This is a genomic window from Collinsella sp. AM28-11LB (genome assembly GCF_003469895.1).
Classification (GTDB): Bacteria; Actinomycetota; Coriobacteriia; order Coriobacteriales; family Coriobacteriaceae; genus Collinsella.
The window spans coordinates 373,601-454,375 of record NZ_QSKJ01000001.1 but is presented as its reverse complement, the minus strand read 5'-3'; the positions used below and the strand labels follow the sequence as shown (position 1 = coordinate 454,375).

General features: G+C 58.9%; 56 protein-coding genes, 7 tRNA genes, 1 rRNA gene and 4 pseudogenes. 38 read left to right on the top strand and 30 right to left on the bottom strand.

What is annotated here, in order from left to right; translation table 11 throughout:
• Positions 1-358: 358 nt before the first annotated feature.
• From DW732_RS01920 to DW732_RS01870, 11 genes are all read right to left on the bottom strand, one after another.
• Positions 359-1,864 (bottom strand): 16S ribosomal RNA (locus DW732_RS01920).
• A 774-nt stretch (positions 1,865-2,638) separates the two neighbouring features.
• Positions 2,639-2,714: transfer RNA gene (locus tag DW732_RS01915), tRNA-Lys, on the bottom strand.
• Between the two features lie 28 nt (positions 2,715-2,742).
• On the bottom strand, positions 2,743-4,023 hold the full coding sequence (locus DW732_RS01910; RefSeq protein WP_118098374.1) for an aminopeptidase: 1,281 nt from the start codon (positions 4,021-4,023) through the stop codon (positions 2,743-2,745).
• Positions 4,024-4,112: 89 nt separating this feature from the next.
• Positions 4,113-4,688 (bottom strand): hypothetical protein, encoded by a 576-nt coding sequence (locus DW732_RS01905; protein WP_118098372.1) that lies wholly within the window; start codon positions 4,686-4,688, stop codon positions 4,113-4,115.
• Positions 4,689-5,567, bottom strand: coding sequence for a phosphoribosylaminoimidazolesuccinocarboxamide synthase (locus DW732_RS01900; protein ID WP_118098370.1), 879 nt, complete (start codon positions 5,565-5,567; stop codon positions 4,689-4,691).
• Between the two features lie 118 nt (positions 5,568-5,685).
• Positions 5,686-7,149: a sensor histidine kinase gene (locus tag DW732_RS01895; protein ID WP_370213885.1), complete on the bottom strand. Its 1,464-nt coding sequence runs from the start codon at positions 7,147-7,149 to the stop codon at positions 5,686-5,688.
• Between the two features lie 113 nt (positions 7,150-7,262).
• The gene (locus DW732_RS01890; protein ID WP_117734830.1) at positions 7,263-7,985 is read right to left on the bottom strand and encodes a response regulator transcription factor; all 723 of its coding nucleotides are present in this window, start codon (positions 7,983-7,985) and stop codon (positions 7,263-7,265) included.
• A gap of 152 nt (positions 7,986-8,137) precedes the next feature.
• Positions 8,138-9,349 (bottom strand): twin-arginine translocation signal domain-containing protein, encoded by a 1,212-nt coding sequence (locus tag DW732_RS01885; protein WP_117734829.1) that lies wholly within the window; start codon positions 9,347-9,349, stop codon positions 8,138-8,140.
• The gene (locus tag DW732_RS01880) at positions 9,349-9,612 is read right to left on the bottom strand and encodes a TIGR03905 family TSCPD domain-containing protein (protein ID WP_117629999.1); all 264 of its coding nucleotides are present in this window, start codon (positions 9,610-9,612) and stop codon (positions 9,349-9,351) included. The genes DW732_RS01885 and DW732_RS01880 overlap by 1 nt, the downstream gene beginning before the upstream one ends.
• 128 nt (positions 9,613-9,740) lie before the next feature.
• The gene (purB, locus tag DW732_RS01875; RefSeq protein ID WP_055251306.1) at positions 9,741-11,087 is read right to left on the bottom strand and encodes an adenylosuccinate lyase; all 1,347 of its coding nucleotides are present in this window, start codon (positions 11,085-11,087) and stop codon (positions 9,741-9,743) included.
• A gap of 555 nt (positions 11,088-11,642) precedes the next feature.
• Positions 11,643-11,717: transfer RNA gene (locus tag DW732_RS01870), tRNA-Gly, on the bottom strand.
• A 297-nt stretch (positions 11,718-12,014) separates the two neighbouring features.
• On the opposite strand from DW732_RS01870, the gene DW732_RS01865 reads away from it, so the two are divergent.
• Complete coding sequence (locus tag DW732_RS01865) at positions 12,015-15,446, top strand: SpaA isopeptide-forming pilin-related protein (protein ID WP_118098368.1); 3,432 nt, start codon at positions 12,015-12,017, stop codon at positions 15,444-15,446.
• Between the two features lie 66 nt (positions 15,447-15,512).
• Here the strand turns inward: DW732_RS01865 and DW732_RS01860 are convergent, their stop codons facing one another.
• On the bottom strand, positions 15,513-15,731 hold the full coding sequence (locus tag DW732_RS01860; RefSeq protein ID WP_022094153.1) for a hypothetical protein: 219 nt from the start codon (positions 15,729-15,731) through the stop codon (positions 15,513-15,515).
• A 21-nt stretch (positions 15,732-15,752) separates the two neighbouring features.
• Positions 15,753-18,950, bottom strand: a complete 3,198-nt coding sequence (locus DW732_RS01855; RefSeq protein ID WP_118098366.1) for a hypothetical protein — start codon at positions 18,948-18,950, stop codon at positions 15,753-15,755.
• 198 nt (positions 18,951-19,148) lie between these two features.
• Between DW732_RS01855 and DW732_RS01850 the strand changes: the two genes are divergently transcribed.
• A complete protein-coding gene (locus DW732_RS01850; protein ID WP_117734826.1) occupies positions 19,149-20,171 on the top strand; it encodes a YafY family protein in 1,023 nt (340 codons plus the stop codon).
• Positions 20,158-21,075, top strand: coding sequence for a YafY family protein (locus DW732_RS01845; RefSeq protein ID WP_117734825.1), 918 nt, complete (start codon positions 20,158-20,160; stop codon positions 21,073-21,075). The genes DW732_RS01850 and DW732_RS01845 overlap by 14 nt, the downstream gene beginning before the upstream one ends.
• Here DW732_RS01845 and DW732_RS01840 read toward each other — a convergent pair.
• Together DW732_RS01840 and DW732_RS01835 are read right to left on the bottom strand one after the other, a co-directional pair.
• Positions 21,072-23,966, bottom strand: coding sequence for a helicase C-terminal domain-containing protein (locus tag DW732_RS01840; RefSeq protein WP_117734824.1), 2,895 nt, complete (start codon positions 23,964-23,966; stop codon positions 21,072-21,074). The two genes, DW732_RS01845 and DW732_RS01840, sit on opposite strands and share 4 nt — an antisense overlap.
• On the bottom strand, positions 23,960-24,925 hold the full coding sequence (locus tag DW732_RS01835) for a D-alanine--D-alanine ligase (RefSeq protein WP_117734823.1): 966 nt from the start codon (positions 24,923-24,925) through the stop codon (positions 23,960-23,962). Before DW732_RS01835 ends, DW732_RS01840 begins: the two co-directional genes overlap by 7 nt.
• 85 nt (positions 24,926-25,010) lie before the next feature.
• On the opposite strand from DW732_RS01835, the gene rlmN reads away from it, so the two are divergent.
• Positions 25,011-26,063: a 23S rRNA (adenine(2503)-C(2))-methyltransferase RlmN gene (gene rlmN, locus DW732_RS01830; RefSeq protein WP_117794613.1), complete on the top strand. Its 1,053-nt coding sequence runs from the start codon at positions 25,011-25,013 to the stop codon at positions 26,061-26,063.
• A 199-nt stretch (positions 26,064-26,262) separates the two neighbouring features.
• On the opposite strand, the gene DW732_RS01825 is transcribed toward rlmN, so the two are convergent.
• The 9 genes from DW732_RS01825 to rpmH form a co-directional block, all read right to left on the bottom strand.
• Complete coding sequence (locus DW732_RS01825; protein ID WP_022093798.1) at positions 26,263-26,517, bottom strand: hypothetical protein; 255 nt, start codon at positions 26,515-26,517, stop codon at positions 26,263-26,265.
• The gene (locus DW732_RS01820; RefSeq protein WP_199569686.1) at positions 26,507-27,412 is read right to left on the bottom strand and encodes a ParB/RepB/Spo0J family partition protein; all 906 of its coding nucleotides are present in this window, start codon (positions 27,410-27,412) and stop codon (positions 26,507-26,509) included. Before DW732_RS01820 ends, DW732_RS01825 begins: the two co-directional genes overlap by 11 nt.
• Positions 27,405-28,205, bottom strand: a complete 801-nt coding sequence (locus DW732_RS01815; RefSeq protein ID WP_022093800.1) for a ParA family protein — start codon at positions 28,203-28,205, stop codon at positions 27,405-27,407. Before DW732_RS01815 ends, DW732_RS01820 begins: the two co-directional genes overlap by 8 nt.
• A 134-nt stretch (positions 28,206-28,339) precedes the next feature.
• Positions 28,340-29,005, bottom strand: a complete 666-nt coding sequence (rsmG, locus tag DW732_RS01810; RefSeq protein ID WP_233539323.1) for a 16S rRNA (guanine(527)-N(7))-methyltransferase RsmG — start codon at positions 29,003-29,005, stop codon at positions 28,340-28,342.
• Between the two features lie 168 nt (positions 29,006-29,173).
• Positions 29,174-29,743, bottom strand: coding sequence for a R3H domain-containing nucleic acid-binding protein (locus DW732_RS01805; RefSeq protein ID WP_022093802.1), 570 nt, complete (start codon positions 29,741-29,743; stop codon positions 29,174-29,176).
• Positions 29,744-29,787: 44 nt separating this feature from the next.
• On the bottom strand, positions 29,788-30,558 hold the full coding sequence (locus tag DW732_RS01800) for a YidC/Oxa1 family membrane protein insertase (RefSeq protein WP_117734818.1): 771 nt from the start codon (positions 30,556-30,558) through the stop codon (positions 29,788-29,790).
• A gap of 29 nt (positions 30,559-30,587) precedes the next feature.
• The gene (gene yidD / locus DW732_RS01795; protein WP_117584026.1) at positions 30,588-30,812 is read right to left on the bottom strand and encodes a membrane protein insertion efficiency factor YidD; all 225 of its coding nucleotides are present in this window, start codon (positions 30,810-30,812) and stop codon (positions 30,588-30,590) included.
• Complete coding sequence (rnpA, locus tag DW732_RS01790) at positions 30,809-31,147, bottom strand: ribonuclease P protein component (RefSeq protein ID WP_117763255.1); 339 nt, start codon at positions 31,145-31,147, stop codon at positions 30,809-30,811. The genes yidD and rnpA overlap by 4 nt, the downstream gene beginning before the upstream one ends.
• Positions 31,148-31,167: 20 nt before the next feature.
• On the bottom strand, positions 31,168-31,302 hold the full coding sequence (gene rpmH / locus DW732_RS01785) for a 50S ribosomal protein L34 (protein ID WP_019127408.1): 135 nt from the start codon (positions 31,300-31,302) through the stop codon (positions 31,168-31,170).
• A gap of 345 nt (positions 31,303-31,647) precedes the next feature.
• Between rpmH and DW732_RS01780 the strand changes: the two genes are divergently transcribed.
• The 11 genes and pseudogenes from DW732_RS01780 (at position 31,648) to DW732_RS01730 (ending at position 47,838) form a co-directional block, all read left to right on the top strand.
• The gene (locus tag DW732_RS01780) at positions 31,648-32,793 is read left to right on the top strand and encodes an ATP-binding protein (RefSeq protein WP_118098363.1); all 1,146 of its coding nucleotides are present in this window, start codon (positions 31,648-31,650) and stop codon (positions 32,791-32,793) included.
• A 15-nt stretch (positions 32,794-32,808) separates the two neighbouring features.
• Positions 32,809-34,533 (top strand): DnaA ATPase domain-containing protein, encoded by a 1,725-nt coding sequence (locus DW732_RS01775; RefSeq protein WP_118098361.1) that lies wholly within the window; start codon positions 32,809-32,811, stop codon positions 34,531-34,533.
• 238 nt (positions 34,534-34,771) lie between these two features.
• The gene (dnaN, locus tag DW732_RS01770) at positions 34,772-35,875 is read left to right on the top strand and encodes a DNA polymerase III subunit beta (protein WP_118098359.1); all 1,104 of its coding nucleotides are present in this window, start codon (positions 34,772-34,774) and stop codon (positions 35,873-35,875) included.
• A gap of 9 nt (positions 35,876-35,884) precedes the next feature.
• On the top strand, positions 35,885-36,991 hold the full coding sequence (locus tag DW732_RS01765; RefSeq protein WP_118098357.1) for a DNA replication/repair protein RecF: 1,107 nt from the start codon (positions 35,885-35,887) through the stop codon (positions 36,989-36,991).
• On the top strand, positions 36,978-37,541 hold the full coding sequence (locus DW732_RS01760) for a DciA family protein (protein ID WP_118098355.1): 564 nt from the start codon (positions 36,978-36,980) through the stop codon (positions 37,539-37,541). Before DW732_RS01765 ends, DW732_RS01760 begins: the two co-directional genes overlap by 14 nt.
• Positions 37,542-37,646: 105 nt before the next feature.
• Entirely contained in the window at positions 37,647-39,677 is a 2,031-nt protein-coding gene (gene gyrB, locus DW732_RS01755) for a DNA topoisomerase (ATP-hydrolyzing) subunit B (protein WP_118098354.1), read from the top strand.
• Between the two features lie 186 nt (positions 39,678-39,863).
• Positions 39,864-42,614 (top strand): DNA gyrase subunit A, encoded by a 2,751-nt coding sequence (gene gyrA / locus DW732_RS01750; RefSeq protein WP_199569692.1) that lies wholly within the window; start codon positions 39,864-39,866, stop codon positions 42,612-42,614.
• A gap of 12 nt (positions 42,615-42,626) precedes the next feature.
• Positions 42,627-42,851: pseudogene (locus DW732_RS01745) on the top strand (dTDP-glucose 4,6-dehydratase); the annotation flags it as partial.
• Positions 42,852-43,910: 1,059 nt separating this feature from the next.
• Complete coding sequence (locus tag DW732_RS01740) at positions 43,911-45,563, top strand: RNA-binding domain-containing protein (RefSeq protein ID WP_118098350.1); 1,653 nt, start codon at positions 43,911-43,913, stop codon at positions 45,561-45,563.
• Between the two features lie 523 nt (positions 45,564-46,086).
• Positions 46,087-46,597: pseudogene (locus DW732_RS01735) on the top strand (dTDP-glucose 4,6-dehydratase); the annotation flags it as partial.
• A 56-nt stretch (positions 46,598-46,653) separates the two neighbouring features.
• Positions 46,654-47,838 carry an IS3 family transposase gene (locus DW732_RS01730; RefSeq protein WP_118098404.1) on the top strand — a complete coding sequence of 395 codons (1,185 nt, stop codon included), beginning with the start codon at positions 46,654-46,656 and terminating at the stop codon, positions 47,836-47,838.
• Here the strand turns inward: DW732_RS01730 and DW732_RS01725 are convergent.
• Both DW732_RS01725 and DW732_RS10150 read right to left on the bottom strand, forming a co-directional pair.
• The gene (locus tag DW732_RS01725) at positions 47,778-48,083 is read right to left on the bottom strand and encodes a hypothetical protein (protein WP_233539325.1); all 306 of its coding nucleotides are present in this window, start codon (positions 48,081-48,083) and stop codon (positions 47,778-47,780) included. The two genes, DW732_RS01730 and DW732_RS01725, sit on opposite strands and share 61 nt — an antisense overlap.
• Positions 48,084-48,504: 421 nt before the next feature.
• Positions 48,505-48,645: pseudogene (locus tag DW732_RS10150) on the bottom strand (helix-turn-helix domain-containing protein); the annotation flags it as partial.
• Between the two features lie 464 nt (positions 48,646-49,109).
• Here DW732_RS10150 and DW732_RS01715 point away from each other — a divergent pair.
• From DW732_RS01715 to typA, 10 genes and pseudogenes are all read left to right on the top strand, one after another.
• Entirely contained in the window at positions 49,110-56,147 is a 7,038-nt protein-coding gene (locus DW732_RS01715; RefSeq protein WP_158567315.1) for a Spy0128 family protein, read from the top strand.
• Between the two features lie 328 nt (positions 56,148-56,475).
• Positions 56,476-56,658: pseudogene (locus DW732_RS10030) on the top strand (IS256 family transposase); the annotation flags it as partial.
• 67 nt (positions 56,659-56,725) lie between these two features.
• Positions 56,726-57,277 carry a VanZ family protein gene (locus DW732_RS10025; protein ID WP_118098346.1) on the top strand — a complete coding sequence of 184 codons (552 nt, stop codon included), beginning with the start codon at positions 56,726-56,728 and terminating at the stop codon, positions 57,275-57,277.
• Positions 57,278-57,315: 38 nt separating this feature from the next.
• A tRNA-Ile gene (locus DW732_RS01705) sits at positions 57,316-57,392 on the top strand.
• A gap of 67 nt (positions 57,393-57,459) precedes the next feature.
• Positions 57,460-57,535 (top strand) — tRNA-Ala (locus DW732_RS01700).
• Positions 57,536-57,539: 4 nt separating this feature from the next.
• Positions 57,540-57,616, top strand: a tRNA-Ile gene (locus DW732_RS01695).
• Positions 57,617-57,802: 186 nt separating this feature from the next.
• Positions 57,803-58,303, top strand: a complete 501-nt coding sequence (locus DW732_RS01690) for a bifunctional nuclease family protein (RefSeq protein ID WP_118098345.1) — start codon at positions 57,803-57,805, stop codon at positions 58,301-58,303.
• The gene (locus DW732_RS01685; protein WP_118098343.1) at positions 58,304-58,693 is read left to right on the top strand and encodes a hypothetical protein; all 390 of its coding nucleotides are present in this window, start codon (positions 58,304-58,306) and stop codon (positions 58,691-58,693) included.
• A 30-nt stretch (positions 58,694-58,723) separates the two neighbouring features.
• Positions 58,724-59,173 carry a hypothetical protein gene (locus DW732_RS01680; protein ID WP_117734803.1) on the top strand — a complete coding sequence of 150 codons (450 nt, stop codon included), beginning with the start codon at positions 58,724-58,726 and terminating at the stop codon, positions 59,171-59,173.
• Between the two features lie 117 nt (positions 59,174-59,290).
• Positions 59,291-61,129 carry a translational GTPase TypA gene (gene typA, locus DW732_RS01675; protein ID WP_118098341.1) on the top strand — a complete coding sequence of 613 codons (1,839 nt, stop codon included), beginning with the start codon at positions 59,291-59,293 and terminating at the stop codon, positions 61,127-61,129.
• A gap of 127 nt (positions 61,130-61,256) precedes the next feature.
• Here the strand turns inward: typA and DW732_RS01670 are convergent, their stop codons facing one another.
• Together DW732_RS01670 and DW732_RS01665 are read right to left on the bottom strand one after the other, a co-directional pair.
• Positions 61,257-62,402 carry a polymer-forming cytoskeletal protein gene (locus tag DW732_RS01670; RefSeq protein WP_118098339.1) on the bottom strand — a complete coding sequence of 382 codons (1,146 nt, stop codon included), beginning with the start codon at positions 62,400-62,402 and terminating at the stop codon, positions 61,257-61,259.
• A 106-nt stretch (positions 62,403-62,508) separates the two neighbouring features.
• Positions 62,509-63,180, bottom strand: coding sequence for a trimeric intracellular cation channel family protein (locus DW732_RS01665; RefSeq protein ID WP_233539322.1), 672 nt, complete (start codon positions 63,178-63,180; stop codon positions 62,509-62,511).
• A 321-nt stretch (positions 63,181-63,501) separates the two neighbouring features.
• Between DW732_RS01665 and DW732_RS01660 the strand changes: the two genes are divergently transcribed.
• Positions 63,502-64,509: a hypothetical protein gene (locus DW732_RS01660; RefSeq protein ID WP_118098335.1), complete on the top strand. Its 1,008-nt coding sequence runs from the start codon at positions 63,502-63,504 to the stop codon at positions 64,507-64,509.
• Between the two features lie 160 nt (positions 64,510-64,669).
• On the opposite strand, the gene DW732_RS01655 is transcribed toward DW732_RS01660, so the two are convergent.
• Together DW732_RS01655 and DW732_RS01650 are read right to left on the bottom strand one after the other, a co-directional pair.
• Positions 64,670-64,760, bottom strand: a tRNA-Ser gene (locus tag DW732_RS01655).
• Between the two features lie 48 nt (positions 64,761-64,808).
• A tRNA-Ser gene (locus DW732_RS01650) sits at positions 64,809-64,899 on the bottom strand.
• A gap of 495 nt (positions 64,900-65,394) precedes the next feature.
• Here DW732_RS01650 and rpsF point away from each other — a divergent pair.
• From rpsF to carB, 12 genes are all read left to right on the top strand, one after another.
• Positions 65,395-65,688, top strand: a complete 294-nt coding sequence (gene rpsF / locus DW732_RS01645) for a 30S ribosomal protein S6 (protein WP_006235831.1) — start codon at positions 65,395-65,397, stop codon at positions 65,686-65,688.
• A gap of 48 nt (positions 65,689-65,736) precedes the next feature.
• The gene (locus DW732_RS01640) at positions 65,737-66,189 is read left to right on the top strand and encodes a single-stranded DNA-binding protein (protein WP_117743356.1); all 453 of its coding nucleotides are present in this window, start codon (positions 65,737-65,739) and stop codon (positions 66,187-66,189) included.
• Positions 66,190-66,261: 72 nt separating this feature from the next.
• Positions 66,262-66,528 (top strand): 30S ribosomal protein S18, encoded by a 267-nt coding sequence (gene rpsR, locus DW732_RS01635; protein ID WP_006235829.1) that lies wholly within the window; start codon positions 66,262-66,264, stop codon positions 66,526-66,528.
• A gap of 15 nt (positions 66,529-66,543) precedes the next feature.
• The gene (gene rplI, locus DW732_RS01630; RefSeq protein ID WP_118098333.1) at positions 66,544-67,101 is read left to right on the top strand and encodes a 50S ribosomal protein L9; all 558 of its coding nucleotides are present in this window, start codon (positions 66,544-66,546) and stop codon (positions 67,099-67,101) included.
• A gap of 218 nt (positions 67,102-67,319) precedes the next feature.
• Positions 67,320-68,717, top strand: a complete 1,398-nt coding sequence (gene dnaB / locus DW732_RS01625; RefSeq protein WP_117743354.1) for a replicative DNA helicase — start codon at positions 67,320-67,322, stop codon at positions 68,715-68,717.
• Positions 68,718-68,810: 93 nt separating this feature from the next.
• Positions 68,811-70,097 carry an adenylosuccinate synthase gene (locus DW732_RS01620; RefSeq protein ID WP_118098331.1) on the top strand — a complete coding sequence of 429 codons (1,287 nt, stop codon included), beginning with the start codon at positions 68,811-68,813 and terminating at the stop codon, positions 70,095-70,097.
• Positions 70,098-70,218: 121 nt separating this feature from the next.
• On the top strand, positions 70,219-71,523 hold the full coding sequence (purD, locus tag DW732_RS01615; RefSeq protein WP_118098329.1) for a phosphoribosylamine--glycine ligase: 1,305 nt from the start codon (positions 70,219-70,221) through the stop codon (positions 71,521-71,523).
• Positions 71,524-71,544: 21 nt separating this feature from the next.
• The gene (locus tag DW732_RS01610; RefSeq protein WP_199406603.1) at positions 71,545-72,240 is read left to right on the top strand and encodes an NUDIX domain-containing protein; all 696 of its coding nucleotides are present in this window, start codon (positions 71,545-71,547) and stop codon (positions 72,238-72,240) included.
• A gap of 203 nt (positions 72,241-72,443) precedes the next feature.
• Entirely contained in the window at positions 72,444-74,213 is a 1,770-nt protein-coding gene (locus tag DW732_RS01605; protein WP_118098327.1) for an ABC transporter ATP-binding protein, read from the top strand.
• Between the two features lie 19 nt (positions 74,214-74,232).
• Entirely contained in the window at positions 74,233-75,198 is a 966-nt protein-coding gene (locus DW732_RS01600; protein WP_117743350.1) for a hypothetical protein, read from the top strand.
• A gap of 317 nt (positions 75,199-75,515) precedes the next feature.
• Positions 75,516-77,021, top strand: coding sequence for a glutamine-hydrolyzing carbamoyl-phosphate synthase small subunit (carA, locus tag DW732_RS01595; RefSeq protein WP_233539321.1), 1,506 nt, complete (start codon positions 75,516-75,518; stop codon positions 77,019-77,021).
• A 98-nt stretch (positions 77,022-77,119) separates the two neighbouring features.
• The gene (gene carB, locus DW732_RS01590) at positions 77,120-80,434 is read left to right on the top strand and encodes a carbamoyl-phosphate synthase large subunit (protein WP_118098325.1); all 3,315 of its coding nucleotides are present in this window, start codon (positions 77,120-77,122) and stop codon (positions 80,432-80,434) included.
• Positions 80,435-80,775 lie beyond the last annotated feature (341 nt).

The window sequence follows — 80,775 nt, the reverse complement described above, 5'->3', positions numbered from 1 at the left end:
AAGTTAATTAATCGATATCATGAATAGCGCTCGTATGTCGCAATTCGGGTATCTCATACCGCGGCACAGTCTTGACTGTGCTCGCGATCAGATGCTCCTCACTCATTTGATAAGTGAATTCTTCTTGTTTGGATCGGATGAATGATTGCTATCATTCTGTCTGATAAATCGCAGAAAAGAATCGAGTCTGGAAGAAGTATCTTCCATCTCTCTCCTATCGCTATGCGGCTCTCAAGGTACGCGGGTGCGACCCCGGGGACCGGGTGCTGCGGGGATATATCCAGGCGGACATCTACCGGACGGGCTCCTGCCCTCTATTCGAGTTAAGTTGATCTCTCTAGAAGATTTATCTCCCTAGAAAGGAGGTGATCCAGCCGCACCTTCCGGTACGGCTACCTTGTTACGACTTCACCCCCCTCACCCTCCACACCTTCGGCGCCTCCCCCCTTGCGGTTGGGCCGGCGACTTCGGGTGCAGACGACTCGGGTGGTGTGACGGGCGGTGTGTACAAGGCCCGGGAACGCATTCACCGCGGCATGCTGATCCGCGATTACTAGCAACTCCGACTTCATGGGGGCGGGTTGCAGCCCCCAATCCGAACTGGGGCCGGCTTTCCGGGATCCGCTCCCCCTCGCGGGGTGGCATCCCTCTGTACCGGCCATTGTAGCACGTGTGCAGCCCAGGGCATAAGGGGCATGATGACTTGACGTCGTCCCCGCCCTCCTCCGCCTTGACGGCGGCGGTCCCGCGTGGGTTCCCGGCATCACCCGATGGCAACACGCGGCGGGGGTTGCGCTCGTTGCGGGACTTAACCCAACATCTCACGACACGAGCTGACGACAGCCATGCACCACCTGTATGGGCTCCTCTCGGCCACGGGGTCTCCCCCGCTTCACCCATATGTCAAGCCCTGGTAAGGTTCTTCGCGTTGCTTCGAATTAAGCCACATGCTCCGCTGCTTGTGCGGGCCCCCGTCAATTCCTTTGAGTTTTAGCCTTGCGGCCGTACTCCCCAGGCGGGACGCTTAATGCGTTGGCTGCGGCACGGGGGGATCGCCCCCCCACACCTAGCGTCCATCGTTTACGGCTGGGACTACCAGGGTATCTAATCCTGTTCGCTCCCCCAGCTTTCGCGCCTCAGCGTCGGTCTCGGCCCAGAGGGCCGCCTTCGCCACCGGTGTTCCACCCGATATCTGCGCATTCCACCGCTACACCGGGTGTTCCACCCTCCCCTACCGGACCCAAGCCGCGGAGGTTCCGGGGGCTTCGGGGGGTTGAGCCCCCCGCTTCGACCCCCGGCCTGCCGGGCCGCCTACGCGCGCTTTACGCCCAATGAATCCGGATAACGCTCGCCCCCTACGTATTACCGCGGCTGCTGGCACGTAGTTAGCCGGGGCTTCTTCTGCAGGTACAGTCTCTTCTCTTCCCTGCTGAAAGCGGTTTACGACCCGAAGGCCTCCGTCCCGCACGCGGCGTCGCTGCGTCAGGGTTCCCCCCATTGCGCAAGATTCCCCACTGCTGCCTCCCGTAGGAGTCTGGGCCGTGTCTCAGTCCCAATCTGGCCGGTCGGTCTCTCAACCCGGCTACCCGTTGTCGGCACGGTGGGCCGTCACCCCGCCGTCTACCTGATGGGCCGCGGAGCCATCCCCTCCCGTCGGGGCTTTAGCCGGGGTGCCATGCGGCACCCCGGGGTATCCGGTATTACCCGTCCTTTCGGGCGGCTATCCCGGGGGAGGGGGCAGGTTCTCCACGTGTTACTCAGCCGTTCGCCACTCGCTTCCCTCCGAAGAGGGGTGCCGTTCGACTTGCATGTGTTAGGCGCGCCGCCAGCGTTCATCCTGAGCCAGGATCGAACTCTCCGTCCAAAAATATTTGGGCCTCGAGCCCGTCCGGTCCTCTCAGTCACTCGCTGATCGGTTCCGTTGGATTCATATGGTTCTGTTTGATAGGAAAAGGAATTTCTCGGGGCCGCCTCTCGGCGGCCTTGCGAAAAACAATCCAAGTCAGACCATTTCAAATGGTTCGATGTCTGCCCGGATGCGACACATCTGTTGTGTCCATCCTCGCAGTATCCGGTTCTCAAGGTGCACGCCTAGCGGCCGATCCGGTCCGACCGGGCCGCGCGGCAAGGAGATATATTGCCAGACCGGATGGGCCCCGGGGGCGGGAATCACGCACTCCATATTTTGTTCACAAATGAATAGAACCCTCAGTTGCTTCACTGAGGCCGTATTCGAAGCAAGAGCTTCTGATATTGGCGATGACCAGCTGGTTTATAGGTGTTAAGGCGTCGGTCATCTCTGGAGCGCCACTTTACTCCAAAAGCATCAGCTATTTGTTTCCCGTCGGTAAAAGGCAGGTTTTGTTCGCCAAGCGTTCTTATATATAGAGAAGTTCGGGTTCGAACCCGTGTACCGGCAACAAAAAAGCGGCCGGCATCCGCCAGTCGCTTTTCTTTTCTATGGTGGGCCGTCAGGGGTTCAGCCTGCTCCGCAGGCGGCCGCTGCGGCGCTTTCGCGCCTTGCGCGCTGCGCTGGCAAACGCTCACGCGTTTACTCAGCTCCGCGCCCCGACGGGTTCGAACCCGTGTACCTGCAACAAAAAAGCGGCCGGCATCCGCCAGTCGCTTTTCTTTTCTATGGTGGGCCGTCAGGGGTTCGAACCCTGGACCTTGGGATTAAAAGTCCCCTGCTCTGCCAGCTGAGCTAACGGCCCGCGGGTGGCATTGTACCACGGTCTGGGTCTATTCCCAACTCCATTGGCCGTTCTGGAAAATCACAACTTCACGTCCATCAGGCGTAATGCCCGTAATATCGATGTCGTCCGTGCCGATCATAAAGTCAACATGCGTGCTCGAGACGTTAACGCCATGCTCCAGGAGCTCCTCCTTGGACATGTCATACCCGCCCTCGATGCACTCGGGGAAGCCGACACCCAGCGCAAGGTGGCAGCTGGCGTTCTCGTCATAGAGCGTATCGTAGAACAGAACGCCACTTTCGCGGATCGGCGTGTTCTTGGAAATGAGCGCGACCTCTCCCAGATGAGCAGCGCCCTCATCGGTATCGATGATGCTCGCAAGCGTCGCCTTGCCCACGCGGGCGTCGTAGTCCACCACACGGCCGCCCTCGAACTTAATCCAAAAATCGTCGACCTTGTTACCGTGGTGGATGAGCGGCATGGCCGAGTACACGATACCGTCGGCACGCATGCGATCGGGCGAAGTGAAGACCTCCTCGGTGGGGATGTTGGGGAAGAAGGGATGTCCATCGGGCGTCTTACCCTTGCCGCCGGCCCACTCGTGACCCTTCGTCATGCCAATCGTCAGATCGGTTCCATTTGCCGCGGTGTAATGCAGCCGGTCAAAACGATTGTCGTTCAGGAAGCGCAAGTTCTTTTCGAACGCCGCGTCATGAAGCTCCCAGTCGCTCTCCGGGTCCTGGCCATCGGCGCGAGCGGTGTGCAGAATCGCATTCCACAGCTTATAGATTGCAACCTCATCGGCGTCTCCCGGGAACACCTCGTGCGCCCAAGCCACGACCGGAGCGCCGGCGATGCACCACGGATTGATGTTGTAATCCAGTCCACGGCGGAAAACTTTGCACTGCGTATTCCTCGCCTTGGATGCCGCGGCCGGCTTGGCTGGATCGATGCCCTTGAGGGCTGCGGGATCCGCACCCTCGATAAAGATAAAGCAGGCACCGTCCTGGGCTAGGGAATCCAGCTGCAGGCGCTTCCACTCGGGCGTCTGCTCAAAATAGCTTTTATCGACATGCTCGTACGTGAGCCTCGTCACGGCATCATCGGCCCAAATGACCGTCACGTGGCCGGCGCCGGCAGCATAGGCCTCCGCGACCACCACGCGCGCAAACGGCGCACACTCGACCGGAGACTGAACGACGACTTCCTGGCCGGGCTTGACGTTTACGCCCTTGCAGACAACCAGGCGAGCGTAGTTTTTAATCTTGGGCTCCAGGGCCTTCATGCCCTCCAGAGCTTCTTCAACCGTCAGGGCAGCTCGAATCATGTGCCACTCCATCTATCTATAGAACAGTAAAAAGGCGCGTCGCAAAAACGACGCGCCTTATATCTTAGCGATAAGTATGAATGCAAACGCTATTTCTTCTTGGAGTCCTTTTTGTCCTCCTCGGCAGCCGCGCGCTCAATAAGAGCGTTGAGCTTGTTCTCGGACATGCCCTCGGCCTGCGTGCGGTACATGTTGCGTAGGGGGCGGATGCGCACGAAGTCATAGATAAAGTCGCCCAAAATGATGACGTAGGACAAAACGATGCCGACCATCTGGACGGGGCTGGACACCATGCCAGCGGGAGCGAAGTACAGCGAAGCCCAAATGGCCACGACGAGCACCATGCCAATGGCGAGCACAATCCACCAGATGCGACGGCGCTTGGTGTAGTCCTCGTCCTGCTTGAGGAGGATATTCGACACCGTATAGATGCGGTCCTCCTTGGCGCGCTGCTTAGCCTTGCGGGCGCGCTTCTCCTCTTTAGAGAGGCCCTCGAGGTTCTCACCCTTCTCGAGCTCTTTGCGGCGTGCCTTAGACGAAGCCGGCACGACGCGAACGGAGCTCGCTGCTTGGCGGGCGGGCTTAGCAGATGCGGCAGACTTGCGCGCAACCCCGGTAACTTCGTGGGATTGCGTGCGCTTGTTCGTGGCGCTACGGGTACTCACTTATGCGTTCTCCTTCATGCTTTTGAACTGGGAGCCCGTGATGATCTGGAAGGCCTCGCGATAGCGCTCAGACGTGCCATCGATGACCTCGGCGGGCAGGTGCGGGGTCTCCCCCGTCATATCCCAGTTGGCCTTGAGCCAATTGCGGACGAATTGCTTGTCGTAGCTAGGCTGGATCTTGCCCTCCTCGTAGCTGGCGGCAGGCCAGAAACGGCTGGAGTCGGGCGTGAGGCACTCGTCGATCAGCGTGACCTTGCCATCTATGACACCAAACTCAAACTTAGTGTCGGCAATGATGATGCCACGGGTCGCGGCGTACTCAGCAGCGGCCTTGTAGATCTTGAGAGACAGGTCACGAATCTGCGTGGCGATGTCCTCGCCCACGATCTCGCAGCAACGCTCGAACGAGATGTTCTCGTCGTGGTCACCGATCTCGGCCTTCGTGGACGGCGTGAACAGCGGCTCGGGAAGCTTGGAAGCCTCGATCAGGCCCTCAGGCAGCTGGATGCCGCAGACGGTGCCGTTCTCGTCGTAGGTCTTCTTGCCCGAACCGGTCAGATAGCCGCGGACGATGCACTCGATAGGAATCGTCTGGGCCTTCTTAACCAGCATGGCGCGGCCAGCGAGGTAGTCACGATACTCAGCAAACTCCTCGGGGAAATCCGCCGGGTCGATGGAGACGAGATGGTTGGGGACGATATCGGCAAACTTGTCGAACCAGAACGCCGAGATGCGATTGAGCACCTCTCCCTTAAACGGAATCTCGTCGGGAAGAATGAAGTCGAACGCAGAAATGCGGTCGGTGGCGACCATCAGCAGGTTTTCACCGGCATCGTAGATATCACGAACCTTGCCACGGGAATCCGGACGACGCTCCATCGTTGTCACGTGAGTCACTCCTTACCTAAATACGACAGAAATGCGGGTTCTTTCCCACACGTTTTCGCAAACTCGGAGCGGCAGGGACGCGGCCCCTCCTTCACCGAATAGCGAAAAGCTAGTGCTCCATTGTAGTAGATGCCGCGTCCGCCGTGTGCTCGCGGGGCAGATGAATTGTAAAAGTCGTACCCTTTCCAAGCTCCGACTCCACGGATATGTAGCCATGGTGACGCTCGACGATCTGCTTGGTCACGGCGAGGCCAACGCCCAGGCCGCCAGCTTCGCGGGCGCGGCTGGCATCGGCGCGCCAAAAACGGCCGAAGATGCGCGACAGATCGTCCTTGGCAATGCCGATACCGGTATCCGAAACGGCAATACTGACATGCTTGCGGTCACTGAGCACCGACACCACGACCCAACCGCCCTCGGGGGTGTAGCGCATGGCGTTGCTCATGAGGTTGATGACGCATTGCGTGATCATATCGGGGTCGGCCTCGACGACATCATCGTGACCTTGGGTCTCGTCTGCAAAGCGCAAGCGCAGATCGCGGTCGACAAACAGGCGCTCCTGAGCGTTGACGATGGAGCGCACGAAGGGGACCATGTCCACCTGCTCAAGGTTGAGCGGCGCCGTGCTGTTTTCCATGCGCGACAGGTCGAGCATCTGCTGCACCAGACGGGCAAGTCGACGCGTCTCGGAAGCAACGGTTTCCAAATGCTCATCATCGGTGGGATACACGCCGTCCTGCATGGCCTCGACCGTTGCAAGCATGGCCATAAGCGGTGTGCGAAGCTCGTGCGCGACATCCGAGGTCAGGCGCTTTTCGTGCTTCATATCCTTCTCGAGCGAGGTGGCCATCTCGTCAAAGGTCTCACCCAGCTGATCGATTTCGTCATCGCCGCGCAAGCCCGTGCGAGCGGATAGATCGCCATCGCGAATTTGCTTGGCCGTGCTGGTAATACGATGAATCGGCTTGGTGAGCATGCGCGACATGAGCGATCCGATAACGACCGAGATGCAGACTGCCACAACCGCGGCAAGGGCCATGGCGTTAAAGGTCTTCTCTCTAAACGCAGAATCTGCCTTGGTGAGCAGGGCGTCGGAGCCGATGGCCCATAGCTTTACCTGTCCGACATGCTCGCCGGAAGACGTTATGATTTCGACGTTGGCAACACTATCGGAGTCGGTGGGCGCCGACGAAACCGGGCTATGCGAGGCCTTTTTACCGCTCGAGCTGCTCGACGCCGATTCGCTCTCGCGCACATCGGCGGTCGCACTTGCCGAAGGCCATGAGTCGTCATAAACGATCACGCCCTTTTTGTTGACGACCTGCATGCCCAGATCGTCGGACACCAAACTCGATGTCGCGACCGTGCGCAGCTCGCCCGCCGTCCAATTGCCGTTTTCCTCGTACGACGTCGCAAGCTTTTCGGCGGCAGAATTGGCGATCTCAACGATATTGGAACGCGTGTAATCCGAAAAGACGGTGCCCCATACAACGGAGACAACGCCCACCAGCACCAATACCGTCATGAGCGACGTCAGGGCAAAAGCCAGGGCCATACGCGAGGGATAGCTCATCGTTGGCCGTGAATCGGAACGAGGCGTGTTCCAACTTGCTTTGGAACCCGCCTCGTTTTCCTGCTTGTGCTTTTGTCCGATTTCAAAGCGCGCAGGTGTCATATGTGATTTCCCTATTTCTCGTCCGCCTTATCGGTCTTGGCCGGGGCCTCGAAGCGATAGCCAACACCGTGGACGGTGTAGAGCCACTTAGGCTTCTTGGGGTCGTCGCCCAGCTTGGCGCGAAGGTTCTTCACGTGGCTGTCGATGGTGCGCTCATAGCCCTCAAAGTCGTAGCCGAGAACCTTCTCAACCAGCTCCATACGGTTGTAGACACGACCGGGATGACGAGCAAGCGTGGTGAGCAGCTTAAACTCGGAAGCGGTCAGGTCCACTTCCTTGTTCTCGACCAAAATCTTGTGGCCCGAGATATCGATGACCAGATCGCCGAAGTCGAGTACCTCGACGGCGGGCTCGTCGGCCTGATGGGCACGGCGGAACAGAGCGCGAACGCGCGCAACAAGCTCGCGCGGCGAGAACGGCTTGATCAGATAGTCGTCGGCTCCGAGCTCGAGGCCGATAATACGGTCCTCGATCTCGCCCTTGGCGGTAAGCATGATAATAGGCACATCCGAGGTGTCGCGAATGGTGCGGCAAACGCGCTCGCCGGGAATCTTAGGGAGCATGAGGTCGAGCACGACCAGGTCGAACTGATGCTTCTCGAACTCCTCGATAGCAGACTGGCCGTCGCCCACGCCCACAACCCAATAGCCCTCGCGCTCGAGATAGGCAGCGACAGCGTCACGGATTGCCTTCTCATCCTCGACCAGCAGAATCTTTTTTGCATCTGAAGCCATAACACGGCCCCCCTGTCTCAATTAGCTAAGAACAAGCCCATTTTAACGCACCTATGCCCACCGAGCACCGCTGCAGTGCGGCGGCTCGGCGGGCGGTACTCACAATTACAACGCGTTTATTCCCCCGTTGGCGCCTTTTTAACCCCTCGGTACTAAAGAGAGAATAGGCGGGCAGTGACCGTCTCGGGGATTCCCTGGCTGTTGCGTACCGTGGCATAGGTCAAAAACGTATTCGATTTACCCGCCGTAGCTGGATAATCGCCATATTCAAGGGCGCGGTCGGGCGACAGCAGCGAGCCATAGGTTTTGGCGGAGGTATCGATCAGAAAATGCGATGCCTGAACCTTAACCAGATATTTGTTCTTCCTGCCGGCAGCACATGCAAGCGGCTCACGCGACAGGAATAGGAAGGTCCCGTTCTCGTTGCCAATATAGGTGCCCATGTTTCCAAGACTTCCCACGCCGTTATAGGTCGCCTCGATGGAGAACACAAATGTGTCACCCATATATACGGCCTCAAAGGGAGACACCGAGGAGGGAAGGACCAGCTGAGCCCTTTTGGTATTGTTGCCGTCCGTCAGGTCAATCGCCGTCATGCCGTAGTAGACACCCTCGTCATTGCGCACGCGCGGGGATATGGTCAAGATACCGTCACTCACGCGCGGGGCAGATGCAAAGCGACCCGTTGACTTCCAAATGGTCTCGACCTTTGCCTCATCGAGCGAACGGCGGTAGCAATACGAATCGCTACTCGTCTTATTTCCGCCCGTTGAGGGCATCTTGTACCAAATGACAGACGATTCGAACGCCGTAAACATCGGCGGATCGTAGTCCTTGCCGCCTCGGTCGAGCTCAACCACATCTCCGACAAGCGACGCGCCTGCCATACTTTGCGCATAGAGCTTCCATGACGAGTTCGCAAAGTTCATCTCGACCCAAGCAAACACGCCATCGCCGGCGCGGACATCGTAAAACGAATATCCCGTACCTTCGACGGGATCCTCGATAAGCGTCGTGAGCGAGCCATCGCCCAGGTTGAGCACACCAAGCGTATTGGCATGCAGGGCAGAAGCAGGCGCCATCATCGCGGCAGCGTAGTCACCATCGCAGTAGTACAGTAGCGTGCCCAGCGGCAGCGTCCACGAGGCCGCAGGCTCAAGATCGATATCAACAGCTTCGTACTCATCCGTAATCGAGACAATCTTTGAGTCGTCTTTGATAACCTGTGGCTCGCCGGCAGCGTCGTCGCTGGTACCCGTTTTCTTTGAGCATCCGGCAAGCACCGTGGCAGCGCCCGCGGCAGCCCCTCCGAGCACAAAGCCGCGGCGCGATATTCCGTTCTTGATCTGGTCGGCGATACTCATTAGGCGATCTCGGCGCGAGCGGCCTCGATAGCGCGCGTGAGCTGATCGGCGCAAGAAGTCTTCTTCATACCGCAGGTATTACCAGCGAGAACCTCGATGACGCGATCGGCAGGAGCGCCCTCGACCAGCTTGGAGATAGCCTTGAGATTGCCGTTGCAGCCACCGGTAAACTCGACGCCCACCACCTTGTTGCCGTCATCGGACAGGTCAAGGTGAATATTGCGAGCACACACGCCCTGAGGCTTGTAATCAAACGAAATCATGCGATCCTCTCTCAGAATGTTATTCGAGACGACTATTATCCCCGTCTTTCCCTAAATGCAACGAGGCGCTTTGCCGGCAACACACATTACCAGCAAAGCGCCCTAAAAAGCTAACGTTATGCCCGAACCTACTCGAAGCTCAGCTGCTCCAGGCGATCGAAGACCGTGTCGATACGGGTGAGGAAGTCCCACGGATCAAAGATCTCGTCGAGCTTCTCCTGGCTGACGGTGCAGCGCGGGTCGGCCTCGAGACGCTCCTTAAAGGTGGGACCGGAGACGCAATCCTGCACCTCGTGCCAGGTAGCCATGGCGTTTTCCTGCACGATGGCATAGGCATCCTCGCGGGTGATGCCCGTATCGACGAGGGCCAGCAGGACCTTGGAGGAGAAGATGAGGCCGCGAGTCTTGTTGAGGTTGGCCATCATGCGAGCCGGATACAGCTGCAGGCCGTCGATAACGCGGATAAGGCACTGGAACATGTGGTCGAGTGCGATAAAGCTATCGGCCTGGGCGACGCGCTCGGCAGAGGAGTGCGAAATGTCGCGCTCATGCCACAGGGCGACATTGTCGAAGGCAACCTGGGCATTGGACTTCACGACGCGCGACAGGCCACAGACCTTCTCCATGGTGATGGGGTTGCGCTTGTGCGGCATGGCGGAGCTGCCCTTTTGGCCCTTGCGGAAAGGCTCCTCGGCCTCGAGCGTATCGGTCTTCTGCAGGTTGCGGACCTCGGTAGCAATGCGCTCGCAGGTGGCCGCTGTAGTGGCAAGGACGCCGGCCAGGTAGGCATGATGGTCGCGGCTGATGACCTGCGTGGACAGCGGATCGTGAACCAGACCCAGGTGCTCGCAGACATATTCCTCGACAAACGGCTCGATGGAGCTATAGGTACCGACGGCACCCGAGATAGCGCCAAAGGCAACGTTCTTGCGGGCGTCCTCAAGACGATCCAGATCGCGCTTGAGCTCCCATGCCCAAGAGCCAAACTTCATACCGAAGGTCATCGGCTCGGCATGGATGCCATGGGTGCGACCGGCACAGAGCGTGTTGCGCTCCTCGAAGGCGCGGCGCTTGCAAATCTCGCCGAGTTTTTTGACGTCCTCGATAATCAGGTCACAGGCCTGGGTGAGCTGGTAGCACAGAGCCGTATCGCCCAGGTCGGAGCTGGTCATGCCATAGTGAACCCAGCGGCTGGGCTTGGGGTCGCCCTCGGGGACATCGGCGTCGATGTACTCCTTCATGTTGGTCAGGAAAGCAATAACGTCGTGGCGCGTGACTTCCTCGATCTCGTCGACCTTTGCCTTCTCAAAGTTGGCGTGGTCGCGGATCCACTGGGCTTCGTCTTTAGAAATGCCGATCTTGCCGAGCTCCGCCTGGGCCTCACAGGCCAGGACCTCGATCTCCTGCCAAATGGCGTACTTATTCTCGAGGGAGAAGATGTGTCCCATCTCCGGGCGGGTATAGCGATCGATCATAGCGGCTCCTTTTTGGTTATTGGCACGTTGGTCGTAACCCAACCATTGTACCGTGCGCGGGTGCGAGTATGGACAGTAGGCATGAACCTAACATTTTGGAATTGGAGCGGGCAACGGGACGTCCGCGCGCCCGCGTCGCGGACGCGCACCGGCTGTGGGCGATCTCCTCGGATTCACGGAGACGATGGGGAGGCTTTGTTGAATTGGCCGTCCCGAGGTCTCCCACGCTCGATGGAGCGGGCAACGGGACGTCCGCGTATTTGCTTCGCAAATCCGCACCGGCTGCGGTCGGCATGCTCCGGTCCACGGAACCGCTGAAGGAGACCCGGTCGAGCCGTGTGTCCCAGCGTCTCCCTTTGCTGGGGGAGCGGGCAACGGGACGTCCGCGTATTTGCTTCGCAAATCCGCACCGGCTTCAGGCGCCTGCCGGCGCCTTCGCCTGCTCGCTACAAACGCTTCGCGTTTGCTTTACGCTCGCACCCTGTCGGGTTCGAGTCCCGGCACTTTATTGAAAAAAGCACGGCACCGTGATGGTGCCGTGCTTGTGCTCTTAACTGGAGCGGGCAACGGGACTCGAACCCGCGAGTGTCAGCTTGGGAAGCTGATGCCTTACCACTTGGCGATGCCCGCTTGTGTGTTGGCTAGTATAACGCGGTTGTCTTGTTCGATACAAGGGTGGCGATGCTTGTTTTAGCTGTGGAGATTCGTTTGAATATCACATCAATTGTGGAGACGAGGACCTTTGACCTCCTGTTCTCCCTATCTTCTACCTGCGCTTTTGTCTGATTGTTGTATTTGAGCTCAATTTGTCAGGAATTGGGCAAGCTTTTGGTCAGGCTCCGGTACTTACCCGCATGAACCTCGGCTGTAGCCTCATCCTACGCGCCGCAGCCTCCCCGTGCGGCGCACGAGGGATAAGGAGCAGCCATGTCCAACGCACCCACGCACTCTGTCCACAGCGCAATCGCAACAGGTCCGCTGCTCCTACTCCTCTTCCTGCTTTTCGGCTGCCTGGCACCGGGAGCCGCATTTGCCGTCGATGGCTACGATCAGCTCGGCTTCCGCACCATTAGCGATGATTGTGGACCCTTCTTCATCGGCAAATATGAAGCTCAGGACGCCTCGATTGCCTACTGCATGAACCAGGAACGCCCCGGGCCCACCAAGCCGGGCGGCCCATGGCTCAACTTTGATCAAGGCTGGGTGTGGCTCGACGACGAGTTCGCGGCAATCGTTTGTCACGGATATCCTACCGCCACGTCGTTTGGCGGTTATCATCTTTCACCAGATCGCGCCCGCGCCGCCACCCAGCTTGCCGTATGGATGCTCAACGGCACTACCCATGTCGACGGCACCTACTCCTACACGACCGCTCAGGGCAAAACCAAGAGTGGGCACTTTACCGCCGACAATGAAGTCGTGGCGGCTGCGCGGTGGCTCCACGACAACGCAAAATCAGGAAGCATCAAAGCCGCTCCACACCGCGCGCGGCGCTATTTAGGAACCGTATCGGGCGGCAGCAAACGTCAAGACATGCTCTATGTACTGCCGGCGGTCTCTGTTTCCTTCCAAAAGCAGTCTGCGAACACCGTTATTACCAGCGGAAACAATACCTATCAGTTTGACGGGGCAACATTCGATGTTTTTGAGAGCGCCAGCGACGCACGTGTCGGCACCATCCAGATGGACGGCAACGGTCGAGCGCAGGCAGCACTTCTGCCCAATACGGCATACTACCTAGTTGAAACGAAGGCGCCGGCCGGCTATGTCCCCCGTCGTGATCGCATCGCCTTTACCACGGGGAATGACGGTGGACAGGTCACCATTGATGAACAGCCCGGCACCATCAACCTGTGTATCGTAAAACTCGATGCCGCGACGAATGCCGGCCCCCAGGTGGGATCTTCACTCGCAGGAGCAGAGTTCACGTGTGTGTCGCAATCAACCCCCGGATGGGCGCAAATCCTCACGACCGACGAAAGCGGTCGAGCCACCCTCACCGATGTCCCCCTAGGAACCTTTACCATCTATGAATCAAAAGCCCCCGAGGGCTACCTGCCATCCAATGACAGCTGGACCTATACCGTTGGAGCCGACCAGCTCGGCGATTCAGGCGTGGTCGAGATCGAATCTCGCGTTTCCGATATCCCCATTGCGTTTGACCTTGAGATTTCCAAATTCAAGGACTACGGCAATAGCGATCAATCCGGCCTGGAGCAGCCGGCAGGAGGTGTTGTCTTTGAGGTTGTCAGCAACAGCTCTCAGCAGGTTGTTGGCACGCTGACCACAAACATCTATGGCTTTGCCTCCACCAAAGATCAGTCAGAAGCATGGTTTGGCGCAGGCAAGCGACCCGCCGGTGTCCACGGAGCCATCCCATACGACCGCGCCGGCTACACCGTTCGCGAGGTTCCGGAAACCGTCCCCGAGGGTTTTAAACGTGCAGGGGAATGGACCGTCGAGGCCAATCAGATTTCCGACGACGCCGAGCTTCAATATATCGTGGACAACCACGCTCTGTCGACGCATCTCCAAATTGTAAAACGCGATGCCCAAACAGGCGCTTCTGTTCCACTAGCCGGATTCACCTTCCAACTACTAGACAGCAATCACGAACCTGTCTCACAAACTTGCTGGTATCCAGCACATAACGTAATGGACACCTTTACGACTGACGCGACCGGGACCATCACACTGCCCGAATCGCTCGTGCCGGGCACCTATTATGTACGCGAAACCTCGGCCAAAGATCCCTATCTTGTCGGCGAAGAGATCGAGGTAAACATACCCGCCGACATGAACCTAACGCCCGTTGCAATCGCCTCGTATTATGACCACGCCGCGACCGGAAACATCAGGATCGTTAAAACCGATGCCGTAGACGGCAGCAGCCTCGCGGGCGCCATCTTTGAGATCCGCGCCTCGGGTGATATCGTGCGCCCCGACGGTAGCATTGCCGCGCTCGACGGTGAGACTGTCGCTACTGTCATTACGGATGAAGCTGGAAAAGCACGCGCGGACGACCTCCCGCTGGGATCTGGTACCGCGCGCTACGAGGTTGTCGAGACTCAAGCGCCGGCAGGCTTCTTGCTCGATCGGACATCCCATATTGTCGACCTTACTTATGCCGACCAAAAAACGCCCGTTGTAGAAGCGCGGCTTAAACTATCCAACGATTACACCAAGGTTGATATCTCCAAGGTCGATGCAAGCGGAGAGCAGGAAGTGAAAGGCGCACAACTCACCTTATATGGTCCCGATAAAACCGAAATAGACTCCTGGACCTCATCCGACAAGCCGCACCGCGTCGAACATCTTGCACCCGGCACCTACTCGTTGCGCGAAATGATGTCTCCGCGGACCTATGACCTTGCCGAGGAGATAACGTTTGAAATAAAGGATACGGGAGAAGTCCAATCCGTCGCGATGAAGGATGCGCCCATCGAGATCAAAGGACAGGTCGACAAGCGTCAGGAGCTTGTCCAACCTATCGGGAAGGGTCTGCTGGCCAACGGCGATGGTAAAAATCGCGCCGCAACGCAAACCAATACGGACGGACTTTTCTCCTATACCATCGACGCTCGAAACGATTCAGCTACCTGGGTTGATGAGTTCACAATTACCGATGATCTTGAGTGTGCCGAGGACGATGCGGCGAGATTCGTCTCAATCGAAACTCCCGTCGCCATCGGCGACCTCAACGGTCTGTGCAACGTGTGGTATCGCACGACGCCGTTGGACTCGACAGACGTCGATGAGCCGGCAAACGCGACACTTGACGATGGGCACGAAAATCCTTGGCTTGAGTCCGACGAGGTAAAGGAGAGCCTTGGTGAGGACTGCCGCCTCGTCGATTACGACGGCTGGCACCTCTGGAAGGCGGATGTCTCGACCACGGAATCCACCACACTCGAGGCGAAAGAACTCGACCTTGCATCCAATACCGTCGTAACGGGTATTCGCATTGAATACGGTGCAGTAGCCGCCAACTTTACGACTCGAAGCGATGCAGATTCCTGGACCCGCGATGATCTCAAAGATGAGCACGACGACCTTGACGATGCCAAAGCAATCCTTGGCACAGACGCTCGGGGCGCAGTCGTGCACATGCAGGCAACGTCGGCTTATACGCCCCAAACCGCACTCACCAACAGCGCGCGCGTCGATCTTTGCCGCAACGGCGGCGGCGATAAACTTGAGTCACATGACGAGGACCGTGTCATTCAACGCTGTACCCTACCGCAGGACCTACCGGCAACAGGATCAGTTCCCATCGCCGCTTGCATCACCGCGCTCCTTACCTCGGGTGCCGCAGCCATATGGTTCGCTCGCCTTAGGTCGATCCCAAAGAAGCTCTAGCGCGATAAAAAAGCGGGCGCGCCAGTCCCCCGGCTCGCCCGCTTTCAATCATTTAAATCGCCGTATCTACTCTGCAGACGAAGATCCACCATCAACGATTGCCTGCTCGGACTCAGGAATCCCATCGGCACCCGTGCTCTGTTCTTGCTCCACCTCTTCGCTGATTGCGGAGGCGGGGGTCGAGCCCTTCGCACCCACGATGTAGGCAGCCCCAAATCCTAACGCAATGGCGATCAAGGTCAAAATCACGTAGACAGGCCAATGGCGCTTAATATACGAAAACACGTTGACTCCTTAGAGCTCCGTCTACGAACGGCGGATAACCTCGGTCACGACCTCGGATACCGTGGCAATGTTCGTCGGGTTGACATTGTGGGGCAGGTCGTCCTCGGTACGAGCGCAAGCCAGGCGCGTGCCGTCCACGCCGGCGATGGTGAGGGCTCGGCGGCTCGCCTCGAGCGCGGAGTAGGCATCGGTCTTGGCATAGGGCATCTCGAGCGCGCCACAATCGACATGGAACGACTTGCACACCTTGCTGACCAGGTTCATGATGCGGCGATCGCCCTTGAGCAGCTGCTGTTCGCCCTCAATCGTCACCACCGAAAGCCTACCGGCGCCGACGGATTCAAGATTGATGAAGAATACGCCGCGGAGCTTATCGCGATGCGAAGCCAAGAAGGCCTTCATACCGGCGCCATCACAATCCGAGGCGCCCGTTGCCACAAACCAGATATCGTGACCGAGCAGCTCATCATCGCCCATAGAGGCGACAGCCGAGAGCATATCTTCGGAAGAAGCGCCGTCGGAAGACGTAGCGCCGCCCTTCCAGCCATCGTTATCGTCCTCGAAATTATCCCACGAACCGATGCCGCGACCGGACTTCTTGGCATCGTAATCGTCTTCGACGCCCAGCCAATCACTCATGCTGTCCTGTTCGTTTTTCTTTTTACGACCGAACAGGCCGCCCAGGCCGCGCTTGCGAGACTTGGGTGCCGCCGGGGCGGGAGCCGAAATAGTCTCGATCGGCTGAGCGCCCGACGCAACGGGCATAGGAGGCGCAACGGGTGCCGATGTGGGTTCGGGACCCTGAGCGGTAGCAAAGGGGTCGTTGACCTGTGCGGAGGGGTCGGGAAGGTCGAACAGCGACGTGCGAGACGCAACGTTTGCCTGCTTCATCGACGGCAGCGACGGATCGGGGACCGAAACCAACGGAGACGAGGAAGGTGCAGGCGACGGAGCCGACGCCGGATCGGGAACATTCATCTGCGGACGCGGCGATGCCTGGGAGGAAATCTGGGCCATAAGGGAATCGACCGTTTCGTCCTGGGTGGGAGCAACATCGGCAACCGTGGCACCGGAACCACTCGGGGTCGGCATGGTGAAAATCTGCGTGGAGTAAGGCCTCGACTCATCTATCTCGGGAGCCTCGGAAACCGCAGGCACTTCCTCCTGCTCGACCTCGGTCGAATCATCTTGCTCGGCTGTCGCGTATTGCTCTTCGTCAGAGTTGGCCTCGACGGGCTCGTCCTCGGCGGCATCTTGGATTTCGGCGGCATCAATAGGCTCGTCATCGTCTGCCGCATCGCCCTGCTCATCGGAAACAGGAAGGGGCTCGGCGATCGCGGTGCCTTGCTTTTCAAACGTTATCGTGGAATCGAACTGCGCGGCATCAAACGACATGGTGCTATCGACGTGCTGTTGAGCCTCGAAAGACGTTGTCGCCTCAACAATATCCGCGGACGTCGGCTGCTGGGACTCAAAGGACGTTGTAGCTTCGGCGGCATCGACGGGCACGGACTGCATAGCCTCGTTCTGCTCGAACTCTTGCGCCGCGAGCTCACGTGCCGCCTCGGCTGCCTGCTGCTGAGCGATAGCCTCCTGCTCGGCAGCCTCGCGTGCGGCAGCGCGCTTCTCCTCGAAATCGTCGACAAATTTCTTGCCCTTTGCAAGCGCACTCTTAAAGAAGTTGGAAGCGCTGGCGCCAATCGAAGAGAACGCGGATGCGATATCGGCATGGGGCGTTGCCGCGGGAATCTCGGCTGAGAAATCAGTATCGCTCTCGTAAGACACGAGCCTCGGCTGTTCAACGTAATCGTCGTCAGACTCGTCCGCAACGTCTTGCGCCGGCGCGGCGGGAGCCAAAACGTCCAGTCCTGCAGCGGGATCGATCGCGGACACTGCCTCGGGCTCGGCAACGGCAGCGGCCACCGCGGCAGACTCATCATCCACGGTGGCAACGGGCGCAGGCGCAGTCACGACGGGGACAGGCTCGGACTCAAACGTCGGCTCCTCGCCCTCCTCGTAATCGAGCGTGCAGGACTCGGGAAGCATTCCGAGAGCACGGATGGCATCCGAACCAAAACGGATGTTGCCGGCGGCATTGCGATAGAGCTTGGGCTCGGGGTCGGGCGCGACAGGCTCCTCCGCCGGCTCGACAGCGGGAACCTCGTCATTGAACTCTTCGGCCTGGACAGCCTGATTCTGATCCTCGGGCACAATGGCGCCAATCAGCGTCTCGTCGGCAGACGCACCCTCAAAGCCCTCGATCTGCTCGTCGAAAGCCTCACCCTGTTCGGGCTCGGCCTGAGCGTCGGGAGCAATCGGCTGACCGAACTCGTCCTCGGCGTAGGTGGGCTCTTCATACTCGATGGTGTTGCCGTAGTCGTTTTGCTGCTGGGCCGCGGCATACTCCGCCGCTGCGCGCGCCATTTCCTCGGCACGACGCTTTTGCTCCCCAAAATAGGTATCGAACGGAACATCGTCGGGAAACTCGTTTTCGCCCTGGAAGGGAGCAACGTTGTCCATAACGCCGAGCATAGCGGCGACAGAAGACTTGTTGCACACCGCGCCGGACGTATAGGGAAGAATGTGGCGGTTAGAGATGATGTTTGCCGCGTTGGCAAGTGCAACGAGGGAAGCGAGGATCGCGACAATCCACAGCAGAACCTTGAGCGCGCCGGGGAGCGGCAGGATACGCAGGATGGCAACGGCAGCGGGGGCAACCGTGGCAACGGGCAACAACTTGGCGATGAGCGCACGATACGAAGCATAAGGCTCGCGGGCAAGCAGCTCAGCGCGGGGAGAGTCGTAGTGTGCGACAACGACCACCGGGCGGTTGCGCGGAGACGCAAGCGGGCCCGAGGCCTTGTGGTAGGCGATGACATTTTGGCTCACGCCCGTCTTGCCCAGGCGCGAAACCACGGGGTGGCCCGTGCGCTCGAGCACGTAGAGCACGGCACCGACAATGGCCAGCAAGGTGCCGACCAAGCCGATACCGCCGCCGATGCCCATCAGCAGGGCGCCGGCAAACGCAAGAATACCGGTAACGGCAAATGCCAACCTACTGGGCGCCGGGGCATTGAACTCCTGAACCTCGGGATCAAAGCCGTGGTTGCGGAAGATCTGAGCGATATCCTCGGCAGCCAAGCGCTCTTCTTCACTGCATGCCGGCGTAATGCCGGTGTTCTGCAGCAGGTGGTTAATATAGTTCTGGGTGTTCGCCATGTGCGCTCCACATCCATAATCCGACAAATAGGCCCAATGCATGCACATTAGAACCGTATATAGTCGAAAGTATACCCCGAGCGAGCGCAAACGACCGAAATCGGGCCATCTTAACGCCCCGAGCGGACAAGGATATAGCCTAATCTCCATATCGGACTAAAATCATGGCAGCAAACCACCTTCTCATGCGAGGACTCTATGACGGCAAGCGACACGACCGCGACAATTAAAAAAGGGAATTCGGAGCCCAGTTTCGATAAAACGGCTCAGCGCATCCTCAATCTTTTCTTTGTGCTCAACAGCTCCCCCGAACCGCTGACGACCGAGCAGATCGTCTTGGATTCTGACCTGGGATATGGCTCGGGCAACATCGACTCGGATAAGCGCAAGTTTCGGCGCGATCGTGACAAACTGCTCGAGCGTGGCATCTTAATCAAGGAGGTTCGCCCCGCCGGTGCGCAGGAGACCGAGGAAAGCTCGTGGACAATCGACCGCGAGCACACGTTTGCCGCAGGTGGCCTCATCACCGCAGACGACGCCGACATCCTACTCAACGCCATCGACCAGACGCTAGCGGCCGGCTCTTCCACCTTTGCCGCGCCGCTTGCCGATATTCGCTCCAAAATTGCCTACCTCACCGGTGGGACGGCGGTGGACGAAGCACCGATCCGCCGCTCTCCCGCCGTCGATGCGGTATGGAGTGCCTTTGCCGAGCGTTGCGCGCTGCGCTTTTTGTACCAAAACGGACGCGGCGAGCAACGCGAGCGGACCGTTTGCGTCTACGGCATGTTCGAGCGCGAGGGCGTGGCGTACTTCTGCGGCCTCGACAATGTCACCGACGACATCAGGACATTCCGCTGCGACCGTATCGTTCGCGCTTGGCGTCCTTCGAAGGCCTACGCCATCCCTGCGGACTTCAACCTCAACGATTACTTATTCTTTGAGTTCGATTTTGCCGACCGACCGCCCGTTGCAGCTACGTTCTCGTTCGCCCCTCAGACGCAGATCGATATGATCAACGGTCTCACGCGCGGGCGCGGCGAGCTCGCACACACCGATTTGGGATGGACCTGGACCGTTGACGTGCGCGACCTTGAAGCCGCCGCTTCATTTTGCATGGCCCACGCCATGGACGGCATGAGGCCCGTGGCCCCAAAATTGCTCAAACAGGCGTGGAACCACCTCATTGAAAGGACGGTGCACGAGCATGCCCGTGCGTAAACTCACCAGCGAGCAGAGGCTCTCGCGCGCCATCGACATCATGGAGGCCCTCTACGCCGCCGGCGAGAACGGCATGACTCGAACCGAGATTTGCAGTCGCTTTAACATCACGAGGGTGTCGCTCGACGAGATTCTCGAGATCGTCTCGACGCTCGCTGATCGAGAATCGGGTGCGCGCATCATCTGCGAATGCCACGGCGAGCGTGTGGTCCTCACCGGTGACGCCGGGCGTGTGCTACCGCTGCGCCTGAGTGCCGCCGAGGGCGCTGTGCTCAACCATGAACTTGAATCGTTGGGGATCGAGCCGCAGACGGCGGCTCGGATTCGATCTGCTCTTCTACCCGAAGAGCTCGGCTATAACCAGCGCGTCTTTGACACCGTCAACCGCGGGTCGCACTGGCAGCAGCTGAGCTGCGCCATTCAGGACGGCGTTCGCTGTCGTATCTCGTATCGCTCGATGGACGATGCACGGCCACGCGAGCGTCTGGTCGACCCCTTGCGCATTACGGCAAACGGCGACCAAACATACCTGATTGCCTGGGACATCGCGGTCGATGAGCAGCGCACCTATCGCATGGATAAAATCGAGGGACTCGCCCTGACGGAAGACTCCGTCGTGCCTCACGCACCGGACGTTGCATCCCTCCACGATTCCCTTGCCCGGACGCAGCGTAGCGCAAAGCTCTTGATGCCATTCGATATGGCGGAGCATCTGGACTGGGCCGGCGTCACCCTCATCGAGCGCGGCGGGGCAGACACGGCAACGCTAACCGTGCATTATGGCTCCGAGCGTTGGCTACTGAGCCAGGTAATCGCAGCGGGCGGGGCCATCCGCATCTTGGATGACCCCGCCTTGTCAGAGCGTCTGTGCGATATGGCAAAATCCCTCGTCTGTCCGCTTTAGCGGCGCCGTTCGTGGCGTGCGCGCCACAGCTGTAGATAGTGCCCGATTTGTGCCGATTCGATGCGCTGATAGGAACTCGTGGGCAGCGACGTTAAGAATTTCTTGCCGTAGCCCTTCGTCACCAGGCGCGGGTCGGCCAAGATGAGTACGCCGCAATCGGTCGATGAGCGAATGAGGCGACCGGCTGCCTGCTTGACTTCAAGCACCGCCTCGGGCAGCGAATAGCGCGCCCAAGCGCGATCTTCGCGCAGATTGCGCTCGCATGAGAGCGGGTCTGTGGGGCTCGAGAACGGCAGCTTGGGAATGATGACGCAGCGCAGCGTCTCGCCGCTGGCGTCAAACCCTTCCCAAAAGGCCTTAAGCGCAAAGAGTGACGAGGTCGGTTCGTTGATAAAGCGATCGCGCAGACGGCGAGGGGACGAGTTGCGCTGCTGGCAGTTGAGTTCCAGACCCGCACGGGCCATCTTGGGCTCAACGCGGGCGTATAGGTCTTCCATGTCGCGCCGATTGGTGAACAGCGTGAGCACCGAGCCGCCCATGGCAAGATGCGCGTCGACCAGCACACGCTCGAGCGCCGTAAGATAGCTCTCACGATCGCGCGGATCGGGGATATCGCCCGCAACGACTACAGCCATGTTCGAATCGAAGTCGTAGCTCGAGTCCAAGTGCAGCGATGAGGATGTCGAGGCACTGATGCGATCGAGGCCGACGGCGTGGTTAAAGTGCTCAAAGCTCTTGGAAACCGTCATGGTCGCCGATGCAAAGATAGCCGTGTGGACCTCGGGCAGCCACTCGGTTGCCAAGGCCTCGCCAATATCGATACGCTCCGCGGTCATCGACTCGCCGCCGGCACGCAGCCTGCGATTGACTTGCAACGAATACACGTAGTGCTCATCGGTACCGTCAATGATGAGCTTGAGGTTCTCGGCCAGCTCGTGCAGGCGGCGCGAGATTTCACCCAGGTCGACAACAACCTCGGGCTTGTCGGCGGCGACGGCTTGTACCAACGCGTCGACGCTCTTGTCAGCTTGTTCCAATGCGTCGATGGCAGTGTAGGCCGACTGCAAGAAATCATGCCAGTCGTCAGATTCGCGCAGCTCGGGGCCAATCCATAGATTGGCATTGTCATAACCCCCACGGGCACGGCGGCCGAGCTCGCGAACGCCATCAAACACGTCGGCGATCGCCATGCTCGCACGCGCAACCGTCGAGGTCGCTTTGGCAGTAAGGCCCAGATAGAGCGTAGAGCCCCCGGAGGCTGCCAAATCACGGGAAACCTGGCTTAGCGCGCCGGTGCTCGAGCCGCCCAGGCGCTCAAACAGAACGCGTGATTCGTCCGCCGACACCACGCGCGCCCACTGACGGCGAGCCTCGCGCTCGATGGAATGGGCCTCGTCGATTACCCAATGACGAATCGGAGGCAAAATCCTGCCTTCGGCCGCGACATTGCGGAACAGCAGGGAATGGTTGGTGACCACCACATCGGCATGCGCCGCACGACGGCGAGCGCCGTGGACCAAACATTTATCAGGGAAAAACGGGCAGAGGCGACGAGCACACTCGCGCGAGGCCGTCGTAAAGTCGGGGCGGTTGACGCTGCGCCACCGAATGCCGAGCGAGTCGAGGTCGCCATCGGCTGATTGGCAGACGTACGCCATGATGACCGCGACTGCCGTAAGCGTATCGGCAGGATCACGCTTAGTCGTAATTTCGACTTGGCCGCGGCTCATGCGCTCAAGCTTGCGCAAGCATGGATAGTGGTCATAGCCCTTGAGGGCGCAAAACGATAGGCCTCCGTCCAGTTGCTCGGCAAGTTTTGGCAGCTCATGATACATGAGCTGGTCGGCGAGATTATTCGATTTAGTCGCGATACCAACCGTGATGTTGTTGCGGCGTGCTGCCTCGGCAAAAGGCACCAGATAGGCCATCGATTTGCCGACGCCTGTGCCCGCCTCAATTACACGATGAGTGCCCGTGACCAGCGCATCGCGGACCTCGAGCGCCATCGCGATCTGCTCATCACGCGGCTCGTAGGTGGGATACATGCGATTGACCAGGCCACCCGGCGCATAGTCTGCCTCAATCTCCTCACGACTCGGCATCTTGAGGACCGGCAGTTCGTCGGCGTCCACCCGATCGTCGGCGCGATCGGCCTTGAGAACGTCAGCACGAGCGGCGCTGAGAGAGAAGATAGAACCGGGGTTCTGCCCCGCCAAGAATGAGAATATAGGACGATAGGACCAGGGTACGTCGGGGTGCATGTCGGCCAGGCGCGCCATTAAGCCCTGAGGCAAGTCCCCGAGCGCCACGAGCAACACACGCCACACACCACACAGGGCGTCGACATCGGCGTTGGCGCGGTGCGACACCGAGTCGCAGCCAAACAGGTCGGCCATGAAAGACAGCTTATGCGATGCCAGGCGCGGAAGCGCGATGCGCGACAGTGCCAGCGAATCGATCCAGATGTCGCTGACGTTGACACCGCCCTTGACCGACTCGATAAACGAACGGTCGAAGGTGGCGTTATGCGCAATCACCGGGCAGCCACCGACAAATTCGGCGAGAGCGGCCACGGCCTCGACGGCCGATGGGGCATCTGCCACATCGGCATTTGTAATGCTCGTGAGCTCGGTTATCTCGGCGGGAATCAGCTGCTTGGGATGCACGAAGGTATCGAAGCGGTCGATGATCTCGCGGCCCGAAAGACGGGCCGCGGAAATCTCAATTAACTCGTTGTCCTGTACCGAAAGACCCGTGGTCTCGGTATCGAGGACGATAACGTCCTCTTCGATAAGGCCAAACGATTGGGTTTTGGCGCGCTCGGCAAGCGTGGCATAGGAGTCGATGACAAACTGCGGCGTTCCTGACGAAACCGCGTCCTCGATTAGCATGCAATGCCCGCTCGACGAAGACCCATACGGATCAGGCTGTCACAGACCTGCGGGAACGTCATGTCGTCGGTGTGGCGGATTTCATCCGGATACAGCGACGTATCGGTCATGCCGGGAATGGTATTGGTCTCGAGGATAACGGGGCCGTCCTCGCTCACGATAAAATCGCTGCGCGAGATGCCCAAGCAACCGAGTGCCCTATGGGCCGCACAGGCAAGTTCCTGGGCACGCGCATAGTTTTCGGGCGAGATCTGCGCCGGAATACGATGGATGTCAGCGGGATCGACGTACTTTACGTCCAAGTCGTAGAACTCGCAGTCCTCGGGCTTACGAATCTCGACGATCGGCAGGGCGCGCACGTCGTCCTCACCGTATACGCCGACGGTGATCTCGGTACCCTCGATGCACTTCTCGATCAGCACTTTGTCGCCGTACTCAAACGCCTTGGCGATTGCCGCGGGCAGCTCGGAGGGCTCATGGACCAGGGAAATGCCATAGCTGGAACCGTTGACGGCCGGCTTCACAAAGCAGCGCTCGCCACAAACCTCGACGATATGATCGGTATCGACTTCATCGCCCACCTCGAGCGCGAGGCCGGGGGCAATGGGAATGCCCGCCTTGGCGTACAGGAGCTTAGAGACCTCCTTGTCGGCACCGCAGGCGCTGGCAAGCACGCCCGAGGCCGTGTAGGGGATACCCAGGGTCTCCATGGCACCCTGCATGGCGCCATCCTCACCGCCGGCGCCGTGCATGGAGATAAATGCCACATCGAAACCGCCGGTCGCCATGGTTACCATAAAGTCATCGGCGGCGGTGTCGAGCAGCTCCACCGAGGTGTAGCCGGCTTCCTTCAGTGCCGCCACGACGTTCTTTCCCGAATTGAGCGAGATCTCGCGCTCGGCGGAATGACCGCCCGCCAAGACCGCTACGTGCATGTTCTCTAGGCTTTTACCCGGCATGGGCAGACTCCTCCTCTATAATTTCTGCAGCTGATACCATATTGTAGCGATACACTCTACGTTTCCCCAAAATCGAAAGGCTTCCATGAATCCCAGGACTAAATCTCAGGACATTCGCGACTTGAGCCAAAACGATATTCGCGAGCTCGTGGCCGAACTCGGCCAGCCCGCCTTCCGCGCAAAGCAGCTCATCGAATGGGTCTTTGAGAAGAACGTTTGTTCGTTTGACGATATGACCAACCTTCCTAAGGCTTTCCGCGAGCAGCTTAAAGGCGCTTTCGCCTTTGACACGCCGACTGAACTCACCAAGCAGGTTTCCAAAGATGGCTCTCGCAAGTATCTGCTCGAGTACCACGACGGCATTTCCGTCGAGACCGTCGGCATGCCCCGTCGTAATAAGCTTTCCGTCTGCGTTTCCACCCAGGCAGGCTGTGGCATGGGCTGCGCCTTTTGCGCTACTGGCCTCAACGGCCTCAAGCGCTCTCTGACCGCTCAAGAGATCGTCGACCAGGTACTTCATGTATCCAACGACTTTGGCGAGCGTGCCACGAGCGTTGTCTTCATGGGCCAGGGCGAGCCGTTTGCCAACTACGACGAGGTTCTCAAGGCACTGCGTATCCTCAACGACCCCGATGGCATCGGTATCGGCGCCCGTCACCTCACCGTCTCTACCAGCGGCGTTATTCCTGATATTCGCAAATTTGCCGACATACCCGAACAGTTCACGCTTGCCGTTTCCCTTCATTCCGCCATCCAGTCAACGCGCAATAAACTCATGCCAGGTGTTAAGAAGTACACGCTGCTTCGCCTTCACGAGGCGCTTCAGCTCTACACCGAGAAGACTGGCCGCCGCCCGACCTATGAGTATGCCATGATTGAAGGCGTCAACGATACGAATCCCGAGATGCAGGCGCTCTGCGACTTCTGCGAGGGAACGCTGTGCCACGTTAACTTGATTCAGCTTAACGACATCGAGGGCAGCCCGCTCAAGCCGTCGCCGATTCATAAGGTTGAGGATCTTCAGCGCCGCCTTGAGTCTCGTGGCATCGAGACCACAATCCGTAATTCTCGCGGCAATGATATTGATGCCGCCTGCGGACAGCTGAAGCAGCGCTTCAAAGTTCAAAAGAACGCATAGGGGAGTCACACCCCAAAACGTTTCATGTGAAACATCGAGCAGCCCCGGTTGCAGGATATGCAACCGGGGCTGCTTCATTTATTGACTTCGATTATAAATCAGCTGCTACTGGTCCCATTAATAACAGCCAAAATAAGGGGTCCTTGTCGTGTGAATCAGACAAGGACCCATCAAAAAGTGCTGGGTAATTGTTAGGTACCTAATAGCCTACATTTTCCCATTGATTGCTAACCCAACCTTGATTAATTTTGGGATTCTTCGTTACCTGAGCAGTACGCATGGCAACATCTTCTGTCATAACATCCATTTTCTTCTTGGACGTATCAACGATATCTTGCGCACCACGAAGCAAACGACCTCGGAGCTCATCGTCTGTCGCAATCTTATAGCCAGCAAAGGCACCAGCCGCGACAGTCGTCGCCAATGCAATCGCAGTTAAAATCTTATTCCTCATCTTGGTCTCCTTGATCAAACTGAATCATTTCACCAAGAATACGAGAGAGGTCTTCCTCGTCTTTAAACTCAATCTCGATCTTATTCTTTCCACGTGAGCTCTTCACACGTACATTGGTATTAAATACCTGACGAAGTACGCGGGCAGCCTTTTTAAAAGACTGAGGCGTTGCAGGCCGCGGTGTCTTAGGTGTCTCTCCGGCAGAAAACAACGGAGCAAGATTTTCTGTCGCTCTAACGGAAAGGCCCTCTGCAACAACCTTCTCTGCAAGTCGAATTCGAGCATCTTCATAGGGTACTGCAAGAATAGCACGTGCATGACCAGCTGTAAGTTTGCCCTCAAAAATCATCTGCTGAACAACTTCGGGGAGATCGAGAAGGCGCAGTGAGTTTGTAATTGCGGAGCGTGACTTGCTTACCGCCTTTGACAATGCCTCCTGGGTCATACCGCTGGCATCAATGAGCTGGCGATACCCCTTAGCCTCTTCGACGGGATTCAGATCAGAACGCTGAAGGTTTTCGATAAGTGCAAGAGCCAGCATCTCTTCATCATTAACTTCTTTAATGATGACAGGCAGCTCCTCAAGACCAGCAAGCTTTGACGCCTGGTAACGCCGCTCACCAGCGATGATCTCATAGCCGTTTCCATGCTTGCGAACCAAAAGCGGCTGCAAAACACCATGTTCTTGGATTGACTCGCTCAACTCGCGAAGTTCAGTTTCGTTAAAGTGAATTCGTGGCTGATTTGGGTTGGGAACGATATCCTCAATAGGTAGTTTTGTTTCAGATGCAGCATTTGAAGCAGATGCAGCCGAACCACCGGTCTCATATTCGGCCTCTGAGACCAAAGCATTGAGTCCACGTCCCAATCCGCCACGTTTCTTTGCACTAGGCACGCTTGATCACCTCTTTTGCAAGGTTCATATATGCTTTTGCACCCTTATTTTGTGGCGCATAGGTAATTACCGGCTCTCCAAAAGACGGAGCTTCGGAGATTTTAACCGTACGGGGAATCAGTGTCTTAAACGCCTTATCACCAAAGTACGATTGAACTTCCTCAACAACCTGATTCGACAGAGAAGTACGCGAGTCATACATAGTCATAAGCACGCCATAGGTGTCTAAGCCCTTGTTCAGACGTGATTTAACCATCTTCATTGACTCAAGCAGCTTCGTAACACCCTCGAGTGCGTAATACTCGCACTGGATCGGAATCAATACGCTATCTGCTGCAGTCAAGGCGTTAATAGTAAGCAGGCCGAGCGATGGAGGACAATCAATAAAAATGAAATCGAACTCATCCTGAATCGGCTCAAGCAAATCTTTGAGGCGGGTTTCACGAGCAATTGCGCTTACGAGCTCAATTTCGGCGCCTGCAAGCTGAATTGTAGCAGGAATTACGAATACCTTTTTGCAATTTGTATCAAGAACAAGCGATTCTGCCGGCACATCATTCAACAATGCATCGTAGATGCAGTGATCAAGGTCTTCTTTTTCAATTCCAAATCCACTGGTGCTATTTCCCTGCGGATCAAAATCAACAATCAGTGTCTTACGACCCTGCTCACCCAATGCTGCCGCAAGGTTTACAGCCGTCGTTGACTTACCAACCCCGCCTTTTTGATTGATGATTGCAATGATACGCGTGTCTTTTGCGCTCTTAGAACGCTTAACGTCGCGAAATCCCACGGTCCCTCCTGGTGTGTATTAAAGCTGTCAAACGGAGGATGTTTCACGTGAAACATTCCGAATCGATATCAACCGCCATGTTTCACGTGAAACACTGCAAGTTGTTAATAAACATTATGTTTCACGTGAAACATCTAGGCAAGCGGATTCTTCTTAGCCATGCCATTTGCACGAGGCAATGAAACGGATGCCGGATGACTCTTCTTAAGAACAATAAACTCCCTGTGGCCCAAGCCCTCAGGCAAATCGATTGCATCATTCAGAAGCAAAGTGAAGCCGCAGATCTTAGCTGCTGATATCCCGGAAGCAAGCTCCTCATCCGTCGGATTGCCCTTGGTGATAACAAATAAACCTCCATCCTTGAGATACGGAGCCGCATACTCAACAAGAATCGGTAGAGGGGCCAGTGCGCGTGCGGTTACGACAGAGAACTTCTTCTTATGGCTTCGAGCATATTCTTCAAGACGATAATGAATCGCATGAGCATGTTTCAATCCAAGAGCATGAACAAAAGAATTAACGGCATCAACCTTCTTGCCAACAGAGTCAATATAAGTAGCTTTACGATGCGTAGTTATGGTTAAAGGAATGCCAGGGAAGCCGGCACCTGTTCCCATATCGAGCAAAGCCCCCTCAGGAGCCTTATTGATATAGGGGAGCAAAACTAGTGAGTCGAGGATATGAAGTATCGCAGCATCTTCTACGTTAAGGATGCGGGTAAGATTCGTTGTCTTATTTGTTTCCAGAACTAAATCCAAATGCTGAATACATTTCCTCAGCTCAACATCAGTTACGCTCAAGGAATACTCATTGCAATAGGAAGTTAGACGACTCAACATCTCGTCAGCTTGCTGATCAGTAAGTACTAACAACGAAAGCTCCTTTCTGACAAAAATCAGTGTATCGAGAACTTTTGACAAAAAAAGGGGACGTGGAAACCACGTCCCCTAAGCATAAGCTCGAGTAGATTATCGAGCAACAATCACAACATGGCGATCGGGATCAGAGCCCTCGGAATGAGTGTCAACGGCATCGTTGCCGCGAAGGGCAATGTGAACCAGTCGACGCTCATAGGCATTCATGGGCGGCAAGGAAACACTCTTATGAGTGCGAATGGCGCGCTCGGCAGCGGACTGCGCCATGGAAGCAACCTTGTCCTGTCGGCGGCTCTTATAACCCTCGACGTCCACGACGACCGGATACCTAAAGCCAAGCTTGCGGCTCACCAGCAGCGAGAACATAACCTGAAGGGCATCGAGGGTACGTCCGTGACGCCCAATGAGAACAGCAAGATCCGGAGCCGTTACATCCAAAATCAGCTCACCCTCGTCGCCCTCATACTCATCGATAGGAGAGTTGGCGGCATCGAAGTGCGAAAGGATGGAACGCAGGATGGAAATCGCGACATCGGCAATGGTGTCGAGCTCCTCGTCTGTCAGCTCTTCACCAGCCTTGTAGCGCTGTGCAATCTCGGGATAATCGCCCGCGACCTGCGGGGCAACCTCCTCAAGCATATCCTCGATGATCTCTTCAGACATAACGTACTCCAAAAGTTAGGTACCTAAATAAGATTACTGTCCCACTACTTCTTCTTGTGCGGGCGCGGCTTCTTCTCGCGACGAGTGACCTCGACCTGCAGCGGAGCGTTCTTAAGACGCTCCTCCTCATCGGCCTTAGCCTTGTCGATAACCTTCTGCGTCACGAAGATCTGCTGGATAACCTGCCAGGCAGAAGACACATCGTAGTACAGCAGAACGCCGACGGGCAGGCTCCAGCCCATCCAAAGCATCATGACCGTCATGACAACGGCCATCATACGCATGCTCTGCGCCTGCTGGCCGGTCTGATTGCGCGACATATAGAGCTGCGGAATCAAGGTCAGGACGGCAAAGAGGATCAGGCAGATCAACGCAGGCAGTGCGACCATAAAGCCATCGGCAAAAGAGGCGCTCGGCGTGGTGGTCAAGTCGGGCAGAATATTAAAGAACGAGAACGTGCCGTCGTTAAAGTAGTCCGGCAGGTTACGCAGCAGCGTAAATAGGGCGAACAGGACAGGCATCTGGATCAACAGCGGCAGACAACCAGCCATGGGGTTGAACTTGTTCTCGCTGTAGAACTTCTGCATCTCCTCGGCCTGACGCTGGGGATCGTCGGCATAGCGCTCCTGGATCTCGAGCATCTTGGGCTGCAGCACCTGCATGCGAGCCGTCGACTTGGTCGACTTGAGCATAAGCGGCGTCAGCAGCAGACGGATGATGACCACCAGGATGATGATGGACAGGCCCCAGTCGACCGCAAAGGTCTGGATGAGCTTGAGCAGCTCGAAAAGGATGTTAACGATCCAATCCCACATGTAAGTTTTCCTCCGATAGCGAGTGCCCGCTAGGGCACAGGGTCATAACCGCCGACGTGCAGGGGATTGCAGCGAGCGATGCGCCTCACGGCAAGCCAGCAGCCTCTCAAAACACCGTACTTCTCAATCGCCTGAATGGCGTATTGCGAGCACGTTGGGTAATAAATGCAGGCGTCAGGCAATAAGGGCGAAATAACCTGTTGATATATGCGAATAGGAGCGATGGCAACACGTCGCAAAACGTGATTGCTCATCGCTCCTCCCCGGCAACGCCGGCGCGTTTCATAAGCGAACGCAATGCCTTGTCCATCTCCTGCGGCGAGGAATCCCTCGTCTTGGGAGTTGCGAACAAGATGATGTCATAACCCGCAACGGGAAATCCGCAGCTGTGGGCGGCCTCGCGCATCACACGCTTAGAACGGTTGCGCACGACTGCGCAACCGAGCCGTTTAGCACCAACGAAGGCGACCCTTCCGGAGTCGCCTTCGCCAACCGATTCACATATGGTCATTCGAATCAGAGGGTGATTGAAACGACGCCCCTGACTGAACACATGCTCGAAATCTTGCCGAGACTTAATAGTCTTCATGCGAGATGTGTGTATCGCTGCTAGACAGTGAGACGCTTGCGGCCCTTGGCGCGGCGACGGGCGAGCACGGCACGACCGCCCTTGGTGGCCATACGGGCACGGAAGCCATGGGTCTTGGCACGCTTACGCTTATTAGGCTGATACGTACGCTTCATCTTAAGTTCCTCCTGCTGCATTTCGAGTGTCCGCGGGGGCGCGGACGCAGATATAGACACGTGAGCTTGAAGATTGTAGGGAAATCAATGTTCAAATGTCAAGAAATCAAAGGTAAAAGGTTGCGCAGTTCACACGGTTCCCCCATAAGCCGAGCTCGATTTAGCGGTGCGTGGCAACTTTTCACGATATTTCATCGAGTTTTCAACAGGTCATGTTGGCAATGTTGAGAACTTTTCGTCCGTTTTCCAAAGTTTTCAACAGGTTTTGAAAGTTTGTCGAAAGATGAGAAACATTGCACGGTGAGCTACTATTTGTTCGAAACCTATTGAAAGATTGCGAGCGGCATGTCTGACGACTTTTACACCATGGTCGATTCCGGAGACCCGGCACCCGACAACGAGCACATCACCGGCGTGCGCGAAGAGCGCGACGAAGGCGAGCAGACGACCACGCAGGCGCCAAAAGCCATGTACGCCGCACGCATAGCGGTCTATGACGATATGCTGTCGACGCCGCGTGTGATCGTCATAGATCCGCAAGATGTCCGCACGTATTTGGAAGAGACGACCAACACCGTCTACCAGTGCATGAAAGAACAAGGTGGCCATATCTCGCTCATGGTCATCCGCGAGATTGTCGAAAACTTTATCCACGCCCACTTTGCCGAGCCCATCATCTCGATCCTGGACGGCGGCGACACTATCCGCTTTGCAGACCAAGGACCGGGCATCGATGACAAGGAGCGCGCGTTCGACTTTGGCGTGACCAGCGCAAACAGCAACATGAAGCGATACATTCGCGGGACTGGGGCTGGGTTTCCCATGGTGCAGGAATACCTGGAAAATGCCGGCGGCGCCGTGTCCATCGAGGACAACATGGGCAGCGGCACCGTGGTTACGGTAAGTCTGGACCCCAAGCGCGTGCAGGAAATCGAGCGTGCCGGCGGACGCGGTGCTGCCGTGCGGCCCGAGACGGAGCAGCCCACATATCCCCTGCCGGGAGCTTTTGCGCAGCAGCCCATGGCAACGCAGCAGATGCCGCCGCTGGGGTATGGCCAGCAGTTCCCGCAGCAGTACCAGCAGGGATATCAGCAGCCGTACCAGCAGATGCCGCAGCAGCAGTACAACCCCTGGGCCCAGCAGATGCCTCCGCAGCCTTACCAACAGTGGCCCCAAAGTTTTCAACAGCAAATGCCGCCGGTGCAGAGTTCTCAACAACCAGCAGCTCAAATGATGTATCCTAATGCAGCAAATCAGTATGCGCAGCCACAACCGGACGTGTTCGTAAGCGATCGCGGCAACGCCGCGCTGGGCTATCTGGCGCAAAATCAAGCGTGCGGCGCAACCGATCTGGCGAGGGCGTTTGGAAACTCGGCCCCCACTTGGTCACGCACGCTCAATGACTTGGCGCAGGCCGGCTTGATCATCAAGCATGGCCAGAAATACCATCTGACCGAACTCGGCGCCGCTCGCGTGCGAGCTCAGAGCTAAAGAACGGGAGAGACAGTGGACGAGGAAGCAAGCATCATCCTGGGGGATGCCATCGCCTTTTGCCAGCGCGACGGCCAAGATGCACGCCTCATCAATATGCTGGGGCAATCGCGCGCCATAAGCCTGACCGAAAATACGCTCACGATCGAGGCGCCCTCGCGCTTTGCCATCGCGCAGCTCAAAAAGCATCAGTCGACTATTGAGGCCTATCTGGAAGAAATCGCCTTTGCACCGATTGCGCTCGACATCGTGGCACCGCAAGGCGCCGCGACAGAATCCGCTGCCGCGACGGCGCCCGCCACGGCTCCCGCTGCTTCCCCGGCGGCGCCGGCCTCCGCAGGCGACGCGCCGACAATCGAGCACCAGCACGGCGATGTTTCCCGTGAAACCATGGCACCGTTGCCGACCGCGGCGGCGACGTCAACGAACGCACCCGTCACGCACATGCCCATCGCTCACGACGCAGCGGCGGGCGCCGATTCGGGCATTGCAATCAAGAACACGCTCTCGGCCGATGATTTTCGTCGCATGATGAACCAGATGAAGGGCGGAGCGCCGACTAAATCCACGCAAGCTGCGACCCCCGCTTCGCCCATGCCAGCACCGACCGTGCCGGCCGAGCAGAATACGGATGGAGCCCCACTCGCCGCGAACTCAAAATTTACCTTTGAGAACTTTGTCTACGGCCCCGAGAACAGCCATGCCTATCGCTCGGCACTCAAGTTTGCCGCCCTCGCGGACGAGCACGGCACGTGCACATCGCTGTTCATCTACGGCAAATCGGGCCTGGGCAAAACGCATCTGCTGCTTGCCATCAAAAACGAGCTCGCCGAGAAGTCGCCCGAGATCAAGGTCAAGTATGCCAACTCCCAGGCATATCTGGACGACCTGATGACCGAGTTCGACCGCCAAAAGAAGAGCAACGCCCCCATCATGCAGGCGTACCACGGCGTGGACGTGCTCATCATCGATGACATCCAAAACATCATCGGCAAGCGCGCGAGCGTGGACTACTTTTTCCAGCTCATGGACGAGTTCATCCGCAACAACAAGAAGGTCGTCATCGCGGCAGACCGCGCCCCCAAGGACCTGAGCATGGACGAGCGTCTGACCAGCCGCTTCAACGCCGGCATGCTCTGCCTGGTCGCAGAGCCCAGCTACGAGATGAAATACAAGATCTTGCAGCGCTATTACGAGAACACCATCGTCGCCGCTCCCGAGGCAGGCGACGACTCGCTGCTGGCGGCCTATGGGGGCGACGGCGGGCACCTGACCGATGAGCACTTTAAACACATGGCCGAGGTCTCGGGCACCAACATCCGCGAACTCGAGAGCTTCTGCGAGCGCTGCGCCGGCGAGGCGGGCGACCGCGAGCGCGAGGGCGGGGAGCTCACCTTTGATGATATCGACGCCATCGCCAGCCAGTACTTCGACACATCGGCCAAAAAGATCAACGTGCAAACGGTTCAGTCCGTCATCGAAGAGCAGTACGGCGTGACGCACGAGGAACTCATCGGCCCGCGGCGCAACGCCAACATCGCCAAAGCACGCCACATTGCCATCTATCTGGCAATCGAGATGTGCGAGATGACAACCACGGCAGTGGGCGCCGAATTTGGCAACCGCAACCACTCGACCGTCAGCACAAGCTACAAAAAGGTCCAGAAGATGATCCAGGAAGACCGCACCGTCACCGAAGACCTCAAGTCGCTGCGCGATAAAATTACACTGCGCTCGTAGGGAAATAGAGACACCTGTTGAAAACTTGTCGAAACCACGGGCATAAGGTGTCTAAAACCCAACCCGCGGTGATGAAAAGTTTTGCGCAGGTTTTGAATGTGGAAAACCACCCCCGTTGCACACAGGTTGCTGTCGATTCTCTTTTTGGGTCTGACCTGCGTCTTTGGGAGTAATCAACAGTTTCGTCAGTGCTATTACTATTATTAAGATATTTATATCTATAGAAAGGTATTAAAAGATGAAGTTCACCGTCAGTCAGAGCTCGCTTACACAAGCCATCGGCGTCGTTATGAAGGGTGTCGCTTCGGCATCCACCCTTCCCATCCTGTCGGGCGTGCTCGTTAAGGCGCAAGACGGCATCTTGGAATTCCAGACCTCTAACTACACCATCTCGATCCGTCATCGCATCGCGGCGCATGTCGAAGAAGAGGGCGAGATGGTTATCCCCTGTAAGATGCTCTCCAATATCACCAAAACTCTCCCCGATGCCCCGGTCACCTTTGAGCTGTCCGAGCGCCAGGTGCTGATTGGTTGCGAGAAGAGCTCGTTCCGCCTGAACACGCTCGATGCCAATGACTTCCCCGAGTTTCCGGCCTATGCCATCGAGAGTGCCGTGGAGCTGCCGACCGATATCTTGTCCGAGATGGTCGGCCGCGTGTGGCGCGTCACCTCGACCGACAAAGCCCGCCCCATCCTGGGCGGCGTGCACATGAAGGTCGAGAACAACACCGTGCGCCTGGTGGCGACCGATTCCTTCCGCTTGGCCGTGTGCGATACGCAGGTCGAGACCTCGACCCTCGAGGGCTCCTTTGAGCTCAACGTTCCGGCGGACGCCTTTAACGACGCACTGAACATCATGGCCAGCCAGGCGACCATCATGATCGGGGCTACCGACACCCAGGTCGTCTTCGAGGCCGGCAACACCACCTACGTGTCGCGCCGCATCGAGGGCGTGTACCCCAACTACAAGCAGCTCATCCCCGATTCGTGCGCGACAAGCGTCAAGATCGACGTCGCCGCCTTTAACGCCGCTCTCAAGCGCGTGGCCGTTATCGCGAGCGCCAACCCCGCCGTCAAGTTCGAGATCGATGTCGAGAACGGGCAGATGGGCTTGTCCTCCATTTCCAATGACCAGGACCTTGCGCAGGAGACGATCGATGTCGAGGCCGAGGGCGAGTCGGGTACTATCGCCTTCAACTACCACTACATCTTCGGCTGCCTCAATGCCCTGTCCAAGGAGAAGGAGATCACACTGGAGCTCAAGAGCTACTCGCAGGCGGGCATCTTCAAGTCCTACGACAAGATCAACTACCTGTACCTAGTCATGCCGGTCCGCATCTAGCGCTGCGCCATGACCATATTCGCCCGCGATCTTTCCGTCGCGCACTACCGCAGTTTCGATAGCTATCGCCTTGCCCTGGACGAAGGCGTGACGATACTTGCGGGACCCAACGCGGCGGGAAAGACCAATCTCATAGAGGCGCTGCAGCTGCTGACGAGCGGCGCCTCGTTTAGGCATCCGACCGCAGCCGAGCTCGTCCATGACGGCGTAGGCTCGTGCAAGGTCGAGCTGAGACTCGAGGGCGACGGCCGCGTGCTTGATATGGGATTGAGCGCGGAGGACGGTAAGCGCTCGTTTAGCCGCAACGGCAAGAGATGCTCTGCCGCCGGTGTGCGCGGGGTTCTGCCGAGCGTGCTGTTTTGCCCCGACCATCTGGACATGGTTAAGCGGGGCGCCAGTGTGCGCCGCGCCGCCCTCGATGACTTTGGCATGCAGCTGAGCGCACGCTATGCCGATCTTGCGAGCACCTATGGGCGCTGCGTGACCCAACGTAACGCCTTGCTCAAGGAAACCTGGTGCTGCCGCGAGATGCTCGGCGCGTGGAACGATTCGATTGCCCGCGCGGGCTCGGCTCTGCTCGTGCACCGGTTGGCCCTGCTCGACCGGCTGGCGGGCCATGTGCACACTGCCTACGGGCAAGTGGCGTCCGGCGAGGCCGCCAACGTGACCTATGCGTCCACGCTGGGGGATTTGCCCCAGGTCGAGAATCGCGAAGAGCTGAAGGGCTGGGCGTACGAGCGCATGCTGGCCTCCCTTGATGAGCACGCCGACGAGGAAATTCGCCGCGGCGTGACGCTGGTGGGACCGCATCGCGACGAGATCGAGTTTACCGTGGCGGGTCGCTCCGCCCGTTCATTTGCCAGCCAAGGACAGCAGCGAACGCTGGTGCTGTCCTGGAAGGTGGCCGAGGTGGCCGTGGCTCGCGATGTCCTGGGCACCGCCCCACTGCTGCTTTTGGACGACGTGATGAGCGAGCTCGACGGCGAGCGTCGTGGCGCTTTCCTGCGGCTGATCGGCGATGATATCCAGACGGTCATAACCACGACCAACCTTGGGTACTTTACCGATGACCTGCTTGATCGAGCCAAGGTGGTGAGCATGGGTGAGACGTGCTAATTACGAGCGCGAGAGCGAGACGGTCGCCTTCAGTGGCTTTTTGAACGCAGAGCGCCAGCGCATCCTGGCGTCGGCGACGCCTAAGCGCCGTGCGCAGATGGAGGCTGCCGAGGAGTCGCGCGCGGTCTATCGCGCGTGGAACGCGGTGTGCTCGGGCACGCGCGAGGGGCGGCATGTGACGGGGCTGCGCTACCTGCCCGAGTCCAATGAGCTGCTGGTGTATCTCGACTCGCCCTCGTGGACGCAGGAAATGACGCTGTTGCGCGAGATCATCCGCGCGCGCATGGAACGCGCCGGTGCGCATGTGGACGGCCTGGTGTTCAAAACCACCGCACCCGGTCACACGCCGCCCGCCGCCAAGGAGCGCCTGCGCCCGGCGACGACCGAGCGCCCGCCGGCCCCGCACGCCGACCTAAGTGAGGGCGAGCGCACCGAGATCAAGCGCCAAGTGGCGCCCATCGAAGACCAAAAACTGCGCGAGGCCCTCGAGAACGCCATGAGAGCCAGTGCCGAGTGGGCCAAGGGCGTGCAAAGCAAAAAAGAGCCTTAAATCGCATCTGGTGGCCTTGTAGAGCCAAATACCCTCGTTCCCGAGGGTATTTTTTTACGATAAACTAGTAAGGCTGTACACATTTTCTTGACTGAAGGAGGACGTGTGGCAAACGAAAACGATTACGATGGCGGCGAGATTAAGATTCTCGAAGGTCTCGAGGCCGTTCGTAAGCGCCCGGGCATGTATATCGGTTCGACGAGTGCCAGCGGTCTGCATCACCTGGTGTGGGAGATCGTTGACAACTCCGTCGACGAGGCCATGGCCGGTTTCTGCACCGAGATCCAGGTGACGGTCCACGCCGACAACTCCATCACGGTCGTCGACAACGGGCGCGGCATTCCCGTCGACGAGCACCCTGTTAAAAAGATCCCGACGCTCGAGGTCGTCATGACGATCCTGCACGCCGGCGGTAAGTTCGATAACTCGGCCTATAAGGTCTCGGGCGGCCTGCACGGCGTGGGCATCTCCGTCGTCAACGCACTGTCCAAGCGCGTGGTCGTTCAGGTTCGCCGCGATGGCAACACCTACGAGATGGAGTTCTCGCGCGGCAAGACCGTCAAGAAGATGGAGGTCGTGGACACCTCGGATTCGACGGGCACCACCGTCACCTTCTGGCCCGACGACGAGATCTTCGAGACCTGCATCTACGATTTCGATACGCTGCACAACCGTCTGCAGGAGACGGCGTTCCTCAATAAGAACCTCAAGATCGTGCTGACCGACGAGCGCGAGGCGACTCCCCACGTGGAGGAGTTTTGCTACGAGGGCGGCATCATCGACTTCGTCAAGTTCCTCAACGAGGGCAAGGACGTCCCCGAGGCCTTTAAGGAGCCCATCTACATCGAGGGCAAATCGGACCCGGACGCGCCTGTGGCCAAGATGGGCGAGGTCGAGGTTTCCCTGCAGTGGAATAGCGGCTACGGCGAGAACGTCATGTCGTTTGCCAACGATATCTACACCCCCGAGGGCGGCATGCACCTTGAGGGCTTCCGCACCGCGCTTACCCGCGTGATCAACGATTACGCGCGCAAGCAGAATCTGCTCAAGGAAAAGGACGCCAACCTGACCGGCGACGATGTGCGCGAGGGCCTTTCGGCCGTTATCTCGGTCAAGCTGCCCGACCCGCAGTTTGAGGGCCAGACCAAGGCCAAGCTCGGCAGCTCCTATATGCGTGCGCTGACGCTCAAGATCGTGACCGACGGCCTCGCCGATTACCTCGAGGAGCACCCTAAGCCTGCCCGCGAGATCGTCAAGAAGGCCCAGCAGGCCTGCAAGGCCCGCAATGCCGCCCGCAAGGCGCGCGAGGCGACGCGTCGCAAGAGCCTGCTCGAGACGGCGTCCCTGCCCGGTAAGCTCGCTGACTGCTCGGTGCGCGATGCCGAGCTGACCGAGCTCTTTATCGTAGAGGGCGACTCGGCAGGCGGCTCGGCCAAGGACGGCCGTCGCCGAGACATCCAGGCGATTCTGCCCCTGCGCGGCAAGATTTTGAACGTCGAACGCGTGGGCGACCATCGCGCGTTCTCGAGTGACACCATCCAGTCGCTGATTACCGCGATCGGCTGCGGCGTTACGACGAGTGCCGGCGACGGCGGCGACTTCGATATTGCTAAGGCGCGTTACCACAAGATCATCATCATGACCGATGCAGACGTCGACGGTGCGCATATCCGCATCCTGCTGCTGACATTCTTCTACAAGTACATGCGTCCGCTGATCGATGCCGGCTACGTCTATGTTGCCTGCCCGCCCATCTTTGGCATTAAGGTGCGCAACAAGATCCACTACGTGTATCCCAACGGCCGCCAGCCCGAAGACGAGATCCTACGCGACACCATCCAGAGTCTGGGCCTGAACCCCGACGACAACGACGAGGACGGCAAGGCCAAGGATGGCAAGATCACCAAGAAGCGCAAGGGCTATACCGTCCAGCGCTACAAGGGCCTGGGCGAGATGGACCCCAAGCAGCTTGCCTCGACGACGATGGACCCCAAGACCCGCATTCTGCAGCGCGTGTCGATCGAGGACGCCGTGGTGGCAGACCGCGCCGTGCGCGAGCTGATGGGTTCCGAGGTCGGCTATCGCCGCGAGTACATTGAGAAGCACGCCCATGATGCACGATTCTTAGATGCGTAACCTGCTCGGCTTTCCCAGCCACCGCACCTTCGCCCTCAATCGTCGGTCGCGTACCCAAGTACGCTTCCCTCCTCTTTCGAGCGAATCTGCGGCACCTGGAAAACCCGTCTCCGTGGCAGGATGATTAATGGACCACGCAAACCATGAGGAGGTAACGTGGCAGACGATATCAACAATAACGAGGGTATGGGCGAGGCCGGCGATGCCGGTATGCCCGACGATCTGAAGCGCCTGCTTGCCCGTGCTGAGCAGGGCGAGGACGGCGATCCGGACGCCTATAACCCCGATGCCGATGATGAGGAGGAAGAGGACGACGACGCCGAGCTCGAGGAGAGCTTTGGCGAAGTCGACCGTGGCGCCTCGGCCGGCGAGGATATCAACGGCGGCCAGCTCCAGATTTCGGAGTTCGGTCGCGAGATGAAGCAGTCGTTTATCGAGTATTCGATGTCGGTCATCACGGCGCGCGCCCTGCCGGACGTGCGCGACGGCTTAAAGCCGGTGCACCGCCGCATCCTGTACGCGATGAACGAGAGCGGCATCTACCCCAACCGCCCGCACAAGAAGTCGGCGTGGACGGTCGGCGAAGTTATCGGTAAGTACCACCCGCACGGCGATTCCGCGGTCTACGAGGCCATGGTTCGCCTGGCGCAGTGGTTCTCCATGCGCACGCCGCTCATCGACGGCCACGGCAACTTCGGCAACATCGATGGCGACGGCGCGGCGGCCATGCGTTACACCGAGAGCCGCCTGGCAAAGCCCGCCATGGAGCTTCTGCGCGACCTGCAGAAGGATACCGTCGACTGGCAGCCCAACTACGACGAATCGCTCGCCGAGCCCCAGGCGCTGCCTGCGCGCTTCCCCAACCTGCTGGTCAACGGCAGCCAGGGCATCGCCGTCGGCATGGCCACCAACATCGCCCCGCATAACCTCGCCGAGGCGATCGAGGCCACCTGCTACCTGATCGACAACCCCGACGCCACCGTCGACGATCTCATGCAGATCATGCCCGGTCCGGACTTCCCCACCGGCGCCATCATCATGGGCAGCGCCGGCATTAAGCAGAGCTACGAGACCGGCCGCGGCTCCATTACCGTGCGTGCCAAGGCACATGTGGAGTCCACCAAGACCGGCCGCAGCCGCCTGGTCTTTACCGAGATTCCCTACATGGTCAACAAGGGCACCCTGCAGGAGAAGATCGCCCAGCTCGTCAACGACAAGCGCATCGAGGGCATCTCGGACATGCGCGATGAGTCCAACCAGAAGGGCATCCGTCTGGTCATCGAGCTCAAGAAGGGCGTCATTCCGCAGGTCGTGCTCAACAACCTGTATAAGTACACCTCGCTGCAGACGACCTTCGGCGCCAACAACCTGGCGCTTGTCAACGGCGTGCCCAAATGCCTGAGCCTGCGCGAGATGCTGCAGCACTACATCGACCACCAGGTCGACGTCGTCACCCGCCGCACCCGCTTCGACCTTAAGAAGGCCCAGGCCCGCGCGCATATCCTCGAGGGCTACCTGATGGCCCTTGACCATATCGACGAGGTCATTAGCATCATCCGCTCCTCGCAGACCGACTCCGAGGCCAGCAGCCGCCTGATCGAGCGCTTTGGGTTTACGCCCGAGCAGACCACGGCCATCCTTGAGATGAAGCTCCGCCGCCTCACCGGCCTGGAGCGCGACAAGATCGAGGAAGAGCTCGACGGCCTACGCCGCGCCATCGCCTACTACGAGGATCTGCTTGCGCACGAGGAGAAGATCCTCGGCGTGATCAAGGAGGAGATGCGCGAGATCGCCCGCAAGTTTGGCGACAAGCGCCGCACCGAGATCACCCACGCCGAGAAGGACCTCGACGTCGAGGACCTCATCGCCGACGAGGACATGGTCGTGACCATCACCCACACCGGCTACGTGAAGCGCATCCCGGTGGCCGCCTACCGCGCCCAGAAGCGCGGCGGCAAGGGCGTCTCCGGCGTGAGCCTCAAGGAAGACGACGTCATCGACGAGATGTTCATCGCCAGCACCCATGAATACGTGCTGTTCTTCTCGACGCGCGGCAAGGTGTACCGCCTCAAGGTGCATGAGCTGCCCGTGGGCACCCGCCAGGCCCGCGGCACCGCGATCGTCAACCTGCTTCCGTTTGAGGAGGGCGAGAAGATCGCGAGCGTCATCAGCTGCCGCGAGTTCCCGGCCGACGAGTACCTGATGTTTGCCACCAAGAGCGGCATGGTCAAGAAGACCGTGATGAGCGCATATGACCGCAGCCGCCGCGATGGCCTGATCGCTATCAACCTGCGTGACGACGACGCGCTGCTGAACGTGCGCCGCGTGCGCGAGGGTGACAAGATCATCCTGGCCACCACTGCGGGCAAGGCGATTATGTTCTCCGAGGAGCAGGTGCGCGCCACCGGCCGCGACACCAGCGGCGTTCGCGGTATCGGTATGAAGGACGGCGTGAGCGTTCTGGGCATGGAAGTCACTAACGGCAACGGCGATCTGTTCGTCATTACCGAGCGCGGCTACGGCAAACGCACGCCGGTTGCGGACTACCCGGAGCAGAATCGCGGCGGCCAGGGCGTCTACACCATCCAAATGACCGAGCGTAAGGGTAATCTCGCGGCCATGAAGGCGGTGGGCCCGCAGCACGAGCTGTTCATCGTGACGGAAGGCGCGACGGTCATTCGAGTCAAGACCGACGAGATCAGCCAGACCGGTCGCGCGACCCAGGGTGTGAAGATGATGAGCGTGGGAGATGGCGACCGCGTCACCGCTGTGGCTCGTATGACGAGTGCCAAGAAGAAGGCCAAGGTTCCGGCCGTTGCCGAGGGCCAGGAGTCGCTCGACCCGCTGGCCGCCGGCGCGATGGAAGCCCCGGCCGATGACGACCATGTTGACATCGGCTCTGGTGACGAGGCGCTGGAGGACCTGCTCGAGGAGTAAGTGAAGGCCTTCGGCCGCCCCGAGGACGACTTCGACTGGGTGCGCGACCGCCCCGGCCACGACCGCCGCTACGCCATCGACGCGGCCAAGCTTCGCCGCGAGCTCGGCTGGGAGCCGAGGAACACCGACTTCGCCGCGGGCCTCGCGGGGACGATCCGCTGGTACCGCGACAACGAGGCCTGGTGGCGCCCCGCCAAGGAGGCCACCGAGGCCAGGTACAAATCTCAGGGGCAGTAGGACCGCCCGCGTCAATACGGCGGGCCTCTCTGGCGTCTTCCGAAAGGGCCTGTCTCGCCTGAGACTTCCATTGGTTTGACGATGCCCCCGTGGACCCAAATGACAGCCGGTCCATGGGGGCGTCTCATTTCGTGGGTTGATTAGGCATGGAGCGACCTCTTCATCCGTGTCGATTTGCGATGCCATTCGTCCTAATCCTCAGCGGCACTTCAAGATTGTCAATTATCCAGTCCCCTGGAGAGCCAATGTCTATAACATTTACACCCATCTCCGACCGTGTATCAGGGTGTCGGATATATCGAGATCGCATGTCTCCCATGGTATTGGAAGGCTTATCCCATAGAAATTAATCGGAGAGGTGTCTATTGTTTCGAGGTGGCCGTTCGCCCTACGGATCCACGATGTGCCACGGGCGTCGGTAAAAGCAATCTCTGAGCCAAGAACAATTCCCATTCCGCGCCCGTGAGTTGGCAAAAGAGTGGACCAGGAACCCGGAGGAAGAACGGATATGTAAGAACGACATTCATAATCAGGGCCGGCGAGTTCACCGTTAGGTTTAGGGCCGTTTCCCTGGATTCCAACACAAGTTATGACGACGTTGTAAACCGGAGATTCACTTTTGTTTGACAAGACAGTCCGCATGTATAGGAAAGCGCTGTCGCATGGGTGGTCGTCGGGCCCGAGATCCTCAAGCCAGCACGAGACGCCTTCCGCTTGGCGCCGCCGCATATCTTCATCGTGTACATTTCTTGCGCGATGAGAGTCTCGGAGTGCGACTATGACCGCTGCGGCAGTTGCTATCGCGCTTATGATTTGAACTGCTAACTCTATGAGTCGATCACAAGTCATGCCGTCTCCATTCATATTGCGTGCATGTTAGGTCTTTGAAAGGGCATTCTAGTCTCACGATATTGAAAAAAGCCGTTCCCGAGGAATTTGGAATTAATTGCTGGAATATGCCCCGTCGTGAGGCGATATATCAAACTATATCTATACTATTGATATATATATCTGATTACAGATATAATCTGATACAGATTCAGATATAAGGAGTTGGATATGAGTGTCCCGCAGCGCGAATCTTTAATCGTAGAATTTAAGAGCGATCGTAAGACCATCTCCGAAAATGTCATCGTAGATGAGGTGGTTGCCCTCTCCAACACCGATGGAGGGGAGCTGTACATTGGTGTCGAGGACGACGGAACGCTCACCGGTGCTCAGCCTCAACATCGAGACCCGTTGCAGATGAGCGCCATGATTGCGAACAAGACAGTGCCTTCTGTCTCCGTGCGAACGGTCGTCCTTGTGGAAGACGAAAAGTACATTACTCGAATAGAGGTTCCGCGTTCCACGAGCGTCATCGCTTCCGCCCAGGGACGTATCCTGCGCCGGCGTCTCAAGGCCAACGGCGAACCTGAGAGCATACCAATGTATCCGTACGAGATATCGACCCGCCTCTCCGACCTTGGTCGCTTGGATTACTCCGCCCAGCCCGTCCCAGATACTACGCGTGAAGATTTTGATCCGTTGGCGATGGAAAAACTTCGTAATGTTGTGCGGAAATACAATAACAGCGATAAATCGCTTCTAGAGCTCGACGATGAGGATCTTGAGAGGGCGTTGGGGTTTGTCGCAGCCGTTGGAGACCAAACAATTCCAACTTTGACGGGACTGTTGATGATCGGCCGCGAAGATGTTCTTGCCAAGGCCGTCCCCACTTCCGAGGCGACCCTTCAGGTGCTGGAGGGCACGAATGTGAGGGTAAACCTTACCTATAAAGGCCCCCTGCTCCGCACTATCGAGCAGGTCTCCGAGGCGATCATACCGTGGAATCCCGTCACCGAAGTATCTTTGGGGTTGTTCAGCGATCCGATTGAAACGTTTAACGGCCGCGCAATTCGCGAGGCGCTTGTAAACGCATTCGGGCACAGGGATTACTCGATGTTGGGTAGGGTCCGCGTTCTGATTGACGACACGGGTTTAACCATTTCGAATCCGGGCGGTTTTATCGAAGGCATATCGATCGATAACCTTCTCACCGCCGATCCCCATGGAAGAAATCCGAGTCTCATGGACGCCCTTAAGCGCATCGGCCTCGCAGAGCGAACCGGGCGAGGGATCGACCGAATCTATGAAGGCTCCCTGCTTTCGGGCAGGCCTCTCCCGGATTATTCCGAATCCGGTTCGACGGGCGTCAGCCTGTTTATTGCGCGCAGCAAGCCGGACCAGGAATTCATCAAGCTCATTGCGGAAGAGTCGGAGAAGAGATCTGCGCCGCTTTCCCTGCAGACCCTGCTTGTCCTCGATGCGCTCAAGCGCCTGCGTCGAGCTACGATTGAGGTGCTGACAGAGCATGTTGACGTTCGAAAGGCTCAACTCATCCAGACGGTAGAGCTGCTGGTCGAGTCTGGTCTGGTTGAGGCAGTTGGCTCGGCGGCGCATAGGGAATACCGTATGAGCTCAAAAGTATATAAGCGCACGGGAAGAGTTAAGGAGTATGTACGTCAGGCGGACATCGATTCGATCCGCTATCCAGAACTCATTTTAAGACTGGCGCGGGAACAGGGGCGTGTGACCAAGCAGGATGTGGCGGAGCTCCTTCACGTTAATCCCGATGTTGCTTACTATGAAATTCGGAAGTTAGTCAAGGCTGGAGAGCTTAAGTCGGCAAAACGCGGTCCGGACGCCCATTACGTCCTGAGCCCCCAGTAGTGGGGCTCAATATCTATATCGAACTATATCTGGAACTCTGACATCTATATCGATACCACAGAGATAGTCCGATATAGATGGGGTGATGTTAGATATCGTCTCAAAAGGCTCATAGCTGACGGTGTAGTCACTGTTGATGTTCACTAAGATGTGGTCCGAATGACCACCGCTTCCTGAGTGCCGTGGTCATTGAGAATTGAGCAGAGCATGCCCCGGAAGGGTAACTGCATCGACAACGGCGCCATGGAGCAGGTCTTCGGCCACATGAAGGACAAGTTCTTCCGGAGGGATGTGTACCTCCTCAACGCACTTTTGGTATAACGTGCAGAAATCGACAATCCAATCGCAATACGCCGGTAGCGGGCTATATGCGTTATTGACCTTCTCGGCAAGAACACCGAGGTTGTGGGTTCTAATGAAGGAGTTGGTTTTGGCGAGCAGGAGATACTCCTATTTCAAGTGTGCTCGGGGTTTGATTTTGCGCCCGTCGTACGCTTTGTTTTGGCCCTCGAGCCGCGTCGAGCTCGTCGTGGGCGACATCTGTGACGCCGCGCTGGTCGACCGCCTCGTGTCCGAGACGGACGCCGTGGTCCACTACGCCGCCGAGTCCCACAACGACAACTCCATCGCCGACCCCTCGCCGTTCCTGGAGACGAACGTGCGGGGCACCTACACGCTGATCGAGGCCTGCCGCAAATACGGCGTGCGCTACCACCACGTCTCCACCGACGAGGTCTACGGCGACCCGGAGCTCGACGACCCGGCCTGCTTCACCGAGGAGACTCCGTACCGCCCGAGCTCGCCCTACAGCTCCACCAAGGCGGCCTCGGACATGCTCGTGCGCGCCTGGGCCCGCACCTTCGGACTTGCGGCCACCATCTCCAACTGCTCCAACAACTACGGCCCCTACCAGCACGTGGAGAAGTTCATCCCCAGGCAGGTCACGAACCTCATCGACGGCGGGCGCCCCAAGCTCTACGGCGACGGCCGCAACGTCCGCGACTGGATCCACACCGAGGACCACAGCTCCGCCCCGACCTCGGCTGGGAGCCGAGGAACACCGACTTCGCCGTGGATTGGCTACACTGATGTGGACAGTTCCGGGAGGGGCGCGAGAGACGGGAGGGCCGTATATGAGGGACCCCAGGCACCCGAGGCATTTCACCGACGAATTCAAGAGGCAGATAGTCGACCTCTACAACGCCGGAAAGCCCAAGCGCGAGATCATGGACGAGTACGACCTCGGCAAGAGCACCGTGGAGAGGCGGGCCAAGTCGATAAACGCGACCGGCTCGCCGCGCGCCGCGGACAACCGCACGCCCGAGCAGAACCGGATCCTGGAGCTCGAGCGCGAGAACCGCAGGCTCCGGATGGAGGTCGACGTCTTAAAACAAGCGGCGCTGATATACGCTCGAAAGTGAGGGCCATAGCGGCCAACGAGGGCCGCTACCCCATATCAGCGCAGTGCAGGCTCCTCGGCGTCGCGAGGTCGACGTACTACTCCATGCGCTCGCGGGCCGACCGGCCCGACGCGCCGGACCCCGCCGCGCCGGCCGTGGTCGCGGCCCACGCCGCCAGCAAGGGCCGGTACGGCTCGCGCAAGATAAAGGCGTCGCCCGGGAGGTCGGGCGTCACCGTCAGCCGGCGCCGGGTCTGCCGCATCATGAGGGAGAACGGCCTGGCCGGCGCATACGGCAGGAAGAGGTTCAAGGTGCGCCCCGGGGCGGTCAACGAGGCCGACGTGCCCAACGTCGTCGCGCGCGGCTTCGGCGGCAGGGCGCCGCGCACCCATATATGCAGCGACCTGACCTACGTGCGCGTCGGGGCCTCGTGGAACTACGTCTGCCTGCTCGTCGACCCCTGCAACAGAGAGATCGTCGGTCACTCCGCCGGGCCCGGGAAGGACGCCCGGCTGGTCAAGTCGGCGTTCGCGACGGTCTCCTTCCCCATCTCGGACATCGAGGTATTCCATACGGACCGCGGCAGCGAGTTCGACAACGCCGAGATCGACCTGATGCTCGAGACCTTCGGCATAGAGAGGTCGCTGTCGGCCAAGGGCTGCCCCTACGACAACGCCGTCGACGAGTCGACCAACAGGATACTGAAGGCCGAGCTCGTCCACCGCGAGACGTTCGGCACGACGCGCGAGCTACGGGCCAAGCTCTCGGACTACGTGCACCGGTACGACAACTTCAGGATCCACTCGACGCTGGGCTACATGTCGCCGGTCGAGTTCAGGGAAGCGGGGCTGTCCCTCCCGGAATCGTCCAAATAGGTGTTGCCAATCCAGACGGCCATCTTGGTCATCCCGGGCAGCTGGGCCTTCGCGCGGATCTCCTCCTCGAGCGGGTCGAAGGCGCTGCCCCTCGCGGACCTCCCGTCGACGGCGGCCTCGCCCTCCCTCCAGTACTTGGCGACCGTGTGCCGGTCCATGCCGTGCCTCCTCGCGATCTCGCTGAAGTTCGGCTTGGCGCCGGACCCCCTGTAGACGTTCAGCTCTCCCATTACGTTTCGCTCCATATCCCGCTCCTCCCGGGTCGGATACCCGATCGGAGCATAGTTCCGTTTGCGCAGTTGGTGAAAGTACGTTAGCGGGACTGGCGAAAGCGCGTTGGCGCATTCGGCGGGATACGTTTGCAAAAGTGGTTGATTTTAGATTAGCGCTAACAATGGCCGCGAGCTTGGCGGCGGCGCCCTCCTCGGTCTCGTCGATCCCGGACCTGCTCGCCGAGAGCTCGGCGTCGGCCGCCTCCTGCGCCCTCCTGGCGCTGTAGAACACCCTGGGCCTCCTCGAGCAGCCGTAGCCCCTCCTGTGCGAGCAGCCGTTGCAGCACCTCGGCCACGCGGAGAGCCTGGGGCAGGCCCCCGACAGGTCCGCGGGCGCGGGCTCGCCGTAGCGCGAGCGCGGCGCGGTGACGTAGCGGTGCGCCGCCACCTCCCTGGTCACGGTCGAGGGCGACCTGCCGAGCTCCGCGGCGATCTCGCGGGCGCCGCGGTTGCGGTCGAGCATCCTCTCGACCGTGTTCCTCTCGTGCCTCGTGAGCCTCCCGTACGACCTTCCGGACGGCTTGGGTCTGGACATGCCGGCCTCCCTCCATCGCGGGCCGGGGGATTCCGGCCCCTCTGGGGTTGCCTACCCGGATTCGCGCCTCAGGACTCAGCGCAACGCGTTGCGCTGAGTCCTGAGGATGTTGCAATGAAAATGAGAATCAAGGGGGGAAAATGACACTTCCCATTTTTTTTTCGATAAGAACAGTTGATCTAGCATGAAGGTGTAAAATCACGCCGAATAGGTGTGCCCAAATTGCGTCAAGTTGGCGCCGGCGTAGCTTCAAGCTGCTTTCGCCAGTAGATGCAGACACTGATGTCGGTTGATGAGATGAGGCATCGGTGGATGGGTATTCGCCCTGTTGGATGTGATGAGTAGTAGGGAAGAAGATCGAGATGGGTTGCTTTGTTGAGACAAGGAATGGGCAGCGAAGGATGTCTTCGGACGGGCAGGAGTGTGCTGTTCGTGCGAATGGCATTAATGGTTTTTCAGCAAAGGTGAAAGGCGTTGCCCTTCTTGTTACCGTGATTGTTGCGTTGTTGATGCTTGCGACGCCGATGCGTGCTCAAGCTGCTTCTTTCGACGAGAAAACTGTTGCGGATCCTTCCACGCAATTCAGCTACCGTGACTTGATTGGAAACGATTCCAAGGGTTACGTAACCGAGAACGTCGGCCGAATTTGGCCTGACAAGACCGTTTCCACTTCCGACATCACCATCACGCCTGGCACGGTGAGCAAGGATGCAGACGAGGATTTCCTCGTCATGCTCTCTGCGCTTTCCTCCACCTCCAACACCACAACCATGGAGTCTAAGCCGCTCGACATCGTCATGGTCTTCGACGTGTCGGGTTCGATGCGCGAAAGCTTCGGCACCGGATATTTCTATACGCCGACGTATGACGTTTCCCCCTACTTTGGAACTACTTATTACGCCTTAGTTGATAATAAGTATCAAAAGATAGAGCGTGCTGGAGGTCTCGGTGATCGTTACTGGGAACTTGATGGAAAGAGAGTAGTCCCTAAGTCCTCTGCGGATGATCAGGACGGCACTCAGTTTTACACAAGGGAATCCTCCACCCGTCTTACCGCGCTTAAGAGCGCCGCAAGCAGCTTCATCGACAAAGCCGATGAGCTGAATAACGAAATGAACGAACCAGCTAAGCATCACCGCATCGCCATCACTACGTTTGCTAGCAATGCGACCACCGTGCAGAACTTGACCGACGATGCTAGTTCTCTCAAGACTTCGGTTTACAACCTCACTGCGGATGGTGCCACTCGTGCAGACCTAGGTATGAGTCGGGCCCAAACTGCTTTGAATGGTGCTCGCGATGGTGCCCAGAAGGTCGTCATTTTCTTCACCGATGGTGTGCCCACAAGCAGTAATTCTTTCGAAGCCGAGGTGGCGAATGGCGCCATTGAAACTTCGAAAACTCTCAAGGACGCCGGCGCGCTGGTCTACAGCATCGGTATCTTCGAAGGTGCCAACGAGGACAGCACAGCCGACCAGAACAACCAGTACATGCAGGGCGTTTCGAGCAACTACCCTAAGGCCACGGCATATACGGCGCTTGGTGCGCGCAATCCTGACGGCAAGAAGTACTATCGCTCCGCTAAGGATGCCGGCGAGCTGAACAGCGTCTTCAACGAGATCTTCGACGCCGTTTCGTCGACCCCCCCCTCTCCGACCGAGATCAAGGACGGCTACGAAGCCAACAAATCGGGATACCTGACTTTCACCGATCAGCTCGGAGCTTACATGCATGTGACCAGGTTCCATGAGCTTTCGTTCGCCGAGAAGCTGCATAAACCCTCGGGTGACGTCGATACGGGCGCCGATGGCGTGAAGACCTACCACTACACCGGCACCGTGAGCAATGCGCAGTACCCTGAAGCCAACTTGGAAGACATCATCGTCCAGGTCACGCCCGGCAAGACGCTTGCCGACGGCGACACCGTGACCGTGAAGATCCCCGCGAGCATGATTCCCCTGCGCCATTTGCAGGTGACGACCGACGAGAATGGCAATCGCACGTTCTCCATCAAGGAGATCCTGCCTTTGCGCGTCATCTACGGCGTGAGCCTGAAGGATGAGGTCAGGGAGGCCATCGCAAACGGCCTCGATCAGAACGAGGCTGACAACGCTGCGCTGCAGTCCTACATCGACGCCCATGCGGATGAGGATGGAACCATCTCCTTCTACTCCAACCACTACGATGGATCCATCAAGGGCCAGCTCGACAGCTCGAAGACCTTGGGAAACACGGTGGCGAACTTCACCCCTGCCAAGACCAACTCGTTCTACTTCTTCACCGAGGACACTCCTCTGTACGAGGATGAGACCTGCAAGCAGAAGCTGACCTTTGCCAAGTTGGAGGATACGGACTTCAACCAGCCCATCTACTACGAGCGCAGGCACATCAAGTCTACGGCGGCAGATGGCACCGGTACGGTGACCGACGAGGTTTACCATCAGGAGATTCCCGCTGCGAACCTCTTGTATGTGAGGTCGCACATCGGCCATGATTCCGATGGCAATGCCTTCATCAAGAAGGGCAGCACCCGCCTGACGCGCGTCAACTCCATCAAGTTCGACAAGGGGGAAAACCCCACCGGCACCGCTCCTGAGGTTCTTGGACCCCAGTGGGATGACCTCGAGAACGGCCGGCAGGTGAATGTCCATTTAGGTAACAACGGTAAGCTCGATATGGAGCTTCCTGCCACGTTGGCCATCTACAAGGATGCCCAGGTGACCGCGGGCAAGAACCTGGATGCAAGCGTCACCAAGAATAAGGACTTCACCTTCGAGGTGACGGTCAACCCCGCTTCCCTCAACGAGAGCGGCGCCTACACAGCCGGCATCAGGGATGAGACCAACACCCTCGTCGGCGACCACTTCACCGTGACCTTCGACAAGAAGACGGGCAAATGCAAGAAGCCGCTTAAGCTGCAGGACGAGCAGACGCTGCATATCCACGGGCTTTCGGGCGGGACGACCTACACCGTCACCGAGGTGGGCAACCCCAAGGGCTTCACGAACACTAGCAAAACGGACGACACCGGCACACTTGCGGCCAACGCGACCTCCACGGCGAGCTTCGGGAACACCTACGACGTTGACTCTGTGACGCTTTCTGCCGATAACTTCGTGAAGTACGAGAAGGAGTTCGACAAATGGGATCAGGCGAATAGCTTCACCTTCGACCTGATGGCGGACCAGGTGGACTATCCCATGCCTGAGGGCTCCACGGGCCACAACAAGACCGTGCAGGTGACCAATGATGCCAGGACGGGCAACTTCGGTTCCGTGACGTATACGCATCCCGGCACGTACACCTACACCGTAAATGAGATCCGCCCGCAGGGCGCTGCCGTCCCCGGCGTCAGCTACTCGCGCGCAACCTACTCCGTCACAGTTGTGGTGACCGATAACGGCGACGGCACGCTCTCCGTGACCTCGTCGATGGTCAAGACCAAGGACGATCGCGGCAACGATCTCAATGAGGACGTCGACGACAGGGTGGCGAAGTTCAAGAACACGTTCGATGTGGATTCCGTCTACGCCGGACCAGTCGCGCACAAGTACTACGATGACATGGCGGGCAGCAACCCGATCTCCGACGGCAAGTTCTCGTTCAAGGGTTACCCAGTCGGCGACAACGCCGATTCCGCCCCGATGCCCGACGGCGCTAAGGACGGCGTGCTCACCGTCAAAAATGACGGCAACTCCGTCAACTACCAGCAGGTCGAGTTCACCCGCGTCCATGTGGGCCACACCTACACCTACATGCTCGAGGAGGTCATCCCTGCCGAGGCCAACGCCGACAACGGCTACACCTATCAGGGCATGACCTACGATCCGGTGAAGTATAAGGTTGAGTTCGTGGTGACGGCGCAGGAAGTCGAAGGGGTTCCTACCGTGCATGTCGCCAAGACCTATTACAAGGTCAAGGGCGATGGTTCGGTCGAGCAGACCCCGACCCCCGAGACCGAGGTAGCCTTCCAAAACAGCTACAATCCCAAGGACCTTACGCTCCCCAACGACACTGACAACGTGCCGCACGGCACCAAGACCCTGAACGGCCGTAATTCCCTGGACGGCGAGACCTTCGAGTTCACGCTTTCCGCCGGCAACGTGGCCACGAGCACCGCTCTGGCTAACGACTTCGTCATCTTCGGGGACGACCGTGCTGCCGAGACGGCGACTGCGACCGTGGGCGAGCTGAAGGATGGCGAAGCCAAGGGCTTCAACTTCGGACCCATGACCATCAAGAGCCCCGGCACCTATGTGTTCAAGGCGCACGAGAACGCTCCTGCAGCCGATGGGGATGGCATGGCGTACGACCGCCGCAACGTGATCATCACCATCAAGGTCAAGGATACGAACGGTGTTCTGGAGCTTGACGGTCCGGTTACCTATAAGGGCGGCTCTGATACTGCGGCGACGTTCGTAAACAATTATTCCGTTGCACCTGCAAGATTGGGTGATACGGCGTCCGTGACCGTAACGAACATCCTCAATGGCCGAGATCAGAAAGCAGGAGAGTTCGGCTTCCAGATCGAGGGAACGGATGAAGCCTCTTCGAAGAAGCTCCCTTCGGCCGACAGGAGCTTCGCGGTTGAGGCTGATACCCCAGCAGGCATCGCGTATCCCATGCCCAACAAGCTTGCTAATCTGACCTTTGCTCAAGAGGATATGGGCAATACCTTTACGTACAAGGTGACCGAGGTCATTCCTTCGGGCGACAAGAAGCTCCCTGGCGTGACCTATAACACCGAATCTGCCGAGTATAAAGTGATGATCACCCCGATCGACGACGGCGACGGCTCCATGCACCTCGAGACTAAGGTGACCAAGGGAGATGTCGAGATTAAACCGTCATCTCTTGGTGGCAGGGATGTCTATACGCTTCCGTTCATCAACGAGTACAAGGCAGCCGTAACGACCTTTACCCCTGATGCTGCAGCGGTGGGCCTGAGCAAGGTGCTGACCGGCCGCGACTGGATCGATTCCGATGAGTTCGAGTTCACGCTCGAGGCTGTGACTCAGGGCGCCCCGATGCCCGTAAACGACAAGACGACCGTTACCAAGGCCGACCTCAAGGACGGCAAGGCCGCGTTCGGCTTCGGCGAGATCAAGTTCGACAAGGCGGGCGACTACACATATCGGGTGACTGAGACCAATGCTGGCAAGACCATCAACGGCATCACCTACGCTTCCTACCCCGCTACCTTCACGGTGCATGTGACCGATCTTGGCAATAATGGCAGCTCTACAGGACGTCTTGCTGCATCTGTTACCCAGGTTCTTAATAAGGAGTTCGAGAACATCTATGTCTCGAAGCTTGACTACGGTGCTAAGGGCGGCTTGAGCATATTCAAGACTCTCAATGGCCGCGATATGGCTTCAAACCAGTTCGGCTTCACCGTGACGCCCGTTGACCCGGCATCTGCCGACAAGTTCGGCATCGAGCTGGCTGGTGAAGAGTTCAAGAACCCCGATGCCGCGACAGCTGGTAAGAAGTCGTTGGTGAAATCCTTCGGCGAGGACGTCGAGTTCAGCCAGGACGATGCGGGGAAGACGTATTCTTACGTGGTGTCCGAGACTACGGGTGGTAATGCAGATGAGGGCTACACCAACGATGCAGCCGAGTACACGGTGACCATCGCCACGGAGCACGATCCTGCCAAGGCTGCATTGACGGTGACCACCAAGGTTTCCGATGGAGCGAACGAGAAGGCCTATGTCTACACGACGGGCACGGATCCCGACGATGCCGCTGAGGTTTCGTTCGTCAACAGGTACGGTTCTTCCGGCACCCTCGGGGGAGACGGCAACGTGAAGATCGCCGCCGTCAAGCAGCTGACGGGCCGTGACCAGAATGCGGGCGAGTTCAGCTTCGTCGTCGAGGATAAGGGTGGCAACGTGGTGTCCTCGGGCAAGAACGCCGCTGATGGCACTGTTGAGTTCGAGCCGATTCACTACACGAGCGAGAGCTTGGAGCAGGCGGTCGCCAATGACTTGGCCGTCAAGACCGCTGATGCGGGCGGCAAGATCACCTATGAGCTTCACTACAAGGTAAGCGAGGTTACGAGAAATCTGCCCGGCGTAGTCTCCGGCAACGTCACATCCTTCAATGTGGTCGTCAAGCTGGTAGACGATGGTGACGGAGTGTTTGACATCACGGTTGAGTACCCGGCTGGCATGAACGAACTTTCTTTCGAGAACACCTATACGTCCACGGCTCCGTTCACGCCATCTGGTTCCAAATGGCTCGATGGCGGTGCGCCCGTGTCCATTATCGACGGCAAATTCACCTTCACGATTTCCGGTGAGGAAAACGCTCCGCTGCCTGATGTCACCTCGGTGAAGAACGACGCTGTCGGCGACGTGAGGTTCGGCGAGATCACCTTCACGCAGGATCATCTTGATGGCGTAACCCCTGATGAGAATGGCGCTCGCACCAAGACGTTCACCTATCATGTGACCGAGAGCGGTACCGCTTCGGGTATCACCAACGATGCGCAGGTGACCAAGACCTTCAAGCTCACGGTGACCGACGACGGCCAGGGCCACATGCGTGTGGAATCCGAGCATCAGGGAGCGCAGTTCGAGTTCACCAACACCTACAGCACGACTCCGAAGGAATCGAGCTTGACCGGTGAGGGCGGCTTCACGTTGACTAAGACGCTTGATGGTCGCGATCTGGTTGATGGTGAGTTCGAGTTTGATCTGGTTGATGTTGCCAGCGGCAAGGTTGTGGCTAAGGGCGAAAACGACGAGAGCGGAAACGTGAAAATGGGTGCCGTCACCTTCGAGGAGCCCGGCACGCATCAGTATCGTTTGGTTGAGGTCAACCCGAACGAGAGCGATGGCATCACGTATGATGCAAGCTCGTATGATGTCTCCGCCGTTGCCACGGACGTCGACTTTGACGGCGTGCTCGAGATAGTGTGGTCTGTCGCTGATGCCGAGGGCACCGACCTGAAGTTCGTCAATTCGTACAAGGCTGCCCCTTCGAGCATTACCTTCAACGCCATCAAGCAGCTGGATGGCCGCGATATCAAGGCCGGCGAGTTCGAGTTCGAGCTGGTGCAGGACGGCAAGGTCATCCAGACCGCCAAGAACCTTGCCCCGGACAAGAGCGGTGTCGCGCGCATCAGTTTCGAGCCGATCGAGTATGCCGAGACAGGCGAGTTCGACTACGAGATTCGCGAGGTCAAAGGCGATGCCGAGGGCGTTACCTATGATGATCAGGTGTTTACCTACCACGTGACCGTGACCGATCCGGGTAACGGCAAGCTCAAGGTCGAGTGGGCCCAGGGCGACAACGGTGCTCCGGTGTTCAAGAACGTCTATGAGAAGCAGGCTTCCCCGCTCGATCCGGTTCTGCCGCCGGATGATGGCGACGATGACGGCGACGATGGCGGGTTCAAGTTGCCTCAAACTGGCGACACCGCGCCGATCTTGTCTCTGGTGGTGCTTGCGGCCGGCGTTGCGACGGTAGCGGTCTTGCGACTGCGCAGGCGTTAGGATTAGATAGATTCCACGTGTAGGTCGGGGTGCTTCGGTTACGGAGCACCCCGTTTTTTCATGGAGTCATGAAGAGGGTTCTCGTTTAAGACCTTGCAACTTGGCTTATAGGACAAAATGTGTGTCTACTTTAGGGGCATCGGCGCAGGTCGATGCCCCTTTTTCAGCCGTTTAAATTCCGTGTCCGCTTTTAACCGCTCGGACAGAATGTGTGTCCGGTTGCCTATCGTTCCCGCTGGTAGATAATCTTTTCCGGAACCGTTAAATACCCTTTCGGAAGAGGTGCCCATGAAGGCCGTTTATTGCCCCTGCTGCGGCGGTCGGACCATTCGCCAAGGCCGCGCGCGAGACCTGGCCGCGCACCAGGGTCCAGAGGTGCACCTTCCATGCCTTCTCGCAGGCCAAGCGCTACACGACGACGCGGCCAAAGCTCCAAGCGGGGCGCGAGCTCTACGCCATCGCGCGCGACCTCATGGGCATCGAGACGCTGCACCAGGCCGAGCTCTGGGTCGAGCGACAGGGCGGTGTGGGAGGACCTTCACCACAGGGATCCGTACCCGTTCTGGCTGGATTAATGGATGGGAACTGGCGTTCTGTCGGGACACACTTTTTGTCCTATAAGCCAGAAAAGCAAACTGCGTTCTATATTGCTCCTTGTGTTCAGCGTCTTGTTCTTTATCTCCGCATATATGGTCTATGGGATCATATCGCTGGCTCACCGAGAGGAGGATACCTTTGAACGGCTAGAAGAAACGATGTGTGATCCTGATATTTTTGCAGAATATATGGAGCAGGCGCACGTGGTCGAATTTGCCATTTTGGGCGGAGTGATAGCCCTCAACGTGCTCGCCTGGATGTCTGGATGGGCGCACCGTCGCAGCCGTCGAGGCCACATTCGTATATGGAGAACGTGGCTCATGTACGCCCTGACTATCCTGGCCTGCGCGGCGGCGTCGTCTGCCGACCAGTATCACAAGCTGTATGTGCCTGGTCGTCACTTCGACAAGCTCGATTTGTTTCTGGATGCCTCAGGCTACATCACGGCTGTTACCTGCGTCTTTATAGCTTGGAGTATTGGCTCATTCGTGTACCGCCTCATTTTTAAAACAAATTTGAAAAAAAGTTGTTGACGCGCCACCGACCTCTGGTCTATAGTAATCCCCGCGATGGACCTGTAGCTCAGTTGGTTAGAGCGTCCGGCTGATAACCGGGAGGTCACAAGTTCGAATCTTGTCAGGTCCACCATTTTCTTTCGCAATAAACACCCCAGCGAGAGCCGAGTCGCCGCTGGGGTGTTTATTACTGTCTCCGTGGGGGTTTAGCTCAGCTGGGAGAGCGCGGGCTTTGCAAGCCTGAGGTCAGGGGTTCGATCCCCCTAACCTCCACCACGATGGACCTGTAGCTCAGTTGGTTAGAGCGTCCGGCTGATAACCGGGAGGTCACAAGTTCGAATCTTGTCAGGTCCACCATCAAAACTGTGAAGAGCCTCGGGGCAATTGCCTCGAGGCTTTTTTCCTATCTACTGAAAGTAGTCAAAAAAGCCCCGTCCCAAAAAGACTGCTTTAATTTTGTGTGCTGTGCGAAAGATTGGGTAGTATAGCTATTCAATGCGGCGAAGATGCCGTGTGTTAACCGCTACGTACCGGAGGTGTTCCATGGTTCGTGTCGACATAGAGACCATCGTCATGGCCGCCGGTCCCGTGCCATCGCTTATCGTGCTTCGCGAGCGCTGCAGCAAATCGGACTCGCCCGCGCCGCTGCGTTCCCTTTCCATTCAGACTGGTTCGTTTGAAGCTGCTGCCATCAGCCGCGGCATCGATAGCGGTCGCGCCGAGCGCCCGATTACCCATGACCTGCTGCTCGATACTGTTGGCGCCCTGGGCGCCAAACTCGAGCGCATCGAGATCGTCCGCGCCGAGCCGCCGGTGTTTTACGCGACGATTGTCGTACTGGCCGATGGCGAGGAGCGTAAGATCGATGCCCGCCCCAGCGATGCCATCGCCCTTGCCGTGCGCAGCAATGCTCCCATGTTTGTGGAGGACGACATCATGAATCGCCTGGGCACTGTTTCTACCCACGCCGAGGAAGTTGACGACGAGCAGGAGTTCGAGAAGTTCGACGAGTTCGTCCATACGCTCTCCCCCGATGACTTCTAAATGCGGGGCGTCCAGGTTGCGGAGCGTTCGCTGATGGCCGGCGGCATGTCGGCCGAGGCGGCCGCCATCGCGCGTGAAGCCCAGATGCGCTCGGAGGCTTCTGAGGCGGCTCGCATTGCCTATGTGACGCAGGCCCGCACGCTTCGCGAGCGCCGCGGCTCGTTTATCAAGATGGTCGTCATCTCCGCCCTTGTCGCGGCAATCTGCTCGCGCCTTCGTGGTACAGTTGGTGCGCTTGGGTTTTCGATCTCTACGGGCCTGGTGATCTGGGGCGTGGTCGACGCGGTAATGCTGACCAGTCAGATCAAGGTGCTCGACAAGCGCGCGATGGATATGATGCGCGCCCGCGACGCTGCCGCCAAGATCGCCGCCGAGGCACAGGAACTGTAACGACTCCGGACTCGATGGGAAGGTCTAAAGATGGCACAGGATATGCAGGACGCCGGTAACGTCTCCGCCGAGCTCGACGCCATGGTGTGCGATCTGATTGGCGCCTTCTTGGACGACCTGGCCGCGGGCGAAAACCCTGGCGTGGTTGTGGCAATTGAGGACGCCACTTCCAACCGTTATCTTGCCGCGCTCGACGAGGATGGCGAGGAGGCATGCCTGGAGGCGGCCACCAACTTTATCTCCGAGCACAAGATGGGTCTTAAGGACGAGGGTCTGGGCCGTATCGCCCGCTATGCCATCGGCTACACCGGCTGCGTCGAGATTGACGGCGGCTACCATGACGCTCTGCTCGTGAGCTTCTTTGAGACTACGCTCGAGAGCGGTTTTTCGGCATACGTGCTGTATGAGGGCATGGGTGCCGGCGATGGTTTTATGTGGAGCGACCCTGAACCTGCAGGTGAGGAAACCCCTCTTATCTAAAATCGCTAAAATAAACGAGTTTTCGGTAAAAGGCTCAATATTCCCGCTGAGCGTTGTATCGCTGGGCGGGCCGCATACGCGTGCCGTTTGTATATGGATAGAAGATAGGGGAACTACATGCGCGTAGACAATCTGAGGAACATCGCCATCATCGCCCACGTCGACCACGGCAAGACGACGATGGTCGACAAGCTCCTGCGTGCCACGGACGCCTTCCGTGCTAACCAGCAGGTCGAGGACCGCGTCCTGGATTCTAACGACCAGGAGCGCGAGCGCGGCATTACGATTCTCGCCAAGAACATCTCTATCGAGTACAAGGACGTTAAGATCAACGTCATCGACACCCCGGGCCACGCCGACTTCGGCGGCGAGGTCGAGCGCGTGCTGCGTATGGCCGACGGCGCCCTGCTGCTGGTCGACGCTTTTGAGGGTCCCATGCCCCAGACCCGCTTCGTGCTGCGTCACGCTATCGACACCGGCCTTAAGATCATGATCGTCATCAACAAGATCGATCGTCCGGGCGCTAACCCCGAGAAGGCCTACAACGACTGCCTCGACCTTATGGCCGACCTGGGCGCTACCGATGACCAGCTCGAGTTTGCCATGGAGCACGTTATCTACGCCAGCGGCGTCAACGGCTTTGCCCGTCATGACCCTGAGGACGGCAACATGGACATGTACCCGCTGCTCGACATGATCATCGACGACATGCCCGCGCCCGAGGTTGACGAGACCGCCCCGCTCGCCATGCAGTGCGTGACCATCGACCACTCCAACTTCGTCGGCCGTATCGGTATCGGTCGCGTGTACTCCGGCACCATCCGTCAGGGCGACCAGATCCTGGTCGTCAAGAATGACGGTTCCGGCGCCACCGCCACCGTCAAGCAGCTCTTCACCTTCGACTACCTGGGCCGTACCGAGTGCCAGGAAGTCGGCGCTGGCGACATCGCCGCCGTCGTGGGCATCGACCGCACCGATATCGGCGATGTCTACACCGACCCCGAGAACCCCGTCGAGCTCGAGCCCATCGAGATCGACCCGCCGACCCTGTCCATCGTCTTTGAGGCTTCGACCTCCCCGCTCGTCGGCCGCGATGGCGACATCGTGGGCGCCCGTCAGCTCAAGGAGCGCCTGTTCAACGAGGCCGAGAACAATGTGACCATGAAGATCGAGGAGCTCGAGGACAAGAGTGGCGTCGAGGTCTCGGGCCGCGGCATCCTGCACCTGTCCGTTCTGATGGAGTCCATGCGCCGCGAGGGCTTTGAGTTCCAGGTCGGCCGTCCCCGCGTTCTGTTTAAGAAGGACGAGAACGGCAACAAGTTGGAGCCCGTCGAGCAGGCCGTCGTCGAGTGCCCGGACGAATACTCGGGCAAGGTCGTTGAGGTCTTCGGCACCTCCGGTGGCATCATGACGAGCATGGATACCTCGGGCATCGTGACGCATCTCGAGTTCAAGATCCCGACGCGTGGCATCATGGGCCTTAAGAACCGCATCATGAACGTCACCCACGGCGAGGGCGTGTTCTACCACACCTTCCTGGAGTACGGCCCCTACGCCGGCGAGATCGGTAACCGTCAGAACGGCGCCATGATCTCTATGACCACTGAGAAGGCCGTTGCCTATGCTCTGGGTACGCTGCAGGAGCGCGGCCAGCTCTTCGTTGAGCCGGGCACCGAGTGCTACGAGGGCATGATCGTGGGCGAGCGCAGCAAGGCTGGCGACATGGTCGTCAACATCGCCCGTACCAAGAACCTGGGCAACCAGCGTTCCTCGACCTCCGACATCTCCGTTCAGCTGGTGCCGCCTCGTGTCTTCTCGCTGGAGGAGGCGCTGGAGTACATCGCCGACGACGAGCTGGTCGAGATCACTCCCAAGAACATTCGCCTGCGCAAGCGTCTGCTCAACGCAACCGACCGCAAGAAGGCTGCTGTCCGCGCCGGCCAGGTCAACAAATAAGCGCCGGGCTTCATAGCTTTAAATGAAAGGGCGTCGACCGCAATGGTCGGCGCCCTTTTTGGTGCACGTGGATTGAGACGGCCTGCACCACCACAAAGGTGCCTGTCCCCTTTGTGGTGGTTGGTGGTTAGGCGGTGGGAAGGCCTGGGGTGCTGGTGTTCTGTTGCGGCTTGAGGTGGGCGTTGCGCCAGATGATCTGGATGACGTAGCCGAGCATAAAGACAAAGGCTACACCGCTGACAAAGTTGCCCATAAGAGGAAGTGCCGTGAGTGCGCCCGCGACGATACCGCCCACGGCGGCCATGGCGTAGCGGTTCTGATTGTGTCCGACCATGCGTGCGACCGCGGTGCCCGTAAATGCCGCCGAGACCAGGGCGATGCCGATGATGCCGCACATGAGGGCGCCGGCGAGCGACAGGCCTGCAATCGAGATGATGAGTAACAGGACGGCGGGAACGACGGCGACCGTGCCCAGAAGACCGCTTACCCACAGCGGCGTGGGGCGCTGGTGGAGCATTTCGGCGGCGCTGGCGGTTGCGCGCGGAAAGACAAGCTCAAGCAGGATGGCGACAAAGCAGGTAGAAAGCGCCGCGGCAACGATGCCGCCGATAATGTCGTTGACCGTAGAGGTGTCCTCGTTTTCGGTTCGGTCGATCTTGAGAGCCCCGACCTGAGCGCCCTCTGCCCGCTCGGGATCCTGTGAGACGTGGGCGTTCACCGTGCCGGTGATGCGGGCGTTTTTGCCCAGGATGAGCTTGTCGGCCCAGACCTCAACATCGCCATCGACGGTGCCGTCAATGGTAACGGTGTCGCCGGCGAGCGCCGCCGATTTGGCAGAGCCACGCAGGGCGACCGTCTCGCCCGCCGCGTAAAAACAGTTGGCAGTGCTGCCGGTGTTGAGCACGACGTGCTGGCCGGCCACCGTGACGCTGCCATCGATTGCGGTTTTGGCGATATCGATGGTACGCGCCGCCAGGCGAACGGCGCCGCCTACGGTGCAGTCGCGAATCGACAGGCTCTCGCCCACCGCGATAATATCGCGGCCGATGGAGGCATCGTCTAGGTTGAGGCTTTGGCCGGCCCAGTACAGATCGCCCTCGATACCCGACGGAGTTGAGTCAACTTCGGTCGCGAGCACGTTTCCCGCGGTGTCGGTGCTGGCGAACGATGCCGTGGGGAGTGCGGTGAGCGCGAGTGCAATCAGCGCGAATAGAATAGCGATGTGACTCCGCGCTTTGCGGCGCCGGGTTGACGGTACTTGGTTGTAAGGCATAGTGAATCCTTCGTTAGATACTCGACAGGTATCTAACAGGGTACCCAATGCGCAAGCGCTCTAAAAGAACCTGCCGGTTGCATTTCGAAGGGCTGGGCCGTGCTACCTACTTTTTACGGTGCAAAAAGCGTGCGATGTCGTCTTCGGTGGGGCTTTTGATGTCAAAGCGCAGCGATAGCCAACGCAGCCCCATGGTCACGATGACGCATACGACCAGCGCCGCGACATTGCTCATGAGCCCGCTCATGACGAGGCCTACATAGCTTGTCGATCCGGCGATGGCCGCGATGGCGTAGAAGTTAGTGCGTTGGAAAATGCCCGGCACCACGCCCATAAAGCCGTCGCGCAGCATGCCGCCGCCCACTGCGGTGAAGAAGCCCATCATGATGCATACGGCGGGCGCAAATCCGTAGACCAGCGCCTTGTCCGCACCGGTAGCCGCATAAATGCCGACCGAGATGATGTCGAGCAGGGGAATGAGCTTGTCGGGCTTATCGACGATTGCCGGGAAGATGTAGATGATGGCCGCCGTGGCGATGGAGAGCGGTAACGCCATTGGTTGGTTGAGGATATACACGTTGCCGACCTGGAGCGTCATATCGCGCAAGAGACCGCCGCCCAGACCGCAGACCACCGCGAGCGCGACCGCGCCCACCAGATCGAGCTTGTGCTCGCGCGCGACCAGCACGCCCGAGATCGATGCCGCGACAACGGCGAACATCTCGAGCCAAAATGGGATAGCGACCAGGGCATCCGAAGCATGTGAAGTAACGGTCATAGCGGCGGCGACGGGCAAGATGGGTCCTTTGAGTTGTAGGTTTGAACAATGCCCGTACATAGTACATGGTTGACGGCGATTGAGATCCTATTGCTCGGCAAACGGTAGGGACTGGGCGCGGGCGTGGCATTGCTGGAATGTCAGGGGTCCAAAACATGTACGTCAGCCTCCAAAAACGACATTTTTCGGCATCTTTGGAGGCTGACGTACATGTTTGGATTGAGCCCACAGCATGAATGAGTTGATTTACTCACATCCGGTATATTTCCCCACTTCAACGGACATAAGAGTTGGATACCGGCTCAGAGCGAGAGGTCCCCAATGGATACCCCTGTTCTCATTTCGCATAAAACCGCATGGCTTGTCCATCATGCACCCCAGAATTTGGTTCAGTCTCTTGCGCGGCATGACTACCAGATAGGCGCACAGGGCATCTCCACCCAACAACGCGTTGCACGCATACGACAGGCGCTTACCGACTGCGGCATTCCGTCCGATATGCTCAAGACTATCGATATCTCGGTTGTATTCGAATTCGAGCGAATTCGCACCAAAGGCGTCATTTGCCACATGCTTGGACAAAATCTTCCTTACGAGCATATTAACGAGTTGACGCCCGGAGTCTTCATCACCGACGAAGCCTTCACCTTCGTGCTCGCTGCCGAGTGGATGAATAGGATCGAATATCTCGAATATGGCTATGAAGTTTGCGGCGATTATCGCATGAGGCTTAATCCCGCCGACCCTTATACCGAGCAACCAGCCACCACCTCCAAGGATGAAATAATCGAACTGCTCGATCGGCATCCCGGCAAACCCGGTGCCACACGTGCACGGCTCGCGCTCAGGCACATCTACGATCGCTCGGCCTCGCCTATGGAGACCGCTTCGGCAATCGCCCTCTCACTCCCAACAAGCGAAGGCGGCGTTGGCATCCGAGGTATCGAACTCAACAAACCGCTCGAGATCCCTCAACGTCTCTGGCATTGCGCCAAAGCTCGAACACTCAAAATCGATGCGCTCGTTACCTACAAGCGCAGGGAGCTCGGTATCGAATATAAGGGCGGCTTTCACGATGAGTTCGAGCGCAAAGGAGCAGATGCGGAGCGAGAGGCCGTTCTCTCCCAAATGGGATATCGAATCGTTACGCTCACTTCGGCTCAGTTCGGCAGCCAGCTCGCCTTTCACCGCGCCATGAACAACATTCGCGAAGCACTCGGCATGCCTCGCTGTACCGACACCGGGCACCAGCGAGAGCAAAACGAACTACGCAAGGCGCTTATCCGCAACTGGAAAGGCATGCGAGACGAAGAGGCACCTTCCGAATAGTGCCACTCCCGTGAGCTTAATCCAAACGTGTACGTCAGCCTTCAAAGATGCCGAAAAATGTCGGTTTTGGAGGGTGACGTACATGTTTGGGGAAGCGTGGGATCGAGACGTATTTCGATAACAAAAAAGCTCCCATTGTTGGGAGCTTTCTCAACCAAAATGGCGGAGGAGGAGGGATTCGAACCCTCGTGACCTTATACAGGCCAAACGGTTTTCGAGACCGCCGCATTCAACCACTCTGCCACCCCTCCGCGTGGGGTAAAAACAAAGCAGGCTCGAAGGCCTGCTTTGGAATTAACTGGCGGAGAGTCAGGGATTTGAACCCTGGAGACGCTTTTGACGCCTACACGATTTCCAATCGTGCTCCTTCGGCCACTCGGACAACTCTCCGTTAAATGCGAAAGTTAGTATACACGAGGAATCGTAAGGTGCAAGCCGAAAACTTAGCATTTTTTGATTCACAGTGTCTTGCGCTATGCCTAAAACGTGCGGCATATGCAGCCTGACCAGCTAAATCATGCTAAGCGAATTGTTCAAAAAAGGACTTTATAGACCACGAGCAAACGAATTTAAATTCTTTTTGGCGATCAATTGGACCACTGGTATGCATTTCGCGACCACAGCGTTGTGCCCGTTGACCTGCGGCTTGGTGCGACTTGTCCCCACGGCGCCGTATCTTGTCCACAGATCCGTCAAGCTTTTGGTCAGCATTTGGTTGGAATGTGCATGAAACGTCGTGCGAGTATGGGCATATGTGGAGGTCATGAGGTTGTAGCTGCATATTCTTGCAGCCTAGGAGGTTGAAAGATATTATTACCAAGTCTTTTCCTGCTTCAGGCGCACCTTCACGACCTGAAGCCACATTTGCCCAGAGGAGGTGACAATATGAAGGCTTATGAACTGCTGTTCTTTGTTGACCCGTCGCTCGACCCCGAGACTCGTCTCGCTGTTATGAAGCGTATCGATACCACGATCGCTGAGGGCGCTGGCAAGGTCGACTCCGTTGACGAGTGGGGCAAGCGCAAGCTCGCCTACGAGATCAACGACCTCACCGATGGTGACTACACCCTCATCAACTTCCACGCAGATCCTACCCAGATCGCCGAGCTTGATCGCGTCCTGCGCATCACCGACGCTGTGGTCCGCCACATGATCGTCCGTCGCGACGACCAGGAGTAAGACTGTCGTTTTGGACTGGGCTTGTGCCCCAAGAGGAAGTAGTGAGTTATGAGCATCAATCGAGTGAACATCACCGGTAACCTCACCCGCGATCCCGAGCTGCGCGCCACCGCCGGCGGAACCCAGGTTCTGTCCTTTGGCGTCGCTGTGAACGATCGTCGCCGTAACGCGCAGACTGGCGAGTGGGAGGACTATCCCAACTTTGTCGACTGCACTATGTTCGGCACCCGCGCCGAGGCCGTGAGCCGTTTCCTGGCAAAGGGAAACAAGGTCGCGATCGAGGGCAAGCTGCGCTACAGTTCTTGGGAGCGCGACGGCCAGCGCCGGAGCAAGCTTGAGGTCATCGTCGATGAGATCGAGTTTATGAGCTCCCGTGGTGGCCAGGGTGGCTACGATCAGGGCGGTTACGCCCCCGCAGCTCCCGCGCCCACAGCACGTCCTGCCGCACCGGTGGCTACGCCGCCCGCGGTCGACGTCTACGATGAGGACATCCCGTTCTAAGGGTTGTTCACCTATTTTTGAGTGAGAGGCGGCTTCGGTTCGCCGAAGTTGCCAAACGAAAGGTATTTTGACATGGCTAATGATTTTTCTGCACGTCAGCCGCGTCGTAAGTACTGCCAGTTCTGCAAGGAGAACACTGAGTTCATCGACTATAAGGACACTCAGCTTCTCCGTAAGTACATGACCGACCGTGGCAAGATCAAGCCCCGTCGCGTCACTGGCGCTTGCACGCAGCATCAGCATGACATCGCCAACGCCATCAAGCGCGCCCGCGAGATGGCTCTCCTGCCGTACACCGTCCCCGTGGTTTCCTCTCGTGGCAACCGCGACCGCGGCTAAGAAGGGAGACGCATCATGAAGGTTATTCTTCTCGATGAGATCAAGGGCAAGGGCGGCGAGGGTGACGTCGTAGAGGTCGCTCAGGGTTACGCTGAGAACTTCCTGTTCCCCAAGAAGCTCGCTGTTGCCGCCACCAAGGGCAACCTCAAGCAGCTCGACGAGCGTCGCAACAACATCGCCAAGCGCGAGGCCGTCCGTCTGGCTACCGCCAACGAGACCAAGGCTGCCCTCGAGGGCAAGCAGGTCACTGTTGACGTCAAGGTCGGCGACGAGGGTATCCTCTTTGGCTCCGTTACCGCCGCTATGATCGCTGACGCCATCAAGGCTCAGCTCGGTATGGACATCGACCGCAAGCGCGTCGAGCTCGGTAAGCCCATCAAGGTTGCCGGTGCCCACACCGTTGCCATCTCGCTGTACCGCGAGATCAAGGCCGAGGTTGTCGTTCTCGTCGGCGTTACCGCCGATGAGCTCGCTGCCGAGGCTGAGGTCGAGGAGGCCGCTGAGGTCGAGGAGGCCGCTGAGGTCGCCGAGGCCGAGACCGCCGAGGTCGAGACTGAGGCTGCTGCCGAGTAGCATTTGCTGCAACGCAACAATCTTGTTCTAAGAAGGGCGCTCTGGGAAACCGGGGCGCCCTTTTGTTTTTTGCGCTGAGTGAGTGTCATGGTGAACGTTGCGTTGAAGTCCTATATACGGGACCGTTCATCCGTTTCGTTCGGTGATGATTGGCGGCGCGCGGCGCGTTTTGGGACCGTGGCTGATACTATGGATGCTCGCAAGCGATATGAATGAGGATGCTCATGGCATATGACGAAAGGGAGACGGGAGTGACGGTCGAGGACCGCGGCTCAAAGTTGGGTCTTCCCCAAAACCAAGATGCAGAGGCCAATGTACTGGCCGCCATGCTGCTATCGCCCGAGGTGGTCGAGGAGGCCCAGGTCGAGCTGCAGCCCGATGACTTCTACCGGCCCATTCATAAGACCATCTATACCGCGATGGTCGATATGTACAACAGCCGCATTCCCATCGACTCCATCTCGCTGATCGATTACCTGCGAAGCATCAACAAGCTCGATGCCGTGGGCGGCGAGGCGTATATTTTGGAGCTGATGGGTCAGACTCTGTCGCTCGTGAACTGGCAGCACCATGCCGCCATCGTTCGCCGCGATTCGATGCTGCGTGAGCTGATCGGCGCCACCAACGAGATCAACGCGCTGGCATATAATGCCCCCACCGATACCAAAGAGGTCGTGGAGCTGGCCGAGAGCAAGCTGCTCAAGGTCACGGCGCGCGAGGTCAAGTCGAGCTACAAGACGCTGACCGAGTTTATGGTCGAGGCCTATAACGAGGCCGAGGAAGTGTGCCAGGCCGGTGGCCAGGCTGCGGGCGTGCCCACGGGTTTCCCGTCGCTCGACCGCATGCTCATGGGTTTTCGCGAGGGTCAGCTCATCATTATCGGCGCCCGTCCTGCTGTAGGTAAGACTTCGTTCGCCCTGAATCTGGCGCTCAACGCTGCCGCCGCTGGTTATACCGTCGGCTTCTTCTCGCTGGAGATGTCGGGCAAGGAAATTGCCCAGCGTCTGATCTGCGCCTACGCCATGATCTCGATCAGTGACTTCCGCATGGGCCGCATTAGCCCCGAGCAGTGGGCCAATATCAACGAGGCCACGCAGACCTTGTCTAAGCTCGATATTCTGATTGACGATACGCCCGGCACCACAGTGACCGAGATTCGCGCCAAGAGCCGCCGCATGCTCCACAACAAGGAGAAGGCCATCATCATCCTGGACTACCTGCAGCTGGTGAGTCCTCCGCCGGGACGCCGCTCCGAGAGCCGTACCGTCGAGGTCTCCGAGATGTCGCGTGGTCTGAAGATCATGGCCAAGGAGCTCAAGATCCCGCTCATCGCGCTGTCGCAGCTCTCGCGTCAGGTCGAATCCCGTACCGGCAAGCGCCCGCAGCTTTCCGACCTTCGTGAATCGGGCTCCATCGAGCAAGACGCCGATATCGTTATGTTCTTGGACCGCTCCGCCGACGAGGCCGAAGCCTCACGCGACGATCGACCCGACGAGGGCGTTACGCGTATCGTCGTGGCCAAGAACCGTTCGGGCCCGATCGGCGACGTCGACCTGATGTTCCTGCCGGCATCCACCAAGTTCTATGAGCTTGATGGGGCACATGCCGAGGAGTAGGACAGGCGCCCGTTGCACGGGTATACTGGGAATGTTTTGTGCTTCTGCGTGCCGGCGTGGCGCGTAGACAGTCCATGAATGTAAGGAGTAAACATGCCGTCAACCGTTTTGGTCGGTGCCCAGTGGGGCGATGAGGGCAAGGGTAAGATTTGCGACCTGGTCGCCGGCGACTTCGATGCCGTCGTGCGCTACTCGGGCGGCAACAACGCCGGCCACACCATCGTCGTCAACGGCAAGAAGTACGGCCTGCACCAGGTGCCTTCCGGCATCATGTATTCCGACCACGTGTCGGTGATCGGTAACGGCTGCGTCGTCAACCCCAAGGTTGTCCTTGAGGAGATCGACATGTTCGAGGCCGACGGCATCACCACCAAGAACCTCAAGATCAGCGGCAACGCGCATGTCATCATGCCGTATCACATCGATCTGGACGGCGCCTTTGAGCAGAAGCTCGGCAAGAAGAACATCGGTACCACCAAGCGCGGCATCGGTCCGTGCTATCAGGACAAGATGGCCCGCATTGGCCTGCGCATGCAGGACATGCTGGACGAGGCACTGTTCCGCGACAAGCTGGAGACCGCTCTCGCCCGCGTGAACCCCGAGCTCGAGCTCATCTACAACCTGCCCACCTACACCGTGGACCAGATTTGTGACGAGTACCTGCCCATGGCCGAGCGCCTGCGTCCCTACATCACCGAGACGAGTCTGCTGCTCAACAACATGATCGATGAGGGCAAGGACCTGCTGTTTGAGGGCGCCCAGGCGACGCTGCTCGACATCGACCACGGCACCTATCCGTACGTGACGTCTTCCAACTGCACCGCCGGCGGCGCCATCACCGGCTCCGGCGTGGGCATGAAGAATGTCGACCGCGTGCTGGGCGTCATGAAGGCCTATATCACCCGCGTCGGTTCGGGCCCCATGCCCACCGAACTTTCCTATGAGTCCGAGGCCGGTCACACGCTGACCGAGGAGGGCTATGAATACGGCGTGACCACCGGTCGCCGTCGTCGCTGCGGCTGGTTCGACGGCCCCATCGCCAACTACGCCTCGCGCGTCAACGGCCTCACCGATATCGCCCTGACCAAGCTCGACGTGCTTTCGGCCTTTGACACCATTAAGGTGTGCGTGGCCTACGACGTCGATGGCGAGCGCTATACGAGCGTGCCCGAGCACCAGGTGCGTTTTGAGAATGCCAAGCCCATCTACGAGGAGCTCCCTGGCTGGAAGTGCGACATCACCGACTGCCGCAGCTTTGACGAGCTGCCGCAGGAGGCCCAGGACTACGTGGCGTTTATCGAGGATCTGGCACACACCCGCGTGACGTTTATTGGCGTTGGCGCTGGTCGCGAGCAGATCATCAACCGATTCTGGAAGTAATCGGGACCATTTGGTTATTGCGATATACCCCTTTGCAGCCCAAGCGGGCGGCCGAGGGGTATATTTGCTTTGTAATGGGTCCGCATGGTTGGCGGGCCGTTCATCCATAGAGGAGGCACCCTTGAAGGCGGACACTCAAACCATCGACATCCTGTTGTTGGGCAGCGGCGGCCGTGAGCATGCTTTGGCAGCTAAGCTCGCAGCATCACCGCGCGCCGGCAAGCTCTACATTGCGCCGGGTAACGGCGGCACCGCGAGCTGTGGCGAGAACGTTGTTCTCGACGACTGCGATCCTGCGGCCGTGGCGGCGTTTGCGCAGGGCCACGGATGCGGACTCGTGGTAATTGGCCCCGAGGCTCCGCTCGTGGCGGGCGTGGCCGACGCCGTGCGTGCGGCGGGTATTCCGTGCTTTGGCCCGGGTGCCGAGGGCGCCCAGATGGAGGGCTCCAAGCTGTTCTCCAAGCAGCTCATGGAGCGCGCCGGTATCCCGACGGCAGCCTACGGCTCGTTTACCGACGAGGCTTCGGCTCTCGCCTACGTGCGCGAGCAGGGCGCCCCGCTGGTCGTCAAGGCCGACGGCCTTGCCGCGGGCAAGGGCGTTATCGTGGCGACCGAACTTGAGCAGGCCGAGGAGGCCGTGCGAGAGTGCTTTGGCGGCACCTTTGGCGATGCCGGCAACACCGTGGTCATCGAGGAGATGCTGACCGGTCCCGAGTGCTCGCTGCTTGCCTTTACCGACGGCAAGACCGTGCGCCCCATGGCCACCTCGCAGGACCACAAGCGCGCGCTCGAGGGCGACAAGGGCCCCAACACCGGCGGCATGGGCGTCTACAGCCCGGTGCCCATCGTGACCGACGAGGAGCACGCCACCATGGTGGCGGTCATGGAGCAGACCGTTGCCGAGCTTGCTGCCGAGGGCATCGACTACCGCGGCTGCCTGTACGGCGGCTTTATGCTCACGCCCGCCGGCCCCAAGGTGCTGGAGTTCAATGCCCGCTTTGGCGACCCCGAGACGCAGGTCGTGCTGCCGCGCCTTAAGAACGACCTGGTCGAGGTCATGCTGGCCTGCGCCAACTGCGAGCTCGACCAGATTGAGCTCGACTGGCGCGACGAGTGGGCCGTGGCCGTTGTCCTGACGAGCGCGGGCTATCCCGGCAGCTACGAGAAGGGCAAAGTCATCACCGGTATCGCCGAAGCCGAGGCCATGGAGAACGTGACGGTGTACCACGCGGGCACTGCCGTGGTGGACGGCCGGCTCGTGACCAATGGTGGCCGCGTGCTTGCCGTGACCGCTCTGGGCGACACGTTCGAGAATGCTCGCAACCTTGCCTACGAGGCCTGCGAGAAGATTGATTTTGAGGGTAAGACCCTGCGTCACGACATCGGCCTGCGCGCGCTGCGCGGCCGCGACGCCTGGGATGCCTAAAATCCGAGAGGAATGAGACGGATGGACGATAAGAACGAAGAGCTCGTGGACGCGCAGATCGTCGAGGAGGACAGCCGCGTGTATGGGCACGCCGAGGGCGAGCCTGGCGGCGAGGTTGCTGACGAGCCGGTGCTGGTGCTGGGCGATGACGACCCGCACGATGCCGAGCTACACGAGAAGATTCTTTCGGAGGAGTGCGCCTGGAAGGGCAAGATCCTCGACGTCCACCGTCTTGAGGTTGAGCTGCCCAACGGCCACCGCAGCGCCCGCGACATCATTCGCCATCCGGGTGCGGCGGCCGTTGTGGCGCTGACCGAGAGTGGCAAGATTGTGCTGGTGCGTCAGTACCGCACCGCCATCGATCGCGTGACGGTCGAGATTCCCGCCGGCAAGCTCGACCCGGGCGAGGATCCGCTCGATTGTGCCAAGCGCGAACTGCACGAGGAGACGGGCTTTAGGGCCGGTCGCATTCGCTTTTTGACGTCGATTGTCACGACCTGCGGCTTCTGCGACGAGATTATTCATATCTACCTGGCCACCAAGCTCGAGTTCGACGCGCCCAACCCCGACGATGACGAGTTTGTCAACGTGGATCTGGTGCCGCTGCACGAGCTGATCGACGCCGTACTCGACGGCAAGATCGAAGACGCCAAGACCGTCGTGGGCGCCTTGGCCTGCGATAGCATCGCGCATCGCCTTGGTGGAGCCGAACTGTAGCGAGCGGTTACTTTGTTGAGGCGGGGTTATGACCTCGCTGGTTTGTGTAAGTCAGCGAAAGTGCTCCATTTGAGACGAGGTGGCCTAAAAGAGGAGGGAAGCGTATGGATATACGCGACCGACGATTGAAGGCCAGATTGTCCAAATGGGGCACTTGCAGCGTCGAGACGAAACGCGGTTTGGTAAAACCGCGTAAGGTGATTATGCTGAAGCGTTTTTTGTCGTATTACAGGCCCCAGATGGGGCTTCTTGTTGCCGATACGGTTTGCGCCCTGGTGCTTGCCGCCATTGACCTGGCGTTTCCTATTATTCTGCGCAATCTGACCGGTGGGCTGTTTACCCAGGGTCAGGCTGCCATTATGCAGGCGCTCGGTATGATCGCGGTGGGCTTGGTGCTGATGTATGCCGTCCGCTGTGCCTGCCGCTACTTTGTGAGCTATTGGGGTCACGTGATGGGCGCGCGCATGGAGTCCAAGATGCGCGAGGACCTGTTTGACCAGTATGAGCGCTTTAGCTTTGCGTACTTCGACCGCAACAGCTCGGGCGACATGATGAGCCGCGTGGTCAACGACCTGTTCGATATCTGCGAGGCGGCGCATCACGTGCCCGAGTGGATCATCATCTGCGGCATCGAGATCATTGGCTCGTTTGTGATCCTCTTTACCATCGCCCCGGTGTTGGCGCTTGCCATGGCCGTGGTGACGGCGGTGTTTGCGGTCATCATGTTTTGGCAGAACATGCGTATGCGCGAGGTCTTTAGCGACAACCGCAAAAAGATCAGCGGCATCAATGCGCAGCTGCAGGATTCGCTGGCGGGCATGCGCGTAGTCAAGAGCTTTGCCAACGAGGAGACCGAGCGCGCCAAGTTCCGTGCCTCTAACGATCGCTACCTTTCGTCCAAAGAGAACATGTACCACGCCATGGGCGTCTATACCGCGACGTATGGCCTGCTCTCGGGCGTGCTGTATGTGATCGTGGTGCTGCTCGGCGGTTGGCTGGTTGCTCAGGGCGAGCTGCAAGCAGTCGATATGGCGACGTTTGCGCTCTACATTTCGTTGTTCTGCACGCCGCTCGAGACGCTTGTCAATTCCGCCGAGATGTATCAGAAGGCTATCGCCGGCTTTAAGCGTATGGACGAGGTGCTCTCGACCGCGCCGGATATCCAGGACAAGCCGGGCGCTACGGATCTGCAGGTGACCGCCGGCGCCGTGGAGTATCACGACGTGTGCTTTAACTACGAGGACGCCGAGCTTGGCACGGATGTTGAGGCGCGTCCCGTTATCGACCATATGGACCTGTCCATCAGGCCTGGTCAGACCATCGCTTTGGTTGGCCCTTCGGGCGGTGGCAAGTCCACGACCTGTTCGCTGCTACCGCGCTTTTATGACGTGGCTGCCGGATCCATTAGCATCGACGGCCGGGACGTGCGCGATGTGACACAGCAGAGCCTGCGTCGTGCCATTGGCCTGGTGCAGCAAGACGTGTATCTGTTCGATGGAACGATTGGCGAGAATATCGCCTACGGCAAACCGGGCGCCACGGCAGAAGAGATTTCCGAAGCCGCCCGTCGCGCCAACATCGATGCCTTTATCGAGTCGCTGCCGCAGGGCTATGACACGGTCGTGGGCGAGCGCGGCAGCCGTCTTTCGGGCGGACAGAAACAGCGCGTCGCCATCGCGCGTGTGTTTCTCAAGAACCCCAAGATCCTGATCTTGGACGAGGCGACGAGTGCTTTGGATAACGAGAGCGAGGAGGCGGTGCAGGAGTCACTCGAAGAGCTGGCGCGCGGCCGCACCACGATTATCATCGCCCACCGTCTCTCGACCATTAAGCATGCTGACGAGATTGCGACCGTTGAGCATGGTCGCGTTGTGGAACGTGGCACGCACGAGGAGCTTCTCGCCCGTGGCGGCACCTATGCCCGTTACTATCGAATGCAGTTCGAAGGTGCGCGTGCGCACGAGCTCGACTGATTGATATGACAGGAAGTTTATGGCTGACAAGAACCCTTTGACTCCGGAAGAGGTGACGGAGTTATTCTCCGAAATCGATGCATCCGGCGTCTTGGATCCTACGCTTGCCAAAAAGCGTACCGAGCGCATGCGCGAGAAGGAGGCTGCGGCCAAGCGCGGTGACAAAGCGGCGCTAGCGCAGCTGCGCAGCGAGGACCGCGCGAGCCAGGCAAAACATATCGACCCGCTGTCCGAGGACGATCCTTCGGGCTCGCAGGTGAGCCATACCATTACGAAGACCGCGATGGCCGTGGTCATCGGTATTTTGGTGCTGATCGTGGGCATGCAGATCGGCTACGGCGTGATGCGCCGTCTGAATACCGCCAATCTGTCCGAGAGCGTTTCGGTCGATACCGTTTCGACGGCGCTGAAGGGCGGCCTTGAGTGGGGCAACGGCTTTACGCAGTTTCCGCTCGACTTTTCCGTCGACGAGGCCGATGAGCGTACGGGCACGGTCGAGGTAACGGTGTTGGACACATCGTCTGCCAACGAGCTCGAACTGCTGTCCAACGGGCAGATTCAGGCCGCGGCACTTGCGACCAACGCGCTGCTCAACGATAAGATTGACCGCGTGGTGTATAACGTGCACGCCTATATCGACGAAGATAGCAACATTCAGCACGATTCCTTCTTTGGCATGTTTCCCGCCCAGGGCCACCAGAGCGCCATTCTGACGTTCGTATGGACCAAGAGCTCATCCAACGCCACGAGTATCGACTGGAAGATGCGCATCGTGAGTATGGATGACACCATCGCCGAGCGCATTCAGAAGCAGGTGAACTCGGTGTCGTCGTTGATTGAGGACCCGGTGGTGAGCCAGACCAAGATTGACGAGGAAAAGGCCGAACGTGACCTGGAACATCGTCTGCATGGTCGCGAGATTTTCCGCGGCGGCAAGCCCGATCGCTCACCGTCCGATCTGCTGGAACAGGACAAGAAAAAGTAGGAGGCCATCATTCCGCGTGAGCCACAAGCCCACGCGGGATGATTTTTCTGGGTAGTCTTTTTGGGACGGGGCTATTTTAGCTACCCCGGCCGTCAATCAGACAAAACGCTAGCGCTAGCAGCCGAGGCAGCTAAAATAGCCCCGTCCCAAAAAGACTACCCGATGGCGGTTGTGAATCATTATGCATGGGGAGTCATAATTATCATTTTGTAAACAATTCTATGTAATTAACGCCATAAGTGATGCTTGCGGTTAGAATACCGCGAGGCCTAACTACACACCTTTAAGCCGGTCCTGTGAGACCGGGAAGGAGAACTATGGCGAACAACCATACCGCGGGCGCTGCCGCCCGCACCTTCGCGCCCAGCGAGCTTTGCCAGCGTATGCTGGCCAAAACCAGCAAGGGCACCTGCGGTCCCTGCATCCTATATCTTGAGGATGGGACCATTTTTTACGGACGTGCATGCGGCGCCGAGGGCACCGCGACCGGCGAAGTCTGCTTCAATACCTCGCTCGAGGGCTACTTTGAGGTTATGACCGACCCGAGTTATGCCGGCCAAATCGTAACCATGACCTATCCGCAGATCGGTAACTACGGCATCGACGAGACCGACGTCCAGTCGGCCTTCCCCGGCGACGCCGTGCGCCCTGCGAGCGCTCCGGCTATGCGCGGCATGATCGTTCGCGACATGTGCGCCACGCCTTCTAACTGGCGCTCGGCCGTCAGCGTGCCGGAGTACCTGCGCGCTCACGGCATCGTCGCTATCGAGGGTGTCGACACCCGCGCTCTGGTGCGCCATCTGCGCGACAATGGTTCCAAGATGGGCATTATCTCGACCGAGATCTTCGACGTCGACGAGCTTGCCGAGCGTCTGGCCGCAGCGCCCACACTGGTGGGCGAGAACCTGGTCAAGACCGTAAGTTGCCCTGAACCCCACGTCTTTGCCGCGAGTGACCTGCCTGCCACGCATGACTTTGCGCTTGCGGCTGCCGCTCCTGCCCGTCACAAAGTGGTCGCCTACGACTGCGGCGTGAAGCTCGGCATTCTGGAGGGCCTGGTCCGTGCCGGCTGCGACCTTACCGTCGTGCCGTGGGATACGCCCGCCCAGCAGGTGCTCGACATGAATCCCGACGGTGTCTTTTTGTCCAATGGTCCCGGCGACCCCGACGCCGTGGTGGAGACCTATGAGCAGGTACAGCAGCTGATCGGCAAGGTGCCGGTCTTTGGCATTTGCCTGGGTCATCAGATGATCAGCCTGGCCTGCGGCGCCCAGATGGAAAAGCTTAAGTTCGGTCATCGCGGTGGCAACCAGCCGGTCATGAACCTGGTAAGCCGTCGCGTGGAGATCACCGCGCAAAATCATGGCTTTGGCCTGCTGTTCCCCAGCTTGGGCAAGCTTGTCCCCGAGCTTTCCGGCGGCGAGACCGAGCATGCGGCCGATGGAGATCTGCGCGTCTGGGTGCGCCGCGGCATCGCTCCGGTCGTGATGAACGAGCGCTTTGGCCGCATTCGCCTGACGCATGTGAACCTTAACGACGGCACCGCCGAGGGCATCCAGCTGCTCGACGCCCCGTGCTTCTCGGTCCAGTACCACCCCGAGGCCTCGCCTGGCCCCACCGATGCCCACTATCTCTTTACCGCCTTTACGCGACTCATGGACGGCGAGGAGAACTACCTGGACATCGACACCGCGAAGGACCGCCTTGCCGGTTGGAATTTCGCCGACGATGGTTCCGCCGTTCTGCCGAACGGCGGACCGATCGACGCTGCGGCTGCATCCGGCACATCATCTTGCCGTTCTGCTTCGGACGCGCGGGCATAAGCCCAGCGCGCCCTTGCATCACGGCAACCTGATGCACCAGCTGCACCCTCGCTGACTTTTCCAAAACATTGAGTCAGCCTCTCTAGGAGGTTTTAAACATGCCGAAACGTACCGACATCAAGCGTATCCTCGTTATTGGTTCGGGTCCCATCGTCATTGGCCAGGCCTGCGAGTTCGACTACTCCGGCGCCCAAGCCTGCAAGGTGCTCAAGGAGGATGGCTTTGAGGTCATCTTGGTTAACTCCAACCCGGCGACCATCATGACCGACCCGGGTCTTGCCGACCGCACCTATGTCGAGCCCATCACCGCCGAGTTTATCGAGCGCGTGATCAAGAAAGAGCGCCCGGACGCGCTGCTGCCCACGCTGGGCGGCCAGACCGGTCTGAACGCCGCCGTCGAGCTGGCAAAGGACGGTACGCTCGACAAGTACGGCGTCGAGATGATCGGTTGCGACCTTGCCGCCATCGAGCGCGGCGAGGACCGCAAACTCTTTAACGAGGCAATGGCCGAGATTGGCCTGGAGGTCGCGCGCTCGGGCTATGCCTACAGCGTGGCTGACGCCGAGGCTATCGCCGAGCGCGTGGGCTATCCCTGCGTGCTGCGCCCGAGCTTTACCCTCGGTGGCGCCGGCGGCGGCATCGCTCACACCCACGAGGAGCTCGTCTCCATCGTGAGCCAGGGTCTGGAGCTCTCGCCCGCCCACGAGGTACTGGTCGAGGAGTCCATCGAGGGCTGGAAAGAGTATGAGATGGAGGTCATGCGTGACCACGCCGGCAACGGCATCATCGTGTGCTCCATCGAGAACCTCGACCCCATGGGTGTGCACACCGGCGACTCCATTACCGTGGCGCCGGCGCAGACGCTCTCCGACCTTGAGTATCAGCGCATGCGTGTCGCCTCGCTCGCCATCTTGGAGAAGATCGGCGTCGAGACCGGCGGCTCCAACGTGCAGTTTGCCGTGAACCCCCAGACCGGTCGCCTGATCGTCATCGAGATGAACCCGCGCGTGAGTCGTTCCTCCGCACTGGCCTCCAAGGCCACGGGCTTTCCCATCGCCAAGGCCGCCGCGCGCCTGGCCGTTGGCTATACGCTCGACGAGATCGTCAACGACATTACCAAGGCAACGCCTGCCTGCTTTGAGCCCACGATTGACTACTGCGTGGTCAAGGTGCCGCGCTTTGCCTTCGAGAAGTTCAAGGGTACCGACCCCACGCTCACCACGCGCATGAAGGCCGTGGGCGAGATTATGGCGATCGGCCGCACCTTCGAGGAAGCCTTTGGCAAGGCCATGCGCTCGCTGGAGGATGGACACCAGGGTGTTTGCGCCGGTGGCAAGGAGGGTGCCGATAAGCTGAGCGATAATGAGCTCGCCCAAGCCGTGGCAACCCCGACCGAGCACCGCATCTTCTTTGTGGTCGAGGCCCTGCGCCGCGGCTGGGACATCGCCCAGATCCATGCCATCTGCGGCATCGATCCGTGGTACCTCAACCGCATCAACGACATGGTGCAGGTCCAGGAGAGCATCCGCGGCCTGCGTGTGGAGGACATTGACGCCGACGCGATGCGCCTGCTCAAGCAGTATGGCACGAGCGACGCCGAGATTGCCGCGCTGACCGGCTCGGACGAGCGCTTTGTGCGCGCCTATCGCAAGGGTCTGGGCGTGGTTCCCAGCATGAAGACGGTCGATACCTGCGCTGCGGAGTTCTCGAGCGCCACGGAGTACCACTACAAGACGTACGAGAACATCTACCGCACGAGCCCGGATGCCAAGAAGTGCGTTGCCCCCGACGAGACCACGCCGGCGGACAAGCCCAAGGCGATGATCCTGGGAGCCGGCCCCAACCGTATTGGCCAGGGTATCGAGTTCGACTACTGCTGCGTGCACGCGAGCTATGCGCTGGCGGCTCGCGGCTTTGAGACCATCATGGTCAACTGCAATCCCGAGACTGTCTCGACCGACTACGACACGTCCGACCGCCTGTACTTTGAGCCGCTCACCTACGAGGACGTCATGGACGTTATCGACGTTGAGCGTCCCGACGGCGTCGTGGTGACGCTCGGCGGTCAGACTCCGCTTAAGCTGGCGCGCATGCTCGAGGAGAGTGGCGTCAACATCATGGGCACCAAGCCCGATGCCATCGACTTTGCCGAGGACCGCGAGCGTTTTGCCGCCCTACTCGACAAGCTGGGCATTATGTACCCGCCGGCGGGCCAGGCAACCTCGTTTGAGGAGGCCGAGGCCGTGGCCGCGCACATCGGCTACCCGCTGCTGGTGCGTCCGAGCTACGTGCTGGGCGGCCGCGGCATGATGATCGCCTACGATGCCGAGCATCTGCGCGATTACATGGCCGAGGCCGCGCGCATTAGCCCCGACTACCCGGTGTATCTGGATCGCTTCCTGGAGGGTGCGATCGAGTCCGATGTCGACGCCCTGTGCGACGGCGAGGAGGTCTACATCGGCGGTATCCTGGAGCATATCGAGGAGGCCGGTATCCACTCCGGCGACTCCGCGACGTGCATTCCGCCGTTTAGCTTTAGCGAGAGCCTGCAGGCGAAGCTCCGCGAGACTACGCGCCGCATCGCGATGGCGCTGGGAGTCCGCGGCCTGGTCAACGTGCAGTATGCCATCAAGGGCGAGACCGTCTACGTGATCGAGGCTAACCCGCGTGCCAGCCGTACCGTGCCGTTCATTTCCAAGGCCACCGGAGTGCCGCTGGCCAAGTGCGCGGCGCGTATCATGGCGGGCGATTCCATCGCGAGCCTGGGCCTGCCGAGTGACGAGCGTCAGCTGGACTGGTTCTGCATGAAGGAAGCCGTTATGCCCTGGGGTCGTTTCCCGGGAGCCGACGTTATCCTGGGGCCCGAGATGAAGTCGACGGGCGAGGTCATGGGTATCGCCAAGAGCTATCCCGAGGCATATGCCAAGACGCAGCTGGCGATTGACTACAAGCTGCCCGACCCGAGCTGCGGCAAGGTGTTCATTAGCGTGTGCGACCGCGACAAGCGCCACATCCTTTCGGTCGCCCGTATCCTGCGCTACCTTGGCTTTGATATCTGCTCTACCGAGGGTACGGCGCGCGTGCTGCGCGGCGGCAACGTGACGTGCGAAATCGTGGAAAAGATCAGCGGCCCGCATGACGGCGAGCGTCCCAATATCGGCGACCTTATCGCCGATGGCAAGATTGCGGTGATCATCAACACGCCGTACGGCCCGGGTTCGCGTGGCGACGGCTATCTGTTGCGTACCGAGGCGGTGCGCCGCGGCGTGACCTGCGTGACCGCGATGTCCGCTGCCAACACATACGTGAGTGCCATCGAGGCGGTGCGCGAGGACCAGCAGGGTCACGGCAGCGCCAACGACATGGGTATGGACGTCATCGCCCTGCAGGACCTGCCGCAGTACACGATGTAGTGTGACCTGGTCGGCCGGGGCGGCAGCCGGACACTTTCTCTCGGAAACTGGGCTTCGCGAAGTTTTCCGAGAGAAAGGTCCGCCTTCCCGCCCCGGCACACGGTGACTCGGCTGCACCGTGTGCTGCCGAAGGGGCTTTGCGCGATGACTAGGGCTGAAAAAGAAAGTGAGTGTGGGCGCCGTCGTTCGTTTGAACGACGGCGCCCACGTTTTGTATGGGGCCTCCTGGCGAATTTTGATTCGCCAGGAGGCCTTTTGCCGGGGGGTGAAACATACCCTTGGACAGTTGGTTCAGATACGTATTTTTCAGAGGGTGTGTAAAGGCCGACCTGAGTCCGATT

Bases quoted from the DNA above. Each gene is read 5' to 3' on its own strand.
- DW732_RS01605 (WP_118098327.1), top strand. From the start codon at position 72,444: ATGCTGAAGCGTTTTTTGTCGTATTACAGGCCCCAGATGGGGCTTCTT.
- DW732_RS01685 (WP_118098343.1), top strand. From the start codon at position 58,304: ATGCGGGGCGTCCAGGTTGCGGAGCGTTCGCTGATGGCCGGCGGCATG.
- gyrA (WP_199569692.1), top strand. From the start codon at position 39,864: ATGGGCGAGGCCGGCGATGCCGGTATGCCCGACGATCTGAAGCGCCTG.
- DW732_RS01805 (WP_022093802.1), bottom strand. From the start codon at position 29,743: ATGTCTGAAGAGATCATCGAGGATATGCTTGAGGAGGTTGCCCCGCAG.
- DW732_RS01740 (WP_118098350.1), top strand. From the start codon at position 43,911: ATGAGTGTCCCGCAGCGCGAATCTTTAATCGTAGAATTTAAGAGCGAT.
- DW732_RS01800 (WP_117734818.1), bottom strand. From the start codon at position 30,558: ATGTGGGATTGGATCGTTAACATCCTTTTCGAGCTGCTCAAGCTCATC.
- typA (WP_118098341.1), top strand. From the start codon at position 59,291: ATGCGCGTAGACAATCTGAGGAACATCGCCATCATCGCCCACGTCGAC.
- DW732_RS01855 (WP_118098366.1), bottom strand. From the start codon at position 18,950: ATGGCGAACACCCAGAACTATATTAACCACCTGCTGCAGAACACCGGC.
- DW732_RS01865 (WP_118098368.1), top strand. From the start codon at position 12,015: ATGTCCAACGCACCCACGCACTCTGTCCACAGCGCAATCGCAACAGGT.
- DW732_RS01620 (WP_118098331.1), top strand. From the start codon at position 68,811: ATGCCGTCAACCGTTTTGGTCGGTGCCCAGTGGGGCGATGAGGGCAAG.
- DW732_RS01880 (WP_117629999.1), bottom strand. From the start codon at position 9,612: ATGATTTCGTTTGATTACAAGCCTCAGGGCGTGTGTGCTCGCAATATT.
- carB (WP_118098325.1), top strand. From the start codon at position 77,120: ATGCCGAAACGTACCGACATCAAGCGTATCCTCGTTATTGGTTCGGGT.
- rpmH (WP_019127408.1), bottom strand. From the start codon at position 31,302: ATGAAGCGTACGTATCAGCCTAATAAGCGTAAGCGTGCCAAGACCCAT.
- dnaN (WP_118098359.1), top strand. From the start codon at position 34,772: ATGAAGTTCACCGTCAGTCAGAGCTCGCTTACACAAGCCATCGGCGTC.
- DW732_RS01900 (WP_118098370.1), bottom strand. From the start codon at position 5,567: ATGGAGCGTCGTCCGGATTCCCGTGGCAAGGTTCGTGATATCTACGAT.
- rnpA (WP_117763255.1), bottom strand. From the start codon at position 31,147: ATGAAGACTATTAAGTCTCGGCAAGATTTCGAGCATGTGTTCAGTCAG.
- DW732_RS01610 (WP_199406603.1), top strand. From the start codon at position 71,545: ATGGACGATAAGAACGAAGAGCTCGTGGACGCGCAGATCGTCGAGGAG.
- rplI (WP_118098333.1), top strand. From the start codon at position 66,544: ATGAAGGTTATTCTTCTCGATGAGATCAAGGGCAAGGGCGGCGAGGGT.
- DW732_RS01895 (WP_370213885.1), bottom strand. From the start codon at position 7,149: ATGAGCTATCCCTCGCGTATGGCCCTGGCTTTTGCCCTGACGTCGCTC.
- DW732_RS01885 (WP_117734829.1), bottom strand. From the start codon at position 9,349: ATGAGTATCGCCGACCAGATCAAGAACGGAATATCGCGCCGCGGCTTT.
- DW732_RS01890 (WP_117734830.1), bottom strand. From the start codon at position 7,985: ATGGCTTCAGATGCAAAAAAGATTCTGCTGGTCGAGGATGAGAAGGCA.
- DW732_RS01665 (WP_233539322.1), bottom strand. From the start codon at position 63,180: ATGACCGTTACTTCACATGCTTCGGATGCCCTGGTCGCTATCCCATTT.
- rpsR (WP_006235829.1), top strand. From the start codon at position 66,262: ATGGCTAATGATTTTTCTGCACGTCAGCCGCGTCGTAAGTACTGCCAG.
- DW732_RS01835 (WP_117734823.1), bottom strand. From the start codon at position 24,925: ATGCCGGGTAAAAGCCTAGAGAACATGCACGTAGCGGTCTTGGCGGGC.
- DW732_RS01840 (WP_117734824.1), bottom strand. From the start codon at position 23,966: ATGCTAATCGAGGACGCGGTTTCGTCAGGAACGCCGCAGTTTGTCATC.
- DW732_RS01850 (WP_117734826.1), top strand. From the start codon at position 19,149: ATGACGGCAAGCGACACGACCGCGACAATTAAAAAAGGGAATTCGGAG.
- dnaB (WP_117743354.1), top strand. From the start codon at position 67,320: ATGCTCATGGCATATGACGAAAGGGAGACGGGAGTGACGGTCGAGGAC.
- yidD (WP_117584026.1), bottom strand. From the start codon at position 30,812: ATGAGCAATCACGTTTTGCGACGTGTTGCCATCGCTCCTATTCGCATA.
- DW732_RS01680 (WP_117734803.1), top strand. From the start codon at position 58,724: ATGGCACAGGATATGCAGGACGCCGGTAACGTCTCCGCCGAGCTCGAC.
- DW732_RS01670 (WP_118098339.1), bottom strand. From the start codon at position 62,402: ATGCCTTACAACCAAGTACCGTCAACCCGGCGCCGCAAAGCGCGGAGT.
- DW732_RS01600 (WP_117743350.1), top strand. From the start codon at position 74,233: ATGGCTGACAAGAACCCTTTGACTCCGGAAGAGGTGACGGAGTTATTC.
- rlmN (WP_117794613.1), top strand. From the start codon at position 25,011: ATGAATCCCAGGACTAAATCTCAGGACATTCGCGACTTGAGCCAAAAC.
- carA (WP_233539321.1), top strand. From the start codon at position 75,516: ATGGCGAACAACCATACCGCGGGCGCTGCCGCCCGCACCTTCGCGCCC.
- DW732_RS01780 (WP_118098363.1), top strand. From the start codon at position 31,648: ATGTCTGACGACTTTTACACCATGGTCGATTCCGGAGACCCGGCACCC.
- DW732_RS10025 (WP_118098346.1), top strand. From the start codon at position 56,726: ATGGGAACTGGCGTTCTGTCGGGACACACTTTTTGTCCTATAAGCCAG.
- DW732_RS01725 (WP_233539325.1), bottom strand. From the start codon at position 48,083: ATGGAGCGAAACGTAATGGGAGAGCTGAACGTCTACAGGGGGTCCGGC.
- DW732_RS01640 (WP_117743356.1), top strand. From the start codon at position 65,737: ATGAGCATCAATCGAGTGAACATCACCGGTAACCTCACCCGCGATCCC.
- DW732_RS01690 (WP_118098345.1), top strand. From the start codon at position 57,803: ATGGTTCGTGTCGACATAGAGACCATCGTCATGGCCGCCGGTCCCGTG.
- DW732_RS01660 (WP_118098335.1), top strand. From the start codon at position 63,502: ATGGATACCCCTGTTCTCATTTCGCATAAAACCGCATGGCTTGTCCAT.
- DW732_RS01765 (WP_118098357.1), top strand. From the start codon at position 35,885: ATGACCATATTCGCCCGCGATCTTTCCGTCGCGCACTACCGCAGTTTC.
- DW732_RS01825 (WP_022093798.1), bottom strand. From the start codon at position 26,517: ATGAGGAATAAGATTTTAACTGCGATTGCATTGGCGACGACTGTCGCG.
- purB (WP_055251306.1), bottom strand. From the start codon at position 11,087: ATGATCGATCGCTATACCCGCCCGGAGATGGGACACATCTTCTCCCTC.
- rpsF (WP_006235831.1), top strand. From the start codon at position 65,395: ATGAAGGCTTATGAACTGCTGTTCTTTGTTGACCCGTCGCTCGACCCC.
- DW732_RS01910 (WP_118098374.1), bottom strand. From the start codon at position 4,023: ATGATTCGAGCTGCCCTGACGGTTGAAGAAGCTCTGGAGGGCATGAAG.
- DW732_RS01845 (WP_117734825.1), top strand. From the start codon at position 20,158: ATGCCCGTGCGTAAACTCACCAGCGAGCAGAGGCTCTCGCGCGCCATC.